General features: G+C 61.0%; 102 protein-coding genes and 2 rRNA genes (1 of these 104 cut by a window edge). 64 read left to right on the forward strand and 40 right to left on the reverse strand.

Annotation, left to right across the window (positions count from 1 at the left end; genetic code table 11):
* The 4 genes from GTP23_RS00005 to GTP23_RS00020 all read left to right on the forward strand — a co-directional run.
* Positions 1-192 (forward strand): 23S ribosomal RNA (locus GTP23_RS00005); the annotation flags it as partial.
* Between the two features lie 159 nt (positions 193-351).
* Positions 352-464 (forward strand): 5S ribosomal RNA (gene rrf / locus GTP23_RS00010).
* A gap of 167 nt (positions 465-631) precedes the next feature.
* A complete protein-coding gene (locus tag GTP23_RS00015) occupies positions 632-1927 on the forward strand; it encodes a L,D-transpeptidase Cds6 family protein (protein WP_161033339.1) in 1296 nt (431 codons plus the stop codon).
* Positions 1927-3174 carry a L,D-transpeptidase family protein gene (locus tag GTP23_RS00020; RefSeq protein ID WP_161033340.1) on the forward strand — a complete coding sequence of 416 codons (1248 nt, stop codon included), beginning with the start codon at positions 1927-1929 and terminating at the stop codon, positions 3172-3174. Before GTP23_RS00015 ends, GTP23_RS00020 begins: the two co-directional genes overlap by 1 nt.
* 51 nt (positions 3175-3225) lie before the next feature.
* On the opposite strand, the gene GTP23_RS00025 is transcribed toward GTP23_RS00020, so the two are convergent.
* A complete protein-coding gene (locus GTP23_RS00025) occupies positions 3226-3729 on the reverse strand; it encodes an acyloxyacyl hydrolase (protein ID WP_229255868.1) in 504 nt (167 codons plus the stop codon).
* Positions 3730-3888: 159 nt separating this feature from the next.
* Between GTP23_RS00025 and GTP23_RS00030 the strand changes: the two genes are divergently transcribed.
* Positions 3889-4785 carry an NAD(P)-dependent oxidoreductase gene (locus tag GTP23_RS00030; protein WP_161033342.1) on the forward strand — a complete coding sequence of 299 codons (897 nt, stop codon included), beginning with the start codon at positions 3889-3891 and terminating at the stop codon, positions 4783-4785.
* 49 nt (positions 4786-4834) lie between these two features.
* On the opposite strand, the gene GTP23_RS00035 is transcribed toward GTP23_RS00030, so the two are convergent.
* Positions 4835-6028, reverse strand: coding sequence for a M20 aminoacylase family protein (locus GTP23_RS00035; RefSeq protein WP_161033343.1), 1194 nt, complete (start codon positions 6026-6028; stop codon positions 4835-4837).
* Between the two features lie 137 nt (positions 6029-6165).
* Here GTP23_RS00035 and GTP23_RS00040 point away from each other — a divergent pair, with 137 nt between their 5' ends.
* The 6 genes from GTP23_RS00040 (at position 6166) to GTP23_RS00065 (ending at position 14959) form a co-directional block, all read left to right on the forward strand.
* Positions 6166-8247, forward strand: a complete 2082-nt coding sequence (locus GTP23_RS00040) for a molybdopterin-containing oxidoreductase family protein (RefSeq protein ID WP_161033344.1) — start codon at positions 6166-6168, stop codon at positions 8245-8247.
* Positions 8248-8256: 9 nt separating this feature from the next.
* Positions 8257-9393: an aminopeptidase gene (locus tag GTP23_RS00045; RefSeq protein ID WP_161033345.1), complete on the forward strand. Its 1137-nt coding sequence runs from the start codon at positions 8257-8259 to the stop codon at positions 9391-9393.
* A 190-nt stretch (positions 9394-9583) separates the two neighbouring features.
* Positions 9584-11275 (forward strand): long-chain-fatty-acid--CoA ligase, encoded by a 1692-nt coding sequence (locus GTP23_RS00050; protein ID WP_161033346.1) that lies wholly within the window; start codon positions 9584-9586, stop codon positions 11273-11275.
* 3 nt (positions 11276-11278) lie between these two features.
* On the forward strand, positions 11279-12949 hold the full coding sequence (locus GTP23_RS00055; RefSeq protein ID WP_161033347.1) for a long-chain-fatty-acid--CoA ligase: 1671 nt from the start codon (positions 11279-11281) through the stop codon (positions 12947-12949).
* Positions 12950-13322: 373 nt separating this feature from the next.
* Positions 13323-14666 (forward strand): hypothetical protein, encoded by a 1344-nt coding sequence (locus tag GTP23_RS00060; protein ID WP_229255869.1) that lies wholly within the window; start codon positions 13323-13325, stop codon positions 14664-14666.
* A gap of 29 nt (positions 14667-14695) precedes the next feature.
* A complete protein-coding gene (locus tag GTP23_RS00065; RefSeq protein WP_161033348.1) occupies positions 14696-14959 on the forward strand; it encodes a PAAR domain-containing protein in 264 nt (87 codons plus the stop codon).
* 74 nt (positions 14960-15033) lie between these two features.
* Here GTP23_RS00065 and GTP23_RS00070 read toward each other — a convergent pair whose 3' ends face one another.
* Positions 15034-16605 (reverse strand): alkaline phosphatase D family protein, encoded by a 1572-nt coding sequence (locus tag GTP23_RS00070; RefSeq protein ID WP_161033349.1) that lies wholly within the window; start codon positions 16603-16605, stop codon positions 15034-15036.
* Positions 16606-16633: 28 nt separating this feature from the next.
* The gene (locus GTP23_RS00075; RefSeq protein WP_155436619.1) at positions 16634-17083 is read right to left on the reverse strand and encodes an acyl-CoA thioesterase; all 450 of its coding nucleotides are present in this window, start codon (positions 17081-17083) and stop codon (positions 16634-16636) included.
* A gap of 61 nt (positions 17084-17144) precedes the next feature.
* On the opposite strand from GTP23_RS00075, the gene GTP23_RS00080 reads away from it, so the two are divergent.
* Both GTP23_RS00080 and GTP23_RS00085 read left to right on the forward strand, forming a co-directional pair.
* A complete protein-coding gene (locus GTP23_RS00080) occupies positions 17145-19010 on the forward strand; it encodes an ABCB family ABC transporter ATP-binding protein/permease (protein ID WP_161033350.1) in 1866 nt (621 codons plus the stop codon).
* Positions 19011-19028: 18 nt separating this feature from the next.
* A complete protein-coding gene (locus GTP23_RS00085; protein WP_161033351.1) occupies positions 19029-20453 on the forward strand; it encodes a M20/M25/M40 family metallo-hydrolase in 1425 nt (474 codons plus the stop codon).
* A gap of 70 nt (positions 20454-20523) precedes the next feature.
* Here GTP23_RS00085 and GTP23_RS00090 read toward each other — a convergent pair whose 3' ends face one another.
* Positions 20524-21777, reverse strand: a complete 1254-nt coding sequence (locus GTP23_RS00090; protein WP_161033352.1) for a dicarboxylate/amino acid:cation symporter — start codon at positions 21775-21777, stop codon at positions 20524-20526.
* A gap of 216 nt (positions 21778-21993) precedes the next feature.
* Here GTP23_RS00090 and GTP23_RS00095 point away from each other — a divergent pair, with 216 nt between their 5' ends.
* The 7 genes from GTP23_RS00095 to GTP23_RS00120 all read left to right on the forward strand — a co-directional run bounded on the left by GTP23_RS00095 (position 21994) and on the right by GTP23_RS00120 (position 27696).
* Positions 21994-22719 carry an amino acid ABC transporter ATP-binding protein gene (locus GTP23_RS00095; RefSeq protein WP_161033353.1) on the forward strand — a complete coding sequence of 242 codons (726 nt, stop codon included), beginning with the start codon at positions 21994-21996 and terminating at the stop codon, positions 22717-22719.
* 82 nt (positions 22720-22801) lie between these two features.
* On the forward strand, positions 22802-23854 hold the full coding sequence (pyrC, locus tag GTP23_RS00100) for a dihydroorotase (protein WP_161033354.1): 1053 nt from the start codon (positions 22802-22804) through the stop codon (positions 23852-23854).
* A gap of 3 nt (positions 23855-23857) precedes the next feature.
* Positions 23858-24649, forward strand: a complete 792-nt coding sequence (locus GTP23_RS00105) for a DUF3025 domain-containing protein (protein ID WP_161033355.1) — start codon at positions 23858-23860, stop codon at positions 24647-24649.
* Between the two features lie 45 nt (positions 24650-24694).
* A complete protein-coding gene (locus GTP23_RS00110; RefSeq protein WP_229255870.1) occupies positions 24695-25711 on the forward strand; it encodes a Gfo/Idh/MocA family protein in 1017 nt (338 codons plus the stop codon).
* 68 nt (positions 25712-25779) lie between these two features.
* Positions 25780-26997 carry an MFS transporter gene (locus tag GTP23_RS00115; protein WP_161033356.1) on the forward strand — a complete coding sequence of 406 codons (1218 nt, stop codon included), beginning with the start codon at positions 25780-25782 and terminating at the stop codon, positions 26995-26997.
* Complete coding sequence (locus GTP23_RS22935) at positions 26994-27116, forward strand: hypothetical protein (RefSeq protein WP_267874489.1); 123 nt, start codon at positions 26994-26996, stop codon at positions 27114-27116. The genes GTP23_RS00115 and GTP23_RS22935 overlap by 4 nt, the downstream gene beginning before the upstream one ends.
* A 121-nt stretch (positions 27117-27237) precedes the next feature.
* Complete coding sequence (locus tag GTP23_RS00120; protein WP_161033357.1) at positions 27238-27696, forward strand: cache domain-containing protein; 459 nt, start codon at positions 27238-27240, stop codon at positions 27694-27696.
* Positions 27697-27699: 3 nt separating this feature from the next.
* Here the strand turns inward: GTP23_RS00120 and recG are convergent, their stop codons facing one another.
* Positions 27700-29814 (reverse strand): ATP-dependent DNA helicase RecG, encoded by a 2115-nt coding sequence (recG, locus tag GTP23_RS00125; RefSeq protein ID WP_161033358.1) that lies wholly within the window; start codon positions 29812-29814, stop codon positions 27700-27702.
* A gap of 116 nt (positions 29815-29930) precedes the next feature.
* Between recG and queA the strand changes: the two genes are divergently transcribed.
* From queA to GTP23_RS00155, 6 genes are all read left to right on the forward strand, one after another.
* Positions 29931-30965, forward strand: a complete 1035-nt coding sequence (queA, locus tag GTP23_RS00130; RefSeq protein ID WP_161033359.1) for a tRNA preQ1(34) S-adenosylmethionine ribosyltransferase-isomerase QueA — start codon at positions 29931-29933, stop codon at positions 30963-30965.
* Between the two features lie 2 nt (positions 30966-30967).
* On the forward strand, positions 30968-32107 hold the full coding sequence (gene tgt / locus GTP23_RS00135) for a tRNA guanosine(34) transglycosylase Tgt (RefSeq protein ID WP_155436606.1): 1140 nt from the start codon (positions 30968-30970) through the stop codon (positions 32105-32107).
* 127 nt (positions 32108-32234) lie between these two features.
* Positions 32235-32570, forward strand: a complete 336-nt coding sequence (gene yajC / locus GTP23_RS00140) for a preprotein translocase subunit YajC (RefSeq protein WP_161033360.1) — start codon at positions 32235-32237, stop codon at positions 32568-32570.
* Between the two features lie 63 nt (positions 32571-32633).
* Positions 32634-34496: a protein translocase subunit SecD gene (secD, locus tag GTP23_RS00145; RefSeq protein ID WP_155436605.1), complete on the forward strand. Its 1863-nt coding sequence runs from the start codon at positions 32634-32636 to the stop codon at positions 34494-34496.
* 25 nt (positions 34497-34521) lie between these two features.
* Positions 34522-35544: a protein translocase subunit SecF gene (secF, locus tag GTP23_RS00150; RefSeq protein ID WP_155436604.1), complete on the forward strand. Its 1023-nt coding sequence runs from the start codon at positions 34522-34524 to the stop codon at positions 35542-35544.
* A 69-nt stretch (positions 35545-35613) separates the two neighbouring features.
* Positions 35614-36309 (forward strand): helix-turn-helix transcriptional regulator, encoded by a 696-nt coding sequence (locus tag GTP23_RS00155; RefSeq protein ID WP_202411855.1) that lies wholly within the window; start codon positions 35614-35616, stop codon positions 36307-36309.
* Between the two features lie 4 nt (positions 36310-36313).
* Here the strand turns inward: GTP23_RS00155 and GTP23_RS00160 are convergent, their stop codons facing one another.
* Positions 36314-36595 (reverse strand): hypothetical protein, encoded by a 282-nt coding sequence (locus tag GTP23_RS00160; RefSeq protein WP_155436603.1) that lies wholly within the window; start codon positions 36593-36595, stop codon positions 36314-36316.
* Complete coding sequence (locus tag GTP23_RS00165; RefSeq protein WP_155436602.1) at positions 36592-37065, reverse strand: MarR family winged helix-turn-helix transcriptional regulator; 474 nt, start codon at positions 37063-37065, stop codon at positions 36592-36594. The genes GTP23_RS00160 and GTP23_RS00165 overlap by 4 nt, the downstream gene beginning before the upstream one ends.
* Positions 37066-37143: 78 nt before the next feature.
* Here GTP23_RS00165 and GTP23_RS00170 point away from each other — a divergent pair, with 78 nt between their 5' ends.
* Both GTP23_RS00170 and GTP23_RS00175 read left to right on the forward strand, forming a co-directional pair.
* On the forward strand, positions 37144-38058 hold the full coding sequence (locus GTP23_RS00170) for a DMT family transporter (protein WP_161033361.1): 915 nt from the start codon (positions 37144-37146) through the stop codon (positions 38056-38058).
* Between the two features lie 11 nt (positions 38059-38069).
* Positions 38070-39014, forward strand: a complete 945-nt coding sequence (locus GTP23_RS00175) for a GlxA family transcriptional regulator (RefSeq protein WP_161033362.1) — start codon at positions 38070-38072, stop codon at positions 39012-39014.
* A 12-nt stretch (positions 39015-39026) separates the two neighbouring features.
* On the opposite strand, the gene GTP23_RS00180 is transcribed toward GTP23_RS00175, so the two are convergent.
* A complete protein-coding gene (locus GTP23_RS00180) occupies positions 39027-41024 on the reverse strand; it encodes a serine hydrolase domain-containing protein (RefSeq protein ID WP_229255871.1) in 1998 nt (665 codons plus the stop codon).
* Between the two features lie 193 nt (positions 41025-41217).
* Here GTP23_RS00180 and astC point away from each other — a divergent pair, with 193 nt between their 5' ends.
* The 7 genes from astC to GTP23_RS00215 all read left to right on the forward strand — a co-directional run bounded on the left by astC (position 41218) and on the right by GTP23_RS00215 (position 53401).
* On the forward strand, positions 41218-42465 hold the full coding sequence (gene astC, locus GTP23_RS00185; RefSeq protein ID WP_161033363.1) for an acetylornithine/succinylornithine family transaminase: 1248 nt from the start codon (positions 41218-41220) through the stop codon (positions 42463-42465).
* A 109-nt stretch (positions 42466-42574) separates the two neighbouring features.
* Positions 42575-43612: an arginine N-succinyltransferase gene (locus GTP23_RS00190; RefSeq protein WP_161033364.1), complete on the forward strand. Its 1038-nt coding sequence runs from the start codon at positions 42575-42577 to the stop codon at positions 43610-43612.
* Positions 43613-43624: 12 nt separating this feature from the next.
* A complete protein-coding gene (gene astA / locus GTP23_RS00195; protein WP_161033365.1) occupies positions 43625-44683 on the forward strand; it encodes an arginine N-succinyltransferase in 1059 nt (352 codons plus the stop codon).
* Between the two features lies 1 nt (position 44684).
* Complete coding sequence (astD, locus tag GTP23_RS00200) at positions 44685-46148, forward strand: succinylglutamate-semialdehyde dehydrogenase (protein WP_371866850.1); 1464 nt, start codon at positions 44685-44687, stop codon at positions 46146-46148.
* A gap of 9 nt (positions 46149-46157) precedes the next feature.
* Entirely contained in the window at positions 46158-47495 is a 1338-nt protein-coding gene (astB, locus tag GTP23_RS00205) for an N-succinylarginine dihydrolase (protein ID WP_161033367.1), read from the forward strand.
* Positions 47496-47637: 142 nt separating this feature from the next.
* Positions 47638-52341: an NAD-glutamate dehydrogenase domain-containing protein gene (locus GTP23_RS00210; protein ID WP_161033368.1), complete on the forward strand. Its 4704-nt coding sequence runs from the start codon at positions 47638-47640 to the stop codon at positions 52339-52341.
* A gap of 16 nt (positions 52342-52357) precedes the next feature.
* Complete coding sequence (locus GTP23_RS00215; RefSeq protein WP_161033369.1) at positions 52358-53401, forward strand: succinylglutamate desuccinylase; 1044 nt, start codon at positions 52358-52360, stop codon at positions 53399-53401.
* A gap of 24 nt (positions 53402-53425) precedes the next feature.
* Here the strand turns inward: GTP23_RS00215 and GTP23_RS00220 are convergent, their stop codons facing one another.
* Positions 53426-54385: a LysR family transcriptional regulator gene (locus GTP23_RS00220; RefSeq protein ID WP_161033370.1), complete on the reverse strand. Its 960-nt coding sequence runs from the start codon at positions 54383-54385 to the stop codon at positions 53426-53428.
* Positions 54386-54494: 109 nt separating this feature from the next.
* On the opposite strand from GTP23_RS00220, the gene GTP23_RS00225 reads away from it, so the two are divergent.
* The 10 genes from GTP23_RS00225 to GTP23_RS00270 all read left to right on the forward strand — a co-directional run bounded on the left by GTP23_RS00225 (position 54495) and on the right by GTP23_RS00270 (position 66762).
* The gene (locus GTP23_RS00225; RefSeq protein WP_161033371.1) at positions 54495-56033 is read left to right on the forward strand and encodes a class I adenylate-forming enzyme family protein; all 1539 of its coding nucleotides are present in this window, start codon (positions 54495-54497) and stop codon (positions 56031-56033) included.
* A 163-nt stretch (positions 56034-56196) separates the two neighbouring features.
* On the forward strand, positions 56197-58584 hold the full coding sequence (locus GTP23_RS00230) for a TonB-dependent receptor (RefSeq protein WP_161033372.1): 2388 nt from the start codon (positions 56197-56199) through the stop codon (positions 58582-58584).
* A gap of 63 nt (positions 58585-58647) precedes the next feature.
* A complete protein-coding gene (locus tag GTP23_RS00235) occupies positions 58648-59532 on the forward strand; it encodes an alpha/beta fold hydrolase (protein ID WP_161033373.1) in 885 nt (294 codons plus the stop codon).
* A 21-nt stretch (positions 59533-59553) separates the two neighbouring features.
* Positions 59554-60054, forward strand: a complete 501-nt coding sequence (locus tag GTP23_RS00240; protein WP_161033374.1) for a MaoC family dehydratase — start codon at positions 59554-59556, stop codon at positions 60052-60054.
* A complete protein-coding gene (locus GTP23_RS00245; protein WP_229255872.1) occupies positions 60035-61240 on the forward strand; it encodes a substrate-binding domain-containing protein in 1206 nt (401 codons plus the stop codon). Before GTP23_RS00240 ends, GTP23_RS00245 begins: the two co-directional genes overlap by 20 nt.
* 12 nt (positions 61241-61252) lie before the next feature.
* On the forward strand, positions 61253-62029 hold the full coding sequence (locus GTP23_RS00250) for an ABC transporter ATP-binding protein (protein WP_161033375.1): 777 nt from the start codon (positions 61253-61255) through the stop codon (positions 62027-62029).
* The gene (locus tag GTP23_RS00255; RefSeq protein WP_161033376.1) at positions 62022-62747 is read left to right on the forward strand and encodes an ABC transporter ATP-binding protein; all 726 of its coding nucleotides are present in this window, start codon (positions 62022-62024) and stop codon (positions 62745-62747) included. The genes GTP23_RS00250 and GTP23_RS00255 overlap by 8 nt, the downstream gene beginning before the upstream one ends.
* A gap of 11 nt (positions 62748-62758) precedes the next feature.
* Positions 62759-63781, forward strand: a complete 1023-nt coding sequence (locus GTP23_RS00260; protein ID WP_229255873.1) for a branched-chain amino acid ABC transporter permease — start codon at positions 62759-62761, stop codon at positions 63779-63781.
* A 33-nt stretch (positions 63782-63814) separates the two neighbouring features.
* Positions 63815-64918, forward strand: a complete 1104-nt coding sequence (locus tag GTP23_RS00265) for a branched-chain amino acid ABC transporter permease (RefSeq protein WP_161033377.1) — start codon at positions 63815-63817, stop codon at positions 64916-64918.
* A 368-nt stretch (positions 64919-65286) separates the two neighbouring features.
* Positions 65287-66762 carry an APC family permease gene (locus GTP23_RS00270; protein WP_161033378.1) on the forward strand — a complete coding sequence of 492 codons (1476 nt, stop codon included), beginning with the start codon at positions 65287-65289 and terminating at the stop codon, positions 66760-66762.
* A 223-nt stretch (positions 66763-66985) separates the two neighbouring features.
* Here GTP23_RS00270 and GTP23_RS00275 read toward each other — a convergent pair whose 3' ends face one another.
* The gene (locus GTP23_RS00275; RefSeq protein WP_229255874.1) at positions 66986-67225 is read right to left on the reverse strand and encodes a hypothetical protein; all 240 of its coding nucleotides are present in this window, start codon (positions 67223-67225) and stop codon (positions 66986-66988) included.
* Positions 67226-67450: 225 nt separating this feature from the next.
* Here GTP23_RS00275 and GTP23_RS00280 point away from each other — a divergent pair, with 225 nt between their 5' ends.
* Positions 67451-68818 carry a GGDEF domain-containing protein gene (locus GTP23_RS00280; protein ID WP_161033379.1) on the forward strand — a complete coding sequence of 456 codons (1368 nt, stop codon included), beginning with the start codon at positions 67451-67453 and terminating at the stop codon, positions 68816-68818.
* Between the two features lie 53 nt (positions 68819-68871).
* On the opposite strand, the gene GTP23_RS00285 is transcribed toward GTP23_RS00280, so the two are convergent.
* The 3 genes from GTP23_RS00285 to GTP23_RS00295 form a co-directional block, all read right to left on the reverse strand.
* On the reverse strand, positions 68872-69786 hold the full coding sequence (locus GTP23_RS00285; RefSeq protein WP_161033380.1) for an EamA family transporter: 915 nt from the start codon (positions 69784-69786) through the stop codon (positions 68872-68874).
* 45 nt (positions 69787-69831) lie between these two features.
* Positions 69832-72015 (reverse strand): FUSC family protein, encoded by a 2184-nt coding sequence (locus GTP23_RS00290; RefSeq protein ID WP_161033381.1) that lies wholly within the window; start codon positions 72013-72015, stop codon positions 69832-69834.
* 173 nt (positions 72016-72188) lie between these two features.
* A complete protein-coding gene (locus tag GTP23_RS00295) occupies positions 72189-73877 on the reverse strand; it encodes a M14 family zinc carboxypeptidase (RefSeq protein WP_161033382.1) in 1689 nt (562 codons plus the stop codon).
* A 205-nt stretch (positions 73878-74082) separates the two neighbouring features.
* Here GTP23_RS00295 and GTP23_RS00300 point away from each other — a divergent pair, with 205 nt between their 5' ends.
* A complete protein-coding gene (locus GTP23_RS00300; protein WP_161033383.1) occupies positions 74083-74883 on the forward strand; it encodes a hypothetical protein in 801 nt (266 codons plus the stop codon).
* A 73-nt stretch (positions 74884-74956) separates the two neighbouring features.
* Here the strand turns inward: GTP23_RS00300 and GTP23_RS00305 are convergent, their stop codons facing one another.
* The 6 genes from GTP23_RS00305 to purB form a co-directional block, all read right to left on the reverse strand.
* Positions 74957-75523, reverse strand: coding sequence for an NADPH-dependent FMN reductase (locus GTP23_RS00305; protein ID WP_161033384.1), 567 nt, complete (start codon positions 75521-75523; stop codon positions 74957-74959).
* Between the two features lie 119 nt (positions 75524-75642).
* On the reverse strand, positions 75643-77799 hold the full coding sequence (locus GTP23_RS00310) for a S46 family peptidase (RefSeq protein WP_161033385.1): 2157 nt from the start codon (positions 77797-77799) through the stop codon (positions 75643-75645).
* A gap of 166 nt (positions 77800-77965) precedes the next feature.
* Positions 77966-78532: a YceI family protein gene (locus tag GTP23_RS00315; RefSeq protein ID WP_161033386.1), complete on the reverse strand. Its 567-nt coding sequence runs from the start codon at positions 78530-78532 to the stop codon at positions 77966-77968.
* Positions 78533-78553: 21 nt separating this feature from the next.
* On the reverse strand, positions 78554-79105 hold the full coding sequence (locus GTP23_RS00320; RefSeq protein WP_161033387.1) for a YceI family protein: 552 nt from the start codon (positions 79103-79105) through the stop codon (positions 78554-78556).
* 33 nt (positions 79106-79138) lie between these two features.
* On the reverse strand, positions 79139-79660 hold the full coding sequence (locus tag GTP23_RS00325; RefSeq protein ID WP_161033388.1) for a cytochrome b: 522 nt from the start codon (positions 79658-79660) through the stop codon (positions 79139-79141).
* A 154-nt stretch (positions 79661-79814) separates the two neighbouring features.
* A complete protein-coding gene (gene purB, locus GTP23_RS00330; protein ID WP_161033389.1) occupies positions 79815-81191 on the reverse strand; it encodes an adenylosuccinate lyase in 1377 nt (458 codons plus the stop codon).
* A 129-nt stretch (positions 81192-81320) separates the two neighbouring features.
* Here purB and GTP23_RS00335 point away from each other — a divergent pair, with 129 nt between their 5' ends.
* The 6 genes from GTP23_RS00335 (at position 81321) to GTP23_RS00360 (ending at position 89612) form a co-directional block, all read left to right on the forward strand.
* Positions 81321-81932, forward strand: coding sequence for a glutathione S-transferase family protein (locus GTP23_RS00335; RefSeq protein WP_161033390.1), 612 nt, complete (start codon positions 81321-81323; stop codon positions 81930-81932).
* A gap of 1 nt (position 81933) precedes the next feature.
* A complete protein-coding gene (locus GTP23_RS00340) occupies positions 81934-82986 on the forward strand; it encodes a LacI family DNA-binding transcriptional regulator (protein ID WP_161033391.1) in 1053 nt (350 codons plus the stop codon).
* Between the two features lie 234 nt (positions 82987-83220).
* Positions 83221-85512 (forward strand): TonB-dependent receptor, encoded by a 2292-nt coding sequence (locus GTP23_RS00345; protein WP_161033392.1) that lies wholly within the window; start codon positions 83221-83223, stop codon positions 85510-85512.
* Positions 85502-87367: an alpha-amylase family protein gene (locus GTP23_RS00350; protein WP_161033393.1), complete on the forward strand. Its 1866-nt coding sequence runs from the start codon at positions 85502-85504 to the stop codon at positions 87365-87367. The genes GTP23_RS00345 and GTP23_RS00350 overlap by 11 nt, the downstream gene beginning before the upstream one ends.
* A 2-nt stretch (positions 87368-87369) precedes the next feature.
* Complete coding sequence (locus tag GTP23_RS00355; protein ID WP_161033394.1) at positions 87370-88311, forward strand: PfkB family carbohydrate kinase; 942 nt, start codon at positions 87370-87372, stop codon at positions 88309-88311.
* A complete protein-coding gene (locus tag GTP23_RS00360) occupies positions 88308-89612 on the forward strand; it encodes an MFS transporter (RefSeq protein WP_161033395.1) in 1305 nt (434 codons plus the stop codon). Before GTP23_RS00355 ends, GTP23_RS00360 begins: the two co-directional genes overlap by 4 nt.
* Before the next feature lie 39 nt (positions 89613-89651).
* Here the strand turns inward: GTP23_RS00360 and bfr are convergent, their stop codons facing one another.
* The 3 genes from bfr to GTP23_RS00375 all read right to left on the reverse strand — a co-directional run bounded on the left by bfr (position 89652) and on the right by GTP23_RS00375 (position 91248).
* A complete protein-coding gene (bfr, locus tag GTP23_RS00365; RefSeq protein ID WP_155432619.1) occupies positions 89652-90125 on the reverse strand; it encodes a bacterioferritin in 474 nt (157 codons plus the stop codon).
* A gap of 132 nt (positions 90126-90257) precedes the next feature.
* On the reverse strand, positions 90258-90947 hold the full coding sequence (locus GTP23_RS00370) for an energy transducer TonB (protein WP_161033396.1): 690 nt from the start codon (positions 90945-90947) through the stop codon (positions 90258-90260).
* Positions 90948-90957: 10 nt separating this feature from the next.
* Positions 90958-91248 (reverse strand): (2Fe-2S)-binding protein, encoded by a 291-nt coding sequence (locus tag GTP23_RS00375; protein ID WP_371866766.1) that lies wholly within the window; start codon positions 91246-91248, stop codon positions 90958-90960.
* Between the two features lie 211 nt (positions 91249-91459).
* On the opposite strand from GTP23_RS00375, the gene GTP23_RS00380 reads away from it, so the two are divergent.
* The 6 genes from GTP23_RS00380 (at position 91460) to GTP23_RS00405 (ending at position 95975) form a co-directional block, all read left to right on the forward strand.
* A complete protein-coding gene (locus GTP23_RS00380; RefSeq protein WP_155432621.1) occupies positions 91460-91726 on the forward strand; it encodes a FeoA family protein in 267 nt (88 codons plus the stop codon).
* Between the two features lie 69 nt (positions 91727-91795).
* Positions 91796-93643, forward strand: coding sequence for a ferrous iron transporter B (gene feoB, locus GTP23_RS00385; RefSeq protein WP_161034552.1), 1848 nt, complete (start codon positions 91796-91798; stop codon positions 93641-93643).
* A 1-nt stretch (position 93644) separates the two neighbouring features.
* Complete coding sequence (locus GTP23_RS00390) at positions 93645-93956, forward strand: DUF6587 family protein (protein ID WP_202411858.1); 312 nt, start codon at positions 93645-93647, stop codon at positions 93954-93956.
* A gap of 2 nt (positions 93957-93958) precedes the next feature.
* The gene (locus tag GTP23_RS00395) at positions 93959-94630 is read left to right on the forward strand and encodes a glutathione S-transferase family protein (protein WP_161033397.1); all 672 of its coding nucleotides are present in this window, start codon (positions 93959-93961) and stop codon (positions 94628-94630) included.
* Positions 94631-94712: 82 nt separating this feature from the next.
* On the forward strand, positions 94713-95498 hold the full coding sequence (locus GTP23_RS00400; protein WP_161033398.1) for a 5'-3' exonuclease: 786 nt from the start codon (positions 94713-94715) through the stop codon (positions 95496-95498).
* A gap of 15 nt (positions 95499-95513) precedes the next feature.
* Positions 95514-95975: a response regulator gene (locus tag GTP23_RS00405; RefSeq protein ID WP_161033399.1), complete on the forward strand. Its 462-nt coding sequence runs from the start codon at positions 95514-95516 to the stop codon at positions 95973-95975.
* A 39-nt stretch (positions 95976-96014) separates the two neighbouring features.
* Here GTP23_RS00405 and mnmA read toward each other — a convergent pair whose 3' ends face one another.
* On the reverse strand, positions 96015-97121 hold the full coding sequence (mnmA, locus tag GTP23_RS00410) for a tRNA 2-thiouridine(34) synthase MnmA (RefSeq protein WP_161033400.1): 1107 nt from the start codon (positions 97119-97121) through the stop codon (positions 96015-96017).
* Between the two features lie 111 nt (positions 97122-97232).
* A complete protein-coding gene (locus tag GTP23_RS00415; protein WP_155432628.1) occupies positions 97233-97730 on the reverse strand; it encodes an NUDIX hydrolase in 498 nt (165 codons plus the stop codon).
* A 315-nt stretch (positions 97731-98045) separates the two neighbouring features.
* Here GTP23_RS00415 and GTP23_RS00420 point away from each other — a divergent pair, with 315 nt between their 5' ends.
* The 3 genes from GTP23_RS00420 to GTP23_RS00430 are packed head-to-tail and all read left to right on the forward strand — an operon-like array spanning position 98046 to position 100965.
* The gene (locus GTP23_RS00420) at positions 98046-99158 is read left to right on the forward strand and encodes a Re/Si-specific NAD(P)(+) transhydrogenase subunit alpha (RefSeq protein WP_155432629.1); all 1113 of its coding nucleotides are present in this window, start codon (positions 98046-98048) and stop codon (positions 99156-99158) included.
* An 11-nt stretch (positions 99159-99169) separates the two neighbouring features.
* On the forward strand, positions 99170-99490 hold the full coding sequence (locus GTP23_RS00425) for a proton-translocating transhydrogenase family protein (RefSeq protein WP_155432630.1): 321 nt from the start codon (positions 99170-99172) through the stop codon (positions 99488-99490).
* A complete protein-coding gene (locus tag GTP23_RS00430; protein ID WP_161033401.1) occupies positions 99487-100965 on the forward strand; it encodes an NAD(P)(+) transhydrogenase (Re/Si-specific) subunit beta in 1479 nt (492 codons plus the stop codon). The genes GTP23_RS00425 and GTP23_RS00430 overlap by 4 nt, the downstream gene beginning before the upstream one ends.
* A gap of 108 nt (positions 100966-101073) precedes the next feature.
* Here GTP23_RS00430 and GTP23_RS00435 read toward each other — a convergent pair whose 3' ends face one another.
* The 3 genes from GTP23_RS00435 to GTP23_RS00445 all read right to left on the reverse strand — a co-directional run bounded on the left by GTP23_RS00435 (position 101074) and on the right by GTP23_RS00445 (position 103159).
* Positions 101074-102156 carry an alpha/beta fold hydrolase gene (locus GTP23_RS00435; RefSeq protein ID WP_161033402.1) on the reverse strand — a complete coding sequence of 361 codons (1083 nt, stop codon included), beginning with the start codon at positions 102154-102156 and terminating at the stop codon, positions 101074-101076.
* A 30-nt stretch (positions 102157-102186) separates the two neighbouring features.
* Positions 102187-102660: a DUF2059 domain-containing protein gene (locus GTP23_RS00440; protein WP_161033403.1), complete on the reverse strand. Its 474-nt coding sequence runs from the start codon at positions 102658-102660 to the stop codon at positions 102187-102189.
* 67 nt (positions 102661-102727) lie between these two features.
* Complete coding sequence (locus tag GTP23_RS00445; RefSeq protein WP_161033404.1) at positions 102728-103159, reverse strand: hypothetical protein; 432 nt, start codon at positions 103157-103159, stop codon at positions 102728-102730.
* Between the two features lie 443 nt (positions 103160-103602).
* Between GTP23_RS00445 and GTP23_RS00450 the strand changes: the two genes are divergently transcribed.
* Positions 103603-104160, forward strand: a complete 558-nt coding sequence (locus GTP23_RS00450; RefSeq protein WP_161033405.1) for a hypothetical protein — start codon at positions 103603-103605, stop codon at positions 104158-104160.
* Between the two features lie 62 nt (positions 104161-104222).
* Here the strand turns inward: GTP23_RS00450 and GTP23_RS00455 are convergent, their stop codons facing one another.
* From GTP23_RS00455 to GTP23_RS00510, 12 genes are all read right to left on the reverse strand, one after another.
* A complete protein-coding gene (locus GTP23_RS00455) occupies positions 104223-104459 on the reverse strand; it encodes a hypothetical protein (RefSeq protein WP_161033406.1) in 237 nt (78 codons plus the stop codon).
* A gap of 61 nt (positions 104460-104520) precedes the next feature.
* Entirely contained in the window at positions 104521-105309 is a 789-nt protein-coding gene (locus GTP23_RS00460) for a hypothetical protein (RefSeq protein ID WP_161033407.1), read from the reverse strand.
* A 165-nt stretch (positions 105310-105474) separates the two neighbouring features.
* Positions 105475-105915, reverse strand: a complete 441-nt coding sequence (locus GTP23_RS00465; RefSeq protein ID WP_161033408.1) for a YcxB family protein — start codon at positions 105913-105915, stop codon at positions 105475-105477.
* 35 nt (positions 105916-105950) lie between these two features.
* The gene (locus GTP23_RS00470; protein ID WP_161033409.1) at positions 105951-106388 is read right to left on the reverse strand and encodes a VOC family protein; all 438 of its coding nucleotides are present in this window, start codon (positions 106386-106388) and stop codon (positions 105951-105953) included.
* A 44-nt stretch (positions 106389-106432) separates the two neighbouring features.
* Positions 106433-106834, reverse strand: coding sequence for a lysozyme inhibitor LprI family protein (locus GTP23_RS00475; protein WP_161033410.1), 402 nt, complete (start codon positions 106832-106834; stop codon positions 106433-106435).
* 7 nt (positions 106835-106841) lie between these two features.
* Positions 106842-107171: a hypothetical protein gene (locus tag GTP23_RS00480; protein WP_161033411.1), complete on the reverse strand. Its 330-nt coding sequence runs from the start codon at positions 107169-107171 to the stop codon at positions 106842-106844.
* Between the two features lie 9 nt (positions 107172-107180).
* Positions 107181-107660, reverse strand: coding sequence for a GNAT family N-acetyltransferase (locus GTP23_RS00485; RefSeq protein WP_161033412.1), 480 nt, complete (start codon positions 107658-107660; stop codon positions 107181-107183).
* 165 nt (positions 107661-107825) lie between these two features.
* Positions 107826-108338: an arsinothricin resistance N-acetyltransferase ArsN1 family B gene (locus GTP23_RS00490; protein WP_161033413.1), complete on the reverse strand. Its 513-nt coding sequence runs from the start codon at positions 108336-108338 to the stop codon at positions 107826-107828.
* Between the two features lie 35 nt (positions 108339-108373).
* Positions 108374-109471: an FAD-dependent monooxygenase gene (locus tag GTP23_RS00495; protein WP_229255964.1), complete on the reverse strand. Its 1098-nt coding sequence runs from the start codon at positions 109469-109471 to the stop codon at positions 108374-108376.
* Positions 109472-109618: 147 nt separating this feature from the next.
* A complete protein-coding gene (locus GTP23_RS00500; RefSeq protein WP_161034553.1) occupies positions 109619-110953 on the reverse strand; it encodes an aminopeptidase P N-terminal domain-containing protein in 1335 nt (444 codons plus the stop codon).
* Between the two features lie 69 nt (positions 110954-111022).
* Entirely contained in the window at positions 111023-111748 is a 726-nt protein-coding gene (murU, locus tag GTP23_RS00505) for an N-acetylmuramate alpha-1-phosphate uridylyltransferase MurU (RefSeq protein ID WP_161033415.1), read from the reverse strand.
* Between the two features lie 9 nt (positions 111749-111757).
* Complete coding sequence (locus GTP23_RS00510; RefSeq protein WP_161033416.1) at positions 111758-112834, reverse strand: aminoglycoside phosphotransferase family protein; 1077 nt, start codon at positions 112832-112834, stop codon at positions 111758-111760.
* A 98-nt stretch (positions 112835-112932) separates the two neighbouring features.
* On the opposite strand from GTP23_RS00510, the gene GTP23_RS00515 reads away from it, so the two are divergent.
* Positions 112933-114403, forward strand: the 5' portion of a protein-coding gene (locus tag GTP23_RS00515; RefSeq protein WP_161033417.1) for an LPS-assembly protein LptD. 803 nt of this gene lie beyond the right edge of the window; the window shows 1471 of its 2274 coding nt (coding positions 1-1471); it begins with the start codon at positions 112933-112935; the stop codon falls past the right edge of the window.

Genomic DNA, 114403 nt, shown 5'->3' on the forward strand with positions numbered 1-114403 from the left:
TTGCCGGGTAGCTAAGTCTGGAAGAGATAACCGCTGAAAGCATCTAAGCGGGAAACTTGCCTTAAGATGAGATTTCCCAGAGCCTTGAGCTCTTTGAAGGGTCGTTCGAGACCAGGACGTTGATAGGCTGGGTGTGGAAGTGCAGTAATGCATTAAGCTAACCAGTACTAATTGCCCGTACGGCTTGTCCCTATAACCTTAGCAGGATATAGGTAAGAAGACCGTTAAACGTATGTTGATACGCTTCGTTACCCTAAAAAATTTACTGTATAAACGATTTAAATCGTATATAATACTGCTTCCAGATTCAAGGCGGCGCGGAAAAAGACGCGACGCTAGTACAAGTCAAAGCTTGATGACCATAGCAAGTTGGTCCCACCCCTTCCCATCCCGAACAGGACCGTGAAACAACTCTGCGCCGATGATAGTGCTGCAACCAGTGTGAAAGTAGGTTATCGTCAAGCTAGTTATTAAGAGAACCCCCACCGCCATATGCGAATTGATCGCGTACAGAGCTGGTGGGGGTTTTTGCATTTGTGTAGCAAAAAACACATGGTGTCTACACTCTAGATTTTGAGTTAGAGAAACTAAAGGTGTACCATGTGGACTTTCGTGCTTGCTTTCTATCCTGATGAAAAATAAGACAGCGCTGTACCGTGCCCTGACTGCCGCTGGCATGGTGGCATCCCTCTGTATGTTCGCACCGGCCTACGCCGATGAGATTGCCGATGTAGGTAAGCTGGCCAAGGCCGGCAAAGTGGTAGAAGCGCTGAGCAAAGCCAACGAATACCTCGCAAAACACCCTGCCGATCCGCAAATGCGCTTCATGAAAGGCGTCTTGCTGACGGAACAGAACAAGTCTGAAGAGGCGATCGCCGTCTTCACCAAACTAACCGAAGATTACAAGGATCTGCCGGAGCCGTATAACAATCTGGCCGTGCTGTATGCTGCCAGCGGGCAGTACGATAAGGCCCGGATAGCGCTGGAAAAGGCGATCCGCACCAATCCTAGCTATATGACGGCCTATGAAAATCTGGGCGACGTATATGGCAAGATGGCTAGCCAGGCTTACGATAAAGCGCTGGCACTGGGCGCTAACAATACGCCGTCGAAATCGCGTCTGACGCTGCTGCGCAGCTTCTCCAGCACCACCGGCGTGAAAGGTAGTGTGCCTGAGTTGCCTCCAGCGGCCGCACCTGCACCAGCTCCGGCCGCCGCACCAGCGCCGGCCCCGGCAACGCAAGCGGCGCAGGCTGGCCGTCCGGCTGCGCCGCCGCTGATTTCGCAGATTCCCGCCGATAGCGGCAAGAACACCATGCTGGCGCGGATACCTGCGTTGTCCGTGACGCCACCACCGCCTGCGGCCGCCAAACCGGCCCCTGCTCCTGCGCCTGTCCCGACGCCGGTGCCGGCACCAGCCGCTACCAAGCCGGCCGTGCCGGTGCCGCTGCCAGTTCCGGTGCAAACCAAACCTGAGCCCGCCAAGCCAGCCCCTGCGCCTGTGGTGGCCAAGCCTGAACCGGCCAAGGTGGAGCCGCCTAAGCCGGCCAAGCCGGAAGCTCCGAAACCTGCCAAGCCGGATACCTCGGACCGTGATGCGGTGCTGGCACAGGTGAATGGCTGGGCTAAAGCATGGACGGCACAGAATGTGGACTCCTACCTCGGTTACTATAGCCGTGATTTCGAACCGCCTAAGGGCATGACCCACAAGGCCTGGGCGGAAGAGCGCCGTAGCCGTATCGAAGGCAAGGGACGTATCCGTGTGGAAGTCAGTTCGCCTGAGGTTGTGGTGACAGGAAATACGGCGAAAGTAACCTTCCGCCAGACCTATGAATCGGATCGTTTGACGGCTAGAAGCCGGAAAGTGCTCGTGCTCACCAAAAATGGTGGAAAATGGCAGATCAAGCAGGAGTCCTCGGGTAGCTGATGTCATATTCAAGATTTAAAACTTCATGGCGGACGCGCATTGCGCTGTCCGTCGTTTTTTTCGGCCTGCTGGCTGGCGAGGTCAGTTACGCTGCCAGAAAGCCAGCGCGGGCCGTTGCGCCCGCGAAAGCTAATCCGGAAACGCTGCTGGCGGACATCCATAAGGAACTGGCTCAGCACAATCTGCGCGCCGCGCAGCAAAAGGCTGACGCACTGGTGGAGGCCTATCCGACCTTCCGCCTGGGCCACCTGATCCGCGGCGATATTCTGCTCATGCATACCCGTCCTGTGGCGGCGCTCGGTGCGGCCGCCATGGTGCCGACGGCACCCGTTGGCACGGATGCCAAGCTGGCCGATCTGCGCCGTGAAGCCACCGTGCGTATGCAGGCTGAACCGGGCCGTCCATCGCCGACCTTGCTGCCGCGCGCACTGCTGCAGATGCGCAAGGATCAGCGCCATGCGCTGATCGTCGATGCCAAGCATTCGCGCCTGTATCTGTACGAAAACCGTAACGACCAGATCCGTCTGCTGCAGGACTTCTATGTGAGCCAGGGCAAGCTGGGGATTAACAAGCTCAAGGAAGGTGATATGCGCACGCCCGTGGGCGTGTACAACATCATCGGCCGTCTGCCCGGTGTGAAGCTGCCTGACCTGTATGGCAAGGGCGCGCTGCCGCTCGATTATCCGAATGACTGGGACAAGATACAGGGGCGCGGCGGTTCCGGTATCTGGGTGCATGGTGTGCCGAACGAAACCTTCAGCCGTCCACCGCTGTCTACCGACGGCTGCGTGGTGGTGAGCAATGACGACCTGAACCTGCTGACCCGCATCGTGGAAGTAGGCAAGACACCAGTGCTGATCGGCGATCAGGTGGAGTTTGTCAGCAAGGAGCAGCTGGAGCGTGATCTGCGCGTGGCTAGCTCGCTGGTGGAGAACTGGCGCCGCGACGTGGAGAATCGCGACGAGGCGGCCCTGCGTTCGCTGTATTCGGCGCGCTTCAGGACCAGTAATGATGGCGACCTCAACGCGTGGCTGGACAAGAACCGTTATCTGCCCGGGGTCAAGAACATCAGTGTGACGGTGACGGATTCCGCTTTCTTCCGTCAGCCTAGTCAGGAAGAAATGATCGTCAGCAGTTTTACCCAGCAGATCGTGGCCGGTAAATTCCGCCACGCCGTGCGCAAGAAGCAGTACTGGGCGCGCGAAGGCAAGAACTGGAAAATTGTCGCGGAGTCGAATCTGTCCTGATAAAAAAAGCCCCTTGAGATCAAGGGGCTTTTTACTTTGGGGCGCAAGCGCTTAGAAGTGATACGCGGCTTTGACTTCGAGGAAGTTCACACCGGTATTGGGCTTCTTGTAGCCGCCGTTGGAGAAGTGCTGGATCTTGCCGGCCACTTCCCAGTTATTGTCGAACACATAGCCGATGCCCACGTGGTCGCCGAACTGGAAGTGGGTGGACAGGCGATAGGTATCGTTGTCGTACAGTTTGGATAGACGGTGCACACCGATGCCGCCCTCGTAGTACAGGCCCTTCTTGTTGTCATTCTGGAAGCGGAACACGGGCGTGAAGCCGACATCCCACAGGTGGGCGGTATTGCCCGAGATATTCTTGTACTGGCTTTCCTTCCATGCGCCAGCGCTCAATTCCCAGTAACCGCTCAGGTGCGTGCCATTCGACTGGAACCAGCGTACATCCCAGTCCTTGGCGGCGCTCAGGCGCACCATCTGCACTTTGGCAGCGCTGCCATAATCGACCGAAACGGAATCGACCAGCTGGTCATTGGCGGCGTATGCACCTTGCATAGCCAACAGCGTGGCGACGGACGCCAAAACTTTTTTCGCGAACATAGTATCCTTACTAAAGTGATGCTGTATCTAAAAATTTATACGGCTAAGAAGATTGTACCGGTGTTTGAAGAATAATTCCGGCATCCCGGCAATTGTTGATTTCAGGAGTGGGTTTTGGTGACAGGTATAGCCTTTCTCGGCATAGGTTTGATGGGGGACCCCATGGTGCGGCGCTTGCTGGCAGCCGGCCATGCGGTGACGGTATGGAACCGCACGGCAGCCAAGGCGCTGCCGCTGGCCGAGGCCGGTGCCACGGTGGCGCCGGATCTGGCCAGTGCCGTGCGCGGCGCGGGCATGGTGATCTCGATGCTGGAAGCGGGCCCCGTGGTGGGGGCAGTGCTGCGCGATGCTTTGCCGGCGCTGGCGCCGCGCGCACTGTGGATCGATATGAGTTCCACCCGTCAGGATGAGGCGCAGGCTTTCCATGCCGTGCTGACGGCGCAGGGGCAGCGCTTTATCGATGCGCCCGTATCGGGCGGCGTGGGGGGGGCCGCGGCCGGTACGCTGGCCATCATGGCGGGCGGTGCGCAGGCTGATTTTGACGAGGCTGTGCCCGTGCTGCAGGCCATGGGCCGGCCCACGCTGGTGGGACCAGCCGGTAGCGGGCAGGTGGCCAAGCTGTGTAACCAGCTGATCGTCGGCGCCACCATCAATGTGGTGGCGGAAGCGCTGTTGCTGGCGCAGGCGGCGGGAGCGGATCCGGCCGCCATGCGCGCCGCCATCCGTGGCGGTTTTGCCGAGAGCAAAATTCTTGATGTACATGGCCAGCGTATGCTGGAGCGTAATTTTGTCGCCGGTGGTCAGGTCAAGACGCAGCTGAAAGACCAGCAGAATATTCTGGCTGCTGCGCAGGCCGCCGGCTTGCAGCTGCCGATCACGGAACTGGTGACGCAGCGCTACCGGTCGCTCGTGCAGAGCGTGCCGCAGGCTGACCATGCGGCCGGATTACTCGGGCTGGAAGCGTTAAATCCCGGCGTGCGGCTGGGTGATGCACCTGACCGGCTAGGCTAGCCTAGCGGGCTAGCACGTAGCTGCGCTAGCCCGTCGACATGGTGCTGGCTCAGGCCGGTGCCAGCGCTTTTTCCACCAGCTTGACCCAGAAGCTGGCGCCTATCGGCAGCAGGTTGTCGTTGAAATCGTAGCTGGCATTATGCAGCACGCAGGGGCCGAGGCCGTGACCACCGTCGCGGTGCTCGCCTTCGCCATTACCGATGAAGACGTAGCAGCCCGGCTTGGCCTGCAGGAAGAAGGCAAAGTCTTCTGCGCCCATGGTCGGCTCGACCTGATCATCGACATTTTCTGCGCCCACGACTTCTTTCATGACTTCCACGGCGAAGCGGGTCTGCTCTGCATGGTTGACCAGTGGCGGGTAGTTGCGGCGGAACTTGAAGTCCACTTCGGCGCCAAACGCAGCAGCCGTATGCTGGGCCACTTCGCCCATGCGCTGCTCTATCATGTCCAGCACGGGCTGGGTGAAGGTGCGCACGGTGCCGACCAGATTGGCTTCGTCGGGGATCACGTTGGTGGCGCTACCGGCGTGGATCTGGGTAATCGACAGCACGGCCGTATCAAGCGGGCTCTTCTGCCGGCTGATGATGGTCTGCCAGCTCTGGGCGATCTGTACCGCGATCATCACCGGGTCGATGCCCTTGTGCGGCTGGGCCGCATGGGCACCCTTGCCTTTGACGGTGACGTAGAACTCGTTACTCGAGGCCATCATCGGGCCAGCCGTTACGCTCATGGTGCCGGCCGCAGCGCCGGGCCAGTTGTGCATGCCGTAAATTGCATCCATCGGGCATTGTTCGAACAGGCCGTCGTCTATCATGCGGCGCGCACCGGCGCCGCCTTCTTCGGCCGGCTGGAATACCAGATACACGGTGCCATCGAAGTTGCGCTGCTCGGCCAGATATTTGGCCGCGCCCAGCAGCATGGCCGTGTGGCCATCGTGGCCGCAGGCGTGCATCTTGCCCGCATGGCGCGAGGCGTGGGCGAAGGTGTTGATTTCCTGCATAGGTAGCGCATCCATATCGGCGCGCAGGCCGATGGCGCGGCTGGAGCTGCCGTGCTTGATGATGCCGACCACGCCCGTCTTGCCTAGACCACGGATGACGGGGATGCCCCAGGCCGTCAGCTGGGCAGCGACGATGTCGGAAGTGCGCTGCTCTTCGTAGCAGAGTTCGGGATGGGCGTGCAGGTCGCGGCGGATTTGCTGTATTTCCGCTTGAAATGCAATGATGGGATCAACTAATTTCATCTGCGTCTCCAGTGTTGGGTTCGCCTACCTCGTGGGCAGCGAGAGCAGCCATTGTAGCCCTTGTCAGCCAAACAAATCCAGCAAGGCCAGAATCGGCTACGATATGGGTTTCAGATGCTGTAATCCGGATTGAAGACATGACAAGCACACAAGTTGTTCGCGCCACCTGCCCCCACGATTGCCCTGACACCTGCGCCCTGCTGGTGACGGTGGAAGATGGCGTGGCCACCGCCGTCAAAGGCGACCCTGACCACCCGACCACGGCCGGTGTGCTGTGCACCAAGGTGTCGCGCTACACCGAGCGCACCTATCACGAGGAGCGCCTGCTGTATCCGCTGCGCCGCGTGGGCAAGAAGGGCGAGGGCAAGTTCGAGCGCATCAGCTGGGACGAAGCGCTGGACACCATCGCCAGCCGGCTGGGCAGCATCGCCGCGCGTGATCCGCAAGCCATCCTGCCGTACAGCTACTGCGGCACCATGGGGCTGGTGCAGGGCGAATCGATGTCGGCGCGCTTCTTCCACCAGCTCGGTGCCTCGCTGCTGGACCGCACCATCTGCGCGACAGCCGGCTTTACCGGCTATAAATACACCATAGGCGCGACCATAGGCACGGACCTCGAGCAGTTCCAGAACGCCAAGCTGATTCTGATCTGGGGCGGTAATCCGATCGCATCGAATCTGCACTTCTGGACCCGCGCGCAGGAAGCCAAGCGGCGCGGCGCCAAGCTGATCGCCATCGATCCCTATCGTTCGCTGACGGCCGAGAAATGCCATCAGCACATCGCGCTGCTGCCCGGTACCGATGCAGCGCTGGCGCTGGGCTTGATGCATGTGCTGATCGCAGAAGACCTGCTCGACCATGACTACATCGCCAACTACACGGTGGGCTTCGAGCAACTCAAACAGCGCGTGGCGGAATGGACGCCCGAGCGCACGGCCGAGACTTGCGGCATCACGGTCGCCGAAGTGGTGGAACTGGCGCGCCTGTATGGCGGCATGGCCAAGGCCGGCGAACCGGTGGCGATCCGCACCAACTACGGCGTGCAGCGCGTGCATGGCGGCGGCATGGCCGTGCGCAACCTGACCTGTCTGCCGGCACTGGTGGGCGCGTGGCGTCACGCTGCCGGCGGCGTGCAGCTGTCGGCCAGTGGCGGCTTCCCGACCAACAAGCCGGCGCTGCAGCGGCCTGATCTGCAGAGCAAGCCGTCGCGCACCATCAACATGACCACCATCGGCGACGATCTGCTGCGTCCTGCCTCGGCGGAGTTCGGCCCTGCAGTGGAGGCCGTCATCGTCTACAACGCCAACCCGCTGGCGATTGCACCGGACTCGTCCAAAGTGATGGCGGGCTTTGCCCGCGAAGACCTGTTCACCGTGGTGCTGGAACACTTCCAGACCGATACGGTGGACTATGCCGACATCGTGCTGCCGGCCACCACCCAGCTGGAGCACATCGACGCGCACAGCGCTTACGGCCACCTGTACATGATGGCCAACAATGCCGCCATTGCCCCGCTGGGCGAAGCCAAGCCGAATACGGAAGTGTTCCGTCTGCTGGCTGCACGCATGGGCTTCAGCGATCCCTGTTTCAAGGACAGTGACGACGAGCTGGCCGCCATGGCCTTCAACCGTCAGGATGCGCGCGCCATCCATTTCGACTGGGATGCGCTCAAGCAGAAGGGCTGGCAGAAACTGAATATGCCGGACGCGCCATTTGCCGAGGGCGGCTTCCCTACGCCATCGGGCAAGTGCGAGTTCTATTCGGCCAGCATGGCGGCCGACGGGCTCGATCCGCTGCCTGCGTATATCGCGCCCTACGAATCAGTAGCCAGCAATCCCGAACTGGCCAGGCGCTATCCGCTGGCGATGATTTCTCCGCCTGCACGTAACTTCCTCAACTCCACCTTTGTGAACGTGAAGAGTTTGCGTTCGGCCGAAGGCGAGCCGCATCTGGACATCCATCCGGACGATAGCGCGGCACGCGGCATCAGCGATGGCGATATGGTGCGCATCTTTAACGACCGTGGCAGTTTCGTCGCCAAAGCGCGCGTGACGGATAAGGCCCGTGCCGGTCTGGTGGTGGGCCTGTCGGTGTGGTGGAAGAAACTGGCGCGCGATGGTAAGAACGCCAACGAGGTGACCAGTCAGCGCCTGACCGACATGGGCCGTGCGCCAACGTTTTACGATACACTGGTCGAAGTCGAAAGAGCCACCCCCTGAAGGTGATGTATGTCCCAGCCTGCCCGCCGCTATGCCCGCGCCAGACTCTGGCTGGGGCGGTGGCGCTTAGGGCTGTTGTTGCTGGGGCTGGCTGGCTGTGCCCAGCTGCAGTACTACGTGCAGGCCGCGCAAGGCCAGTACGCACTGTGGTCTGATGCGCGCCCTATCGAAGACTGGCTGGGCGATCCAGCCACTGATCCCAAGCTCAAGGCGCGGCTGGAAAAAGCCCTGCTGATCCGCCGTTTCGCCGTGCAGGAACTGGGGCTGCCCGATAATTCCAGCTATCGCAACTATGCCGCGCTGAGCCGTCCCTTCGTGCTGTGGAATGTGGTGGCCACACCGGAGTTTTCGCTGGAGCCGCTGCGCTGGTGTTTCCCCATTGCGGGCTGTGTCAGCTATCGCGGCTATTACAGCAAGGATGATGCGCTGGCTTTTGCTGCCGGTCTGCGCGAGGAGGGCAAGGACGTGCAGGTAGGTGGCGTGCCGGCCTATTCCACGCTGGGCTGGTTCAGCGATCCGCTGCTGTCCACCTTCATCCATTATTCCGATGCCGAACTGGCGCGCATGATTTTTCACGAACTCGCGCATCAGGTGGCCTATGTGCCCGGCGACAGCACGTTTAACGAAAGCTTTGCCACGGCGGTGGAGGAAGCGGGGCTGGAGCGCTGGCTGGAACTGTATGGCAACGAGGCCATGCGGGCCGCTTATGTTCAGTACAATGCGCGCCGACAAGCGTTTCTTGCCTTGCTGATAACGCACCGCAACATGCTCGAGCAACTGTATGCGCAAAAGAGCAGTGCGCGCCACAAACGGACGCGCAAAGCGGCCATTTTCCAGCACCTGCAAAGCGAGTATCAACTGCTGAAAACCAGCTGGGGCGGCTATGCCGGTTATGACCGCTGGTTCGCCGAGCCGCTGAATAACGCCCACCTGAGCGCAGTGGGAACTTACCATGAACTGTTGCCTGCTTTCCGCAATCTCCTAAAGCAAGAACGAACGTTCGTTCGATTTTATGTTGCGGTGCAAAATCTAGCATCTCTTGATTTGCCTCAACGTCAGCAGCGGCTACAGCAACTGAGTCCACCAGTAATGCTGCATGCCGACAACGCGTCGCAATCGGTTTCAAGCGCAGAACCGTCAAAATGATGCTGCAATGCAGCAGAAAATACCCGTTAGAAGGGGTGTTCAAATGTGGTTAAATGCGCTTGCGTCTGAGCTTGCTGCCCGATAGCATCGACATAAGTAGGCTCCGGAAGTGCGCATAGACGTCACGCCGGCCTGTATCCGGCTCTGTGCGCCGGACCCCTTATAACGATCACGAGACACGAGGCACAGCATGGAAAAAATCTGGTTGAAGTCTTACCCGCCCGGCATGCCAACGGAGATAGACACGAGTCAATACCGTTCGCTGGTGCAACTGATGGAAGAGTCCTTCCACAAGTTTGCAGATCGCAAGGCCTATGTCTGCATGGACAAATACCTCAGCTACGCCGAGGTGGATTTGTACTCCAAGCGTCTGGGCGCATGGCTGCAAAGCCGAGGCCTGAAAAAGGGCGCACGCGTGGCCATCATGATGCCTAACGTGCTGCAATACCCGATTGCCATTGCTGCCATCCTGCGTGCCGGTTATACCGTGGTCAACGTCAACCCGCTGTACACGCCGCGTGAACTCGAGCACCAGCTTAACGACTCCGGCAGCGAAGCCATCATCGTGCTGGAAAACTTTGCCACCACGCTGGAGCAGGTTCTGCCGCGCACCCCGGTCAAACACATCATCGTTGCCAATATGGGCGAAATGCTGGGCGGCCTGAAAGGCATGCTGGTCAATTTCGTCGTGCGCAACGTCAAAAAAATGGTGCCGCCATACTCGCTGCCGAATGCCGTGCGCTTCAAGGATGCGCTGTCGCAGGGCGCCGGCATGAAGCTGACGCCGGTAGCACTGGAAGCCAGCGATCCCGCCTTCCTGCAGTACACGGGCGGCACTACGGGCGTCTCCAAGGGCGCCACGCTGACCCATACCAATGTGGTGGCCAACCTGCTGCAGACGGAAGCCTGGTCGGTACCGGCGCTGGGTTCGGTGAAAGAACAGATTTCCATCGTGTGCGCGCTGCCGCTGTACCACATCTTCGCGCTGACGGCCTGCGCCATGTGGGGCACGCGCGTGGGTGCACTGAATATTCTGATTCCGAATCCGCGTGATATCGGCGGCTTCATCAAAGAGCTGCACAAGTACAAATTCAATATGCTGCCGGCCGTGAACACGCTGTACAACGCGCTGGTTAACCATCCCGGCTTCGGCGCGCTGGACTTCTCCGGCCTGAAAATCTGCAACGCCGGCGGGATGGCGCTGCAAAAGACCGTCAATGACAAGTGGCTGAAAGTCACTGGTGTGCCGATTATCGAAGGCTATGGCCTGTCCGAAACTTCGCCCGTGGCGACCTGCAACCGTGCCGATAGCCCGGCCTTTACCGGCACCATCGGCCTGCCCGTGCCATCGACCGATATTGCCATCCTCGATGACGACGGCAAGCCTGTGCCTATCGGCCAGTCGGGCGAAATCGCGATCCGCGGTCCGCAGGTGATGGCGGGCTACTGGAATCGTCCTGATGAAACCGCCAAGGTCATGACGCCGGATGGTTACTTCAAATCGGGTGATGTCGGTGTGATGGACGAAAACGGTTATGTGCGCATCGTCGATCGCAAGAAGGACATGATCCTGGTGTCCGGCTTCAACGTTTATCCAAACGAACTGGAAGCCGTGATCGCTGCTCACCCCGGCGTGCTGGAATGCGCCTGCATCGGCGTGCCGGACGAACACTCGGGCGAAGCCGTGAAAGTATTCGTGGTGAAGCGCGATCCGAATCTGACGCAGGAAGACCTGATGGCCTACTGCAAAGAACAATTTACCGGCTATAAAAAGCCGAAATATATCGAGTTCCGCGAGGAGCTACCCAAAACCAATGTCGGGAAAATCCTGCGGCGCATGCTGCGCGATGAAGCGCCCGGCCAGAACCAGAAAGCTGCATAACACATGGAAAAGATTTGGCTCAAGTCCTACCCTGAAGGCGTTCCTGCCGAGATCGACGTTAACCAGTACCGTTCGGTGACCCATTTGCTGGAAGAAGCGTTCAGCAAATACGCCGACCGTAATGCGTATGTGTGCATGGACAAGTTCCTCACCTACCGCGAACTGGATAAGCTGTCGCAGCAGATGGGCGCATGGCTGCAAAGCAAGGGCCTGCATGCCGGCGCGCGCGTTGCCATCATGCTGCCAAACGTGCTGCAGTATCCGGTAGCGATGGCGGCCATTCTGCGTGCCGGATATGCGGTGGTGAACGTCAACCCGCTGTACACGCCGCGCGAACTGCAGCACCAGCTGGTGGACTCCGGTGCGGAAGCCATCATCGTGCTGGAAAACTTTGCGACGACGGTGGAGCAGGTGGTCGCGCACACCAAGGTCAAGCAGGTTATCGTGGCCACCATGGGCGATATGCTGGGCACCTTTAAAGGCGCGATGGTGAATCTGGTAGTGCGCAAAGTGAAGAAGATGGTGCCGGCCTATTCGCTGCCGCAGGCCGTGTCGTTCAAGCGCGTGCTGGCCGAAGGCGCGCGCCTGAAGCTGGAGCCGGTCAAGCAGGGCCTCGACGATATCGCTTTCCTGCAGTACACGGGCGGTACCACGGGCGTCTCCAAAGGCGCGGTGTTGCTGCACCGTAACATCATCGCCAACGTGCTGCAGAACGAAGCCTGGCTGCAGTTCAAGCAGCAGAATCAGCAACTGGTGTTCGTCTGCGCACTGCCGCTGTACCACATCTATTCGCTGACCGTGAGTGCCTTCATGGGTACGCGCGTGGGCGGTCTGAATCTACTGATTCCTAACCCGCGCGATATTCCCGGCTTCGTGAAAGAACTGGCCAAGTATCCGGTGGCCGTGTTCCCGGCCGTGAACACGCTGTACAACGCGCTGCTCAACAATCCGGACTTCGCCAAGCTGGACTTCTCGTCCTACTCGGTCTGCAACGGTGGCGGCATGGCCGTGCAGCAGGCCGTGGCCGACCGCTGGCTGAAGCTGACGGGCACGCCTATTATCGAAGGTTACGGCATGTCCGAAACCTCGCCGGTGGCCACGGCCAACCGCGTGGATATCAAGGAATTCACTGGCACTATCGGCTTGCCGATTCCATCGACCGATGTCTGCATCCTCGACGACGACGGCAAGGAACTGCCGCTGGGTCAGGCAGGCGAGATAGCCATCCGTGGTCCGCAGGTGATGGCAGGCTACTGGAACCGTGCTGATGAAACGGCCAAGTCGATGACGGCGGATGGCTTCTTCAAAACGGGCGACGTGGGCGTGATGGACGAACGCGGCTTCACCCGCATCGTTGATCGCAAGAAGGACATGATTATCGTATCCGGCTTCAATGTGTATCCGAACGAAGTGGAAGGCGTGATCGCTTCCCATCCGGGCGTGCTGGAAGTGGCGTGCATCGGCGTGCCGGACAAGCACTCGGGCGAAGCCGTGAAGCTGTTCGTGGTGCGCAAGGATCCGGCCCTGACGGCAGACCAACTGCTGGACTTCTGCAAGCATGAACTGACGGCTTATAAAAAGCCCAAGTACATCGAGTTCCGCGATGAACTGCCTAAGACCAATGTGGGCAAGATCCTGCGTCGCCAGCTGCGCGACGAAAAAGCCGCCGCATAAGCCGCAACGCTACTTCACAGAAATCGCCTGCTTCGCCAGGCGATTTTTTTTGCGCGTGGTGCAGGCGCGTCGGGGGGGGGGAACGAAGTGGCTGCGATGTTTTACTCCAGCTGCGCCAGCTCGTTTGCGTTCAAGCGCAGCAAAATAGAAGTATCCCCATCAAAAGTTGCGCAGTCACAAATTGCTAACCAAGCGAAATGCCGACTATGGCGACTAGCCTTGTTACCGAAATCGAATGTGACGTATCAGTCGATGTTGCCGAGGTCGTTCGATCGCGAGGCGCTTTTCTGAAAATGAATCTTCACTCAACCCCAGCAAGTGTCACTTCAACCGTGAGCTTGAAAAGTCGATCTGGATTCTATTTTAAGGAGATATGATGCGCAGCTTCCCTGCTTTACCCGTGCTTGCCGCTATTGTTGCTCTGCTCATGTTGAGCGCTTGTTCTAGTTTGGCGCGGCAATCCTCCTCGTCTGTTGCTGCCGAAATCACAGGGTCAATTGCTCGACCATTCAGGGCACAGGTGGTCGGGGTGCAGTGGCTCAATCCTTTGCAGCGGCGCGACTATCCAACTGAATGGCAATTATTGTGGACCCTCGGCTTAGTCAAACCCAATACAGATGACGACATGGTTAGGATTCAGTCGCAACGGTTTTCCACGCTGCAGGCACTAGCCCCCATTGCTGCAGGTAATGGGGGGAAAGAGACATTTAAAGGCTTCCACCATAAATATATTACCGAGCTGCTCTATGTCCAGCGTGACATCTATTTCTCCAGTTCACGCTACTTCTACAATGCTCACTCTCTTGAAACTAAAACAAGCTGGCGTGAGCTGGCAGGTATTCATGTTGAGTATGCACTGCCTGAGGGAAAACTTGATCCTATAGAGGCGGGAGAATATACCCGTGAGAGTATTATCAATTGTTTTGACATTGGAAACGTTCACTTTCCCAAGGCTTGGACACGCAATACGCCACCCGATGTTCGGGTGACGATGGGCGGGGCGAATGCTGGCTTCACTTCGCTTGCAGCAGCACTGGACTATCTGCAAGCGCATCCGAATGAGACAGTCTGGGTGATGAACTGGGATGCGCCAGCGTTCCCTCCCAAGGACACGCAGCTCAACGAGAATATGGTGCTGCTGGTGCTGGCGGGCCCGAATTACAAGACCGAGCGCAACGCGCTGGCCTGGATCGGTTATCCAGCCGCTGCTGCCAGTGCGGACTACGTGGCTCAGCAGGGCCAGTCGGCCCCTGTAATGCAGGCCTGGCAGGCGGCACTGAATGCGGCCACGCGTAACGCTGACAGGCAAAACGCCGATATTGGTTACGTCATTCATGACGCCCATAAACTGCATGCCGATTCTGCTGAACGCATCGCCAATCTGGCCCATGTTCTGGCACTTGAGGTAACGGAACTCAACTTCATGAAGCAGACTTTCAATACACCGGCGTTACTGGGCGAAATGGGAGCCGGAACGGCCCTGACCAACGTAGCGTTAGGCATTGCCTATGCCAACCATTTCGGTAAGAACGTGCTAGTCGCAGGGACCACTGATGCGGCCCGTCCCACGGCCGTGCTGGTGGCGCCACCGGCGCAGTTCCGGCCAATCATCCCCGGTGAGCCTTGGTACAGGGCCCGTGGCGAGAACAATGCCTACTTGATGTGGTGGGGCATGCGCTATGACGCGCCCCGGCATTCTCAAGGCTATTCCAAATAGATGTCGGTTGAGGTCGATGGGAGGGAACTATGCGAGGCGTGATACGGCTGAATGACCCCACCAGTCATGGTGGGAAAGTGCGCTCGGCAGCGCCGAACAGCAGCGTTATGGGCGTAGCGGTCGCCCGTCAAGGCGATCTTTGCACTTGCCCTTTACCCGGCCACGGCGTGTGCAAGATTGTCGAGGGTGATCCGTACGTGCTGATTGACGGCGTTCCGGTGGCATTCGAGGGCCATAAGACCAGCTGCGGAGCGATCCTGATATCGACAGTGTCAAGTAGCGGTTGTGATTAGCGGAAGAAGCCTGTGCCGGTTTGGATTGCCGCCCGGCCGGATATGTCGGCGCTGCTTTTCCTCGTAGCCAGACCTTAAGTACGGATCAGGCCCGGGCGGCCATTCTGCACGAGGAAGCTGGCGCAGGTGCGGATGGCGCTGTCAGCCTGATGCACGTCGTCCAGTGCGAGGAACAGGGTGCTGCATTCGCCCGGTGTGAGGTGTAGCAGCATGAAGCCGCGCTTGTCGCTGCGACCGTAGCGCAGGCTGTGGTTCATGCTGACGTACTGCTCGGTGCGGGCTTGCGGGCGCGATGACGAGGTGACGGAGGTGCCGACGAATTCCGTCGCAATCACAGGATTGGTGGGCGAGCGTGGCCGAGTAGGCAGGCGGTTGAGTTCCGCCGCAAAGAAGCTGTGCACGTCGCCACCGAGAATGAGCGGATTGCTGGCGCGGCTGTTATGCAGAGCATCGAACAGGCGCTGGCGTGCGGCCGGATAACCATCCCAGCCGTCGGTCCAGTAGCGGCCATCATCGTCATGCAGTAGCGGCAGCTGGCTGTTGGGTGCCATCAGCGTCTGCTGGGCGAGTATGTTCCAGCGTGCAGTGGAACTGGCCAGCCCCTGCTCCAGCCAGCGCTGCTGCTCCTGCCCCAGCATGCTGCGGGCTGGATCGTTGAGGGCTGTGCAGGCCCGCTCCAGCACCGAACTGGATCCACCACGGCCTGCCGGTGTGCAGGGCTGGTAGGCGCGGTACTGGCGGTCATCGAGCACATGGAAGCGTGCTAGCTGGCCCCAGTCATAGCGCTGGTACATACGCAGGTTGGCGAAGTCGGCCGGCGGCAAACGCAGCGGCATGTGTTCGTAGAAGGCCTGATAGGCAGCGGCACGGCGCGCCATGAAGTCGGGTGCGAGGCGTTCGTCGCGGTCGTTCGCATAGTCGTTGGCTACTTCATGGTCATCCCATGTGACTATCCACGGTGCGGCCAGATGGGCAGCCTGCAGGTCAGCGTCGCTTTTGTACTGGGCGTAGCGGGCGCGGTACTCGGCCAGCGTGAAGCTCTCGTTGCTGCGTACTGCGCTGGCCGGATGCTGGCGCTGGTACGGCCCCCATTCGTAGATGTAATCGCCAAGGAAGGCCACCAGATCGGGCGCGGCAGCCGCGATATGGCGGTGCGCCGCATAGCTGCCGAATTCCCAGTGCTGGCAGGAGGCCACGGCCAGCTTGAGCTGGGCGGGCATGCTGCCTGCGGCTGGCGCGGTGCGTGTGCGCCCTACCGGACTGACGGCATCGCCCAGCATGAAGCGGTACCAGTACCAGCGCTCGGGCGCCAGCCCTGTCACATCGACGTGGACGCTGTGCGCCAGCGCCGGTGCGGCGTTGGCCGAACCTTCGGCCACGATGCGGCGGAACTGCTCGTCTTCCGCCATCTGCCAGCGCACCACATACGCCAGTGGCGGCGTGGTGGCGGCATTGAAAGGATCGTGCAGAATGCGGGTCCAGATCACCACCGCATTCGGCAGCGGCGAACCGGAAGCCACGCCGAGACTGAATGGGTAGTTGCTGGCGCTGGCAGGCATGGCACTTGCATTGCCTGTCAGGCTGGATGCCGCCAGCGCACCCAGACGGGCGCCGGTCAGCAGAAACTGGCGGCGCGGACTGTCCATGCTGGTGCAGGGCGGGATGGAATGGCTGTTATGGGTGCAGCAGGGTTTCGATAGGCGGCACTTTGCGTGGTTTGCGGTCCGAGTCCGTCGCCACATAGGTCAGGGTGGCTTCCGTTACTTTGACGGTGTCGGCCTGCAGGCGGTTGCGCTCGGCGTAGACCTCGACGTTGACGGTGATGGAGGTGTTCCCCACGCGGACGATGTCGGCGTAGAAGGACAGCAGATCGCCCACGAATACGGGATTTTTGAAAACAAAGGAGTTCACCGAAATCGTAGCAACGCGGCCATTGGCGCGGCGGGTAGCAGGCAGCGAGCCGGCAATATCGACCTGCGCCATGATCCAGCCGCCGAATACGTCGCCATACACGTTGGCATCGGAGGGCGCGGGCATCATGCGCAGTTCCGGCATCTTACCGGCGGGCAGACCGCGGTTGATGGTTTGAACGGCAACGGCTGGGGTATTTTCAGGGGTGGTCATCGTGAAATCTCTTGAAGGGCTACAATTAACGGGATTGAACCATAAAACGCCGACCTTCGCCATGCGCCGCTATTCTAATTCCTCGCCAGCCCCCGCCAGCCAGACTGCCGCTACCCGTAGCGATATGGCCACCATCAAGACTCTGCTGCCCTATCTGTGGGTGTACAAGTGGCGCGTGCTGCTGGCGCTAGGCTGCCTGGTGGGCGCCAAGCTGGCCAACGTGGGCGTGCCGGTGGTGATGAAGAGTCTGATCGACCAGATGACCATTTCGCCCAGCCACCCGCAAGCGCTGCTGGTGCTGCCGCTGGGCGCGCTGGTGGCCTATGGCGTGCTGCGCGTATCGACCACCCTGTTCACCGAGCTGCGCGAGTTCCTGTTTGCGCGCGTGACGCAGCGCGCCGTGCGCACCATTGCGCTCAAGGTGTTCCGGCATTTGCACGCGCTGTCGCTGCGCTTCCACCTGAACCGCCAGACGGGCGGCATGACACGCGATATCGAACGCGGCACGCGCGCCGTGGGTTCGCTGATTTCCTACACGCTGTTTAACATTCTGCCAACGCTGGTGGAGATCGCGCTGGTGCTGGGCTACCTCGTCACCCATTACGACATCTGGTTCACCGTGATTACGGTGGTGGCACTGGTCACGTATATATCGTTTACTATCTTTATCACCGACTGGCGCACCCACTTCCGCCGCGCCATGAACGACCTCGATTCCAAAGCGAATACCAAGGCCATCGATTCGCTGCTCAACTACGAAACGGTCAAGTATTTCGGCAACGAGGACTATGAGGCCAGGCGCTATGACGAAGGCCTGCAGCGCTACGAATCGGCGGCGGTGAAATCGCAGACTTCACTGTCGCTGCTGAATACGGGCCAGTCGCTGATCATCGCCACGGCGGTGACGCTGATCCTGTGGCGCGCCACGCAGGGCGTCATCGACGGCAAGATGACGCTCGGTGATCTGGTGCTGGTGAATGCCTTCATGATCCAGTTGTACATTCCGCTCAACTTCCTCGGCGTGATCTACCGCGAAATCAAGCAGAGCCTGGCCGATATGGAAAAGCTGTTTTCGCTGCTGGATCAGAACCGCGAAGTGGCCGATGCGCCCGACGCCCAGCCGCTGCAGACGCATGGCGCCGAGGTGCGCTTCAATCACGTGGAGTTCAGCTACGACCCGAAACGCCAGATCCTGTTCGGGGTGGACTTTACGATTGCGGCCGGTACCACCACGGCCGTGGTGGGGCATAGCGGTTCGGGCAAGTCGACGTTGTCACGATTGCTGTTCCGCTTCTATGAAGTCAATCAGGGCAGCATCACCATCGACGGGCAGGATCTGCGTGCCATCACGCAGGACTCGCTGCGCCATGCCATCGGCATCGTGCCGCAGGATACGGTGCTGTTCAACGACACCATCGAATACAACATCGCCTACGGCAAGCCGGGGGCGACCCATGAGCAGATCGTGGCGGCAGCGCGCGCCGCTTCCATACACGAATTTGTCGAGAGCCTGCCCGATGGCTATGCCACCATGGTGGGCGAGCGCGGGCTGAAGCTATCCGGTGGCGAGAAGCAGCGCGTAGCGATTGCCCGTACCCTGCTGAAGAATCCGGCCATCCTGATTTTCGATGAAGCCACGTCGGCGCTGGACTCCAAGGCCGAGCAGGCAATCCAGCAGCAGCTGAAAGAAATCGCGCGCAACCGCACCACCATGGTCATCGCCCACCGTCTGTCCACTGTGGCGGATGCCGAGCAGATACTGGTACTCGATCATGGCCGCATCGTCGAGCGTGGCACCCATCAGAGCCTGCTCGCCGCGAACGGCCTGTATGCGCAGATGTGGCAGCGCCAGCAGGCGTCGGCTGAAGAAGTCCCCGGATCGCCTGCTAGCGATGAGGAACAAGCAGTCTCACTTAATTTGACTTAACTAAGCAAGGAAGCCAAGATGAAGTCTCGTTTTATGCTGGGTGCAGTAAGCCTGATGATGGCCTGCGTGCAGAGCGCATATGCCAGTTCCGATCCGAGCGAGCAGCAGTTCCGCGCGCTGTACAAAGAGCTGGTGGAAACCAATACCACGCTGTCATCCGGCAGCTGCACGCTGGCGGCCGAGCGCATCGCTGCGCGGCTGAAAACGGCGGGCTTCCCGGAAGCTGACCTGCACCTGTTTGCCGATCCTGCCCATCCGAAGGAAGGCGGTCTGGTTGCCGTGCTGCCGGGCAGCGACCCGAAAGCCAAGGCCATTCTGCTGCTGGCCCACATCGACGTGGTGGAAGCCAAGCGCGAAGACTGGACCCGTGACCCGTTCACGCTGATCGAAGAAGACGGCAAGTTCTTTGCCCGTGGTGTGGTGGACGACAAGGCGCAGGCGGCCATCTGGGCCGATACGCTGGTGCGCTTCAAATCGGCAGGCTATGTACCGCACCACACGCTGAAGATGGCGCTGACCTGCGGCGAAGAGACGGCCGGTGCCTTCAATGGTGCAGAATGGCTGACCAAGAATCGCCGCGAGCTGATCGATGCAGGCTTTGCGCTGAATGAGGGCGCGGGTGGTGAACTCAATGCCGCCGGTCGCCGCGTATCGATGACGGTGCAGGCGGGCGAAAAAGTGGCGCAGAACTACCGCCTTGAAGTGACCAACCGGGGTGGCCATAGCTCGCGTCCGCAGAAGATCAATGCCATCTACCAGCTGGCCGGTGCACTGAAAAAGATCGAGACCTTCAGCTTCCCTAACCAGCTGACAGACGGCAGCCGTGGTTACCTGAAAGGCATGGCCAAGATACAGGCGGCCGAAGGCCATCCGGATGTGGCCAAGGCCATGCTGGCCGTAGAGAAGAACCCGAAAGATGCCAGGTCGGTAGCGCTGCTTGATAGCCGCGATATCAGCTGGGCCACCATGCTGCACACCACTTGCGTGGCGACTATGCTCGATGCCGGTCATGCCACCAATGCTCTGCCGCAGCGGGCCCGCGCCAACGTCAACTGCCGCATCTTCCCCGGTGTGTCGCAGGAAGATGTACGCCTCGCGCTGGTGAAAGCCATCAACGATCCGGCCGTGAAAGTGGAGACGCTGGAAATCCGTGGCGAGAATTCGGCGCCGCCGGAACTGACCCGTGCCATCATGGAGCCGGTAGAAAAGCTGACGGCAAAAATGTGGCCCGGTGTGCCCGTGCTGCCTATCCTGCAATCGGGTGCGACGGACGGGCAGTTCCTCAATGCAGCCGGTATTCCTACCTACGGCATCAGCGGGATATTCCTTACGCCGGATCTGGGCAATATTCACGGCCTGAACGAATACATCGGCGTGCAGTCGCTGATGGAAGGCCGCGCCTTCCTGCATGAACTGGTGCGTACCTACGCAGGCCAGCCCTGAGTCTGATCGCTGACGCTGGAAAAAACAAAGGCCGCTAATGCGGCCTTTGTTTTGTGCGGAGGGCAGTGCCTTAGCGTGCGCGGACCATATCGGTTTCGCCCGGCGCTGCCAGCTCGCCTTCCCACTTGGCCACGACAGCGGTGGCTACGCCGTTACCGATTACGTTGGTGGCGGAACGGGCCATGTCGAGGAAGTGGTCGATACCGAGCAGCAGCAGCATGCCGGCTTCCGGAATGTTGAACTGGCCCAGCGTGGCAGCGATCACCACCAGCGAAGCGCGTGGCACACCGGCCATGCCTTTGGAGGTCAGCATCAGCACCATCATCATGGTCATCTGCTGGCCCAGCGACATTTCGATGCCGTAGGCCTGAGCAATGAACACGGTGGCGAAGGTGCAGTACATCATCGAGCCATCGAGGTTGAACGAGTAACCGATAGGCAGCACGAATGCGGCCAGACGGTTACGCACACCAAAGCGCTCCAGACCTTCCAGCGTTTTCGGATAGGCCGCTTCGCTCGAAGCGGTGGAGAAAGCCAGCAGGGCAGGGCTGCGCAGTTCGCGCAGCAGCGAGAAGATGCGGCCTTTCAGGAACAGGAAGCCGACGATAATCAGCAGCAGCCACAGCATGGCGATACCGAAGTAGAACTCGGCCATGAAGACGCCATAGGTGGACAGCACGCCCAGACCGTTTTTGGCAATCACGCCCGATACGGCGGCGAATACGGCGATCGGTGCGAACTGCATCACATAGCCGGTAACTTTCAGCATGACGTGGGCCACGCCGTCGAGCGCGTCGATCATGACCTTGGCCTTGTCGCCTACGGCTGCCGCGGCGGAACCGAAGAACAGCGAGAAGATCACGATCTGCAGGATTTCGTTCTTGGCCATGCCGTCAACGATGGACGATGGCACGAGGTGGGTGACGAATTCTTTCAGCGTCAGGCCCGAAGTCACCAGATCCACCTTGCCGGCCGTAGCGGCCATGTGGCCCAGCAGCGCGTCGCCCGGACGGAAGATATTGACCAGCACCAGACCCAGACTCAGCGACATCACCGAAGCGACGAAGAACCAGCCCAGCGTTTTCAGGCCGATGCGGCCCACTTCCGAGGCATCGCCCATTTTGGCAATGCCGCACACCAGCGTGGAGAATACCAGCGGGGCGATGATCATCTTAATCAGGCGCAGGAACAGGGTGGTGATCAGTGCCATGTAATCGGCAAACTCCACCGGTTTGGCCATGTTGACGTTGGCGAGGTAGCCGGCGAAGATGCCGAGCGCTAGGCCCACGAGGATGTAAGTGGTCAATCGGCTTTGTTTCTGCATGTTGTGTGTTCCCTGTGGTAGTGTCTCTCTGTGCCTGCGCAGAGGGCGGGGTGGCCGCCGCATAGAGGTTCTGGCGCGGGCTGCAGCTGGTATTTTATGGTCCGGCTGATGAAACTATTGGCAAGTTTGGCAGTATCCGTGTGGTCTCAGGTGCTGTCAAGCGCTTGCAGCGCCGCATCCACAGCCGCTGGTGCGGTTTTTTTAAGCAGCTCAAATATGATCGAAATTAATAACGTCAGCAAGTGGTATGGCCAGTTTCAGGTGCTTACGGACTGCTCGGCACGGGTAGCAAAGGGCGATGTGATGGTGATCTGCGGGCCGTCCGGCTCGGGCAAATCCACCCTGATCAAGACGGTGAACGGGCTGGAACCGGTGCAGCAGGGCGAAATCCGCGTGGATGGCGTCAAGGTCAATGACAAGGCTACCGATTTGTCGGCGCTACGGGCGCGGATAGGCATGGTGTTCCAGAATTTCGAGCTGTTTCCTCACCTGTCCGTGCGCGACAACCTGACGCTGGGGCAGATCAAGGTGCTGGGGCGTAGCCGCGAGGAGGCCGTGGCGCGCGGGCTGCATTATCTGGAGCGGGTAGGGCTGCTGGGCCAGCAGGACAAATTCCCCAGCCAGCTGTCGGGTGGCCAGCAGCAGCGGGTGGCGATCGCCCGGGCGCTGGCCATGGACCCTATCGCCATGCTGTTCGACGAACCCACCTCGGCGCTCGATCCGGAAATGATCAACGAAGTGCTGGATGTGATGGTGGGGCTGGCGCAGGACGGCATGACCATGATGGTGGTGACGCACGAAATGGGCTTCGCGCGGCGCGTGGCCAATCGGGTGCTGTTCATGGATCAGGGCCGGATCGTGGAAGACAGCAGCAAGGAAGCCTTTTTCGCCGCCCCGCGCTCCGAGCGTGCGCGCGAGTTTCTGGCCCGGATAGTGCACTGAGCAGGGTTACAGGCTGCCAGTTAGGGGACGGGTAGGGGTAAAATGGCGGAATTCGCCACTGTTAGCCTGAAAGCGCGTCAACATGTCCAACCTCGAAACTACCCAAGACAGCATCACCATCACCCGTCCAGACGACTGGCATTTGCATCTGCGCGACGGCGCAACGCTGGCCAGCGTGCTGCCGCACAGTGCGCGCCAGTTCGGCCGCGCGATTGTGATGCCAAATTTGAAACCTCCGGTCACTACCACGGCAGCTGCCGAGGCTTACCGTAGCCGGATTCTGGCTGCGCTGCCGGAAGGGATGTCGTTCGATCCGCTGATGACGCTGTACCTGACCAATAACACGGCACCGGACGAAATCCGCCGCGCGCAGGAGAGCGGCATCGTGCACGCCGTGAAGCTGTATCCGGCTGGCGCCACTACCAATTCGGATGCGGGCGTGACCGATCTGTCCAATTGCTACAAGACGCTGGAAGTGATGCAGGAAGTGGGCATGCCTTTCCTCGTGCACGGCGAAGTGACCGATCCCGAGATCGATCTGTTTGACCGCGAAGCGGTGTTCATCGAACGCGTGATGCGTCCGCTGCGCCGTGATTTCCCTGCGCTGAACATCGTATTCGAACACATCACCACCAAGCACGCCGCCCAGTACGTGGCCGAAGCGGAAGGCCCGATTGCGGCAACGATTACCGCACACCACCTGCTGTACAACCGTAACGATATCTTCAAGGGCGGCATTCGCCCACATTACTACTGCCTGCCTGTGCTGAAGCGCGAAGAGCACCGTCTGGCGCTGGTGACGGCGGCAACCAGCGGCGACGAGCGTTTCTTCCTCGGCACCGATTCGGCACCGCACGCGCAGGGCGCCAAGGAAGCTGCCTGCGGCTGCGCCGGTTGCTACACTGCGCTGCACGCAATGGAACTGTATGCGGAAGCCTTCGAGCGTGCCGGTGCGCTGGACAAGCTGGAAGCTTTCGCCAGCTTCAATGGCCCGGCCTTCTACGGTTTGCCGCGCAATACCGGCACCATCACGCTCAAGCGCGAACAGTGGACCCTGCCGCAAACCCTGCCGCTGGCCGACCAGCAGGTAGTGCCGCTCAACGCCGGCGAAACCATCAACTGGAAAATGGTTTAAAACGTGCAGTCGGCAATCGACTGGTCGCGTCCATGGTATGACTCGATCCGCACGGCGGCTGGCTTCCTGTCGGCCGACGTGCATTTCATGGAGACGCTGAACCAGCAGGCTGCAGCGCTGGGTCTGCGTAACCATCAGGGTCTGCCGACCCACTTCGTGCCGCAGGCAGCGCTGCCGGACGGCACCGCCTATGAAGCGTTTATCGGCGCCACTGGCGGCGTGCCCACGCGCGAGAATCTGCACGATTTCTTCAACGGTCTGGTGTGGCTGACCTTCCCGCGCATCAAGGTGCAACTGAATGCCTTGCAGGCAGCCCAGATTGCCCGTGATGGCGTGGGCAAATCGCGCGGTCCTGCACGCGATGGCGCCACCATCTTTGACGAGAATGCCGCTCTGTTAGTGGTACGCGATAACGCCGACGGCCATGCGCTGGTGGCGGCCTTGCGCGAGCATCAGTGGCAGACGGCTTTCGTCGATATGCGCGCGCATTTCGGCCCCGATGCGCAAGTCTGGCTGTTCGGCCATGCGCTGATGGAAAAGCTGGTGGCCCCGCGCAAAGCCATTACGGCGCATACCCGCGTGGTGTGGGCCGACGATGAATTCTTCACGCTGGACCACACCGGACGGCGCCACTGGATCGATGCCAGGGTGACGCAGGAACTGGCCGAACATGGCCTGAGCACGGCGGACTTCATGCCCATGCAGGCACTGGGTGTGCCGGGCTGGTGGCCGCAGCAGGATGCCGAGTTCTATGGCGATACCAGCGTGTTCCGCCCCAAACGCCAGCCTGAATAATTTTCATCGACGATAGCGCCGCTGCGGCGGCAGAAAGAGCACAGCATGATGCAAGCCGCCACCTCTACTCTGATCCGCTGGGGCATACTCGGCACCGGCAAGATTGCCAGGGCTTTTGCTGCCGCGCTGCAGATCACGCCGGACGCGAAACTGGTGGCGGTGGCTTCGCGCAGCATGGAGAGCGCTGCGCCGTTCGCGCAGGAGTTCGGCGCCGAGCGTGCTCACGGCAGCTATCAGGCGCTGGCCGATGATCCCGAAGTCGATGTGATCTACATCGCCACGCCGCATCCCATGCACCACGAGAATGCCTTGCTATGCCTGAACGGCGGCAAGGCCGTGCTGGTGGAAAAATCCTTCACCATGAACCGCCGTCAGGCCGAGGAAGTCATCGCACTGGCGCGCAGCAAAAAGCTGTTCGTGATGGAAGCCATGTGGACGCGCTTCATTCCCGCCATGGTCGAAGCCCGGCGCATTATCGAAAGCGGCGAAATCGGTGTGCCGGCCAATGTCAGTGCCGATTTCGGTTTCACTGCCAATTTCGGCCCCGAGCATCGCGTGTTCAATCCTGCTCTGGGAGGTGGCGCGCTGCTCGATCTGGGGATTTATCCGCTGTCGATGGCGGCCTTTTTCCTCGGTCCTGTCACGGCCGTGCAGGCGCAAGCGGAAATGACGGACAGCGGCGTGGATATGCAGACCGTGTTCACTCTTAAACACCAGCAGGGCGGCGTCTCGGCCTGTTCCTGCAGCCTGCGTTCGCGCAGCCCCACCGAGCTGACTATCTCCGGCACCAAGGGCTATCTGCGCCTGCATGACCGCTTCCACAACACCAGCACCCTGAGCGTGGTGCTGGTCGATGGCAACAGCCGTAGCGAGCGCACCGTGCAGCTGCCGATTACGGGCAATGGCTATACCCACGAAGCGCAGGAAGTGGGGCGCTGCCTGCGCGCCGGTCTGATCGAGAGTCCCGTCATGTCACATGACGAAACGCTGGCCATCATGGGCACGCTGGACGAGATCCGCCGCCAGATCGGGCTGGTCTACAGCGCCGATTCCGCAAACTAGGTAGAATCCTAAGTCCGGCCCCGGTTCTGCGCTGTGCAGGCCCGCCCGTCACCTATCGGAAAACTATCATGTCGCTAGATCACCGCGCCCCTTCTCTGAAAACCGTGTTACTGGCGACGGGCGTGGTGCTGACGCTGGCCATGGGCGTGCGCCATGGTCTGGGCTTCTGGATGCAGCCGATTTCACAGGCGAATGGCTGGACGCGCGAAACCTATTCGCTGGCGCTGGCCTTGCAGAATCTGATGTGGGGTGTGTTCGGCCCGTTCGCCGGTATGGCCGCAGACCGTTTCGGCACCATGCGCGTGGTGATCACGGGTGCTATCAGCTATATGGCAGGCTTGCTGTGGATGGCGCTGGTGCAGGATGCCACGCTGTTCGTGGCCGGCTCCGGTGTGCTGATCGGCTTCGGTCTGGCCTGCACGGCCTTCGGTGCTGTCAGCGGCATTATCGGCCGCGTTGCGCCTGTCGAAAAACGTTCGTGGGCCTTCGGCATCTCCGGTGCGGCCAGTTCGTTCGGCCAGTTCATGATGATGCCCGTCGAGCAGCAGCTGATTTCCGCCGCTGGCTGGCAGCATGCCTTCTTCCTGCTGGCCGGGCTGGTGGTGCTGGCCATGGTGCCTATGGCGTTCTTCCTGCGCGAGCCAGGCGTGGCGCAGCACCAGGGCCCGCAGCAGAGCGTGCGCGAAGCGCTCGGTGAAGCCTTCGGCAACCGCTCCTTCCTGTTCCTGATGACGGGCTATTTCGTCTGCGGTTTTCAGGTGGTGTTCATCGGTGCCCACCTGCCGGCCTATCTGAAGGACAAAGGCATCATGGACCCCAGTGTGGCCGTGATGGCGCTGGCGCTGATCGGGCTGACCAACATCATCGGTTCCTACTATGCAGGCAAGCTCGGTGGCCGCCTGCCCAAGCGCTACCTGCTGTCGTCCATCTATCTGACCCGCTCCGTGGTAATCAGCCTGTTCCTGCTGGCGCCACTGACGCCTTACTCGGTCTACATCTTCTCGGCCGCCATGGGGCTGATCTGGCTGTCCACCGTGCCGCTGACGAACGGCATCATCGCCGGCATCTTCGGCGTCAAGCACATGTCCATGCTGGCCGGCGTGGTGTTCTTCTCCCATCAGGTGGGCAGCTTCCTCGGCGTCTGGCTCGGTGGCTATCTGTTTGCTCGTCAGGGCAGCTACGACATCGTCTGGGGCATCGCGATTGCACTTGGAGTGATGGCCGGGCTGATCAACCTGCCTATCAATGAACGTACCCTGCAGCGCGAAGCGCTGAAGGCGGCATGATGCTGCGCCTATGGCTGCTGCGCGCCACCGGTGTGGCTGTGCTGGCGCTGGTGTTCATGGCCTATCTGCAGCCATCCTTCCTGCTCGATCTGGCCAACCGTTTCTATATGTGTTTCTAAAAAACACCACATTGGCAATTTCGCCACATTGTTGTGTGCGGGTGGCCGATAAGTGCTAGTCTGGTGTTCCCACAAACGTGACGTGTCTGCGGGTGTACGTCACAAAAACGGAGGAGACATCATGGCAAAGTTATTCAAGCTAATGGCATTGGTGTTGCTGGCGCTGGGTCTGCACGGCAGTGTCATGGCGGCGGAGCGGGGCACGGCCGATGAAGCGGTGGCGATGGTCCGCAAAGCTGCCGACTACCTGAAAGCGAATGGACGCGACAAAGCGTTTGCAGCGTTTAATGACCCCAAGGGGCAGTTCCGCGACCGTGATCTGTACATCATCGTGTACGACATGAAGGGTTTTAATCTGGCCCACGGTGCCAATCCCAAGCTGATAGGCAAAGACCTGATGCAGCTACGTGATGCCAATGGCACCCTGATCATCAAGGAGTTTGTCGAGGTGGCCAAGACCAAGGGCAGTGGCTGGATTAATTACCAGTGGCCTAATCCGGTCACCTCGGCGGTGGAAGCCAAGTCCACCTATATCGAGAAGCACGATGACCTGATGATAGGCTGCGGCATCTACAAGTAAGCCTTATACCTTCAGGAACTCTTCGCGCCCGCCTAGCCAGCGGGCCAGATGGGCTTCCACCGTGGCAGCTTTCTCGGGCGTGTTGGCGTGGAGCAGATCGTGCGCCACGTCGCGCGCCTGATCCACCAGCCAGCCATCTGTTTCCAGATCGGCAAAGCGCAGCATGGCCTGACCGGATTGGCGCGCACCGAGGAATTCGCCGGGGCCGCGGATTTCCAGATCGCGCCGCGCAATCTCGAAACCGTCGGTGGTTTCGCGCATCGTCATCAGGCGCTGTCTGGCCACGCCACCGAGCGGGCTCTGATACAGCAGCAGGCAGACACTGGCTGCCGAACCCCGTCCCACCCGTCCGCGCAACTGGTGCAGCTGCGACAGGCCGAAACGCTCGGCATGCTCGATCACCATCAGCGAAGCATTCGGCACGTCCACGCCGACCTCGATCACGGTGGTGGCCACCAGCACCTGCATCTGGTTGGCGCTGAAGGCATCCATTACCTGCTGCTTCTCCAGCGGTTTCATGCGGCCATGCACCAGCCCCACATTCAGATCGGGCAGGGCTTCGGCCAGCAGGGCGTGGGTATCGGTGGCAGTCTGCAGCTGCAGCGCTTCCGATTCTTCGATCAGCGGGCAGACCCAGTAGATCTGCCGGCCTTCGAGCGCGGCAGCATGCACCCGTTCTATCACTTCATCGCGGCGGTTCTGGTCGATCACGCGGGTGACGATGGGGCTGCGGCCCGGCGGCAGCTCGTCGATCACCGAGACTTCCAGATCGGCGTAATACGTCATGGCCAGCGTGCGCGGTATCGGCGTGGCCGACATCATCAGCTGGTGCGGTATGGCGCCTTCCTGCCCTTTGTTGCGCAGGGTAAGGCGCTGGCCCACGCCGAAGCGGTGCTGCTCGTCGACGATCACCAGCCCCAGATTGGCGAAGTTGACGGCATCCTGTATCAGCGCATGGGTGCCGATTACCAGCTGGGCTTCGCCCGATTCGATCAGGGCATACGCGGCCAGCTTATCCTTTTTCTTCAGGCTGCCCGTCAGCCATGCCACTTTCACGCCCAGCGGTTCCATCCACGCGGCGATCTTGCGGAAGTGCTGGTCGGCCAGTATCTCCGTGGGTGCCATCAGCGCGGCCTGAAAACCGCTATCGATGGCTTGTGCTGCGGCCAGTGCCGACACCACCGTCTTGCCGCTGCCCACATCGCCCTGCAGCAGGCGCTGCATAGGGTAGGGGTGGCGCAAGTCGTTGCGGATTTCGCCCAGCACGCGCTGCTGCGCGCGCGTCAGTTTGAATGGCAGTGAGGCTTCGAAGCGGGCCGATAGATCGCCCGTCACCGTCAGCGCTGCCGCACCCTTGGCACGGCGCGCACGCTGGGCGCGTTTGAGCGAGAGCTGCTGGGCCAGCAGCTCGTCAAACTTCATGCGCGTCCATGCGGGGTGGGAGCGGTCGGCCAGCGCGTGCTCGTCCACCTGCTGGGGCGGATAGTGCAGCAGCTTCACGGCCGGTTCGAAATCGCTGAGCTGCATGCGCTGGCGCAGCTGCGCGGGCAGGGTATCGGTCCAGTCTATGCGCTTCATGGCGTCGCCGATGGCGCGCCGTAATATCGGCTGGGACAGACCTTCGCCAGCCGGATACACGGGCGTGAGCGAAGTAGGCAGCGGCGCGCCTTCGTTGATGACCTTGTAGGCCGGGTGCACCATCTCGGCGCCGAAGAAGCCGTGTTTGAGTTCGCCACGGGCACGTACCCGCGTGCCTTCGGCCAGCTGCTTTACCTGACTGCCGTAGAAGTTCATGAAGCGCAGTTGCAGATCGCCCGTTTCGTCGGCGATATGCACGAGCAGCTGGCGGCGCGGCTTGAAGGCGATCTCGTTCTTGACCACCACGCCTTCCACCTGCGAAGTCTGGCCGCCGTGCAGGCAGGCTTCTTCTATGCTGATGACTTGCGTTTCATCCTCGTAGCGCATGGGCAGGTGCAGCACCAGATCCATGTCCGTATGCAGGCCCAGCTTGGCCAGTCTGGCCTGCGGGCTGACAGTTTTGCGCGCGCCTTTGGCGGTGGCGCTGGGACTAGCGCTGGGACTAGCGCTGGGACTAGATTTAGTGCTTGCAACAGGCATATTCGAGCAATTTTCGGGCGCTAGCGTAAAATAGAGGGTTGGCCGCCAGTATTGTAAGGCTAGCACCGGTTTTGGGCCTACCCGTATTTTCGTCAACAGTTTCCAGAAGTTCGTCTATGTACACGCTTTCCGATTTCGATTTTAACTTGCCGCAAGAGCGTATTGCGCAATTCCCCCTGCCAGATCGCAGTGCTTCGCGCCTGCTCCATCTCGATGGCGAACAGATCATCGACCGCCAGTTTGCCGATATCGTCGATCTGCTGCAGGCCGGTGATCTGCTGGTGATGAATGATACCCGTGTGCTGAAAGCGCGCTTCTACGGTGTCAAGGAAAGCGGCGGCAAGATCGAGGCGCTGGTCGAGCGGGTGCTGGACTCGCGCACGGTGCTGGCGCAGGTGAAAGCCTCGAAGTCGCCGGGTCCCGGCGTGAAAATCCGGCTAGCGGACGCGTTCACGGTGACGGTGGGCGAGCGCGCCGGCGAGTTCTTCACCCTGCATTTCGATGGCGATGTGTTCGAACTGATCGAGGCGCACGGCCGTCTGCCGCTGCCGCCTTACATCGAACACGCGGCCGACAGCTTTGACGAAAACCGCTACCAGACCGTGTTCAACAAGGTGCCCGGTGCCGTGGCCGCGCCGACGGCCGGCCTGCACTTCGACGAAAAGCTGCTGGCGACGCTGAAAGCCAAGGGCGTGAATTTTGCCTTCGTCACCCTGCACGTCGGTGCCGGCACCTTCCAGCCGGTACGCAATGAAGTGCTGTCGGAGCACAAGATGCATACCGAGTGGTACACCATGCCGCAGGAAACCGTGGACGCCGTGCGTGCTGCCCGTGCCGCAGGGCGTGATGTGGTGGCCGTGGGCACCACCAGCCTGCGTGCGCTGGAATCGGCTTCGCAAAGCGGCCAGCTGGAAGCGGGCAGCGCCGATACGGCCCTGTTCATCACGCCCGGCTACGAATTCAAGACCGTCACCCGCCTGATCACCAACTTCCACCTGCCGAAATCGACCCTGCTGATGCTGGTGTCGGCCTTCGCCGGTTTTGAACCGATACGCAAGGCTTACGCCCATGCGATCGCCAATGAATACCGCTTCTTCAGCTATGGCGATGCCATGCTGCTGACTACCCAAGCGCGTGCAAATAAAGGATAACCATGCTGGAATTTAAACTACTCAAGACCGATAGCAGCGGTCTGACCAAGGCCCGCCGCGGCACGCTGAAACTCAACCACGGTGAAGTACAGACGCCGATCTTCATGCCGGTCGGTACCTATGGCTCGGTGAAAGCCATGTCGCCGCTGGAACTGAAGGAAATCAATGCCCAGATCATTCTCGGCAATACCTTCCACCTGTGGCTGCGCCCCGGCAACGATGTGATGGCCAAATTCGGCGGCCTGCATGACTTCATGGGCTGGGATAAGCCTATCCTGACCGACTCGGGCGGTTTCCAGGTGTTCTCGCTGGGCGCCATGCGCAAGATTACGGAAGAGGGCGTGCACTTCAACTCGCCTATCAATGGCGACAAGCTGTTCCTCTCGCCGGAAATCTCCATGCAGATCCAGCGCGTGCTGAATTCCGACATCGTTATGCAGTTCGACGAATGCACGCCGTACAAGATCGGCGACCGTCCGGCCACGCTGGATGAAGCGGCCAAGTCCATGCGCATGTCGCTGCGCTGGGCCCAGCGCTCGCACGACGAATTCCACCGTGGCGAAAACCCGAATGCGCTGTTCGGTATCGTCCAGGGCGGCATGTTCGAAATGCTGCGCGACGAATCGCTGGAAGGTCTGGAAAAGATCGACTTCCCCGGTCTGGCCATAGGCGGCCTGTCGGTCGGTGAGCCGAAAGAAGACATGATGCGCATACTGGCCCATGTCGGCCCGAAACTGCCGCCTAACAAGCCGCACTACCTGATGGGCGTGGGTACGCCGGAAGATCTGGTGGCCGGTGTGTCGAACGGCGTCGACATGTTCGACTGCGTAATGCCGACCCGCAATGCCCGTAACGGCTGGATCTTCACCCGCTTCGGCGACATCAAAATCAAGAATGCGCGTTACAAGGATGACAAGGAACCGCTGGACGCCAGCTGCACCTGCTACGCCTGCCGTAACTTCTCGCGTGCCTATCTGCACCACCTGAACCGCACGCAGGAAATCCTCGGCGCGCGCCTGAACACCATCCACAACCTGCACTACTACCTCGACATCATGCGCCAGATGCGCGAAGCGCTGGACGAGGACCGTTTCCACGCATGGACGCTGCAATTCCATGCCGACCGCGCGCGTGGTGTTTAAACAACAACAAATTTAGGGATGAGTCTTGTAAAAAGATTTATCCCTCCCATATGGCCAGAAGTCCTAGCGCCTTCCGGCCAGTGCTAGAATACAGCGCTAATTTTTTTAACTATTATCGGAGTCACCTGTGTTCATTTCCAACGCATACGCCCAATCCGCTTCCCCGCTCGACGCACTCGGTCTGGGTGGCAACATCGGTAGCTTCCTGCCGCTGATCCTGATGTTCGTTGCGATGTATTTCCTGATGATTCGTCCTCAGCAAAAGCGCATGAAAGAACAGAAAGCCATGATGGACGCGCTGACCAAGGGCGACGAAGTCGTGACGGCCGGCGGCGTGCTGGGCAAAGTAGTCAAAGTGACCGATCTGTACGTGACCCTGGAAGTTTCGAGCGGCACCGAACTGGTGGTGCAGAAAAACTCCGTCACCATGCTGCTGCCTAAGGGCACGCTGAAAACGCTGTAATTGCTGCGGCCCGCTTAGACGCGGGCCGTGTTGCATCCAACGCCACACTACAACGTTGAAATTATGAATCGCTATCCTCTCTGGAAATACATACTGATCCTCGCGGCCGTGCTGCTGGGCGCACTGTTCACGGCGCCCAACTATTTCGGCCAGTCGCCTGCGGTTCAAGTGACGAGTGGTAAATCCACCGTCAAGATGACGGCCGATATGGTGGCCAAGGTGGACGATGTGCTGAAAGCAGCCAACATCGCCAACAACGGCATCGCCTTCGATGGCAGCGGCACCTACGCTTCCGTGCGCGCCCGCTTTGCCGACCCTGATATCCAGTTCCGCGCCAAGGCCGTGCTGGAAAAAGGTCTGAATGCCGATCCGGCCGACCCGACCTATCTGGTGGCACTGAATCTGCAATCGGACACCCCTAAATGGATGCAATCGCTGCACGCCCTGCCGATGTACCTCGGTCTGGACCTGCGCGGCGGTGTGCACTTCCTGATGCAGGTGGATACCAAGGCCGTGCTGAACAAGCGCGTGCAGGGTATTCAGGCTGCGGCGCGTAGCCAGCTGCGCGACAAGAATGTGCGTCACGCCGGTATCGACCGCGTGGGCGACAACATCGAAATCCGCTTCCGCGACGATGCCACCCGCCAGAAAGCCAAGGACGTACTGGCCAGCCAGCTGGGCGACCTGTCGTTCGTTGATAGCGGCGAAGGCGATGCGCTGAAAACCGTGGTGAGCCTGAAACCGGCTGCCCTCAAGCAGACCATCGATGATGGCGTGAAGCAGAATATCTCCACCCTGTCGAAACGGGTGAACGAACTGGGTGTGGCCGAGCCGGTCATCCAGCAGCAAGGCCCTGATCGTATCGTGGTGCAGCTGCCGGGCGTGCAGGACGTGGCCCGTGCGCGTGCCGTGATCGGCCGTACCGCCACGCTGGAAGTGCGCATGGTGGATAACTCCATCACCCCGGGCACCGAACTGTCGTCGGCGGTTCCGTTCAACTCCGAGCTGTTCACCGTGGGCCGCAACGTGCCTGTGGTACTGAGCAAGGACGTGGTCATCACTGGTGATTACATCTCCAGCGCGATCGCCAGCTTCGACCAGAACCAGCAGGCAGCTGTCAGCATCACCCTGAACGGTGATGGTGGCCGCAAGATGCGTGACCTGACCCGCGACAACGTGGGCAAGCGCATGGCCATCGTGCTGTTTGAAAAAGGCAAGCCGGAAGTGCTGTCGGTCGCCACCATCCAGAGCGAATTCGGTAGCAGCTTCCAGATCACCGGTATGGGCAACGCCGAGAACTCGGCCGAGCTGGCGCTGCTGCTGCGCTCCGGCGCGCTGTCGGCACCGATGGAAGTGATCGAAGAACGTACCATCGGCCCTGCGCTGGGTGCGGAAAACATCGCCAAAGGTATGCACTCGACCATCTACGGCTTTGCCGCGATTGCCGTGTTCATGCTGGTCTACTACATGATGTTCGGCTTCTTCAGCGTGCTGGCGCTGGGCGTCAACCTGCTGCTGCTGGTGGCGCTGCTGTCGCTGATGCAGGCTACCCTGACGCTGCCAGGCATGGCCGCAATTGCGCTGGCGCTGGGTATGGCGATTGACTCCAACGTGCTGATTAACGAGCGTGTGCGGGAAGAACTGCGTGCCGGCGCTTCGCCGCAGGCAGCCATTTCGGCCGGCTTCGAGCGCGCATGGGCCACCATTATCGACTCTAACGTGACCACCCTGATCGTTGGTCTGGCACTGTGGGCCTTCGGTTCCGGTCCCGTGCGCGGCTTCGCCGTGGTACACACGCTGGGTATTCTGACCTCGATGTTCTCCGCCGTGTTTGTGTCGCGCGGTGTGGTCAACCTGTGGTACGGCCGCAAGAAGAAGCTGCAAGCTATCGCCATCGGTACCGTCTGGGTACCGGATCAGAAATAGTCAGAAATAAACAGGGACTGTAAACATGGAATTTTTCCGCATTAAAAAAGACATCCCGTTCATGCGCCACGCGCTGGTGTTCAACGTCATTTCGGCGTTGACCTTCGTGGCGGCCGTGTTCTTCCTGCTGCATAAGGGATTGCACCTGTCGGTGGAATTCACCGGCGGTACGGTGATGGAACTGCGCTACCAGCAGGCGGCGAATCTGGAACGGATACGCGGCACGCTGGAAAAGATCGGCTACGAACAGCCGGAAGCGACCAGCTTCGGCACTGCGCATGACGTGATGCTGCGTCTGCCGGTGGTGAAGAACGTCACGCCGAAAGACGCTTCGGCACAGGTGTTCGACGCACTGTGCAAAGCCGAAAGCGGCAGCCTGAAAGACATCGACACGGTCACCGCCAAGGGCGAGCACGTGGTCAAGCAGAGCTGCGCCGATGCGGCCGGCGCCGAAGCGGTGTCGCTGCAGAAGGTGGAGTTCGTTGGTCCGCAGGTGGGCGACGAGCTGACCGAGAATGGCCTGAAAGCACTGGCCGCCGTGGTGGTGGGTGTGATGATCTATCTGGCCATCCGCTTCGAGTGGAAGTTTGCGGTTGCTGCGATTATCGCTAACTTGCACGACGTGGTGATCATTCTGGGCTTCTTCGCCTTCTTCCAGTGGGAATTCTCGCTGACCGTGCTGGCCGGTGTGCTGGCGGTGCTCGGTTACTCGGTGAATGAATCGGTGGTTATTTTCGACCGGATTCGCGAGAACTTCCGCAAGCAGCGTAAAGCTTCGGTGCATGAAGTGATCGACAATGCGATCACCTCGACCATCTCGCGTACCATCATCACCCACGGCTGTACCCAGATGATGGTGCTGTCGATGCTGTTCCTGGGCGGCCCAACGCTGCACTTCTTCGCCATGGCGCTGACCATCGGTATCTGCTTCGGTATCTACTCGTCCGTGTTCGTGGCTGCTGCCGTGGCCATGTGGCTGGGCGTGAAGCGTGAAGACCTGATCAAGCCGGTCAAGGAAAAAGACGAGACTGACGGCGCCGTGGTTTAAGCGCTAACGGTTGCAACGATCCCCCGCTGAGCGCGCAGTTCATCGGGGGATTTTTTATTCGGGGTCCGTATGAGTCGTAGTGGGCGTTTGTTTGTGCTGATGGATGCGCTGCGCGGTTACCGCCATCCCGTGACGGCGGCGCGGCTGGCCGAGCAGCTGGGGGTGTCCGAGCGGACTATCTATCGTGATATCAAGACGCTGGGTGATCTGGGTGCGCCGCTGGAAGGCGAGGCCGGCATCGGCTACCGGCTCAAGGCGGGCAGCTTTCTGCCGCCGCTGATGTTCAATGTGGATGAAATCGAAGCGCTGGTGCTGGGTGCGCGCTGGGTCCGGCGGCAGGGTGATGCGGGGCTGGCTGCTGCGGCCCAGAGTGCGCTGGCACGCATCGCTGCCGCCACGCCGAAAGACTTGCGCGACGATATGGCCGAGACCAGCCTCTGGGTGCCCATCGGCGACGACGCCAGCGCCGTCAGCGATGCGCATGTGCAGCCCGTGCGCGAGGCGATCCGCTACCAGCAGCGGCTGCAGCTGTCTTACTGTGATGAACAGGGGCGGGCGACCGAACGCATGGTGTGGCCGTTTGCGCTGGCCTTCTTCGAAGGCAAGCGCCTGCTAGCCGCATGGTGCGAGATGCGTTCCGCCTACCGGCATTTCCGCATCGACCGCATCAGCGCCGTGCAGACGCTGGCAGAGCGCTATCCCGTGCGGCGCGGCGTGCTGCTGAAAAGCTGGCGCGCCGAGCTGGGGATACGCGAGGAGTCGTAAGAAATTACTCTTCGCTGAAGATGGCGTCGTAGCCATCCTGCGGATCGTCGTAGTCTTTGAGTTCGTCGATCAGATCCAGTTCGCCCAGTTCTTCTACTGCGTTCATGAAGCTGTTCGGTTTGGTGGCGCCGATCAGGCGGTAGATTTCGCCATCTTCATTGCGCACGCCGATCAGCAGTTTTTCCATGCGTACTTCGTCTTCCGTTGCCTGATTCAGCAGCAGGTTGCCGATGATGTGTTTGTCGAATTTGGCGGGCTTCACGCCGGCGATCAATGTCGTTTTCAAAAGTTTTCCTTGGTTGAGTCAGGGGTGGACGGGCATTCCTGCAAACTGGTCGTGATGGCGGCCTTGAGCGTGCTCAGGCTGGCTTCGAGCGCGCGGAAATCTTCCTCGCTGTAGTGGGCAAAAGCTTTACCGCTCTGCTGCACCACCTGCGGGAAGGCGCAGGCAAAGGTACGCTCGCCTTCTGCCGTCAGGCGCACGAAGAAAGAGCGCTTGTCGCAATCGCTGCGCTGGCGCTCCACCAGCCCTTTCTGCTCCAGCCGTTCGATCACACCCGTCAGCGTGCCCTTGGTTATCAGAGTCTTTTCTCCGAGTTCCTTGTAAGACATGCCGGCGGTGTTGCCCAGTGTGGCGATGATGTCGAACTGGGCATGTGTCAGACCACTCTGGCGTACATAACAGCCAGAGAGGCGTTCATAGCCCTGCATACATTCGGCCAGTAGCCGGATGCTCTTCAAGAATCGTTCACCCATAGGCCATGATTATAGCCGCATCGCCAACTGAAACGCTGCAGCGTACAATGTTGGCTCCGCTCTTTTGGATTGCCAGAAATGTCACAACACTTGCGAGGCATTAGCGCTTTACTCATCGTTACCCTGGTCTGGGGCACGACTTTCCCTGCAATGAAAGACATGACGGGCTATCTGTCGGCCAGCTGGATCGTGCTGTGCCGCTTCGCGCTGGCCAGCCTGCTGCTGTTGCCGTTTCTGTGGCGCGCACACTTGCGTGACCTCGGCTGGGGGGCTGTGGCCGGTGTGGTGTTGTTTCTGTGCTACGTGTTCCAGATCGAAGGGCTGGCTCTGACCAGTTCCAACCGCAATGCTTTCGTGACGGGCCTGAACGTGATGGTGCCACCCCTGCTGGGCGTGCTGATGGGCGCGAAGCTGGAGCGCCGCATCATGCTGGCACTCGCGCTGGCACTGGCCGGCCTGTTTGCGCTGTGCTGGGAGGGCAGTTTTACCTGGGGCCGCGGCGATACGCTGGCGCTGCTGTGCGCGCTGTTCTTCGGGATCTACGTCAAGCTGATGGAAACCACCACCCGCAAGGTCGAGCGCCTGATGACGCTGACGGCGGCGCAGATCGTTACCGTGGCGCTGTGCGCGGCGCTCTGGCTGCTGATCCGCGAAGTACCGCTAGGCAGTGCCGAGCGCGCCGAAGAATTACCGAACTACATAGCCTACATCAGCACCGGCCTGCATACCTATGGCTGGAATCTGCTGTATCTGGGCACGGTGGCTACGGCTGCCATCATTTCGCTGCAGACCTGGGGTCAGAGCCACAGCAGCGCCAACGAGGCCGCCGTGATCTATGCTTTCGAGCCGGGCTGCGCTGCCATCTTTGCCTACTTCTGGCTCGGTGAAACGCTGGCGTGGAATGGCCTGCTGGGCGCCGGCCTGCTGATTTCCGGCATGATCGTCAGCCAGTGGAGCACGGAACGTCCTGCTGCCGCGCTGGCACCGGAGTAAACTAGCCGCCCATGTCTTTCGAAGCTCTCGCCCCTCTGGCGCAACAGCGCCCCCTGCGCATACTGCTGGTGAATGCAGGGGAGGCGGACGCCATCAGCTGGGCCGGGCTGGTGCAGCCGCTGCGCCTTGCGGCGGCCGCGCTGGGGCGCGAGGTGCTGCATCTGGAAACCATGTCGCCCACACAGGTGGTGCTGGCCCAGCCGGGCTGGCATATCGCGCTGCTGGTGGCCGACGAGCAGCAGGCACCGCTGGCACCGGAACTGATACGCGCCGTGATCGAGCGCTGCCGCTCGGCCGATTACTGGGGCGGCGTCGGCGCGGGCGTGCTGTGGCTGGCGGCCGCCGGTGCCATGGCCGGCGTGCGCATTGCCCTGCCATGGTCGCTGTATGCGGAGACGGAAAGCTTTAGCGAGCGCGCCGTGCTCACGCCGAATCTGTTTGCACTCGATGGCCGTCACCTGAGTTGCTGCGGCGGGGCGGCCAGTATCGATTTTTCGCTGACCCTGATCGAAGCCCTGTTTGGCGCTACCGTGCAGGCCAGCATCAAGGAAAGCCTGTGCGTGGAACGCGTGCGCGGCCATGACGAGCGCCAGCGCGTGGCCCTGCAGGCCCGCTTCGGCGCCTTGCAGCCGCGCCTGTCCGAAGCCGTGACGCTGATGGAAACCAATCTGGAAGAACCGCTGTCTACCGACGATATCGCCAATCTGGTGGGGCTGTCGCGCCGTCAGCTCGAGCGCCTGTTCAAGCAGTATCTGGGCAGCCTGCCGTCGCGCTACTATCTGGAACTGCGGCTGCAGCGGGCGCGCCAGTTGCTGCTGGAAACTAATCATTCCATCGTGCAGGTGGGGCTGATGTGTGGCTTCTCTTCCGGCTCGCACTTTTCCACGGCGTTTGGCGCCCTGTTCGGCAATACCCCGCGCGAGGAGCGCCAGCGCAAACTGGCGCCCCCGGCCTAGGGACTGGAAGGGCTATTTCTGTTCGACGAAGAAATAGTCATGCTGGCCATCGTGCGTGACCAGTGCCCGCCTGCCTTGGTGCTGCGTCACGGTGAACTCGAACGGGTCAGGTGCAAAGCCCTGATCGAGCGTGAGGTAGGTCAGCGTACCATCGGCGTTCTTGCGTGAGGCCATGCCGGACTGCCATTCGCCGAAATCGAAGATCAGCTCTTTGCCCTGATGGCGCACCTTCAGTTCGCCCAGCTCCTTGCTGTGATAGCGCCGTGCCAGCCGGCTGGCATCCTGCGCGGGCAGGATATAGCTCTGGTAGTTCTTGCTGAATTCGGCCTTCTCGGCAGCCACGCGGGTACGCAGATTCTTCATGGCCGTTTCTTCACCGTCATACACCAGTTCCAGCAAGCGCCGCTGGAAAGCGCCCAGCAGTACGCGGCCCTGTTCCGAATTGGTCAGCAGCACCGCGCCTATGCCGGCATCAGGCAGCAGATACCAGTCGCTCTTGTAGCCGAACAGGCTGCCGCCATGGTGGACCACATCCACGCCCATGCTGCTATCGACGGACAGGCCCATGCCGTAGAAGGTCTGGTTGCCGGTGCTGACCTGCGGCTGGCGCCGCATCAGCAGATTTTCGGCCGATACCAGCTGCCGGCCGTCCGGCAGCTTGCCCTGATTGGCTTCCAGCTGCACATAGCGGATCAGGTCGTGGGCCGAAGTCCAGACGCCTCCGGCCGGACGGTGGGGCACGACGGCGTAATTGAGCGTCATCGGCAGCTCGGCCACCTTGTTATGGCGATCCAGCCCGTGCGGGCGCGCGTAGTTGCCATGCTGGCCGCGTGCCATATCGAAGGTGGAGTCCTGCATGCCGAGCGGATCGAAGATGCGCTTCTGCATGGCTTTGTCGTAGGCCGCACCGAGCGGCAGCTCGGGGTAGACCAGATGGCCGCCGATATAGCCGGCGGCAGAGGCCATCAGATTGTTGTACTGGAAAACCTCGCCGAAGCCGCTGGTCGGGCTATTGCTGGACAATAGTTTTAGCGAAGTATCCGGTGTGGCATTGCGGTACTCGAAGATCCATTCGAAATCCTGCCGTGGCAGGCCGGTGCAAGCACATACCAGATGACGTATTTCCACCTTGGCACTGACGTCCGCACTGCCTAACTGGAAGCCGGGGAAGACTTGCTGCACGGGCTGGTTCCAGCGCAGCCTGCCTTCGTCGACCAGCGTCGACAGCAGCAGCGTGCTCATACCCTTGGTGTTGGAGGCCGCCAGAAAGCGCGTGTGGGCATCGACGGGCTGGCGCTGGCCCAGCTTGCGCACGCCGACGCCGCCTTCATACACCACCTGATTCTGGTCCAGTATGGCGAAGCCGGCGCCCGGTATGCCGATCAGTTCCATGGCTTCTTCGAGGAAGCTGCGCAGCTTGGCGATGCGTGCCGCATCCATGTGCTGTGGCTTGCGGCCAGCAAAGCTTTCTTTCTGATAGGCCAGGGGAGCAGCACTGCGCACCATCTGGTTCAGGGCGGCGCCCCGTTTGGCGATGGTGGCATCGCTGCCATCGATCAGGGCGATAGTCCAGCTAGTGCCTTTTTGCAGGGCAAAGGCGGCCAGTGTTTTCTGTTCGTTGGGGGACGTTTCATAATCCACGTTGAAAGCACTGTCCCAGCCGCCATTGGCCGGCGCGGGCGTGCTGAGTTTGATGGCTCGGGCAAAACCGGGCTGGTAGCTGGCCCAGACGGTGCGCAGAGCGCTCTCCAGGTCCGGCGCCTGTAAATCCATGATGGCCAGATGGGTATCGCCTTCGGGCGCATCGATGATCAGCAGATCGGCAGTGCGCCGCACGATCCAGTTGCGCGCGCCCTGCAGGCGGGTGCCAGCGCGCGTGGCCAGCAGCTGATCATTTTCCAGCTTGCCAGCCCAGCTGGCATCCGGGTCGTCGGCGGCATACAGGGCGGGGGCAGGGAGGGAGCAGGCAGTGGCCAGCAACAGCAAACACAGCGTACGCTTGGAAAGCATAGGGGTCTCCTGTAAATAGTGGGGAGGTGCGGCTGGACGATGCTGGCAGTTAATGTATACATTGTCAACTTTTATCCTGTTGGGTAAAAGTGAAAATCCTTGTCGCCATTAGAAAAGAGTTTTAGCATTCCGCTTTTTATAATGGGTCCACGCGGTGCTGTGCCGCACTGACCCAACATTGATAGGGAATGCCATGAACGCCAAGCTAGATTCAACCATCGCCAACCGTCCTGTAACACGTCAAACTTTTGACGAAGTTCTGGTGCCGACCTATGCACCAGCAGCGATGGTGCCAGTACGAGGCGCTGGCCTGGATCTGTGGGACCAGAATGGCAAGCACTATCTGGACTTCACTTCCGGCATCGCCGTGGCCGCACTGGGCCACTGCCACCCTGCCGTGGTGGACACCCTGACCCGTCAGGCCAACACCCTGTGGCATCTGGGCAATGGCTACACCAACGAGCCTGTGCTGCGTCTGGCCAAGGCGCTGACCGAAGCCACCTTCGCTGACCGCGTATTCTTCTGCAACTCCGGCGCGGAAGCCAACGAAGCCGCTTTCAAGCTGGCGCGTAAGTACGCCCACACCAAGTTCGGCCCGCACAAATCGCGCATCGTATCGTGCCTGCAATCGTTCCACGGCCGTACCCTGTTCACCGTGTCGGTGGGCGGCCAGCCTAAGTACACCGAAGGCTTCGAGCCACTGCCTCCTTCGATCGACCACATCGTGTTCAACGATATCGAAAGCGCCCGCGCTGCCATTGGCGATGACGTCTGCGCCGTGGTGGTCGAGCCGCTGCAAGGCGAAGGCGGCGTGATGCCGGCCGATCCGGCCTTCCTGAAAGAACTGCGCGAGCTGTGCAACAAGACCGGCGCGCTGCTGATCTTCGACGAAGTGCAGTGCGGCATGGGCCGTACCGGTGATCTGTACCACTACATGACCTACGGCATCACTCCGGACATCCTGACCTCGGCCAAAGCGCTGGGCAATGGCTACCCGATAGGCGCCATGCTGACCACCAGCGAACTGGCACAGGCACTGAGCGTGGGCACCCACGGCACCACCTACGGCGGCAACCCGCTGGCCACCAGCGTGGCGCTGACCGTGCTGGAAATCGTCAACCAGCCAGCTTTCCTGGCCCGCGTGAAAGAAGCTAGCGCCAAGCTGCGTTCGACCATGGAAAAACTGGTGGCCGACTATTCGCAGGTGTTCGGTCAGGTACGTGGCGCCGGCCTGCTGCTGGGTCTGGTGGTGACGGATGCGTGGAAAGGCCGCTCGAAAGACATCCAGCGCGCTGCCGAAGCGAATGGCCTGATGGTGCTGATCGCCGGCATGGACGTGCTGCGTCTGGCACCAGCACTGATCGTCAGCGACGAGCAGATCGCCGAAGCGGATCGTATCCTGCGCCTGTCGCTGGATCAAATGATCAAAGCTGCAGCCTGATAGGCAGCAGGTAGTAACGGCGGACTGGTTCCGCCGTCTTTCATTTAGGCCCGGCACCCTGTTGCCGGGCTAGTTCGTATTGCACTGTGCACCACACGAAGGAGTCCACATGTATGTAGTTCGTCCGGTCGAGCTGACGGATATTGCCGCCCTTGAAGCGCTGGCGGCGGTGAGCATGCCGGGTGTGCACACCTTGCCGAAGACGCGCGAGAAAATCGTCGCCATGGTGGAGCGCTCCATCGCTTCGTTTGCCGCCCACGTCGATATCCCCAGCGAGGAAGCCTATCTGCTGGTGCTGGAAGCACCGGGCGAGCCGGGCATCGTGGGCACGGCGGCCATCTTCGCGGCGGCAGGTTCCAACGGCACCTATTTCTCGTTCCGTAATGACGTGATCCAGCAGGTGTCGCGCGATCTGAACATCAGCCACAGCGTGCATGCGCTGACGCTGTGCTCCGAGCTGACCGGCTATTCGCAGCTATCGAGCTTCTACGTGGGCGAGCGCGAACACGGTACGGCCGAAGCGGCGCTGCTGTCGCGCGCGCGGCTGATGTTTGCCGTGCTGGCGCCGCACCGCTTCTCGGACCGCTTCTTCGTGCCGCTGGCCGGCGTGACCGATAGCACGGGCGGTTCGCCGTTCTGGGATGCGCTGGGCCGCAAATTCTTCAAGATGGACTTCCTCGATGCCGAGCGGGTGATAGGCGGTGCACGTAACCGCACGCTGATCGTCGAACTGATGCCGCACTATCCAGTCTATGTACCGCTGCTGCCCGGCGATGCGCAGGCCGCCATGGGGCAGATCCATCCGTCCGGCGAACTGGCCTTCAACCTGCTGACGGCAGAGGGCTTCGAAGCGGACGACTACATCGATATCTTTGACGGCGGGCCTATCCTGCAGGCGCACAAGAATTCGCTGCGTACCTTCAGCGGTGCCTTGCAGCGGCGCGTGGCGCTGGCCGACGAAGCGCCGGACCGTGGCCGCGAGCCGCAAGTGCGCTATGCCGTGGCGGCTGCCGCCGAACATCAATTCCGTGCAGTGGTGACCCACTGTGCGGCGCTGGAATCGCAAGTCAACGTGGCGCTGTCGGCCGATGTGCAGGAAGCCCTGCGCGTGACCGAAGGCGATACCGTGATCTGTGTCCGTATCTAAGGTGGAACCACTATGCTAGTTGTACGCGCTATTACTGCTAACGATCTCGATGCCCTGTATGTCATGGCGACGCAGGTTGGCAGCGGCATGACCACCCTCAAGCCCGACATGAAGATGATGAGCGACCGTCTGGCCGTGGCTGTGGCCTCGTTCGCGGAAACCATCGCGCCGGAAAAGCGCGACTACATGTTCGTGATGGAAGACACCGACAACGGCCGCATCGCCGGCGTGTGCGCCATCAAGGGTGCGGTGGGTCTGACGGAACCGTTCTATAACTACCGCATCGGCACGCTGGTGCATTCGAGCCGCGAGATCGATGTGTTCACGCGCATGGAAACCCTGTACCTGTCGAACGATCTGACGGGTAGCACGGAACTGTGCTCGCTGTTCCTGCATCCGGACTACCGCACCGGCAATAACGGCAAGCTGCTGTCCAAGTGCCGCTTCCTGTTCATCGCCCAGTTCCCGCACCTGTTCACGGAAAAGCTGATCGCGGAAATGCGCGGCTATCAGGAGGAGAGTGGCCGTTCGCCGTTCTACGAAGGTCTGGGCCGCCACTTCTTCAAGATGGAGTTCGATCACGTCGATGCGCTGACCGCCGTGGGCAAGAAGTCCTTCATCGCCGAACTGATGCCGCGCCAGCCTATGTACGTTGACTATCTGCCGCAGGATGCGCAGGATGTGATCGGCAAAGTGCACACTTCGACCGCGCCGGCACGCCGCCTGCTGGAGCAGGAAGGCCTGTACTTCGAAGGCTATGTGGACATTTTCGATGCCGGCCCTGTGCTGCAGGCCCGCGTATCGGAACTGCGCGCCATGCGCGAAAGTATGCTGGCCGAAATCGGCCCCGTGATGGCAGGCGAAATCGCCTGTGCGCCGCATGCCGATGCCAGCGATCCTATGCTGATCTCGAACACCAACCTGAGCGACTTCCGCATGATCCTGTCGCAGACGGCACCCGTCAACGGCGCTATCGCGCTGCCCGAAGACGAACAAAAAATCCTGCATTGCCAACCCGGCGATAGCGTGCGTACCCTGACACTCAATCCGAGGAAGAATCCCCATGTCTAATGTGCTGAGCAATTTCATCAACGGCGTCTGGAGCGCCGGTAGCGGTGCCGAACTGATTACCATCGATCCATCGAATGGCAAGCAGACCTGGGCCAGCCGCGAATCGACTGCACAGGATGTGGAACAGGCTTGCGCCGCTGCGCGTGCCGCGTTCGAGTCGTGGGCGCTGACGCCGCTGGAAGAACGCATTGCCGTTTGCACCCGTTTCCGCGATCTGCTCAAGCAGGAAGCTGAAGCGCTGGCGCTGCTGATCGCCGAAGAAGTGGGCAAGCCTATGTGGGAAGCCCGCACCGAAGTGACCACCATGGCTAACAAGATCGATATCTCGGTGCAGTCGTATGGCGCGCGTACCGGCGAAACCCATGCCAAAGTGGCCGATGGCGAAGCGGTACTGCGCCACCGTCCGCACGGCGTGTTCGGCGTGTTCGGTCCGTACAACTTCCCCGGCCACCTGCCGAACGGCCATATCGTGCCTGCCCTGATCGCCGGTAACACGGTGGTGTTCAAGCCGAGCGAATATGCGCCGCGCACTGCCGTGAAAACCGTGCAGCTGTGGGAGCAGGCTGGCGTGCCGAAAGGCGTGATCAATCTGGTCAATGGTGCGCGCGATACGGGCGTGGCACTGGGCCAGAATACCCATCTGGATGGCGTGCTGTTCACCGGTAGCTGCCAGACCGGAAGCGCGCTGCACAAGCAGTTCGGCGGCCAGCCGGGCAAGATGCTGGCGCTGGAAATGGGCGGTAACAATCCGCTGGTGGTGTGGGACGTTAAAGACATCGATGCAGCTGTGTTCATGGCGATTTCGTCGGCCTTTATTTCGGCTGGCCAGCGCTGCACCTGCGCGCGCCGCCTGATCGTGCGTGCCGGCACCGAAGGCGATGCCATCGTTGCCCGTCTGGTCGATGTGGCCAGCCGCCTGACGATCGGCGCTTCGGCCGCCGAACCGGCACCGTTCATGGGCCCTGTGGTGTCGGCTGCCGTGGCCAAACGTCTGGTGCAGGCACAGGCCGACATGATCGCCAAGGGCGGTGTGAGCCTGCTGCAGATGCGTCAACTGGACGAGAACACCGGCTTTGTGTCGGCTGGTATCGTCGATGTGACCAACGCGCAGGGCATCCCTGACGAAGAATGGTTTGGCCCGCTGCTGCAGGTGATCCGCGTGGCCGATTTCGACGCCGCCATGAAGGCTGCCAATGCCACCGAATTCGGTCTGGCGGCGGCGCTGATCTCCAACGACGAACAGCTGTGGAAGACCTTCCAGGTACGTGCCCGCGCCGGCATCGTCAACTGGAACCGTCCGACCACGGGTGCTGCCAGCAGCGCGCCGTTCGGCGGTGTGGGCAAATCGGGCAACCATCGTCCTAGCGCCTACTACGCAGCCGACTACTGTGCCTATCCGGTCGCTTCGATCGAAAACAATGTACTGGAAATGCCGGCCAAGCTGTCGCCCGGCATGCACTTCTAAGGAGCGGCCATGAGCGCACGCGAATTCAATTTTGACGGTCTGGTAGGGCCATCGCATAACTATGCCGGTCTGTCGTTCGGCAACGTGGCTTCGTTCAGCAACGTCAAGAGCGCTTCCAACCCCAAGCTGGCGGCTTTGCAAGGGCTGGCGAAAATGCGTGCGCTGGCCCAGCGCGGTTTTGGTCAGGCGCTGCTGCCGCCGCAGGACCGGCCTAACTTCCGTCTGCTGCGCAGCGTCGGCTTTACCGGCACGGATGCCGAAGTGCTGTCGCGCGCCGCCAAGGAAGCGCCGGTGCTGCTGGCCTGTGCCTATTCCGCTTCGCCCATGTGGACGGCCAATGCGGCCACCGTCAGCCCGTCGGCCGATACGGCTGATGGCCGCACCCATTTCACGCCGGCCAATCTGAATAACAAGCTGCACCGCGCTCACGAACATAGCCAGTCGGCCCGTGCGCTGCGTGCCATCTTCAAGGACGAGCAGCACTTTGCCGTGCACGATGCCTTGCCCGGCACGCCGGCGTTCGGCGATGAAGGCGCGGCCAACCACACCCGTTTGTGCAGCGCACACGGTGCCTCTGCGGTGGAGCTGTTTGTGTATGGCCGCTCGGAATTCGATGTGGCGATGCCTGCGCCGAAAAAATACCCGGCCCGCCAGACGCTGGAAGCGTCGCAGGCGGTAGCCCGTCTGCACGGCCTGTCCGCTGGCCGTACGGTCTACATCCAGCAGAATCCCGATGTGATCGATCAGGGTGTGTTTCATAACGACGTGATCGCCGTCGGCAACGCCAATGTGCTGTTCTATCACGAGCAGGCGTTTGCCGACACGGCCAACAGTCTGGAGCAGCTGCGTCAGGCCATGGATGGTGTGGGCGCCAAACTGAATGCCATCCGCGTCGATACGGCGCAGGTGTCGGTGGCCGATGCTGTGGCCAGCTACCTGTTCAACAGCCAGTTGCTGAGCAAGGACAACGGCAAGATGGCGCTGGTGATTCCGCACGAATGTCAGGAAAACGCCGCCGTTGCCGCCTATCTGCAAGGACTGGTGGCCAGTGGCGACGCCGTCGATGAACTGATCCACTTCGATCTGCGCCAGTCGATGCGCAATGGTGGTGGTCCGGCCTGTCTGCGTCTGCGCGTGGCGCTGACGGATGCGGAGGCGGCTGCTATGCATCAAGGCGTAGTGATGACGGAGACCCTGTACCACACGCTGGTGGCGTGGGTGGAGAAGCATTACCGCGACCGTCTGGAACCGGCCGATCTGGCCGATCCGGCACTGGCGATCGAGGTCCACACGGCACTGGAAGAACTGAGCCGCATCCTCGGTTTGCCCGGGCTGTATGATTTGTAAGACAGGGTATTGTCCCTGTCTGACATTTGACGCCTATTTGGTGTTTAATGAGGCTAGGTTTTTAATTCAACCACGGCCGCGCAGCCACAAGCCGGCGCGGTCCTGCAAGCAAAAATACTCATAACGTATTGGAGAAGCAACAATGAAACAAATGTCACAAGACCTGCGTGCACAGACTCTGGAACTGGTAAATGCCCGCCAGCCTGCTGCCGGCAGCAGCCACGTCGTTGCGCTGATCAGCGCCTGGCTCGGTGCACTGGACGATGAAGATCTGGCTGGCACTGCGCCTGCCAGTCTGGCTCCGGTATTGTGGGATGGTTTCACGCAGGCTTCCCAGCGTCGCGGCAGCGCTGCGCAGATTGCCCGCCTGCGCTACGACGATGGCCGCGGCGGCATGGCGACCGCGCTGCTGATCCTGAATGACGACATGCCGTATCTGGTCGATTCGATCGTAATGGCAGCGCGCAAACTGCGCGTGGGCGTGAATGCGGTGCTGAACGGCGTGCTGGCCGTGGGCCGCAATGCCGATGGCGCGGTGACGGCAGTCGGCCAGAGCGGCGACAAGCTGGAATCGTATGTACTGTGCTTGCTGGCGGAAGACCTGCCGGATGCGGAACTGGGCATGCTGGTCGAGCGTCTGGAAATGGTGTCGCGCGATGCTGCTGTGGTGCGCCGCGATACGGCCGCCATGCTGGCCCACTTCGAGCGCATCGGCGCCGAGGCGGCTGCGCATAGCGAAGAAGGCAAGGAAGTCGCTGCCTTCCTCGACTGGGCCCGCACCGAAGGCTTCGAGCCGTTCGGCTACGCCTACTATCAGGTGAAAGCCGGTGTGCGCGAACTGGAACGCGATATCCCTAGCCGCATCGGTGTGCTGCAGGATACTTCGCATCCTGTCTACGGCACCTGTCTGGCAAATATTCCGGGCGACTTCGACACGCTGTCGAAACGCGCCAACGCGCTGTCCATCGTCAAGGCCGACGTGGAAGGCACACTGCACCGCGAACAGCAGCTGGACTTCATCGGTGTGCGCCACACGGATGCGCAAGGCGCGATTCTGGGCGAATACTGCTTCGTCGGCCTGTTCACCCGCGCCGCTACCGCCACCCCGCTGAACCGTCTGCCGTTCGCCCGTGGCCGTGTAGCCAAGGTGCTGAGCATCGCCGGTGTGCGTCAGGAAGGTTTCCGCGCCGAGAAATTCATCGAGATTCTGGAATCGCTGCCGCGTACCGAAGCGCTGGAAGCGGAAACCGAATGGCTGGCCGAAGTGTGCGGCGCCGTGGTGTCGCTGTACAAGCAGCCCCGTACCAAAGTGTTTGCCCGCCGCGACGTGTACGCACGCCACCTGAACGTGCTGGTGTATCTGCCGCGCGAGCGCTACAGCGCCAGTGTGGCTTCGGCGCTGGCCAAGGCACTGCAGGCCAGTTCCGGCGCCAGCCATGTCAGCTCGCAGACGCTGGTGGCCGATGGCCCGCTGGCCCGCGTGTATCTGATCGCTCACGCTGCCCGCTATCCGCTCGATCTGGAAAGCGATATCCAGCAACCGCTGCTGTCCGTGCTGGACGGCTGGCATGACCAGTTCTCGGCACAGGCCGACGCGGTGGCCGACGTGGCGCTGCGCGCCAGCCTGCGCCGCATGTGCGCTACGCTGCCGGTCGATTATGTGGCGACTACCACGCCGCAGGCAGCCTTCCTCGATCTGGGCGTGATCCTGCGCCGCAGCGATATGAACCGCGTCAACGTGCGCGTGCAGATCGCCGCCAGCGGCACCACCATCCGCCTGTATTCGGTGGAACGCGTACCCGCCCTGTCGGCGATACTGCCGGCACTGCATAACGCCGGTGTGCTGGTGGACCGTGAACAGACCCATGCGCTGCGCGTGGATGGCCAGCGCCACTACGTCACCAGTCTGGCGGTCGATGCTGCCAGCGCCGAAGCGCTGGCACACGACGGCATCGTCGGCGTGACGGAAGAACTGCTGGCTGCACTGCTGAACAACGAAGCCGAAGATGGCCGCCTGAATGGTCTGGTGGTGCTCGGTGGCCTGAGCGTGCGCCACATCCAGCTGGTGCGTGCCTACATGAGCTACTGGCGCCAGACCGGCAGCCGTTTCTCGGTTCGCTACATTGCTGAAACCCTGCGCAAGCAGCCGGTGGTGGTCAAGCAGCTGGTGGACGCCTTCCTGCAGCGCTTTAACCCGGCCAATGACGAAGCGACCCGCGCTGCGGCACTGGAAGCACTGGCCGCCATCAAGAGCCGTCTGCCAGCGATTAACCACGCCGACAGCGAAGAAGTGCTGGGCGCTATGGCCGATCTGATGGGCGCCACCGTGCGTACCAACTACTTCCAGAACAGCCAGCAGGGCGACAAGATCATCTTCAAATTCGATACCAGCAATCTGGCGCTGGTGCCGGAGCCACGTCCGTTCCGCGAAATCTTCGTGTTCTCGCGCCGCTTCGAAGGCGTGCACCTGCGCGGCGGCCCTGTGGCTCGTGGCGGTCTGCGCTGGTCCGACCGGATGGAAGACTACCGCACCGAGGTGCTGGGTCTGGTGAAAGCGCAGATGGTGAAGAACGCTGTGATCGTGCCCGCTGGTGCCAAGGGTGGTTTCGTCTGCAAGCAGATGCCGAAAGACGCTGTGCGTGAAACCATCGCGGCAGAAGGCGAAGCCGTCTACCGTCTGTTCATCGCCAGCCTGCTGGAAGTGACCGACAACCGCCTGCTGGGCAAGATTGTTCCGCCAGCCGATACCGTCTGCTATGACGGCAACGACCCGTATCTGGTGGTGGCGGCCGACAAAGGCACGGCGACCTTCTCCGACATCGCCAACGGCATCGCCGTGCAGCGCGGCTTCTGGCTCGGTGACGCATTCGCTTCGGGCGGCTCGAACGGTTACGACCACAAGAAAATGGGTATCACCGCCAAGGGCGCATTCGAGGCTGTGAAGCGCCACTTCTACGAAATGGATCACGATATCCACGCCGAGCCAGTCACCATGGTGGGTGTGGGCGATATGTCGGGTGACGTGTTCGGTAACGGCGCGCTGCTGTCGCGCAAACTGAAAATCGTGGCAGCCTTCGATCACCGCCACATCTTCCTCGATCCGAATCCGGACATGGAAAAATCGTTCAACGAACGTGCCCGCATGTTTGCGCTGCCACGCTCGTCGTGGGAAGACTACAGCAAGGATCTGATCTCGGCTGGCGGCGGCGTGTATCCACGTAGCGCCCGTTCGATCGAACTGTCGCCGGAAATCCGCGCCGTACTGGATATCGAAGAAAGCGCGCTGGCACCGGAAGAACTGATGCATCGCATCCTCAAAGCGCCGGTCGATCTGTTCTACAACGGCGGTATCGGTACCTACATCAAGGCTTCTACTGAAACCCACGCACAGGTGAAAGACCGGGCCAACGACAACATCCGCGTCGATGGTAATCAGCTGCGCTGCAAAGTGGTGACGGAAGGCGGCAACCTCGGTGCCACGCAGGCTGGCCGTATCGAGTTTGCACTGACGGGTGGCCGCATCTTCACCGATGCGATCGATAACTCGGCCGGTGTGGATTGCTCCGACCACGAAGTGAATGCGAAGATGTGGCTGGACGTGGAGATGAATGCGGGCCAGCTCAGCGAAGCTGACCGTAACCGCGTGCTGAACGACATGACGGCCGATATCGAACGTCTGGTACTGCGCGATAACACGCTGCAGACCCAGTTGCTGGTGCGCGAAGCCCAGGCACAGGGCGACGCCGGCGTACAGGATGGCTATGCTGCCCTGATCGCCAGTCTGGAAGAAGAGGGCGCGCTGTCGCGTGAACTGGAACAGCTGCCATCGGTCGCCGAACTGGCACGCCGCAAGGCTGACGGCCGCGGCCTGACCACGCCGGAACTGGCGGTGGTGATTGCCAACGTGAAGAACCGCTACAAACGCATCCTGTCGGCGCTGCCGCTGACGGATCTGGGCTGGGCCGAATCCGTGCTCACGCCTTACTTCCCTGATCTGCTGGTCGCTACCCGCTCTGCGCTGGCGCACCCGCTGGCCAATGCGATTCTGGCGACCGTGCTGGCCAACGAATCGGTCAACCGCTGCGGTCCGCTGATGCTGCGTCAGGTCGCCGCCGAACATGGCGTGAGCGAGTCCGATGTGATACTGGCATGGGGTCAGGCATGGTCGGCGCTGAATCTGGCGCCAGTGTTCAACACGCTGGATGCCGATGCGCTGAAGATTCCGCGCGCCGTCTCCATCAAGGTCGATGGCCGCACCCGTGTGCTGCAGAAAGCCGTGATCGAAGGCGTGCTGGCCGTGCCAGCCGACCAGCTGCGTGCCGGTGTGGCGGAACTGAGCAAGCTGTTCGCCCAGCCGGAAACGCTGGCCAAGATCGGTGCGGCCGAGGGTTCGGACTATGCTGAAGCTACGGCTGGTCTGCGTGCCGAATTCGTGCAGGCATGGCAGGCGGTGGATGGTATCGAGGCCATCGCTGCCTTCGTGTTTGCTGCGCTGGCCGTGAAACGTCCGCAAGGCATGGACTTGCCAGCCTTTGTGCAGGTGGGCATGGCGCTGCGTGCACAGGTGGGCATCGATACGCTGGAACGCGGCCTCAAGCTGCCAGCACTGAACCGCTCGCAGGAACAGCTGCGCAGCTACGCACAGAACGCGCTGCGTCGTACCCAGCAGCGTTTGCTGGCACAGGTGCTCAAGCATGCCGATAGCAGCCATAGCCCGGCCGAAGCGGTCGAGCTGGTGGTGAATGCGCTGGACCTGTCCGGCTTCGCGCTGGCCAGCGATCTGGAACAGGCCATGCTGGATGTGTGGGCGCTGTCGGAAGCGACGGCCACCCCGCTGGCAGCTTAAGGCTAAGGCAGGTGCAATGAGTCAGATCAGTACTGCACTGCCAGCAGCAGTGCGCGCCCTCGCTGAGGCGGATTTCAGCGTGGTCGCGCAGCGTTTCACTGCTGCCGGATATGCCGTCGGCCAGCCGGCGGACGGCATCCTCACCATCCAGCGCGCTGCAGATACTGCGGCCAGTGTTTCATCCGGCGGCTCCGCCTCTGCGCCGCGCCCTGCCGTGGTGCTGTCGGTGGGCGTGCATGGCGACGAGACGGGGCCTATCGAAGTGCTGGCCTATCTGCTCGATCAGCTATCGCTCGATGTGGCGGATCAGCCGGCTGCGCTGGCAGTCGATCTGATGCTGTGCGTGGGGAATATCGATGCCATCCGCGCCGGTAAGCGCTTTATCGATGCGGACTTGAACCGCATGTTCCGCACCGAGCGCGGTACGCTGGCCGGAACCGCCGAAGCGGCGCGTGCCGATGTGATGGTGGCCGCGACCAGTGAGTTTTTCCAGAATGCTGGTCCCGTGCGCTGGCACCTCGATCTGCACACGGCCATCCGTCCTTCCGTGTATCCGGCGTTTGCCATCGTACCGGAACTGATCGCCGATCAGCCGCGCCAGCAACTGCTGCACTGGCTGGGCCATGCCGGTGTGGGCGCTGTCATCATGAATCCGGCGTCGGTGGGTACGTATAGCTACTACTCGGCCGAATACCATCAGGCTGCTGGTACGACTATCGAACTGGGACGTATCGGCACGCTGGGTAACAACGACATCGGCCAGTTCGCCGATGCTTCGGCCGCGCTCGATGCGCTGCTGCGCGGTGTGGCGCCAGCCACGCAGGCACGCCAGCCGCATATCTTTGCCACGGCGCGCCAGATCATCAAACTGAGCGACAACTTCCGCATGGCTTTTGGGCGCGAGACGCATAACTTTACGGCCATGCGTCAGGGCGAAGAGATTGCGCGCGATGGCGACACCGTCTACACGGTGCAGTATCCGGAAGAGCTGGTGGTGTTCCCGAATCCCGATGTGCGGGTGGGTTTACGCGCCGGCCTGATGGTACACCGGATAGGCTAGCAAGCTAGCACCGGCCGGTGCTGGCTAGACGTTGATGGCCACCGGCTCCATGCGTGGCTCTATCATCTGCTGGGTGTAGTGCGACGGCAGGAATAGCTGGTCCTTCTGGCTTTCCACCGTGGCACGCAACCAGTCCCACACGGTACGTACGCGCTTCTGGCCATACAGGTCGGACGGTGCGACCAGCCATAAGGTGCGGTGGGCATACACGATATCGGGCAGCACCGGCAACAGATCCGGATATTTGCGCGCTGCATACGGCGGCGCCATCACCAGCCCTATGCCGGCATTGGCTGCTTCGCACTGGGCCAGCATGCCGGTGGCGCAGAAGCGCCGCTTAGGCACGATGCCGATTTCATCCAGATAGTTCAAACCTGTGCTCATCAGCTGCGTCTGCACGTAGTCGATGAACAGGTGTTCGGCCAGATCTTCCTTGCGCGTGATGGGCGCGAACTTGGCCAGATAGCTGCGCGAGCCGAACAGGTAGTAGCGGAAGCAGCTCAGGCGTGTGACCATGTAGCGCCCCGTTTCCGGTGCGTCCAGCGTGATGCTGAGGTCTGCCTCGCGGTTGGCCAGATTGGCGAAGCGCGGCAGCAGCAGCAGATCGAGATGCAGTTCGGGATTGACGGTCACCAGCTCCTGCACGCGCGGCGCCACCAGCACGGAGCCCAGTAGTTCGGGCGATCCTAGCCGCACCACGCCGCGTGCACCCTGCATTTTGCCGGCCAGCTGTTCGAGCGCGGACATGGCCGCCGTTTCCATCAGTTCCGCATGGGGTACCAGTGCGCGGCCCTGCTCGGTGAGTTCATAGCCTTCGCGCCGGTGGTCGAACAGCGGCGTACCGAATTCGTGTTCCAGCCGCTGTATGCGGCGCGCCACGGTGGTGTGGTCGACCGCGAGCCGGCGCGCAGCGCCCGTCAGGGTGCCGGCACGGGCCAGCTCCAGAAAGTAGCGCAGGTCAGTCCACTCGGGCAGTTTATTCATGCGATTGATTGTGCAACAACGCACAACGGGTTGGCAAGAATTCCCGTTTCCGCCGTGGTTTCTTGTCTCTAAAATCCGCACACATTGAATTCCCGACCTTGAGGATGTTATGGATGCCTTGTGTATTGCCGGCCTGCTTGCGCACCACGCGCGCTATCAGCCCGAGGCAGTGGCGGTGGTATTTGGCGAACAGCGCCTGAGCTGGCGCGAGTTCGCAGCGCGTTGCGGCCAGCTGGCGCAGGCCATGGCGCAAGCCGGCGTGCAGCCGGGCGACCGTGTGGCCACGGTGCTGGGCAACTGCCTGGAACTGCTGACCATCTACTGGGCCTGTGCCGATCTCGGTGCAGTGGCCGTGCCGCTGTCGCCGCTGCTGCAATGCAGCGGCCTGCAATCGCTGCTGCAGGATGCAGCGCCCAAGATCGTATTTGCCAGCGAAGCGACCCAGGCCGACGTGAGCGCGGCGATCGCGGCGCTGAGCATGCCGGTGCAGCTGGTGTGCGTTGCAGCAGTGCCGGCCGCGCACAGTTATGCGGGCTTTGTTGCGGGTTGCGCAGCCATGCAGCAGCGTCCGCACTTCACGCCCGAACATCCGTGCAACATCATGTACACCAGCGGCACCACGGGGCAGCCGAAAGGCATACTGCTCACGCATCGCGTGCGGGCCCACTATGCGGCGCTGATGGCCAGCATCTTCCGGTTGACGCCGGAATCGGTGGTGCTGCACACGGGCGCCATCGTCTTCAATGGCGCCTACGTGATGATGATGCCGGCCTTTGCGCAGGGCGCGCGCTATGTGCTGCATGGCGCTTTCGATGCGCGTGCTTTCGTGGCGACGGTGGCACGCGAAAAAGTCACCCACACCATGCTGGTGCCTTCGCAGATCGCTGCGATTCTCGATCTGCCCGATCTCGATCCCGTTCAACTGCTTTCATTGCAGGTGGTGCTGTCGCTCGGTGCGCCGTTGCCGCTGGCGCGCAAGCAGGCGCTCGAGTCTTTGCTGCCGGGGCGGCTGCATGAGCTGTACGGATTGACGGAAGGTTTCATCACCGTACTCGATAGGCGCGACACGGCGCGCAAACTGGGCTCGGTAGGCGTGCCGCCGCCGTTCTTCGAATTGCGCATCGTGCGCGAGGATGGCAGCGAAGCGGAGGTGGGCGAGATCGGCGAGATAGCAGGGCGCGGGCCGCTGCTGATGTCCGGCTACTACGGCCAGCCCGAACTGACGGCGCAGACCATACGCGATGGCTGGCTGTACTCGGGCGATATCGGCCGCATCGATGAGGAAGGCTATCTGTATCTGGTCGATCGCAAGAAGGACATGATCGATAGCGGCGGTGTGAAAGTCTATCCGCGCGACATAGAAGAAGTGATTGCGACCCACCCTGATGTGGCCGAGGTGGTGGTGTTCGGTGTGCCCGATGAGAAGTGGGGCGAGACGCCGTTCGCTGTGGTGCAAATGAAACAGACCTTCGGCAAAGTCTGCACCCCCGAGCAATTACGCGACTGGATTAATGTGCGCGTTGCCGCACGGTATCAACGAGTCAGCGCTGTTGCGCTGGTCAGCAGTTTTCCCCGTAACGCCGCAGGAAAAATTTTGAAACGCGAACTGCGCGCACCGTACTGGGAAGGCCGTGAGCGGGCAATCTAATAAATTGCGCTAATACGCCACGGCAACGTCGGAGGGAGCTGTGCATTTCTGCACACATGCCGTGCATGGCTTCATCTTTATCTATGTTGTCATAACGGGCACACTTCAGCGCAATGCCCGACATGGTGCATATAAATACTAAAAAATAACTGGAGGAGATGCTATGCGTTTTTCGAAACAAGGCACGCTGGTGCTGCGTCGTTCCGTTGCAATGATGGTGGCCGCTTCGGCCATTTCCGGTCTGGCTGCCGGTCAGGCTTTTGCTGCAGCTGCTGCTTCTGCTGATGCCGCCGCAGCGGACGTGGCCGCCGATGCTGCCGCCGCACCTGTTGCGAACGAACCGGACAAGGTTATCGTTACGGCCCGTCGTCGCGCCGAGCTGATACAGGATGTGCCGGGTTCGGTCACGGCCATCTCCGGTACGGCACTGGAAAAATCCGGCATCCCCGACCTCACCGGCCTCGCTGATGCGCTGCCGAACACCACGCTGAAAACTTCGCGCGCTACCAACACCACGCTGACCGCCTTCATCCGCGGTATCGGCCAGCAGGATCCGGTAGCCGGTTACGAACAAGGCGTGGGCATCTACCTCGACGACGTGTATCTGGCCCGCCCTCAAGGTGCGCTGACCGATATCTACGATCTGGACCGCATCGAAGTGCTGCGTGGCCCGCAGGGTACGCTGTACGGCCGTAACACCATAGGCGGCGCCGTGAAGTATGTCACGCGCCGTCTGGCCAAAGGCAATACGCTGGATATGAAAGGCACCATCGGCAGCTACAACCAGCGCGATCTGGTGGTGAAAGCCAGCGGCGAATTGTCCGACATGCTGCGCGTGGGTGGTACCGTGGCCACCTTCAATCGCGACGGCTACGGCAAGAACGTGCTGAATGGTCTCGACAACTACAACAAGAAAGTGGTGGCTGGCCGCGTCAGCGCCGAGCTGACGCCATCGGCTTCGCTGTTCGTGCGCCTGTCGGCAGACCGCACGGTGGACGATTCGCTGCCCAAGCAGGGCTACCGTCTGACCAACGGCCCGGCGCCAGCCAATGAAACCCCGCTGTCCGGTCCTTACGATACCCGCGCCAATCTGTACACGGTGCTGGGCCACGACCAGCAGGTAACTACCGAAGGCGGCAGCCTGCTGGTGGACTACGCCATCGATCCTACGCTGTCGTTCAAATCGATCACGGCTTACCGCAGCAGCAAATCGTATGCACCGATCGACTTCGATTCGCTGAATACGCCGCTGTTCGAGGCGCCAGCCATCTATACCGACCGTCAGGCCAGCCAGGAATTCCAGCTCACCTACACCGGCTCGCGCTGGCAGGGTGTGGCAGGTGTGTTCTACATGAAGACCAACGCCTTCAATGAATTCGACGTGCTGTACAACGCTGCCGGTGGCCTGTCGCTGTACACCCGCGACGATATCGATAGTAAAACCTGGGCAGCGTTTGCCGATGCCAGCTACAACGTCAGCGATGATTTCAACATCAACATCGGTGGCCGCTACACCAGCGACGAGCGTCAGGCCGCCATCTACAAGCGCACCTATCTGGGCCTGAAAGGTTCGCCTACGCTGGGCAACCCTGCTGCAGTGGGTGGGGCAGCCAATACGGATCTGGGCAAGAATGATCTGAACCGCACCGATACCAAGTTCACTCCCAAACTGGGTCTGGGCTGGAAGATCGACCGTCAGAACAATATGTATGCATCCTACTCGGTGGGCTTCAAGGGCGGCATGTTCGATCCGCGTATGGATCTGACAGCATCGGGTGGTCCTAACACGGCTGCTTCGCTGCAGAAGCGTCAGGGCGTGGCACCGGAAGAAGTCAACTCCTACGAAATGGGGCTGAAGTCCAACCTGAATGGTGGCCGTCTGCAGACCAACGTGGCGGTGTTCTATAGCGACTATAAGAACGTGCAGATTCCCGGCTCGATTCCGACCTTCGCCGCAGACGGTAGCGTGAACGGCTTCGCCGGTACGCTGACCAATGCCGGTAAGGCCAAGATCACCGGTCTGGAACTGGAAGCGATTGCCCGTGTGACCGACCAGTTCACCGTGAGCGCCATGTTCAGCGCTATCGATGCCAAGTACAAGGAATGGATGGTCGCCAACGGCAAGACGCTGGCCAACGTGGCCGATCAGGCCGAGTTCCAGAATACGCCCAAGACTTCGGCTAACCTGAGCGCTACCTACGACTGGCCGTTCGCAGCCTTCGGCCGTGCCGGTACGCTGTCGCTGAATAACACCGTGTCCTACAAGAGCAAGGTGTATCAGAGCGAAATGGTGCGCATGACCGGCATCGCTTCGATCGACGCGACCGTGCCGCAGAACCTGATGCTGGCACAGGAAGGCTTCGGCCTGTGGGATGCCGGTCTGGTATGGACCAGCAGCGACCGCAAACTGCAACTGGCGCTGAATGGCCGCAACCTGCTGGATAAGCGCTACAAGGTGGCTGGCTATGCCTTCGGTGGCTTCTTCAATACCGTGACTACCTTCTACGGTGATCCACGCACCGTCAAAGCTTCGCTGTCGGTGAAGTTCTAAGCAAGGGGCGGCGCACGGCGCGCGAGCGTCGTGCGCCGTTTCTGTTTTTCTGCATGGAGTCCTATGATTACTTCCGAACTTCCCTACGTCGAGCGGAGCTGGCGTAGCCACGATGGTCTGCGCCTGATGGCGCGCGACTATGCGCCTGCTGCCGGTCCGGCACGCTGCCCCATCGTCTGCATTCACGGTCTGACGCGCAACAGCGCCGACTTCGAAATGGTGGCGCCATGGCTGGCTGCGCAGGGGCGGCGCGTGATATCGGTGGATATCCGTGGCCGTGGAAAATCCGAATACGACAGCAATAGCGATAACTACAATCCGCTCGTGTATGCGCGCGATGTGGCGCAGTTGCTGGAAGAACTAGGCATCGCCCGCGCCGTGTTCATCGGCACCTCGATGGGCGGCATCATCACCATGACGATGGCGATGCGCTACCGCCACCTGATCGCCGCTGCAGTGCTGAACGATGTGGGCCCGCAGCTGTCGCAGCGCGGTCTGACGCGCATTGCCGGCTATGTGGGCACGGGCGTGCCGGTCGATACCTGGCAGGCGGCAGCGGCGGCCTGCAAGGGCATCAATGCCGTAGCCTTCCCGCACTACACCGATGCCGACTGGCTGCACTGGGCGCACCGTACTTTCGGCCAGAACGCCGATGGCAGCTTCCGCCCACAGTACGATCCGGCCATCGCCATCGCCATCAAACAGGGCAAGATTAAAACCAGCTCGCTGATGGCGCGCTGGGCCTTCCGCCGGCTGGCGCGCAAGGTGCCGACCATGCTGCTGTACGGTGGCATCTCGGATCTGATCGAAGCGCCGCAGATCGCAGCCATGCGCGCCGATGCGCCGCACATGAAAGTGGTGGAAGTGCCCAGTGTTGGACATGCGCCTATGCTGAACGAAGTGGAAGCGCAGGCTGCACTGAGCGCCTTCCTTGCCATCGTGCCGTAAGCGGAGCTATACGAGATGGAGATGATTTCAACTGACCATGTGGCCCGCGTGCAGGCGCGTGTGGGTGAGCGTCTGTGGCTGTCGGACTGGGTGTGCATAGAGCAATCGCGCATCGACGGCTTTGCTGCAGCGACGGGCGATCATTACTGGCTGCATACCGATCCGGAACGGGCGCGGCGCGAAAGCCCGCTCGGCAGCACGATTGCGCATGGTTTCCTCACCATGTCCATGCTGGCGCCTAGCTGTCTGCATGCGCTGCTCGATGTGCTGGGCGCCGACGAAGTACTCAATTACGGTGTCGAGAATCTGCGCTTCCTGGCGCCTGTGCTGTCCGGTGCGCGTGTGCGCAGCTCCATCGTGCTGCGTTCGGCCGTGGCCAAGCCCGGTGAGCGGGTGCTGGTAGGATTAGACTGCAGTGTCGAAATAGAAGGGCAGCAGCGGCCAGCTTTGGTAGGCCAGTCGCTGATGCTGATTCACTTTCCCAATCAAATAGGAGTTACCCATGCCGCACAAGCTGCGTAATACCGTCTGGGCTGCCATCAGCCTGCTGGCCTGCACCGCGCTGGCACAGGCCGCGCCACTCAAGGTTGCGCTGATCACCAGCAAAAGCCACCCCGCCTTCGAAGCCTATGCCCGCCAGACCGAGGCCGGTTTCATGCTGGGACTGGAATATCTGACACAGGGCACCATGATGGTAGAGGGCCGCAAGATCGTCGTCATCAACAAGGACGATCAGGGCAAGCCCGATATGGCCAAAGCTCTGCTGACGGAAGCCTATGTGGATGATGGCGCTGATATCGTGGTGGGTACTACCACTTCCGGCGCGGCGCTGGCCATGCTGCCGGTAGCAGCAGAAATGAAGAAAGTTCTGGTGGTGGAAGCGGCCGTGGCTTCCGATATCACCGGCAAGTTCTACAACCGCTACATTTTCAAGACTTCGCGCAATTCCTTCCATGATGCCTGTGCCGGCGCGGCTGCCACCATGGCGCCGGCCAGTCTGGCGTTTCTGGCACAGGACAATGTGTTCGGCAAGGACGGCATTGCCGCTGCACGCGACTGCCTGAGCAAGATGGGCAGCAAGGCCAAGGTGGTGCATGAGGAATATGCGCCGCCGGCCAGCACGGATTTCACTGCACCGGGTCAGCGCCTGATCGACGCGCTTAAGAAAGCGCCGGAGCCGCGCTTCCTCGTGGTGGCATGGGCGGGCAGCAGCCCGGTCAACAAGCTGGCCAATCTTCAGCCGGGCCGCTACAACATTACGCTGGTCCCGGGCGGCAATCTGCTGCCGGTGATGAAGGGCTGGAGTGCCTATGCCGGTTCGGAAGGCTCGCTGTACTACTACTATGACTTCCCCACCAATGCCATGAACCGCTGGCTGGTGGCCGAGCATAAGAAGCGTTTCGCTGGCACGCCGCCGGACTTCTTCGTGGCCGGTGGCGCGGCAGCCGCCAGCGCCGTGGTGCAGGCGCTGCGTGCGACCAAGGGCAGCAGCGATACCGAGAAGCTGATCACCGCGATGGAAGGCATGAACTTCGAGACGCCCAAAGGCACCATGACCTTCCGCAAGGAAGACCATCAGGCCATGCAGCCTATGTACCACTTCCGCATCAAGGCCAAGGACAAGCAGAAGAACGAGTGGGATCTGCTGGAACTGGTGCGCGAGATTCCGGCGAACCAGCTGCCTATCCCCGTCAATAACAAGCCTTAACATTACAAGCACATGAGTGATAGCCACCGCGTCACCCTTGCCACCGAGGGCCTGGGTATCCGCTTCGGCGGGCACCAGGCCGTGCAGGACGTGACGGCCAGTTTCCGCGCCGGCGAGCTGACGGCCATCGTCGGCCCCAATGGCGCGGGCAAGACGACCTACTTCAATCTGATTTCGGGCCAGCTAGCCGCCACCAGTGGCAGTGTGCGTCTGCACGGGCAGGACGTGACATCGTTCAGCGCGGCGCGCCGCACCCGCCTCGGTATAGGCCGCGCCTTCCAGCTGACTAATCTGTTCCCGCAACTGAGCGTGCAGGAGAATATCCGGCTGGCGGTGCAGAGCCGCGCCGGTGTGGGCATGCGCATGTTCTCCGTGTGGTCGGAACAGAAGGCCGTCAACCAGCGCACGGCGCAGATACTGGAGCAGGTGACCATGGGGCCGCTGCGCGACCAGATTGCGGCCACGCTGTCGCATGGTAATCAGCGCAAGCTGGAAGTGGCCATGCTGCTGGCGCTCGATCCGGAAATCTTCATGTTCGATGAACCGACTGCGGGTATGAGCGTGGATGAAGTGCCGGTGCTGCTGGAACTGATCCATCAGATCAAGGCCATGCGCGACAAGACGGTGCTGCTGGTCGAGCACAAGATGGATGTGATCGGTGCGCTGGCGGACCGCATCATCGTGCTGCATCAGGGCTGTCTGATGGCGGACGGTGATCCGGCGGAAGTGATGGCGCTGCCACTGGTGCAGCAGGCCTATCTGGGATCGACGGGAGTGCGGCATGAGTGAACCCTTATTGAAACTGAGCGGGGTACACACCCATATCGAGCAATACCATATTCTGCATGGGGTGGATCTGGTGGTGCCGCGCGGTGAACTGACTGTGCTGCTGGGCCGTAACGGCGCCGGCAAGAGCACTACGCTGCGGACCATTATGGGGCTGTGGCGTGCTTCGGCCGGAAGCGTGCAGTTCGACGGACGCGAACTGGCCGGTATGGAGACGCCCGATATTGCGCGGCGGGGCATTGCCTATATTCCCGAGAACATGGGCATCTTCGCCCAGCTTACCGTGCAGGAGCATTTGCAACTGGCCTGCCGCAGCGGCAAGCCCGATGCGGCGCGGCTGGACTGGATCTTCGGTATCTTCCCCGCGCTGAAGCGCTTCTGGCACCAGCCGGCCGGTACGCTGTCCGGTGGACAGAAGCAGATGGTGGCGATTGCGCGTGCCATCATCGAGCCGCGCCGATTGATACTGGTGGACGAGCCGACCAAGGGGCTGGCGCCGGCCATCATCGACCATCTGGCCGAAGCGTTTGTGCAGCTCAAGGCCAGCGCCACTACCATCCTGCTGGTGGAGCAGAACTTCGGCTTCGTAGCGCGGCTCGGTGATTCCGTAGCCGTGATGGATGGCGGCGTGATCGTGCACAGCGGCCGCATGGCCGATCTGGCAGCCGATCAGGATTTGCAAACCCGTTTGCTGGGGCTCTCGCTCGCAGCGCATCAATAGAGAGGAACACGATGACGGCTATGCCTCCTGCCGCGACAGCGGCCGAGATGATGTTGCCGCGTAAGCGAGTCGACTACCAGCCATGGTATGTGCTGGCGGTGATACTGGCGCTCACATGGCTGTGGGTGGGCGACAGCGCCACGTGGCTGACGCTGACCGTGGCCGGTCTGGCCATGGGTATGCTGCTGTTTATCATGGCCAGCGGCCTGACCATGGTATTCGGCCTGATGGGCGTGATGAACTTCGGCCATGGCGCTTTTATCACCGTGGGCGCTTACGCTGCCACGCTGGTGCTGCTGCGCCTGGGCGACTGGCTGCAGGCCGATGCCATCGGCCTCAATGCTGCCGCGCTGGGGCTAGCGTTGCTCGCTGCGGTAGCCGTGACGGCGGCGCTGGGCTGGGTTTATGAACGGCTGATTATCCGCCCCGTGTATGGCAATGCGCTGATGCAGATCCTGATTACCTTCGGTGCCGCTACCGTGCTGCAGGAACTGGTGACGGCCATCTGGGGCGCCGAGCTGATTCCGCTGACGCGTCCCGCTGCGTTCGATGGCGCATGGGTGCTCGGCGATGCGGTGATCGAGAAATTCCGCGTGCTGTGCGCGGCGGCTGGCCTGCTGGTGTTCGTCGCCATGATGCTGATCCTGCACGGCACCCGCATCGGCTTGCTGGTACGTGCCGGTGTGGCGAATGGCGAAATGGTGCAGGCGCTGGGCTATCGCGTGCGTACGCTGTTTGTCGGCGTAAGCGTGGCCGGTGCGGCGCTGGCCGGCATGGGCGGCGTGCTGTGGGGGCTGTACCGTCAGGAGCTGACCACCAGCATAGGTGCCAGCAGTCTGGTGTCCATTCTGATCGTCATCATCATTGGCGGCATGGGTTCCGTCGGCGGCTGCTTCCTTGCTTCGCTGCTGGTGGCGCTGGCCAGTAACTACGTGGGCTTCCTCGCACCCAAGGCAGCGTTGCTGTCCGAAGTGGGGCTGATGCTGGTGGTGCTGGCATGGCGTCCGCGCGGGCTGTATCCGCTTACACATTGACTTTGCATTGACTGTGCATTGAGATCGACGACTATGAGCATCCATCTGCTTTCGAATGAACTGCCGCGCAGCCGCCGCCTCAGCGTGGCGCTGGTGGCGATTGTGCTGCTGCTGGCACTGGCGCCTTTCCTGTTCCCCGGTGCACGCGCCATCAATGCGGCGGCCACCATCTGCATTTTCGTGGTGCTGACGGCTTCCTATGATCTGATGCTGGGATATACGGGGATTATCTCGTTTGCACACACCATGTTTTACGGCGTGGGTGCTTACGGCGTGGGGCTGGCGCTGCTGCATCGCGGCCCCAGTTTTAGCTCCGTGCTGATCGGGCTGGGCGCGGCCATGCTGGTGTCGCTGGCGCTGGCCTTGCTGATCGGCGTGTTCTCGCTGCGCGTGCAGGCCATCTTCTATGCCATGGTGACGCTGGCCATCGCTAGCTGCGTGAGCGTGATGACCAGCCAGTTCCCTGAGTGGACAGGCGGCGACGATGGTCTGACCATCCCTGTGCCTGAATTACTGAGCCCTGCGTTCCGCCTGCTGGAAGAACCGCTGTTCGATAAGGTCATCAACGGCAAGGTGATTACTTACTACCTGCTGTTCGTGGTGGCGCTGCTGGCTTTCCTGCTGATGCTGCGCATCGTCGCTTCGCCGTTCGGGCGGGTGCTGCAGGCGATCCGCGAAAACGAGTTCCGCGCCGAAGCCATCGGCTATCACACGGCGGCCTACCGCACGCTGGGCAGTGTGCTGGGCGCGCTCGGTGCCACGCTGGCCGGCGCCATGCTGGTGCTGTGGCTGCGCTATCTGGGGCCGGATACCACGCTGTCGTTCGCCATCATGCTGAACGTGCTGCTGATTACCTTTATCGGCGGGCGCGGTACGCTGTATGGCGCGGTGCTCGGCAGTGCGCTGTACATCGTGGCGCAAACCTATCTGATCGATCTGATGAAATGGGCCAGCGGTGCGCTGGTGCAGGGGGCGGCGGCGCAGGCCGGTTCCTCGCTGGAGCCGGTGCTGGCCTTGCTGGCGCGGCTGGTGCATGCCGACCGCTGGTCGCTGTGGATGGGGGTATTGCTGGTGCTGTCGGTGTATTACTTCCCGACGGGGATAGTCGGACGCTTGCGCGCCCGACGTGCGGCTTGAGCTGGCCGGGGAGCGGCCGGATTAAACGCGGATCAGGACGGCAGCCACAGTGGCGGCCACGCCCAGCAATACAAAGGCGGCGCCAGCCATAACCGGCGTCACGCGGCGCGAGACGGTGGGGATCTTCTTGATGGGCATGGCGGGCTCCTCTGAACAGGTAAAAAGTGACTGTAGATTAACGGTTGTATTGCTGCCAATCTAGACATTACGCTGTATCAAAAGTAAGCAGGTGTAACCGCCAGCGCACAGTGTTGGTGCGGGATAAATGTGAGTTGTTTTTTAACACACACAAACTTTAGGGCAGCGGGCTGGAACAGCCTATAATCGCTAAGTTTTTTGCCCGAATATATATCCCACAAGGAATGCCTGTGAACCAAACGCTGGTCCAGAAACTGACCCGTACCAAGCCGGTCAGCCATCACCAAGAAACTGCTCCTACCAGTAGCAATAGTCTGCACCGTTCGATCGGCCTGTTTCCCCTCACCATGATCGGGGTTGGTGCCACCATCGGCACGGGGATTTTCTTCACCATGGTGGAAGCCGTGCCCAAGGCCGGTCCATCGGTGATTCTGTCCTTCCTGATCGCCGCGATTACGGCTGGTCTGACCGCGCTGTGCTATGCCGAACTGTCGTTCCGCATTCCCGCTTCCGGTTCTTCCTATTCCTTCGCCTACGCGACTGTGGGTGAGTTCCTCGCCTTCATCATGGCGGCCTGTCTGCTGCTCGAATACGGGCTGGCGGCCAGTGCCACGGCGATAGGCTGGTCCGATTATCTGAACAACTTCCTCAATAATGCCTTCGGCTGGCATATAGCCGAGGTGCTGCGGTCGCCGATGATTGTATCCACGCCCAAGGGCATAGAAATACATAGCGGCAATATCAACCTGCCGCCCATGCTGCTGGTGAGCCTGTGCTGCTTCCTGCTGATACGCGGTGCGAAAGAATCGGCCACGACCAACGCCATCATGGTTCTGATTAAACTGGCGATCCTGATTTTCTTCGTCGTGATTGCGTTCTCCGGCTTTGATATCAACAACTTCCATCCTTTCTTCAGCCCGGATAATGGCGTGCATTACACCGGCATGGCTGGTGTGACGGCGGCTGCCGCGACCGTGTTCTTCTCGTTTATCGGTCTCGATACGGTGGCGACGGCCGGCGAAGAAGTGCGCGATCCCAAGCGCAATGTGCCTATCGGTATTCTGGCCGCGCTCGGTATCGTGACGCTGTTCTATATGCTGGTGGCTGTAGCGGCCATGGGCGCCCAGCCGGCCTCCAAGTTCGCCGGTCAGGAAGCGGGGCTGGCTGTGATCCTGCAAAACGTGACGGGCAAGACCTGGCCTGCGCTGGTGCTGTCGGCCGGTGCCGTGATTTCCGTGTTCAGCGTGACGCTGGTGACTATCTATGGCCAGACGCGGATTCTGTATGCGATTTCCAAGGATGGCCTGATTTCGCCATCGTTCAACAAGGTCAGCGCCCGCACGGGTTCGCCGGTGCGCAATACGCTGATCGTGTGTACCGTGGTGGGGCTGGTTGCCGGCTTTGTTGATGCCACCTTCCTGTGGGATATGGTCAGCATGGGTACGCTGACGGCCTTCATCGTGGTCTCGCTGGCCGTGCCGGTGATGCGCCGCCGCGCTGAGCAAGCGGGAGAGCCAGCCGTAGCGGGCTTCCGTGTGCCGTTCGGTCCGTATGTGGTGCCCGGCCTGAGTATCGGCGCCTGCCTGTATCTGATGTTCGGCCTATCGATGACCACCTACACCATCTTCGTGATCTGGATGAGCGCCGCCATCGTGACCTACCTGCTGTACGGCATGCGCCATTCGCGCCTGAACAAAGCCGCATAGATCGTTCGCTGGCGAAGTAGCAAAAACAGAAAAGCCGTTCAGCTCAAACTGAACGGCTTTTCTGTTTGCGGGGCCGGCAGGCAAGGGCCGGCGTGGCGATTACTGTTCGTTTTGTGGCTCGGCGCCCAGGTAGAGGCGCAGCAGCAGGCCGGACAGAGCGATGGCAGCAGGCAGATTCTCGATGATGGTCAGCATAGTCTTCTCCGTAGTGAATTAACTTCAATTAACCGCGCGACGCCATGAAGCGCAACTCGGCCGACAGGTTGGGGGAATGGCGCTCGCAATCCTGAGCCAGGCTGTGCAGCCATGCGTTCGAGACTGGCTGCTCGGCCACCGTTTCGACTGCGGCGCTACGCGGCTTCACAGCCAGCAGGGCGGCCAGCAACTGGCGTGCAGCGGCGGCTACGTTGCTCAGATAACTGGTGTCAGAGAATTCGGTGTAGGTCAGTTTGCTCGTGCTCATGATTAGCTCCATATCTTCGTTTGTTGCAGTGCAGTATGGGCCTAGTTCAGTAATAAATAAACTTTTGATTTATGATACTCGGCATACATAAAGCATATAACTACCCTGTTTTCCCTATGAAAAAGTAGTGCTGCAAAGCCACATTTAAAGTGGAAATATTTTTTCAGGCGCCGCGCCCTGCAGGTATGATTGCTGCCGGATTGGCAATAAATCGACGGGAGAATGATGTCTTTACGCACCAAACTCATGCTGGCACTGCTGCTCACGGGACTGGCTTCCGTGGCCATGGTGGGCGGGCTGGCCTCTTACGGCTTGGGCAAAAAGGTCGATATCATCCGGCGCCAGAGCGCCGCCGAGCATTTCTACAGCGCAGTGAGTGATTACTTACATCCTTACGGCAGCTGGCAGGCGGCCAATCAGGCCGAACCTTTTGATCACTATATGCGGCGCATCCGTCCCGCGCCGGACGATCGTTTGCCACCGCCGGACGAGGGTATCGCCGGACGCGAACATCTGCCCGCTGCGCCACCGGGCGTCGAGCACGCGCGGCGCGGCCCGCCGCCTGATGCGATAAGGGATAGACGGGGTCCACCGCCGCCGCGCAGCGATGGCGATACGCCTTACCACTTCATATTGGCCGATCAGGATTTCACCGTGCTGCTGGGTGCTGGCGTGTACCGGCCCGGCGAGCCGCTGCCGGAAGCGGCGCGGCGTGATGCGCGTGCCGTGGAGGTCAACGGCAAGGTCGCTGCCTATATTTCGCCGGAAGGCGTGCTGACGCCAAGTCGGGAAGAGCAGCAGTATCTGGATGCCATGTACGATGCGCTGTGGGCGGGCGTCAGCGGCGCCGCCTTGCTGGCGCTGGCGCTCGGCGTGCTGTTTAGCCGAGGCCTGAGCCGTCAGCTACGGCATCTGATCGCTGCCGTGCGCGCCATCCAGCAAGGCACACTGCGCCAGAACGTGCCGGTGGAGGGGCGCGACGAAGTGGCTCTGCTGGCACGGGCCTTCAATGAAATGAGTGCGGAACTGGCGCAGAGCCATGAAGCTTTGCAGGCATCGCACCGTACCATCAGCTCGCAGGCCGAACAGCTGCGCGAACTCAGTGTGCGTGATGCGCTGACGGGGCTGCACAACCGGCGCTTTTTCGACGAGCAGGCGGCCAGCCTGTATCGCCACGCGGTGCGCTACCAGCGGCCATTCAGCATGGTGATAGCCGATATCGATTTCTTCAAACGGATTAACGACCAGCTGACCCACGCTACCGGCGATGCCGTGCTGCGCGCGGTGGGCGAAATCTTCCGCACCCATATGCGCGAGAGTGATCTGGTGGCGCGCTACGGTGGCGAAGAATTTGTCATGGCCTTCCCTGAAACCAGTCTGGCGCAGGCGGCGGTGTTGTGCGACAAGCTGCGTGAGCTGATAGCGGGACATCCGTGGCAGCAGGTGCACCCGCAACTGGCGGTGACGATCAGCATAGGCGTGGCAGCCGATCTGCAGGCGGGCAGCGCGGAAGCCATGCTGCAGCAGGCTGATGCCCAGCTATACCGCGCCAAGCAGGACGGCCGTAACCGCGTTTGCTCGCTCGCTGCCTGAAGTGCCCCGTTGCCCGACCTGACACCTGCACTTTGCCCGACCTGACCCCGGATTTAGGACTTGAGCCAGCGGCCGCCGAACATGGTGCACAGCATGGAGGCGACGATCAGGGCGATACCGGCCCACTGCCAGCCCGTGATGACATCGCCCAGCGCGAGCATGCCGGCCGCGATACCGACCACCGGCACGCCTAGACTGAAAGGCGCGACGCGGTTGACGGGGTGGCGCTTGAGCAGGCGGGTCCACATGGCGTAGCCGAGGATGGTGGCCATCCAGCCCAGATAGGCGGCTGACAGCCAGGTTGCCGGCGGCGCCTGCAGCCAGTGCCAGCGCGTCTCCGGCGGATCGAACGCCAGCGTGAGGCCGATGAAGGGCAGGATGGGCACGAGGCTGCACCACACCATGAAGTTCACCACATCGAACTGCGGCGTGTGGTGCTGGGCGCGGCGAACCACGATGTTGGAGGCGGCCCACATGGCGGCAGCCGACAGGCACAGCACGAATCCTGCAGCATTGGTGCCACCGGCATGGCCGCTACCCAGATAATTCATGGCGAAGCAGATCAGTCCCAGCGCGGCCAGCAGCAGGCCGTATTTGAGGGCGCGGCTGGCGCGTTCGCGCAGCAGGGCAAAACCGAAGAAGGCGGTGAAGAAGACTTGCGTCTGCAGGATCACCGAGGCCAGTGCGGCCGACATGCCGACCCGCAGCGACAGGAACAGCAGCCCGAACTGGCCCACGCCCTGACACAGGCCGTAGGCGATGATCCAGCGCGCCGGCATTTTCGGCGGGCGCAGGAACAGGATCAGCGGCAGCACGGCGAAGATGTAGCGCGCTGCACCGAGCTGGAACGGTGTGAGGTCGCGCAGACCTATCTTCATGGCGACGAAATTGGTGCCCCAGATGAGGACGACGAGCAGGGCCGATAACAGGTCGTTACGGCTAAAGGAAGCGGGCGTTGCAGCAGTCATGCAACCAATAGTAACAGCCTGGCGCAATCTCTGCTGGCGACAGCCTTATTTTACGTCGCGCAGGATGGCGGCACTATGCACCACGATCTTGGCCGCATCGGCCTGCAGCAGCCGCACGCGGCGCTGTACCAGCGGCCAGCCGGACCAGCTGGCGCTGTCGTCATGCCCAGCGTCGCTGGCCGCCGCCACATGGCGGACTGGCGCCTGCAGTGCGCCGTGCGCCGGTTCTGCAGGCTGGCCCTTGCCCTTGCTGATGGCACGCTGCAGGATGTCGCTGACCTGCGCATGGCTGTCTTCCAGCATGGCGTTGAGCGCCTGCTGCGGAATCTCTTTGACATGGCGCCGCACGATGGCGCGCAGCGCCGCCACGTGCGCCACCAGCAGGTAGTTTTGCACGATGAACAGGTTGATGTCTTCTACCGCGCGCTGCTTGCTGGCCGGTTCATCGAGCATGCGTACCAGCGCGCTATTTAACGCGGCGAGGCTGTCCATCAGGCGCTTGCGTTCGATGCGGTAGGCGAAATCGTCCGAGCCTTTACCCTGCAGCAGATCAGCGCTGGCCTGCATATAGCGCAGGCTGACGCTGAGCACTTCATTCACCAGCCGTGGCAGCGACTGGTATTCCCAGTTGGCCAGCACGAAGCTGAAGGCCGTTGCCACTGCCGCGCCGACAAAGGTATCGACCAGCCGTTCGATAATCAGCTCATGGTTGCCCGGTGCGATCAGGTGCATCTGCAGCAGGATCATCACGCTGACGGCTATCGCGGCATAGCGGTAGCGCAGGTAGATGAAGGTGGGCGTGGCCACCGTGGCGAGGATCAGGAAGCCCAGTATCGCAGCCGGATAGTTGAGGTACTGGATGATCAGCGCGGTGATCACGCAGCCGATCACGGTGCCGACGATACGGTCGCTGCGGCGCTGCTTGGTCATGCTGAAGCTGGGCTTGAGGATGATGACGATGGTCAGCACGATCCAGTAGCTGTGCGCTGCATACGGCAGCCACGTAGCCACCGCCAGTCCCGCCGTAATCGCCATCGCCACCCGCAGCGAGAAGCGGAAGATGGGCGAACCCAGACGCAGGTGCGACAGGATCATGCGCAGCTCGTACTTCTGCTGCGACAGGAAAGGCCCCATGTCGGCATCGACCCAGAACGGCGTGCTGTCGGCCACCTTCTGGCTGGCCGCATGCAGTTCACCGATCATCTGGATGATGGCGCGGATCTTGTTGCGCTGGGCGCGCAGCACGGCCAGCGCCTCCTGCGCCGGCTTGCCTTCGCTGATGCGCTGCTGCAGCACGGCCAGTTCCGCTTCCACCGCCGCCAGCTCGGTGTCGTAGCTGATTTCGGGATAGGACGGCTTGTCGCGGGTGACGTCGTAGGCCACCGATTCGATATCGCGCGCGGCTTTGTAGGCCAGATCGTGCAGAGTTTTCAGCACGGGGCTGTCGGCCAGATGCAGGCGTAGCTGGGCGTAGTCGGTATGGGTGGAGAGGATCAGTTCATACAGGTCGAGCATGCAGACGTGGGTCTGCACCACGATGGCGTCCTTGCGATTGAGGTGGCTGCGCAGGATCAGATCGCGCGCGGCCTGCTGGCGGTCGGCCAGCAGGCTCTGATGGCGTACCAGTTTGTTGAACTGCTCGCTCAGGTTGTAGCGGGTGTCGTAGAAATCGGCCTTGATGTCGATGTAGGCGGCCAGTTCGAACAGGGCTTCAGCCAGCACCTGCTGCTTGATGCGGTGGCGCAGCAGCCACGAGATGCCCATGGCGTAGGCCAGATAGGCCAGCGCGCCCAGCGTGAACAGGCCCGTATGGATGAAGGCCTGGCTGGCCGTCATCGCGTGTTCCATCGACATGGTCATGATGAACAGGGTGGCCAGTTGCAGCGGCATGGATTTTTTACCGTACACGATCATCATGCAGGCGAGGAAGCTGATCGCCACCAGCATGGTCATCAACAGCCAGTGCAGTGGTGCGCATAGGCTGATCAGCAGGGTGACGGCGCTGCACAGCAAAACCGAGGCGCTCATTTCGTTGAACTTGTGGCGCAGGGGGCTGGGCATATCCATCAGCGCCGTACAGAGTGCGCCGATGCAGACGGTCATGGCGGTTTCCAGACTGGCGAACTGCAAAGTGAACAGGGTGACGCCGACCAGCCCGGCCGCGAAGCGCAGGCCGAGGTAAAAGTAATGGCTATAGAAGAACGTGCGCAGGTTGAGTGCGTAGTGCATGGCTGTGATCTTGTGGGCAGCGGGCATGCACGCCGCGGGATCGCCGCAGCGTACATCAGGTCTAACAATGGCAGGCGCGCCGGCCGGGTGAGGCGCAGCGCGTTGCGGGTATATCTGGCGATGGTGCTGGCCGCTAGCTGGCGCAGGCGCGAACTAGCCGGCCATGGCGGACTTTAGAACACCGACAGCACCGGATAACGGCGCCATTCCGGTTCGGCGTGACGGGCGCCGTTTTCGAAGATGAAGTCCAGTACCTTGCTCTGGTCCGACAGCAGTTCCGGATGGGCGGTTTTCCATGCTTCGAATTTGGCCTTCAGTTCAGGCTCGGTTTCCAGCATGTCCATGGCCAGATCTTCGAACACGTAGTCGGAATAGGCCTCTTTCTTTTCCAGCACGCTGTTGAAGAAGCCCCAGCGGAAGAAGGAGTCGTGGCCTTGCGGTTCCAGCGTTTCGACGGCGTAGCGGGCTTTGTCCTGCTTGAGCGGCACGAAGTAGTCGCCCGGCTGCACGGTAAAGCTGCCGCTGCGCGCTTCCACTTCCACCTCGTCGTGGTACATATGGCCTTCGTAGGCGCCAGCACGCGAGCGCACGGCCTTGATGTGGTAGTACTGCGCTTCGATGGTGGAGGCTTCGTCGAAGCGGGCCATTTCCACACCGTTCCATTGCAGGCGCTCGATGGCTTCTCGCCATGCCTGCGGAATCACATAACCCTTGGGTGCACGCACGGTGGTATCGGGCACGAAGTGGTTGTAGTAGGCGATATCCTTTTCCCACGGCTGGCTACGGTCGTAGGACAGGCGCATGTAGTTCCCCAGCTTGCTAGGGCTGCGCACGGCGGCATAGCCTTTGAAGCGGAAGGTCGATGGCTGGCTTTCGTCCAGCTTCCAGTGCACGGTCCACTCGCTGGCAGCGGCGGCCTGCGCGCGTGCGGCGGCACGCAGGGCGCGGATCTGTTCACCGTACTGCACGGTGAAGGCCAGCGTGACGTCGACCAGTGCGCGCATGGATTCGTAGCGGTCCTTGAACGGTTTGAGCATGTGGGTTTCCGGCATGAAGCCGATCACATGGTGCAGGGCCGCGTAGCCGGTCGAGAAGCGCGGTACTTCGAGGAATTCGGCGATGCCGTCGTCCGGCGAGTCCTTGACGGGATTGACGTAAGGGCAGGTTGGCCAGCCGCGCGCTTCCATCCGGGCGTAGATATGCGGCAGCATGGTCTCGCGCAGGAAGGGGCCCAGACCGTAGCCCAGCTTGTCCGCCTGGGTGTGGATCAGCGTCATGGTGTACGGGTAGTCGGCGCCGTTGGAGGTGTGGGTATCGACCATCACGTCCGGGTCCCAGCTAGTCAGCAGCTGGTTGAAGATCTGCGCGTTGAGCGTATCGCATTTGACGAAGTCGCGGTTCAGATCGAGGTGGCGGCTGTTGCCGCGGAAGCCGAACTGCTCGGGGCCGTCCTGATTCACGCGCGAAGTGTTGGAGCGGTTGTGGGCGCCGTCCACGTTGTACAGCGGGACGAACAGCAGCACGGTTTTGCCCAGTGCGGCCAGCCGTTCCGGCTGGTAGCACAGGTCGCGCACCATGGCCATGCAGACATCCACGCCTTCCGGTTCGCCCGGATGGATGCCGTTATTGTTGAAGAACACGGGACGGCCCGTGGCCTTGATGATGTTGCGGTCGAATTCGCCGTCCGCGCTCACCACGCCGGCGTGCACCGGAATGCCGCCGTCGGAAACGCCGATCTGCTCGAAACGCAGCACTTGCGGGAAACGCTGGGCCAGCGTCTGGTAGAACGCGATGCATTCCGACCACAAGGTGGTTTGATTCTGATTGCCTAATTCATAGGGCGTGGGCATTTCTGGGTGCATGGCAGGTCTGGATCTCGGGGTGGTGGGAAAAAACGCGCTGGGCCGCCTTGTGAGCGGAAAGCAGCGCTGCTGCGGGCAGAATTGTATCATTCGTGCCCACTTTTTGAGCGACAGCAGGACAGTGTGCGGCCAAGATTGCCCTGTTTCAATATTCGTCGCCTGCCATGGTGATGTACTGGCGGTCCATACCGACAGGGAGGACATCATGGGCAGAATCATGGCATATGCCGGAGCATGGCGGCAGCGGGTGGCGCAGGCTTATGGCTGGCGCGCGCTCGGCGTGCTGGCGCTGCTGGTTCTGGGCTGCCGGCTGGGCGTGGCACAGGTGGGGCCGCGCTATGTGCTAGCGCTGGATGGCGCGGGCGCTGCGCCGGCGGCACGCGGGGCCGGGCAGGTGCAGCTGGCTGGCAAGGGGCTGGCGCTGATCAGCTTTCAGGGCTTGCGCATACTGGCGCTGGGGGCTGATGCGGACGCCTATAGCGCCGAAGCGATGGCGCACTGGCCGCAGGCCGATCTGCTGGTGCTGACGCCCGCAGCGAGCGGGCGCTACGACGGTTTCGCGCCCCTGTCTGGCCGCAGCGGATTGCCGGTGATCGTAGCGGCCGACCCGCACCCGCTTGGCGCTGCAGCGGCGACAGGCGCGCAAGCAGCGAGCGTCGCGACGCTGTATCCCCTGCAGCTGTGGGATGCGCTGCATCTCAACAAGGGCAGGGTAAGCCTGCGGGTGACGGCTTTGCCGGGCGGTGCGGGGAGCACGGAACTGGCGGGCTTCATGCTGGATATGGGGAGCGGGCGCGCCACGTATCGGCTGTATGTCAGCTGCCTGCCGCTGGCGCAAAGCGAAGCGCAGGCGCTGGGGCAGCGCCTGCCCGGGGCTGATCTGGCTTTGCTGCCGGACCGGCAGGTGCCGCAGCTGTTGGCGCTGCAGGGCAAGCAGGCGGCCGGATACGCAGTACCGGCCGCGCTGACGGCAGCCGGGCTTACCTTCAAGCCGGTACGGCGCTAAAGCGCGCTATGCGCTGGTGCGGAATCGCGCGTTCTAGACCGGAATAGACCGATCTAGACCGATCTAGACCGTTTTAGACTTTGGCAGTTTTCGCGACCCAGGCAGCATAGGTGTCGATGATTTTTTGCAGGAACTGGCGGCTGCTGTCGTTGTTGATTTTGCCGTTATCGTCGAGCAGCTTGGTGGCGCCGCCGATATAGGCTTCCGGCTGCTGCAGCAAGGGCATATCGAGGAATACCATGCACTGGCGCAGATGGTGGTTGGCGCCAAAGCCGCCCGTAGCGCCGGGCGAAACGCTGACGATGGCGGCCGGCTTGCCGCTCCAGATGCTGCTGCCATAAGGGCGCGAGCCCACATCGATGGCATTCTTCAGTGCGGACGGTATGGAGCGGTTGTATTCGGGCGTGACGAACAGCACACCGTCCATGCCCGTCATCTGCTGGCGGAAGTTCTGCCATGCCTGCGGTGCGGTGGCGCCGTTTTCTTCCAGATCCTGATTGTAGAGCGGCAGTTCGCCGATCTCCACGATCTGCATGGCCAGCGAGGCTGGCGCCATGGCCATCAGCTCATGCGCAAATTTGCGGTTGATGGAATCCTTACGCAGGCTACCCACGATTACAGCAATTTTTTTAGCAGACATGGCAACTCCTATCGGTGTTGAAGGAAACGCCCATAGTAGCGCAAACAGGGCGGGAAGGTCGGGCGTAAAAAGACCACGCTGCGTTGCCGGAGCGTGGTTTGGGTGACAGCGCGTGGCGCTTATTCTGCGTTCATTTCTTTCAGCAGATTGTCGGCGTGGTCCACATGCTTCATGTTCCACAGGATGTAACGCAGGTCCACCTGTATGTCGCGCGTGTTGGCCTTGTTGAAGTCCCAGTCGGAAATGATGGAATCGAGCGTGCCGTCGAAGGCCAGACCGATCCACTCGCCCTTGGCGTTCAGCGCGGCCGAACCGGAGTTACCACCGGTGATGTCCAGCGTCGCCAGATAGGCGACCGGTACCGATTTCAGGATAGGGTCGACGTATTTGCCGAAGTCCTTGGCCTTGATGGCTGCCAGCTGGGCTTTCGGTGCATTGAATTCGCCTTCGCCGGTGGCTTTGGCAGCGACGCCAGCTACGGTGGTAAAGGCTTTCCAGGTAGTGCCGTCGGCGCCGTGGTCACGACCGGCGATTTTGCCGAAGGTGACGCGCAGCGTGCTGTTCGCATCCGGATACACGGCCTGACCTTTGCTCTGCATGAAGGCGATCTTGGCTTTCATGTAGTTGGCATAAGCCTGCTGCAGCTTGCCGCCCAGTTCTTCCTCTTCCGCTTCTTCCTTCATGCCCGGCTCGTACAGGGCCACGGCAGCCTGAATAAAGCTGTCGCTGCTGGCCTGGAACTCGGCTGGCGTTTTGCCTATCCAGCTGGTGCGCTCGGCGGCGTCACCGAGTTTGCTGCCGGCGTAGAGTTTTTCCAGTGCGGCCTGCAGTTCCGCTTTGCTCATGCCATCCTTGATGCCGATGACGGCGTCGAAGGCAGCGCTGCGCTGGGCGGCTGGCTGGGCGGCGTATTTGCTCAGGCTATTCATCACCAGTGCCTGATCGACTTTCTCGTCGTAGTTACGCACCAGTGCTGCGACCGAGGCCTTGATACGTGGTACATCACGCACCTGATAGCCCACTTTGCGCTCGGCATCCGGCTTGGTGTTTTCATTGGCCAGACGGTACAGCATACGCGCCGTGTTCATCAGACGTGGCTTGGACGAGGACAGGAAGTAATCGCGCTGGGTTTCCGCATCGCGCTGGGCGATCAGTTTTTCCACCAGTTCGATGTCGCCAGCGTATTCGGCTTTGCGGGCCGGGTTGGCGTTGATCCAGGTTTTCAGTGCTTCGTGCTCGGCGGTTTTACGCTTGAGCATATCGCTGCCGGCGTAGGAGTCCAGCATGCCCTGACGGTTCTTGTAGTAGTTGTTGATGCTGGCTACTTGCGAAGCGTATTTGAGGGCGGTGTCCTTGTTGTCCTTGGTGGTGTCGGCAATGATGGCCAGACTTTCCGCCGACGATTTCACGAAGGCAGGGTAGCTCCAGTCGAAGGTGAAGGCCACTTCCGATGGCAGGCGGTGGCGGTTGGTACGGCCAGGGTAGCCCAGTACCATCACGAAATCGCCTTCCTTGCTGCCTTCCTTGGCCAGTTTCAGGTAGTGCTGCGGAATGTAAGGGACGTTGTCCTTGCTGTAGTCGGCGGCTTTGCCGTCCTTGCTCACGTAGGCGCGATAGAAGCCGTAGTCGCCCGTGTGGCGTGGCCACATCCAGTTGTCGGTGTCGCCACCGAATTTGCCCACGCCCGCTGGTGGCGCGTGCACCAGACGCACGTCGCGGATTTCCAGCTGTTTGATCAGATAGTATTCCAGACCGCCGTAGTAGGACGACACGGTGCAGCGGTGGCCGGCATCCTGTTCGCAGCTAGCCTGAATGGCCTTGATGTTCTTTTCGATCGCGTCGCTACGTTTTTTGCCGCTCAGTTTGGCGACTTCGGCAGTCACTACTTCCTTGCTCACATTGGTCACAGCCTTGGTGACGAAAATGCGGCTGCCCGGTGCGGCCGGCAGTTCTTCGCCCAGATTGTGGGCCAGGAAGCCGTTGGCCAGCAGATCGCGCTCCGGCGTGGAGTTGTGTGCCACGCTGCCGTACACGCAGTGGTGGTTGGTCGCAACCAGACCTTGCGGCGACACGAAGGAAGCCGAGCAACCACCGAGGCTGACGATGGCGCCCATAGGGAATTCGGTCAGTTTGGTCAGGGTGGCAGGATCGAGTTTCAGGCCGGCGGCTTTGAGTTGCTTGGCTACTTGTGGCAGCTGCTGCGGCATCCACATGCCTTCATCGGCATGGGCAGCGGTAGCGCTCAGGATGGCGAGCGCGATCAGGGTCTTTTGCATTTTTATCGGATCCTAAAGGGGATGGAGGGCACAACGGCGCGAGTATAGCAAAATCACTTATTCATGAAACAAATTGAAGTGTTGAATTTTTGTAACAACAAAAAAGGCAGGGCACGCGCAGTTTGCACTGCGGCGTGGCCTGCCTTGTTACCCTTGCGGGATGCGTTTAGTCGGCTTTGATGGCTTCGATCTGGATGGCCAGACGCACTTCCGGTGCGAAGGCTGGCAGACCGTAATTGAGGCCGAAGTCGCTGCGCTTGAATTCGGCGATGGCGTTGGCGCCGCATACTTCACGCTTGTAGCGCGGGTGCATGATGCACTTGAAGCGGTCGACCTTCAGGCTGACCGGCTTGGTCACGCCCAGCATGGTCAGTTCGCCTTCCACGCCTACCAGCTGGTCGCCTTCGAACTTGAAGTTGTGGCTCTTGTAGCTAACAGTCGGGAATTTCTCGACGTTGAACATGTCCGCGCCTTTGGCGTGGCTATTCATTTTCTCGAAACCGAAGTTGATCGAATCGGCCTGTATGGTCACATCGAGTGCGCCCGTCTTGGCGGCGCGGTCCATGGTCACGGTGCCGCTGGTCTTGTCGAATTTGCCGCGCCAGGTGGACAGGCCCATGTGGTCTGCCTCGAAGCTAGGATAGGTGTGCGAGGGATCGATGTTGTAGGTAGCAGCGATGGCCGAAGTGGCCGAAGCCGCCAGCAGGGTCGCGATCAGGATCTGTTTCTTCATGCAGTAAGTCTCCTTGGTAGTTTATTGCGCAATCACGTGGAATTTGATGATGACTTCGTCCGCCACCATGCTGGTGTCTTTCCATTCACCTTCGCCGATGTTGTAGGCCAGGCGTTTGATGGGCAGCGCGCCTTCGAACACCTGTTTGCCACCTTCGGCCTTGACGGTGAGGGGGAAGCTTACGTCGGCGGTTTTACCCTTGATGGTCAGCTTGCCCGTGACATTCAGCTTGCCTGCACCGGCGCTCTTGATGGTGCTGGAGACGAAGGTGGCTTTGGGGAACTGGGCCGCGTTGAACCATTCTTTCTTGGTCACTTCCTTGTTGTATTCGGGATCGCCCAGATCGAAGCTGGCGATATTGATTTCCACGCTGGCCTTGGCGGCATCGGGCTTGGCGGCATCGTAATCGATGGCGGCGCTGAACTGTTTGAACTTGGCATCGACCGGCACGTTCATCTGCTTGAAGGTGGCCGTCACGGTGGATTTGGCCGGATCGGTTTTCAGGGCGGCAGCGCTGGCGGCGAGCGTAATGCCCAGCAGGGTTACGAGGGCGAGTTTAGGTAAGGTTTTCATGGATGGCTCCAGTGTCGGTATCAGTGTCAGGGTTTAGGGCAGCATGCGTTTCAGGGTGGCGTCGCGATCGATGAAATGGTGCTTGATCGCTGCCAGCGCATGGGCCAGCACGGCGCCTGCCATGGTCATGGTCAGAACATAGTGAACGGTTTTTAAAACGGGCTTAAGTGCAGGATCGGGGCCGATCACGGCCGGCATCTGGAACAGGCCCAGATATACCACGGGCACGCCGGCGGCATAGCTGTACAGATAGCCGGAGACGGGCACGGCAAACATCAGCAGGTACAGCAGGTGGTGCATGCCTTCGGCCGCCAGATGCTGCCAGCGCGGCATGGGCAGGGCTGCCGGTGGTTTATTGCGCAGACGCCACAGCAGGCGGATGGCGGCCAGACCCAGCACCGTCACGCCCAGCCATTTATGCCAGGAGAAGTATTTGAGTTTGGTCGGGGTAAAGCCGGGAATATCGACCATGGTCACGCCGAGGAAGAAGGCGGCGATGATCAGTAGCGCAATCAGCCAGTGCAGGGCGATGGCGATCTTGGTGTAGCGTTGCATAGCAGTCACTCCGGAAAGTAGTACGTGTTAGGACTAATATACCAAAGAAATGCGCAACGTGCAGAGCCCATGAAAAAAGCCCCCGCAACGGTGGTCGCGGGGGCTAGTGTATAGCAAGTTGTTGCCGGAATTGCTATCCGGCAGTTTTTACGGATTAGATGGCTTTGGCCAGCTGGGCAGCGATGCCCGTGTAGTTGGCCGGGGTCATGGCCAGCAGCAGGTCCTTGGCTTCCTGCGGAATCGCCAGACCGGTGATGAATTCGCGCAGTGCGTCTTTGGAGATGCCTTTGCCGCGCGTCAGTTCTTTCAGCTGCTCGTATGGATTGGCGATGCCGTAGCGGCGCATCACGGTCTGCACGGGTTCGGCCAGCACTTCCCAGTTGGCGTCCAGATCGGCTTCCAGACGTTGCGGATTGACTTCCAGCTTGTTCAGGCCGCGCAGGCAGCTATCGTAGGCCAGCAGGGTGTAGCCCAGACCCACGCCGATGTTGCGCAGCACGGTGGAATCGGTCAGGTCGCGCTGCATGCGCGAGACTGGCAGTTTTTCCGACAGGTGTTTCAGCACGGCGTTGGCCAGACCCAGATTGCCTTCCGAGTTTTCGAAGTCGATAGGGTTGACCTTGTGCGGCATGGTGGACGAACCGATTTCGCCGGCTTTCAGTTTCTGCTTGAAGTAGCCCAGCGAGACATAGCTCCAGATGTCGCGGTTCAGGTCCAGCAGGATGGTGTTGGCGCGCGCGAAGGCGTCGAACAGTTCGGCCATGTAGTCGTGCGGCTCGATCTGGATGGTGTAAGGATTGAACACCAGCCCCAGACGCTGCTCGATCACGGCCTTGGAGAAGGCCGGCCAGTCGAACGACGGGTAGGCCGACAGGTGGGCGTTGTAGTTACCTACGGCGCCATTCATCTTGCCCAGAATTTCCACCTGCTCGATGCGCACGATGGCGCGCTGCAGACGGGCTACCACGTTGGCCATCTCTTTACCCAGCGTGGTCGGGCTGGCGGTCTGGCCGTGGGTGCGCGACAGCATAGGCAGGTCGGCGTTGGCCAGGGCGATTTCTTTGAGCTTGGCGGTAACGTTGCGCAGCGATGGCAGCATGACCTGGTCACGCGCCGCTTTCAGCATCATGCCGTGCGAAGTGTTGTTGATGTCTTCCGAGGTGCAGGCGAAGTGGATGAATTCCGATGCAGCCACCAGTTCCGGCACGTCCTTGACCTGTTCCTTGAGCCAGTATTCCACGGCTTTGACGTCGTGGTTGGTGACGGCTTCGATTTCCTTGATGCGCGCTGCATCCTGTTCGCTGAAGTCGCTGGCCAGCTTGTCCAGCAGGGCGTTGCCGGCTGCCGAGAAGGGCTGGATCTCGGCAAAGCCGGCTTGCGACAATGCTTGCAGCCAGGAAATTTCTACTTTGACGCGGTGGTGCATGAAGCCGGCTTCAGACAGGATGGGACGCAGCAAATCGGTTTTGCCGGCGTAGCGGCCATCGAGCGGCGACAGGGCAGACAGCGTGGAGTAAGGAGTAGTGGTCATGATGGACTAGAAGGCGGGAGTTAATAAGAAAGCCAACAACGCGGAAACGCGAAAAACGTGATTTTACCATTGGCCGCCGCCCATCCCGCCGATGTTATACTGAAGTCTGATCGACCACTTTAAGCATTTATGAAACTCATCGGTTCCCTCGCCAGTCCTTATGTGCGCAAAGTGCGCGTGGTGCTGGCAGAAAAAAAGCTGGATTACCAGTTCGTGCTGGAAAATGTGTGGGCCGCCGACACGACCATCGATCAACTCAATCCGCTCGGTAAAGTGCCTAGCCTGATCATGGAAGATGGCGACGTCCTGATCGACTCGCGCGTGATGGTGGAATACCTCGATACGCTGACGCCAGTGTGCAAACTGCTGCCGCCTAATGGCCGCGAGCGGGCCGACATCAAGTGCTGGGAAGCGCTGGCCGATGGCGTGCTCGATGCTGCCATACTGGTGCGGCTGGAACGCACCCAGCGTCCGCCCGAACTGCAGAGCGCGCAGTGGATAGAACGGCAGATGCGCAAAGTCCACCAGGGGCTGGAAGTGGTAGCGGCGCGGCTGGGCGAATCGCCTTATTGCGCGGGCATCCATTATTCGTTGGCGGACGTGGCGGTAGGGTGTATGCTGGGCTGGCTCAGCTTCCGTTTCCCGGAGATCGACTGGCGTGGCAGTCATGCGAATCTGGCGCGTCTGTACGACAAGCTGTCCGAACGCCAGTCTTTCAAGGATACGATTCCGCAAGCCTGAGATGAGTGCCAACACGCCACCGGAAGTGCCGAATACCCCGTCCCAACAGCGTCTGCAGATGGCCGACATTGCGCGGCTGGCGGGGGTATCCACTTCGACTGTGTCGCGGGCGCTGGCCGGTAGCAAGCTGGTCAACGAGGAAACCCGTACCCGCATCATGGAGCTGGCGCGTTCGCTCAAGTACACCATCAATATCGGCGCGCAGAACCTGCGCCTGAAACAGAACCGCACCATCGGTGTGGTGATTCCGTATGACTCGGCCACGCGCCAGCACCTGTCCGATCCCTTCTTCCTGTCCATGCTCGGTAGTCTGGCCGATGCGCTGACGGAGCAGGGCTTCGACATGCTGGTGTCGCGTGTCGATGCGGAGGAACTCGATGCCGCTGCGGCGCCGTTCGATACGGGCCGGGTGATAGGCATCGTGCTGATCGGCCAGTGGCGCCACCATGATCAGCTGAACCAGCTGGCCGCGCGCCATGTGCCCATCGTAGTGTGGGGCGCGCAATTACCGCAGCAGCTGTACTGCACCGTCGGCGGCGACAATGTCTCCGGCGGCGATCTGGCCGTCAGCCATCTGCTACAGCAGGGGCGCCAGCGCATCGCCTTCTTCGGCGATATCAACCTGCCCGAAGTGGGACAGCGCTACGAAGGCTATTGCCAGGCACTCCAGCGCGCCGGTCTGGCCATCGATCCTGCGCTGCAGGTATCGGTTGCCTTCCTGCCCGATAGCGGCCGTCAGGCCGTGCAGGAGCTACTGCGGCGTAATGTGCGCTTCGACGCCATCTTTGCCGGTAGCGACTTGCTGGCCATGACGGCGATTAACACCCTGCGCACCCAGGGGCTGGAGGTGCCGCGCCAGATCGCGGTGGTGGGCTACGACGATATCGAGCTGTCGACCTATTTCCATCCTCCCCTGTCGACTATCCGCCAGCCCATACGTGCGGCCGGGCGGGCACTGGTGGCCTCGCTGCTGGAGCTGATCGAAGGCCGTCCGGCGCCGTCGCTACAGTTGCCGACCCAGTTGATGGTGCGCGAGAGCAGCGCCAGTGTCTGATTTATGCAACCGATTGCATAAATTTTCTGTTGCGGCGCAATAAAAAACTCCCTTTCTTTCGTAGTAAACCTCGTATTTATCAGGTTTTCCCTCTGGCGCTGTGGCCCGTCCTGGCTTGTTGCAGCGCGTAATGCAATCGATTGCATTAATTTTTGAATCAGCCCATAATGCCTCATCTGCTCAGCAAATGTGCAGAGCAAATTCGACCATCACAACAACGATACTGGAGACAAAATGGATACTCGCACTTTCAAACTGTGCGGCATTGCCGCCGCTGTTGCTACCGCAGTGCTGCACATGGCTGGCGCCCATGCCGATGAAGCCGTTCCGGCCAACGATGGCCTGAACATGGAACGGGTGGTGGTGACGGGCAGCACCACCGGCTCGTCGAAAATGAAAACCAGTGTCTCCATCAGTACCGTGGAAGGCGATGTCATCAAGAACGGCGCGCCGCTGAGCGCCGCCGAAGTGCTGCGCTCCGTACCGGGCGTACGTTCCGAGTCGTCTGGCGGCGAAGGCAATGCCAATATCACTGTGCGCGGTGTGCCGATTTCCGCCGGCGGTGCGCGCTATGTGCAGATGCAGGAAGACGGCCTGCCGGTGCTGCAATCGGGCGACTTCAACTTCATCACGCCCGATAGCTATATCAAGATCGACGGCACGCTGGATCACCTTGAAGTGGTACGCGGCGGCTCGGCTTCCACGCTGGCGACCAATGCCCCGGGCGGTATCATCAACTTCATCACCAAAACGGGCGAAGAGAAGGGCGGCCATATCGGTGTCAGCCGCGGCCTCGGCTACGATGAAACCCGGCTGGACTTCGATTACGGCGCACCGATTTCGGACAAGACCCGCTTCTTCATCGGCGGTAGCTACCGTACCGGCGAAGGCGTGCGTAATACCGGCATGAAGACGGAAGACGGCGGCCAGATTCGCGGCAATATCACCCATCAGCTGGACAATGGCTACATCCGCCTGTCGTTCAAACATCTGGACGACAAGGCGCCGACGGCACTGCCAGTGCCGGTGCAGGTCGTGAACAAGAAAATCCAGGAACTGCCGGGCATCGACCCGCGGAGCGTATCGTTCTACTCGCCGTACTGGGTGCGCGATGTTTCGCTGGGCAAGAACAACACGCCAGTATCGACCAACGTCAACGACGGCCTGAGAGTGAAAAGCGATTCCATCGGTCTGGAAGGTTCGTTCGATCTGGGCGATGGCTGGAACCTGAGCGACAAATTCCGCACTTCCAGCAACAGCGGCCGCTTTGCCGGCGTGTTCCCTGCCAATAACGGCACGGTGGGCACCTACACCTTTGCCACCGGCCCGAACAAAGGCCAGACCTACAAGGGCCGTGCTATTTCGGCGGTGGTATTCAACACTTCGATCGACGATGCCGGCAATACCCTGAACGACACCAAGCTGGCCAAGACCTTTGCGCTGGCCGATGGCAGCAAGCTGACCACCACGGCCGGCCTGTACCTGTCGACGCAGAAACTGGGTCTGACCTGGAACTTTAACGAGTACCTGCTGCAAGCGAGCGGCGACAAACCGGCCCTGCTGAAAACGGCCAGCACCACGCCCGGTCTGGTTGGCCCGGCATGGGGCGGCTGCTGCTCGCGCGCGGTGGACATGGAGTACAAACTCACTTCGCCTTATCTGAACGTGGGCTACGAAGTGGGCGCACTGAATGTGGATGCCAGCGTACGTCAGGATCGCCAGACTGCAAGCGGCACGGCCAATATTGCCACCCTGAGCAATGGCAGCCAGCGCTACGAGGCTGCCACCATGCAGATGGTGGACTACAAGATGAACCACAACTCCTATTCGGTGGGCGGCAACTACCGCATCAGCAGTAATCTGGCAGCGTTCGCCCGGGTCAGCGATGGCGTGGCCTTCAATGCCGACCGTATCCTGTTCGGCACTCCGCTCGATGGCAGCGCACCGATCAACATCAACACCGTCAAGCAGATCGAAGGTGGTGTGAAATGGCGTAGCGGCGGGGTCTCGACCTTCGTGACCCTGTTCCAGGCCAAGACCGACGAGAGCAACTACGAAGCCACCACCCAGAAGAGCACTTCCAACAAGTACGACGCCAAGGGCGTGGAACTGGAAGGCGCCTACACCCAGGGCAGCTTCCGCGTCACCGGCGGCATGACCTACACCGATGCCAAGATCGTCGGCACGGCAGCAGCGGATGTGGCCAATATCGGCAACACGCCACGCCGTCAGGCCAAGGTGGTGTACCAGATCATGCCTAGCTATGACTTCGGCGATGTCACGCTCGGCGCCAGCCTGATCGGCACCGGCAAGTCGTGGGGCGATGATGGACACACCATCGAGATGGACGGCTATCAGGTAGTGCATGCCTTCGTCAACTACCGTCTGTCGCCTAAGACCACGCTGTCGTTCAGCGTCAACAACCTGTTTAACAAGATCGGCTACACCGAAGTTGAAGGCGACGGCCATGCGGCCCGCTCGATCAACGGCCGTGCTGCCAAAGTTGGCCTGACTTATGCCTTCTAATGTGATGACGGACCGCCTGCTGGCGGTCCTGCCGGAAACGCTGCGGCCGCAGGCGGCCCAGCGGCTGGCTGCAGCGGCTCCCACGCTGCACCGGCTGCTGGCCGGCCTGTACGGCGAGCGGACCGATTTCGAGAGCTGGTATGGTGCACTGATGGCCAGTCTGGGTACGCTGTACGCAGCGCGCCCGGCCGCCCTGCAGGCGCTCGATGCGGAACGTGCAGCGCAGCCGGACTGGTTTCTCAGCCAGCAGATGCTGGGCTACTGCAGTTATGTGAATAATTTCGGCGGCACGCTGGCCGGCGTGCGCGAACAGATCCCGTATCTGCAGGAACTGGGCGTGCGCTATCTGCACCTGCTGCCTTTCCTGCGTGCGCGCGCAGGTGAAAACGACGGCGGTTTTGCCGTCACCAGTTTCGACGATGTGGAACCGGCGCTGGGCAATAACGCCGATCTGGAAGCACTGACTACGGCGCTGCGCGATGCCGGCATCAGCCTGTGTTCCGACTTCATACTCAACCACGTGGCCGATGACCATGTGTGGGCGCAGGCCGCCAAGGCCGGTGATGCACAGGCGCGGGCGATGTTCCACATCTTCTCCGGCCGCAGCCTGCCGGATCAGTACGAAGCCACGCTGGGGCAGGTGTTCCCGCAAGTGGCGCCGGGTAACTTCAGCCATGTGGAGGCTGCCGGTGGCTGGGTCTGGACCACCTTCTATCCCTACCAGTGGGACCTCAACTACGCCAACCCTGCCGTGTTTGCGGAAATGGCGCAGGCCTTGCTGCGGCTGGCCAATCGCGGCGTAGAAGTGTTCCGTCTCGATTCCACCGCCTTCCTGTGGAAGCGGCTGGGAACCAACAGCATGAACCAGCCGGAAGCACACCAGCTGCTGCAGGCACTGCGCGCCATCGTCGACATCGTCGCACCGGGTGTACTGCTGAAGGCCGAAGCCATTGTGCCGACGTGCGAACTGCCGGCCTATCTCGGTAGCGCTAACGCGGCCGAATGCCATATCGCCTATCACAGCAGCCTGATGGCGGCGGGCTGGGTGGGGCTGGCCGAACAGAATACCGCAGTGCTGCGCGCGGTGATCGCCAATACGCCACCGTTGCCGCCAGCGGCCACGTGGCTCAGCTATGTGCGCTGCCATGACGATATCGGCTGGAATGTGCTGCGTGCCGAAGCCGGTGCCGACAGCGTGGACAGCGCACAGCGGCTGGCACGGGTGGCGCGCTTCTTCAGCGGCGCCGAAGGCAGCTATGCACGCGGCGCCGCCTTCCAGAGCAGCGACCCGAATGCGGCCCATGGCAGCAATGGCATGGCCGCCGCGCTGACCGGTCTGCAGTCGGCACGGACGGAGCAGGAGCGCGAACTGGCCATGCGCCGCATGCTGCTGCTGCATGGTCTGGCCCTGAGCTTCGGCGCGCTGCCCGTGCTGTACATGGGCGACGAGCTGGCGATGGAAAATGACGAGAGCTATCTGCAGCGTCCGCAGCATGCGATGGATAGCCGCTGGCTGCAGCGTCCCCGTTTCGACCGTCAGCGCTGGCTGCAGCGGCACGATGGCGCCACGCCGGCGGGACGCATGTATCAGGCGCTGACGGCGCTGGTGCGGGCACGTCAGGACCGTGCGGCACTGGCAGCCGACGCCCCGCGTAGCTTGCTGGACGATGCGCCGGCTAGCGTGCTGGCGCTGGCCCGCGGCGAGCGTTTCCGCGCCCTGATGAACTTCAGCGCCAGCGCGCAGCACTACACGCTGGCAGGAAGCTGGACTGACTGCCTGAGTGGCGCCATACTGGGCGGCACCATCACGCTGGCGCCGTATGCGCTGCACTGGCTGGAACGCGGAGAAGATTAAACATGAGTCTACAAACCATCGCCGTGTTCGGCGAAGCACTGGTCGATGATTTTCTCACCGAGCAGGTAGTCGGCGGTGCGCCCTTCAATGTGGCGCGTAATCTGGCCGCTTTCGGTGCGGCCACGCTGATGATCACCCGCGTGGGACAGGATCAGAACGGGCTGCTGCTGCGTAGCGAGTTTTCCCGTTTCGGCATGAGCGAGGCCGGCCTGCAGAGCGATCCTGTCGCGCCGACCGGGCGGGTAGTGGTGGAGCGCAACGATGGCGGCCACCGCTTCATCATCCTGCCCGATCAGGCCTATGATTATGTGGAAGCTTCGGCGGCACTGACGGCGCTCAGACAGGCCGCGCCGGCCACCATCTATTTCGGCACCATGGCACAGCGCCATCCGTGCTCGCGCGGCACCTTGCGCGCGCTGCTGGAAACCACGCCCGCCCAGCGCTATCTGGACCTGAATGTGCGCGAAGGGCAGGTGACGGAACGCTGCGCCTTCGAATCGCTGCATCTGGCCGATGTGCTGAAGGTGAACGAGGATGAACTGAAAGACCTGTTCCGCTGGTACACCCATACCCAGCCCGGCACCAGCGCCATGGATAGCCGGGAGATGATAGACGCCTGCTTCAACCTGATGCGTACTTTCCGCCTGCAGGGCATGATCGTCACGCTGGGCGAGCGCGGTGCCATGCACTTCGGCAGCGACGGCGTGGTGACCACCAGCACACCGGTGGCCGCGCCGGCGCAGATCGTCGATACGGTGGGCGCGGGTGATGCGTTTTCTTCGGTGTTCCTGTACGGGCAGATGCAGGGCTGGCCGCTGGCACTGACGCTGGACCGCGCCAATGCCTTCGCCGGCGCCATCTGCGGCATTGCCGGCGCGGTGCCGGCCGATCTGGCCTTCTACAGGCCATGGCTGGCCGCGTGGCAGCAGGGAGTGCAGGCATGAAGCCGCGCCTGTCGTTCTGGCAGATCATCAATATGAATATCGGTTTCTTCGGTATTCAGTTCAGCTTCGGGCTACAGCAAAGCAGCATGAGCCCGATCTACAAATATCTGGGCGCCGATGAAGCCAGCCTGCCGTATCTGTGGCTGGCCGGCCCCATGACGGGCCTGCTGGTGCAACCGCTGATCGGCGCCATGAGCGACCGTACGGTCACGCGCTGGGGCCGCCGCACGCCCTACTTCCTGATCGGCGCCATCCTGTGCAGTTTCGGTCTGCTGGCCATGCCGTTCAGCCCTACGCTTTGGTTTGCCGCCAGCCTGCTGTGGATACTCGATGCAGCCAACAACGTCACGATGGAACCGTATCGCGCCTTCGTCAGCGACAAGCTCGATCCGTCCCAGCACTCGCTGGGCTTCCTGACCCAGAGCGCCTTCACGGGGCTGGGCCAGACGCTGGCCTATCTGACGCCATCGTTGCTGGTGTGGGCCGGCATGAACAAGGATGCCGTCAACAGCCACCACATTCCCCACATCGTGATCGTGGCGTTTGTGATCGGGGCGATCTTCTCCATCAGCTCCATCCTGTGGACGCTGAAGACTACGCCGGAACTGCCGCTCACGCCTGCCGAACTGGCGGCCATCCGCGCCCAGCCGGCCGGCTGGCGCCACACCCTGGCCGATGTGGCCAGCGCCGTGCGCGACATGCCGGCCACCATGAAGCAGCTGGCCTGGGTCAAACTGTTCCAGTGGTATGCCATGTTCTGCTACTGGCAGTACATCATGCTGTCGCTGGCAACCACCATTTACGGCAGCACCGATCCTGCTTCGCAAGGCTTCCGCGATGCCGGTCTGCTGACAGGGCAGGTAGGAGCGTTCTACAACGCGGTGGCGTTTGTCGGCGCGCTGGCCATGGTGCCATTCACGCGCCGCTATGGTCCGCAGCGCAGCCACAGCGTCTGTCTGGCGCTGGCCGGCGTGGGCATGCTGCTGATCCCGCAGATCCATAATCCGCTGCTGTTGTTCATTCCCATGGTGGGCATAGGGCTGGCATGGGCCAGCATCATGGGCAATCCGTATGTGATGCTGGCGGGCTGCATCCCGCCCGAACGCACGGGAGTCTATATGGGCATCTTCAATATGTTCATCGTGATCCCCATGATCATCCAGATTTTCACGCTGCCGCTGTACTACCAGAGTCTGCTGGGCGGGAATCCGGAAAATGTGATCCGGCTGGCGGGGGCGCTGATGCTGTGCGGTGCGCTGGCCGTGCTGGCAGTGAAAGTCAGGGCAGCGGGCGACCGCTAAAACAACAACGGCCAGCTGGATCAGCTGGCCGTTGTGCTTTTATTCGTCGTGCATCTGGCTTTGCAGATAGTTCTGGATGCCGACTTTCGCGATCAGATCGAGCTGGGTTTCCAGCCAGTCGATGTGTTCTTCCGTATCGTCGAGTATCTCCAGCAGCAGGTCGCGCGACACATAATCGGCGGCCTTCTCGGCAGCAGCGATGCCGGCTTTGACAGTCAGCTGTGCACCCTGTTCCAGCGCCAGATCGGCGCCCAGCATTTCTTCCGTGTTCTCGCCGATCATGATCTTGTGCATGGCTTGCAGGTTAGGCAGGCCGTCCAGCATCAGGATGCGGTCGATCAGCTTGTCGGCGTGCTTCATCTCGCCGATGGACTCGTCGTATTCCTTCTTGGCGATGCGGCTCAGACCCCAGTGGCGGTACATGCGTGCATGCAGGAAATACTGGTTGATGGCGGTCAGTTCGTTGGTCAGCTGCGCATTGAGCTGCTTGATTACTTCCGGATCACCTTTCATGGCGTTCTCTCTTATCGTGGTGGAGGAATACGCCTATTTTGCCACGTTGCAGGCAAATTGGGGCCAACCTGATCGAAGCGGTAAAAGTGACTTCGATCAAGTTGCTGCCCGGATAGATCGGGCTGTGCCGGTTTAGCCCAGCTGGAAGTTGATCGGCACCAGCGCGTACACCGCGATGGCCTTGCCGTCTTCGATATACGGTTTGTAGAGGGCGCGCAACACCGCCTGACGGCCGGCTTCGTCCAGATTCGAGTAGCCCGAGGATTTCTGCACCACCACCTGCTCGGCCTGACCTTTTTCGCCGATCAGCACGCGCAGCATGACCACGCCCGTTTCGCCCAGACGGCGCGAGCTGTGCGGGTAGATGGCTTGCGGCGCGCGCAGGTATTCGACGGTGGACACGGTTTTCGGCGTGCCGGCGGCCGCTACCGGCGTGCTGGCCACGGCGGCCACGGCGACGCTGGTGCTGCTGGCCGGTGCTTCGGTGCTGCGCGCGGGCGACGGCGCGACGCTGATGGTCGGCTCAGTAGCGGCGATGGCGACCGGCGGCAGCGGCGGCACGGTCACCTGCGCCACTGGCATAGGCGCGCTAGGCAGCACGGGCGGGGTGGCCGGTTTGACGGGCTCGGCGGCGGGGACGAAATTGATCGTGACGATATTCGGCAGCACGGCGTGGGCGGCTTCGCGCAGCATGCCGGTGTGGAACAGATAGAACATCAGCGCGTGGCCGGCCACGATGGCGGCCATGGGGGCCAGCTTGCGCCAGCGCGCGTGATCGTGCTCGTGGGACTGGTCGTAACTGTCGAAGCTGAGGGTGTGCATGGCGTCCCCCTTAATTGCTGCAAGTGCTGCCGACGGTCTGGCGTTGCAGCACAGTCTCTTGCAGCGGTGCACTCTGGGCCAGCGTCTTGTTCAGCAGCTCGCTGGCGTAATCGAAGCACTGGCCGCAGCAGGTGGCCACGCCCAGATCGCGCTGCAGTGCTTCGACGGAGTCGGAGCCCAGCTCGATGGCCATGCGGATTTCGCGGTCGGAGATGTTGTTGCAGACACAGACGATCATGGTATTACCTTCAGTCCTGAGTTCGATGGTGACGGTGCCGCAGGCGCGATGCCGGACTGGCACTGTTGTAATTCGTTCACTTAATGCGAATCATTATCATTTCCAGTAGTGTGCCTCAGTTTTCTGCGGCATGCAAGCGCAAATAGAAGTAATTCGCATTACGGTTTATAATAGACTCATGATATTTCCGGCTGGAACCGCTCATTACCGGGGCGAGGGCAGGCAGGAAAGCCGCTGCGGCACGGGCCCGGCGGCGTTTTGAACGGATTTCGCCATGACGCATGCTGTTCCTCTGATTACTCTCGATACGCTGCCGGTGGGCGCCAAGGCCACCGTGGTCCATATCGCCCCCGGCACCCCGCAGCATGATGGCGCTACGCTGGCGCGCCGGCTGATGGAGCTGGGCTTTGTACCGGGCGAACAGATCCGCATGCTCAAGCGCGGTATGCCCGGTGGCGAGCCGCTGGCGATCAAGGTCGGCAACGCCACCTTCGCGCTGCGCCGCTTCGAAGCGGCACTGGTATCAATTCAACCGGAATAAGTTATGGCTGTCGTCGAAACACGGGCGGCTGCTCCCGCCGCTGCTCCTGCAACTGCCACTGCTGCACCCATGGTGGCGCTGCTCGGTAATCCCAATTGCGGCAAGACTGCGCTGTTCAACCGCCTCACGGGCGCACGCCAGAAAGTGGCCAATTACGCCGGTGTGACCATCGAGCGGAAAGAGGGCAGTTTCACTTCGCCCGATGGCCGCGCCTATCGTTTACTTGATCTACCCGGTGCTTACAGCCTGTCCGCGCATACGCCGGACGAAGCCATCACGCGCGACGTGGTGGCCGGCAAGCGCGCCGGCGAGTCCGTGCCGGACGTGCTGGTATGCGTGGTGAACGCCACCAATCTGCGCCTGAACCTGCGGCTGGTGCTGGAGATCAAACGTCTGGGCCTGCCCATGATACTGGCGCTGAATATGGTCGACGTGGCGCGCAAGCGTGGCATCGTGATCGATGAAGCACGGCTGGCGCAGGAACTGGGCATGCCGGTGGTGGCTACCGTGGCCGTGCAGGCCGGCGGCGAACGTGCGCTGGTGCAGGCACTCGATGCCATGGCCCTGACGGAAAAAGCCGCACCCAAGTCGCTCGACGTGATCGATACCGTCAGCGTGGAAGAGACCCAGCGCGAAGTGCGCCGCATCCTCGCACTGGTGTGCCATGAAAAAGATGACCGCGGCAATCTGAGCGAGAAGATCGACCACATCGTGCTGCATCCGGTACTGGGGCCTATCATTCTGGCCGTGCTGATGTTCTGCGTATTCCAGGCCGTGTTCAGCTGGGCCACCGTGCCTATGGACTTGATCAAGGATGGTGTGGATGGCGTGGGCAGCATGGTGAAAAACGCCATGGCCGACGGTCTGCTGCGCAGCCTGCTGGTGGAAGGCATACTCGGGGGCGCCGGCAGCGTGCTGGTGTTCCTGCCGCAGATTCTGATTCTGTTCTTCTTCATCCTCGTGCTGGAAGACTGCGGCTATCTGCCGCGCGCAGCCTTCCTGCTCGATCGCCTGATGGGCGGGGTGGGTTTATCGGGGCGTGCTTTCATTCCGCTGCTGTCCAGCTTTGCCTGCGCGATTCCCGGCATCATGGCGGCACGCACCATCCAGAATCCGCGCGACCGGCTGGTGACCATCATGATCGCGCCGCTGATGACCTGCTCGGCGCGTCTGCCCGTGTATGCGCTGATCATTGCTGCCTTCATTCCCGAGCGTGAAGTGGGCGGCTTCGTCAGCCTGCAGGGGCTGGTGCTGTTTGGCCTGTATGTGACGGGCATCGTGTCGGCCATGCTGGTGGCCTACTTCATGAAGCGCAGCATGGGCGCCAACCACCAGCAGCCGCTGATGCTGGAACTGCCGTCCTACCACTGGCCGCACCTGCAGAATCTGGCGCTGGGCCTGTGGGAACGCTGCAAGATCTTCATCACCCGCGTCGGTACCATCATCCTCACGCTGATGGTGCTGCTGTGGTTCCTCAGCACCTTCCCCGGCGCACCGGAAGGCGCGACGCATCCGCCTATCTATTACAGCCTGGCCGGCATCCTGGGGCGTGGTCTCGAATATATCTTCGCGCCTATCGGTTTCAATTGGCAGATCTGCATCGCGCTGGTGCCGGGTCTGGCCGCGCGCGAAGTGGCGGTGGGTGCGCTGGGCACGGTGTACGCGCTGTCGCAAAGCGGCGACGAACTGGCGCAGTCGCTCACGCCTATTATTGCCGCTTCGTGGACGCTGCCTACCGCGCTGTCGCTGCTGGCATGGTATGTGTTTGCACCGCAGTGCATGTCCACGCTGTCCGTGGTACGGCGCGAGACCAACAGCCTGCGCTATCCGCTGCTGATGGCCGGCTATATGTTTGTACTGGCCTACTCGGCCTCGTTTATTACCTATCGCGTTGCACTGGCACTGGCCGGAGGCTGATATGCTGCAGAACCTGATCGTCGCTGTCATCGTTGTGCTGGCACTGCTGCATGTGTGCCGGCGCTATCTGCCTGCAGCGCTGCGGCGCGGCTGGGCGAATGCCCTGGCACAGCGCGGTGTGAGTGCGGTACTGCTGGCCCGCCTGTTCGGTGTGCGCGAAGGCTGCGGCGATGGTTGCGGCAGCTGCGGTGGCTGCGATAGCGGCCCGCAAGGCAAAGGCGGCAGCACTTCCGCCGGTGCGGCAGGGCAGGGCGGCAGCGGCGCTTCGGGCAAGCCGTCGGCGCGCGTCATCATGCTGCACGTACAGCGCTGATCATGATTGTCGTCCACCACCTGAACAACTCCCGTTCGCAGCGCGTCCTGTGGCTGCTGGAAGAACTGGGGCTGCCTTACGAGATCGTGCGCTATCAGCGCGACCCCAAGACCATGCTGGCACCGCCCGAGCTGCGCGCCATCCACCCGCTGGGCAAGTCGCCCGTGATCAGCGACGGCGAAGTGGTGGTGGCCGAGTCGGGCGCCATCGTCGAATACCTGCTCGATACCTATGGGCAGGGCCGTCTGAAACCGGCCGCCGGCACGCCGGAACAGCGCCGCTGGACCTATTTCCTGCACTACGCCGAAGGCTCGGCCATGACGCCGTTGCTGATGAAACTGGTGTTCGACCGTGTCGAGAGCGGCCCCGCGCCATTCTTCGTCAAGCCGATTGCGCGGGCGATTGCACGCAAGGTACTGGGTAGCTACATCCTGCCGCAGATCGCCAGCCATCTCGATTATCTGGAAGGGGAGCTGGCACAGCGCCCGTGGTTTGCCGGGGCCGAATTTAGCGCCGCCGATATCCAGATGAGCTTCCCGCTGGAAGCTGCCGCAGCCCGCGCCGGCCTGAATGCCAGCCGGCCCCACCTGATGGACTTCCTGCAGCGCATCCATAGCCGCCCCGCCTTCCAGCGTGCGCTGCAGCGTGGCGGCCCCTACGAACTGCTCAAGTAAGCCCCTGCACTGGCACCTGTTCTGGCACCTGCAGCGCTACGTTACAATGGCGCCGTGAGAGTTCCCGATTCCCTTTGCTGCCATGGCTAGACTGCTGGCCATCGATGGTCTCAACATCGTACGCCGCATGTACGAGGCCAGCCCCGAACCCGATAGTGCCGACAAGGCCCTGACGGCGCTGCGCTACGCCCAGTCGGCGCTGCACAAGCTGCTGCGTCAGCACGCGCCTAGTCATGTGCTGCTGGCCTTCGATGCGGGCGGCCCGACCTGGCGCCATGAGCTGTATGCAGGCTATCGCGCTGGCCGCACCCCCATGCCCGAGGTGCTGAAAACCGCGCTGGTGCCTTGGCAGGCGCAATTGCAGGCACAGGGCTGGCCGCTGCTGGCCATCGAAGGGGTGGAAGCGGACGACGTACTGGCCACGGCCGTGCAGCGCTGGCTGGCCGAAGGGCGCGGCGAAGCCTATGTTGCCAGTACCGACAAGGACTTGCATAGCCTGATCGCGCAGGGCGCCCTGCTGTGGGACCCGTTCAAAGGCGTGTGGCATGACGCTGCATGGGTGGAAGCCAAGTGGGGTGTGGCGCCGGCGCAACTGGCCGATCTGCTGGCGCTGATGGGCGATCCGGCCGACTCCATCCCGGGCGTTTCCGGCGTCGGCGTGAAGACGGCCGCACGGCTGCTGCGCACCTATGGCACGCTGGACGGCATCCTCGCCGGCGCAGGCATTCTGCAGGACCGGCTGGGGATAACACTACGAAAAGAGAAGGAAATGCTGTATCTTTCCAGACAATTAGTGGAATTAAAAACCGACGTGCGGCTGGGCGTGAGCTGGAATATGCTGGCGTGGTCTGGCCCCAACGGGGTTTAGAACAGGGTAGGCAAGATGTTAAAAGCAGTGATTATCGATACCAGCGCCATAGCGCGCGGCTTGCTCAACACGGTGCTGGTGGAAGGCGGGTACGATGTGGTGGGGCAGGCGCACACTTGCGCCAACGGGCTGGCGCTGCTGATCAAGCACCAGCCACACCTGATCTGCATTGCGCGTGAGCAGATCGAAAGCGGCGACGACATTGTGCGTGAAATCAAAACCAACTGGCCCAAGACGCTGATCTTCATGGTGTCCAGCGAGTTCGATGCCGCCACCATCCAAGCGGCGCACGCCATGGGCGTGCACGGCTTCATCGTCAAGCCGTTCAAGGCCGATACGGTACTTAACACCATCCGCAATACCGTCATCGCCATGGTGAAGCGTCAGCGTGCCGCCATGGCACGCGACGCCGCAGCATCCGAGGGCGATAGCAAGGGCGCCGAGGGCGTTGCCGGCGGTGCGGACGCAGCCAGCTAATTCTTCAAGCAGGCCGCCGCGCGTGCGCGGCTTGCGCGCTTAGCCCGCCAGCGTGGAGCCGGCAATCAGGCCACCGCCGAGGCAGACTTCCCCGTCATAGATCACCGCCGACTGGCCCGGCGTAACAGCCCATTGCGGGTCCATGAAGCGCAGCGCGAAATCGCTCTCGCCCTGCGGCGTCAGCTCGCAGGCCACATCGGCCTGACGGTAGCGCGTCTTGGCCGCCAGCAGGCGGCTGTCCGGCGCATGGCCGGCGATCCAGCTGGCCGTATCGGCCGTCAGGCTGGCCGATTGCAGCCACGGGTGGTCATGCCCTTGCACGATGTACAGCGTGTTATTCGCCACATCCTTGCGCGCCACATACCAGGCGTCGCTGCTGCCGTCTTCCTTCTTGTAGGCTTTCAGGCCACCCACGCCTATGCCTTTGCGCTGGCCTAGCGTGTAGAAGCTCAGGCCCACATGCTCGCCCACCACGCGGCCATCGTCGGTCTTCATCGGGCCGGGACGGTAGGACAGGTAGCGATTCAGGAATTCGCGGAATGGCCGCTCGCCGATGAAGCAGATGCCGGTGGAGTCTTTCTTGGTGGCGTTCGGTAGGCCCAGTTTGGCCGCGATCTGGCGCACTTCCGTCTTCGGAATTTCGCCGAGCGGGAACAGGGTCTTGGATAGCTGCGCCTGATTCAGACGGTGCAGGAAGTAGCTCTGGTCCTTGGTGTGATCGACCGCCTTGAGCAGCTCGAACTGGCCGGCGCGTTCGCGCACGCGGGCATAGTGGCCGGTGGCGATCAGGTCGGCGCCCAGCGTCATGGCGTGGTCGAGGAAGGCCTTGAACTTGATTTCGGCATTGCACAGCACATCGGGGTTAGGCGTACGGCCAGCCTGATACTCGCGCAGGAAGTCGGCGAACACGCGGTCCTTGTATTCGCTGGCGAAGTTGACGGCTTCGATATCCACGCCCACTACATCGGCCACGCTGGCCGCATCGATCCAGTCCTGACGGGTGGAGCAGTATTCGCTGTCGTCGTCATCTTCCCAGTTCTTCATGAACAGGCCGACCACTTCGTAGCCCTGTTCCTTGAGCAGCCACGCCGAGACCGAGGAATCGACCCCGCCAGACATACCGATCACGACTTTTTTCTTGCTCATGTTATTTCCTGAAAACTGTTTATATCAATATCTATGCTGCCGTCGCTGCGATCACACCAGCGGCAACGGCAGCGGTCCTGCCGCTGCCTGCGAGCTGTCCGCGCGTTGTTGTCAGCCGTGGCTGCTGTCCGGTGCCGACAGGAAGACCGAAGCGTGGGTCTGCAGCAGTTCCAGCGGCGCACGGCGGCCAGCCAGATATTCGTCCACGCACTGCAGCACGGTAGGGCTGCGGTGACGTTCGGCGCAGGCGGCCAGTTCGTCGCGCGTCAGCCACATGGTGCGCAGTATGCCATCGTCGAGCGGGCGGTCATGCTGCTGGCCCGGCACGCCGCAGAAGGTGAAGCGCAGATAGGTCACTTCTTCGCCCGTGCGGTTGGAGGTGTAGCGCGACATATACATGCCGACCAGTGCGGTCGGAGTGAAATCGTGCGCGGTTTCTTCCAGCGTTTCGCGGATCACGGCCTGTTCCAGCGATTCGTGCGGGTCGAGGTGACCGGCCGGCTGGTTGATGCGGATGCCATCGCTAGTCTGTTCTTCGATAACGAGAAATTTGCCATCCTTTTCGACGATGGCGGCAACAGTGACAGAAGGTTTCCAGATACGTGGCATAGGCGATCCTTGAAAGAGCCGACATTTTAGCCTGTTCCGGCCGTTTAGGCGCTGCTCTCGCTGCGTGTCATGGAAGCGACATTGAAATAGCGCAAACTTTAGCCAGAAGAGTACGCTGGAGCAGCCTTCTTTGCGCTAGATTAAGTGTTTTAACAGCAATAGATGACATTTTGTAATAAATGTAGTGATAAATGCGGCATTTATTGATAAATACGTATTAAGTATGATGGGGCCATCGAGGGGGGAACTCTGCCGCGTGCAGCCCCGGCAATCCGTGTTAGATTCTAGTCAGTTTATTAATCTTTGGGAGGCAGCATGAGAATAGGCATACCGGCCGAGACGCGGCCGGGCGAAACCCGGGTTGCGGCGACGCCCGAAACCGTCAAGAAGCTGGCGGCCAAGCACAGTGTGATCGTGCAGGCTGGCGCCGGTCTGGCCGCATCGGTGACCGACGAGGCGTATGTGGCAGCAGGTGCGCAGATAGGCACGGCAGCCGACGCATACGGTGCGGAAGTGGTGCTCAAGGTGCGCGCACCGGATGCCGCGGAGCGCGGCCTGATGAAGGCTGGCACGGTGCTGATCGGCATGCTCAATCCCTTCGATGCCGACAACAACGCTGCCATGGCCGCTGCCGGCCTGCAGGCGTTTGCGCTGGAAGCCGTGCCGCGTATTACGCGCGCGCAGTCGATGGACGTGCTGTCCTCGCAGGCCAACATCGCCGGCTACAAGGCCGTGATGGTGGCCGCGAATACCTACCAGCGCTTCATGCCTATGCTGATGACGGCTGCCGGTACCGTGAAAGCGGCGCGCGTGCTGATCATGGGCGTGGGCGTGGCCGGTCTGCAGGCGATTGCTACGGCCAAGCGTCTGGGCGCCGTGATCGAAGCGTCGGACGTGCGTCCGCCCGTCAAAGAGCAGGTGGAATCGCTGGGTGCCAAATTCATCGACGTGCCTTTCCTCACCGACGAAGAGAAGGAAATCGCGCAGGGTGTGGGCGGCTATGCCCGTCCTATGCCGGCCGACTGGCTGGCGCGTCAGGCCGCGCTGGTGCATGAACGTGCCAAGCTGGCCGACATCATCATCACCACCGCGCTGATCCCGGGCCGCAAGGCGCCCGTGCTGATTTCCGAAGACACCGTGAAAGCCATGAAACCGGGCTCCGTGATCGTCGATCTGGCGGTAGCGCAGGGCGGTAACTGCCCGCTGTCCGTGCTGAACGAAACGGTGGTGCGCCACGGCGTGCACATCGTCGGCCAGCCCGATCTGGCGACGCTGGTGGCGGCCGATGCCTCGGCCCTGTATGCGCGCAATGTGCTCGACTTCCTCAAGCTGATCATCAACAAGGAAGACCAGCTGGTGATCGACCGCGAAGACGAAATCCTCAAAGCCACGCTGCTGTGCAGTGGCGGTGAACTGCTGAGAAAATAAAAGGAGGTTTTATGGAAGTGAGCCATACCATCATCAATCTGATCATCTTCGTGCTGGCCATCTATGTGGGCTATCACGTGGTGTGGACCGTGACGCCTGCGCTGCATACGCCGCTGATGGCCGTGACCAATGCCGTATCGGCCATCATCATCGTGGGCGCCATGCTGGCGGCCGCGCTGACGGAAGGACTGGTGGGGCAGGTGGCCGGCACTGTCGCCGTGGCACTGGCGGCCGTCAATGTGTTCGGCGGTTTTCTGGTGACCCAGCGCATGCTGGAAATGTTCAAGAAGAAGGCACCTAAGGCTGCAGCTAACAAGGGAGAGCAGGCATGAGCGGTATCTCCATGAATCTGGTCACCCTGCTGTACCTGATCGCTTCGGTGTGCTTCATTCAGGCGCTGAAAGGCCTGTCCTCGCCGGCCACGGCGCGTGCCGGTAATGCTTTCGGCATGACGGGCATGGCCATCGCGTTTGTCACCACGGTGGCGCTGATCTTCAAGCTGCAGGCCATGGCTGCTGCCGCAGCAGCAGCGGGCCACGGCAGCGCCGGCGGCTTCACGCTGGTGGCGCTGGGCGTGGTGGTCGGTGGCGGCATCGGCGCCGTGCTGGCGAAAAAGGTCGAAATGACCAAGATGCCGGAACTGGTTGCAGCGATGCACTCGCTGATCGGTCTGGCCGCTGTATGTATCGCGGTAGCTGCCGTGTCGGAGCCGCAGGCTTTCGGCATCGCGCAGGCTGGCGAAGCGCTGCCGTTCGGTAACCGTATCGAGCTGTTCATCGGTACTTTCGTCGGTGCGATTACGTTCTCCGGTTCGGTGATCGCGTTCGGCAAGCTGTCGGGCAAATACAAGTTCCGCCTGTTCCAGGGCGCGCCGGTCAACTTCGCCGGTCAGCACATGCTCAACCTGCTGCTGGCGCTGGCCATGGTGGGTCTGGGTCTGGTGTTCTGCTTTGATAGCGGCGCTACGCCAGCATGGCTGCCGTTCCTGATCATGACGGCGATTGCCTTCGTGCTCGGTGTGCTGATCATCATTCCTATCGGCGGTGCAGATATGCCGGTGGTGGTGTCGATGCTGAACTCGTACTCGGGCTGGGCGGCTGCAGGTATCGGCTTCTCGCTGAATAACTCGATGTTGATCATCGCCGGTTCGCTGGTGGGTTCGTCCGGTGCGATTCTGTCGTACATCATGTGCAAGGCCATGAACCGCTCGTTCTTCAACGTGATTCTGGGCGGCTTTGGTGGCGCACCGGCGGAAGCGGGCAGCGGCGCTGCGAAAGAACAGCGTCCCGTCAAATCCGGTTCGGCTGACGATGCGTCGTTCATCATGGCGAATGCGGAGAGCGTGATCATCGTTCCGGGCTACGGTCTGGCGGTGGCACGTGCCCAGCACGCGCTGAAAGAACTGGTGGAGAAGCTGACCCACAAGGGCGTGAACGTGAAGTATGCGATCCACCCGGTGGCAGGCCGTATGCCGGGCCACATGAACGTGCTGCTGGCGGAAGCGGAAGTGCCCTACGATCAGGTGTTCGAGATGGAAGACATCAACGGCGAATTCGGCCAGACCGATGTGGTGCTGATTCTGGGCGCGAACGACGTGGTCAATCCGGCGGCCAAAGATCCGAGCTCGCCGATTGCCGGCATGCCGATTCTGGAAGCGTACAAAGCCAAGAGCATCATCGTCAACAAGCGTTCCATGGCTTCCGGCTATGCCGGTCTGGATAACGAGCTGTTCTATCAGGCTAACACCATGATGGTGTTTGGCGATGCCAAGAAAGTGATCGAGGATATGGTGAAGGCGGTCGAGTAATTCGCCACTATCGCCTAGTCTGAAATGCAGCGGCGCCCTGAGTGATCAGGGCGCCGTTCTTTTTGGCACCGCCGCGCGGAGGCTAGCGCGGGCCGGTGCATGCCGCTATCAGCGGCATGCACCGATCTTCTCGAGTAGCCTGAGCTGGGTCTGGACCATGGGCGGATTCGGATCGTGGCCGCTGTGCGGCACCATCACGTATTCCTTGTGCGGCGCCTGTATGAAGTCGAAATAGCGCCGGCTAGGCTCGGGCATGGTGAGCAGATCCTGTTCGCCCTGTACCATGTAGAAGGGCAAATCGAACTTCGGTCCCAGCTTGTAAAGATCGATCTTCGAGGCGATGCCATCGCCCTTCAGGCCGACGAACTGCAGCCAGGAGTAATCTTCGCCGGCAGTATAGTCGGCCTGATATGCTGGCGTTGAATAGATGGGCGGCGAGTCCCTCCACGCTTGCGGAATGGCTTGCGTGCGCGCGTGTTCGTACTGGCGGTTCACGCGGCGGAAAATGCCGGTAGAGCGCGGATTGGTCCACGGTAGCGGTCCCAGAGCCTCGATCTTGGCGATGGATGCATGGTCGCCGGCAGCACGCGCCAAAGCCAGGACGGTGTCTATGCTGGCCTGGGTTGGGAGCGGGCCCACTACTTGCGCAGTGCTGATGTAGCCGCAGAACATATCCGGCGCGGCCTTGGCCATGTAGACGCCCAGCACGGAACTCCACGATCCGCCCAGCAGTATGACCTGACGCTTGCCGAAGCGCCTGGCGGCGAAACGCGCTACCTCGATGCCGTCATCCCGCAACTGCTCGACCACCAGCGGGACGTCATCCGTTACCGGATTGCGTCCGTAGGTCATGCCGGCGCCGCGCTGGTCCCACTGGACGATAGTGAATTTCTGCTCCCAGGACTGATAGAAACTGTCGGCAAACGGCGTGGTGGGATTGCCCGGCCCGCCGTGGACGAGTAAGACGATGGGGTTGGCGCAGCTGCTGCCCTTGATGCGGACCCACTGCTGGATGCCGCCTATGAGTACGAAACCCTGCTCATCGACAGGCTTCTCCGCTGCGGTACACCGGGAGTCAGGTAATAGCGCCCCGGCAGGCTGCGTTCCATGTCGTCCGTCTTCAGCCGACGCCGTCGTCTGCGCCAGGGCGAGCGACAGCGTCGCGAGCACAATGAGGGAAGGGTATCGCATCAGTATCTCCAATGGGTGATCAAGCGCCGATCATCGGTTCGAAAATTTGGCAAAGGCGCTGTTCATGGCAGCGCTGACATATGCCGTCAATATGGGGGTGGATAGCTGCTGCATTTCAGCACCGATGACATTCTGCTTGGCAGCCAGCTTAGGCGCATAGGGCGAATTGCTGCCCTGCGCAGTCAGCGAAACCAGCTCCTCTGCGGAGAAGTGCCGGGCATATATTGTTGCCAGGTTGGCGTTCCACTGGTCCTGAAACTTGCCGGCATAAGCGTCTAGCTCTTTTGCAACCAGCGACTGGGTCGCGGGCATGCCCAGTTTGGATGCCATCATGGCAAATGTCTGGGTCCGCTGCGCTACTGCAGTCGCCAGGGTTTTTAAATTGCGGCCTACGTGCTGGCGCTGAATTAATTCTGTGGCTGCCGACTCCGTCGAAATCGCCATGGCCACAGGTGCGAGGCCAAGCAGGGCGGTAAAAACCGCGAGCCGTAAGTATGATTTCATGCGTTTCTCCAGTCCGAAGTAGTAGGCCATAAGTGTGGCGATGAAGAGCAGCGGCGTAGGGGGCGATCTATAGCGGGCGTGGCAGGTGCGGCAGCAAGCTCGCGACCAGCAAGCTGGCTTCGGCCCTGTCCAGGGACGTACCGAATCGTATCGTTCTGCCACCATAATCAAAGGCAACCTGGCCGGCGCCGGAGCCAGACAGCGGCGGCAGCATTGTGCGCTGATACCAGTATGGCGATGCCAAGGCTTCGGTCGCGCGCAGATGCCGAATATGGGAAGTGTCATAGGAACGATCGATGCCGATACCGAAGATCTCAATCCGGTGTATGAGTGCCGAGGCGGTGACCGAAACCGCTTCACGGCCGGCCAATTGCCAGAGAACTGTGGCAAGCACGTAGAGACCGCCGAGGGTCCAGCCGGCCAGCCAGAAGAGAAGAAAAGGCGGCGGTGCAAGGTCTCCTGCGGCGAACACCTTGCTGGAGACCTTATGTTCGGCCATGGCCCAGACTCCCAGCCACACTAGCATGAGCAGCAGGCTGAACCAGCTTCTTCTGGCCGGGATGACGAATCTGGCGCCGTCAGTGTTTACTTCTGCATGAAATCGGGCGGTCTGTGGTTGTATGTGCATGGGGCGAGCGATGACGTCGAACTAATCCGAAGTTTGCAAACTCTTAGCGAGACATAAGCTGTGTATGGCCATTTTGCCAAATCAGCAAAAGCGCCCAAGCATAGCAGCTCGCCTCCACATCAAACTCTCCAATTGTAACGACGCGTGATAGCCCTGCCTGCAACTGGCTTTTGCGGCCCGGCGTGAGGATCTGTGAACTTTCCCGAGTTGCAAACTGCTATTCTTGCTGGCGTTGACAACAGTGGTATGGGTGGCGTCGATCCAGGTAGCTGCCGCTGTCCCTATGTTCTTCCGCACTTCTTAGAGTATTGATTATGCGTATTTTTCAATTTCTGGCGATATTTATCCTGAGTACAAATTTCGCCATCGCACAAAATATGGAAGCAGATGATGATCCCATCTACAGCGCGACACTAAAGGCCATCCTGAACCAGGAGAAGTCAGAGAAATTTATCGTCTGGAATCAGACGATAGATGGAAAGACCTTACTTGTTTCGCGCGTACCTAGACATGTTCCGGACCAACAATTTGTTGAATCCTTGCCCGGGTTGCCTCTGATCCTGCAACAGCGCTTGCAGAAGGAACCTCGCGCCAGTCTGCGGCGATTCGATAGCAGGGTAAATTTCGTTGATACTAAATCGCTCTATTCGGACGATGCACAAATGTCGGCGATAGGATTTTCTAAAATCGTCTACGATCAAAAACACAACGCGCTGCTCTATGCGGAAATATGCACGGCAAATGCCGATGCGGTGTGTAACGGGTATGGCTTTTGGTTTGTTAAGACGGATGGACGATGGAAGCTCAACAAAAAAAGATGTCTCTGGGGCGGTTATAGCCCAACTTCTTGGAGCGCAGAAATTGCTAAATAGGATGAGCACATAGAACGCTATCCGCTATCGAGGCCTGGCCGGCTTTGGGCCGGCATTTCGTCTTATTGATCAACAGGTGTAACGGACAGCACTTTTACTTTGGCGCTCGGGTCGTGAACTTCGTCGTCGCCATTGAGGTAGTTCCAGAAATCTTCATACGCAATTTCAACATCCCGTATGGTTGCACAAGCTTCGAAAATCTGATTCGTCGCCGTATCAATTATTTCATCACGCGGTACTGTGTACGTATGCGGCACGACAGTCAAATCAACGGCGAGTGCCCTGACCTTGTATTTCATTTCTCACCCCACTTGGTAGTTTGCTGCACACTGATCTTGCCCCGCTATTACCGGACACAGTCTATCGCTTATTTAATGCCGCCGGCATTTGCCGCAGCACGATATCGGCGCTGCTGCAGTCCATCCGGCTGACGTAGTCGCGTTTAAACGTCTTCACGAAGCTCCCGGCCATGCCATTGGACTGCGGGCTGTACACTGGCGTATGGACTGGCTTGATGCCCCAGTCCTTGACCAGCCTGTCGTGAACTGGTTCGCCTGGCAGCCCCCGGCTGGGCCAGGCGCGCCAAGAAATGATCTCGCGGTCGCGGCAGTCTTTCAGAAAGGCGCCCGTGACCACATCGCCATTATCGCAGCCGATCTCGAAGCCGTCAGAACACCAGCGTCGATTTGATTCCAGCACAGCCATCACCCCATCATGCACGCGCGCGCTCACGACCCGCTTAGGCGCTTTCGGGAGCAGCAGCCGGTAAGCCTTCATGACACGGTAGAAGCGACTGTGGTTGAATAAAGCGAGGCCAGCGGCCATACGCCGACAATTGACCCACGCGCTCGCGCGCCGCCCACCGTACGTCAGCAATTGGCCAATCTCCGCGCGCGCAGCTTCCACCAAGGCAAGGTCGGCAAGCACCTCGATCTGGCGTACGGTACGGCTATTAACCCAATCCGAAGACCGCGTCATCAAATCCATAAAGGGCGCGCGCGCGATCCACTTTTTTTCGCGAGCAAATTCCATGGCTTCTTTCAAGATTTCCGCCTCCATGGGATTCTTGCCCAGCTGTGCGATTTGGGCCCGAGCAGCTGCTAGTTCGCTGATCGTTATCACCTCGATTGTTTGCCTGCTCTTAGTCATATGCCTCGTCCTATTTCTAGTCGTAAGGATAATGCATAGACTGTGTCCGGCGATTCAGGGGGCTATCTCACGCACATTCTTACCTAAGCTGGTAGTGTCAATCGGCATAACATCTCAATAATCGTTGGGGGATATGGGCCGTTTTCAGCTTGGCCCGCGGGGCCGTCAACACACGGAGGGCTGATGCCGAATGATGTAGCTCTTCAATAGCGCATGCTGTTCATCTGCCAGCACCCGAAAAGGAACTGGCATGGCACCATCGCTTTGTGCAAACAGATATCCCGCTGGATACGTATGAATAGCAACAACCTCGTCCCACGGTACGACTAACTCTCCGCCCTTCGAATGCCGAGTTATTCCTGTGTCGTCAAAATAAAAGTCACAAGCGCCGACTTTTAGCACCTTGAATATAAATATCGGCGGGACAAATAAAAGCAGACAGCTGCGCAGAACGATGATGTCCAGCAGACTGATCTTCTTGCCCTGTTCAAGTTTACGGCGCGTTAGTTCAGCAATAACGTGGGAGGTAACTATTCCCAGGTATTCGCCCAGCCGGTAGCGGACATGTAAGCGTAGCGCCGCACGGGAAGGTTCAGCTACTTGCAATGTGATACTCCTATCTAAATCTGTTCATGAACGAGTTAAGCCAGCAGCACTGCTGATGACTTTACTGGTCGCTCACCAAGCGGTTCGTAAAAGCGAAACAGAAAGCCGTCCGGGTCTGCAACAAAGAATTCGATCTGTCCGTGTTCTAGCTCATCGACGCGATACCATGACTCAGTACAAGGCGCTATTAACGATACCTCGTGGGCCGCTAGACGTTCGATGAGCGGTGCAAGTTTTTCCACTTCAATCTGAAAGTGAAACTGTTTTTCGTTGGGATGCATGTCTGGCTGGCCCGGAGTCTTCATATGACTCCCTTCAAGTAGCATGATTTGCGCTCCATCCAAGTCAAGATAGCCAAATCTACTTTCAGGGCGCTCAAACATTAACTTGAAGCCAAAAACTTCGATGTAGAATTTTTTTGACCTTTCATAATTTGCTACCACGCATTCAGGTACCAATTTGTTCCATTCCATGGTGTATCCCCTAAACTCTGGCTGCTGCGAAGTATATGCTTGGCCTATTTCTGCGGACGAATAGCGGAAGTGGGAAGCCAATTGTTTAAACGGTGGTATTGCGCCGTGTATTGATCCTTCAGGCAGTCGACGAGGTTGTCTGCATTGAGGCATTCGCGGTCTCGCTGTTGCAGCCACTTGCGTTGCAAGCTGCATAGCTCCTCCTGCACACCGGTCGTGTCGCTACCCAGACGGATACGATGGTACAGCTCGCTCAATGCGAGATCCTGCGCAGCAAGCCCTGTATCTGCGCAGATCGTCTTTTCAATTCTGCTCTGTGCCATCGTGCAATCAAATGCAGGACCATTTGATGGTGGCTGAAATTTTTCTTTCCAGCTAAACGACTTAGGCGGCATTTCAACTCTTGCGCTAGAACGGTCGATAAATTCTATGTGCTCGACGTTCATGCTCTGCTCATAAATCCAGGAGTTCAGCGCCAGCTTTGCTTGGGGTGGAATGCTGGCGGCAGACAGACATGCTGACATAGCGGTGATCTTCTACGACAACCGAGTCCGGTGGACCACCCATTGCCATCACCACATAATCTGACAGGGCTGACGGAACTCTGGTGTTGACCAATCCAACGAAGCGTTTATCCCACAACAGCTGGTTGGTTGACTTCCCATCGTACTGAAGCAGCCGGGCAGTTGATGAATTCTTTGATTGAGCAATTGCGCTGTCAGAGATTAGCAGAAGAAAAAAAGCCCATGCTATAGCCTGAATTTTCCAGGGGTGAATTTTCATTGCAAATCCTTAGACTTTGTAACTTGATGTACCGGGCTTGGCGACAAACCCTCGCTCCACATCACCATCAAATCCCACTGCCTTGTAAAGATCATGGGCTACAGTGCGCTGCGCACCGGATAGCAAGCACACTTTGCAGCAATTAGCTCGCCAGGCTACAGCCAGAGCGAATTCGAGCAATTTTTTGCTGAGACCGCGCCGCCGGAAGCGATGGGCAGTCACGACGTGTTCGATGACGCCGATAGGTCGCCCGTCGCTGGCGAGATTAGGCAGGAAGGCTAGCATGCAGGTGGCTGCAACTTCTTGTTCGTATTCCGCGACCAGAATAGATGATCGTGGGCCTTCGGCGACTTCTTGCCAGAGAGTGGCAATGCGGGCGTCTTCGATAGGTGGATCGTTCGGGCGCAGTTCGCGGTAAAGCGCAAGCACCGCAGCCGTATCAGCGGCTACCGCCTTTCTGACGATAATGGTTGTCTTGGATTGTGGCATTCGAGAATCTTGAGTGGTCGCCGTCCCTTCCTGACAGAGATAGGGGACGGTTGCTGGCCTAATCTGGCTAGCAATAAACGCCCAGCATAGCAATTCGCACGCGCGAAAAATTCTCAGATTGTCACAATGACGATGGTCTTCTGAAGAAGGCTGGAAGGTAGCTGCTTAGTTCGTAGCAGAGGTGGGCGCGGCGAGCGATTTTTCCCAGTAGCCTACGTCGATCCAGCGGCCGAATTTAAAGCCGACTTGGCGGAATTGCGCGACTTTTTCGAAGCCCATCTTTTCATGCAATGCGACACTGGCAGCGTTCGGCAGCGCGACGCCACCGATGACGAGGTGGTAGCCGCTGGCTGTCAGACGCGCCAGCAGCTGCTGGTAGAGCGCCGTGCCCAGTCCTTTGCCTGCGGTATCCGGCGCCAGATAGACCGAGCTCTCGACCGAAAAGCGATAGGCATGACGTACGCGCCATTTGGTAGCATAGGCATAGCCGACCAGAACACCGTCCGTTTCAAGCACCAGCCAGGGCAGGCCACCGCGCTGCACGTCGGCGATGCGCTGCTGCATTTCGGCTGCTGTTACCGCCTGCTCTTCGAAACTGATGGAAGTGGTCAGGACATAGTGGTTGTAGATGGCGACTATGGCTGGGGCGTCATCGGCAACGGCGTCACGAATGGTCATTTCTTCTCCGTTTGAGCAGCAGGTTTTTCAGCTTATTAGCGGCGGCCGTACATCAGCAGTTCGGCCAGCATAGTGCGCGCTGGCGGTACGAGGTCGATGGCGGTCAGCGACAGGCCCAGCAAACCCTGCAGCGGCGAAGTGCTGGCGAAGATGCGCGCCATGGTGTCGGTGATGCGCACGGTGGTCTGGCGATCCTGTTCGCGCAGGGTGGTGAACTGGGCCAGATGGACCGGATCGGCACCCTGAGCCAGTACCTTGGCCAGCACCGCGACATCGCGCAGGCCGAGGTTGAGACCTTGTCCGGCGACGGGGTGCAGCGTCTGTGCCGCATTGCCGATGGCGACCGTGCGTGCCGTGCTGCGCGGGGCGGCGTTCAGTCCGAGCGGGAAAGCCAGGCGTGGCGTGGCGTGCACGAAGCGGCCAAGGCGGCTACCGAAGGCGGCACCCAGTTCGGCGAGGAAGCTGGCATCGTCGAGTGCCTGTACGCGCGCTGCTTCGTCGGGGCGCAGACACCACACCAGCGAGTATTCGCCGGCAGCGCCGCCCTGATCCTGCGGCAGCAGGGCCAGTGGCCCCTGTTCCGTAAAGCGTTCGTAGGCGCGCGCCGCGATGGGGCGCTCGGCCCGTACCTGTGCGATGACGGCGCTCTGCTGATAGTCGCGCCGCTGCGAACGGCTGGCCTGATCGCTGAACAGGCCTCCTTCGGCCTGCACGACGATGGCAGCGCGCACGGCGGGCATGTCGCCAGCCAGCACTACGCGCACATGGTCGGCCTGTTCGTCGATGTTTTCCACGCGGGCAGGGCGCAGCATGGGGATGCCGGCCTTCAGGCAGGCGGCGCCCAGTGCCGTGACGATGTCGCCGTAGCGGGTCACGTAGCCCAGTGCCGGCAGATCGTGCTCGCTGCGGTCGATCAGGCTGCGGCCGAACTGGCCGCGGCGGGAAACGTGGATCTGTTCTATCGGCGTGGCCACGGCAGGCCATGCGTGGATGGAGTCGAGGATCTGGCGGCTGCCCCATGCCAGTGCCAGCGAACGGGGATCATCGCTGGCCTGTGCCAGCGAGCGGGCGTCGATCAGGGCGATGCGATCTGCCGCCATGCCGCGCTGGTGCAGCAGCAGGGCCAGTGCCATGCCGGCCGGTCCTGCGCCGCAGATGGCGACATCGTATTCAGTACTGCCGGTTGCGGCGTGGTCTGCGTTGCTGTTGCCGGTGTTGCTAACGTTGCTGGAATTCTGGGTAGTGCTCATGATTGCTGCATTTCGGGTTGCTGCATCAGCTCAGGGGTTGGGGCGCTGCTGCATGAGGTGTTCGATATCGGCCACGCTCTTGGGCGCGGCAGCGCTCAGGATGGTGTAGCCGCTGTCCGTCACCAGCACATCGTCTTCGATGCGGATGCCGGTATTCCAGTAGCACTCGGGTACGTCCGGCGCAGGGCGCACGTAGATGCCCGGCTCCACCGTCAGCGTCATGCCCGGCTGTAGCGGGCGTGACGGCTTGTCGGCGGCCGTGATGTCGCGGTAGTGGCCCACGTCGTGCACGTCCAGTCCCAGCCAGTGGCCGGTGCCGTGCATGTAGAACTTCTGGTGGTGCTGGTTGGCGATCACGTCGTCCGCCGTGCCGTGCACATTGGCCTGCAGCAGTCCCAGATCGAGCATGCCCTGCGCCAGTACTTTGACGGCTGCCTGATGCATGTCGGCGTAAGGACGGCCCGGCGCGATGACACCCAGCGCGGCCGCTTGCGCCGCCAGCACCAGTTCGTACAGGCGCTGCTGCGCATCGCTGAAACGGCCGCTCACCGGATAGGTGCGCGAGATGTCGGCTGCATAGCTGTTGTACTCGCAGCCGGCGTCGATCAGCAGCAGTTCGCCATCGCGGCAGATGCCGTTGTTGGCGCTGTAGTGCAGCACGCAGGCGCGCTCGCCGCTGGCGACGATGGAGTTGTAGGCCGGTGCCTGTGCGCCGCCGCGGCGGAAGGCATACAGCAGTTCTGCTTCCACTTCGTATTCGTACATGCCGGGCCGCGTGGCCAGCATGGCGCGCAGGTGGGCCTGCGCCGAGATGTCGGCGGCGCGCTGCATGCAGGCCAGTTCTTCGGCGTCTTTGCGCAGGCGCAGTTCGGCCAGCAGGGGCAGCAGGTCGACCGCGCTATCGGGCGGCGTCACGCCCGTACGGGCACGTGCGCGCAGGGCCGAGCGCCAGACTTTGACTTGCGTATCGAGGCTGCCGCCCAGCGGGTAGTACAGGGCCGGAGCATTGGCCAGCAGGCGGCTCATTTCGCTATCGAGGTCTTCGATGGCATAGGCGGCATCCATGCCGAAGGCTATGCGGGCCGCTTCCGGTCCGTAGCGGTAGCCATCCCAGATTTCCCGCTCGGGGTTTTTCTGGCGGCAGAACAAAATGGCCTGTGCAGCGCTGTCGGCGCGCGCAGCCACCAGTACCAGTACGCTGTCCGGTTCCGTGAAGCCGCTCAGGTAGTAGAAATCGCTGTCGTGGCGATACGGGTATTCGTTGTCGGCGTTGCGCACCACTTCCGGCGCCGTGGCCAGCACGGCGATGGCGCCCGCCGGCAGCTGCGCCAGCAGGCGGGCACGCCGCGCCGCGCAGGCGGCCATCAGCGTGGCAGGCGCATTCAAGGCTGATCCGGGTACGGGCGAAGCAGTCATGGGCGTTCCGCTGGCGGCTTACGGGATGGACGCCGGCCGCAGCGACAGCGGGGCGTTGAGTTGTTCCAGCTGCTGCACGGTGCCGAGGTTGTGCCATGGCCCCGTGTAGACCTCGCCGCCTACCTGTCCGCGTTCGGCGGCTGCGCGCAGCAGCGGGCCCAGTTTGGCGTGGCTGCCCGGCGTGATCCCGTCGAACATTTCCATGCGATAGACGCCGATATTGCCGAAGGTGTAGCGCGGCGTGCCGTCGTTATTCACGGTGTACAGGGTCAGACCGAAATCGCCATCCGGATGGAAGTCCGGATTCGGCACCAGATACAGCCAGCACACATCGCGTTTTTCGGCCGGATAAGGATTGCCCCACAGGTCTTTATCGTGCAGTACGTCGAGCACCTGGGTGAAATCGAATTGCGGGATGTACAGGTCGGCCGAGACGGCGAGGAAGGGCTCCTCGCCCAGCAGGTGGCGCGCTGCGGCCACGCCGCCGGCTGTTTCCAGCGCCGTGCCTTCGCGCGAGTATTGAATCCTGGCGCCGTATTTGCTGCCATCACCGAGCAGCGCTTCGATCTGTTCGCCCAGATGGGCGTGGTTGATGACGATTTCGGTAATCCCTGCCTTGACCAGATTCACTACGTGCCAGACGATCAGCGGGCGGCCGCGCACTACCAGCAGCGGTTTCGGCGTGCTATCCGTCAGCGGGCGCATGCGCTCGCCGCGACCGGCGGCGAAGATCATTGCTTTCATGGCCGCCCCTTAGAAGGTGTAGCCGACTTGCGGCGCCTTGTTTTCCAGCGTGTCCAGCAGACGTAGCAGGGGCTTCAGTTCAGGGTAGCGGCCGGCCGTCTTGCGTACGTATTCGAGCACGGTGGGCAGGTCGTTCAGATACTGGGCTTTACCGTCACGGTAGTTAAGGCGGCAGAACAGGCCGAGGATTTTCAGATGGCGCTGCAGGCCCATGTACTCGAAATCCTTGTAGAAGTCGTCGATGTCGGCAGCCACGGGCAGGCCCACCGACTTGGCATGCTGCCAGTAGCGGATCACCCAGTCCAGCACCAGTTCTTCATCCCACTGCACATAGGCGTCGCGCAGCAGCGAGGCCAGATCGTAGGTCATGGGGCCGTACAGCGCATCCTGAAAGTCCAGCACACCGGGGTTGCCTACGTCGATCTGCATCAGATTGCGCGAATGGAAATCGCGGTGCACGAACACCTGCGCCTGCGCCGTCACATTGGCCAGTATCGCGTCGAACACGCCCTGCAGCGATTTCTGCTGGGCGTCGGTCAGGGTGGCGTTCAGATGGCGGCCGATATACCACTCGGGGAACAGTGCCATTTCGCGCTGCAGGAAGGCGCGGTCGTATTCGGGCAGCACGTCCGGCACGCTGGTGAGCTGGAAGCGGCTCAGCGCTTCCAGTGCTTCGGCGTACATGATGGAGGCGTTATCGTGGTCCAGCACCTGCAGATAGGTGGTGGTGCCCAGATCGGACAGCAGCATGAAGCCGCGTTCGTAATCTGTGGCGATAATGCGCGGCACGCTCACACCGGCCTGACGCAGCATTTCCGCGACCTTGACATAAGCGAGCACGTTTTCGCGTTCCGGCGGCGCATCCATGGCGATCAGGGTGCTGCCCAGCGTAGCTTGCTGTTCTGGCAATACATCGAGGCGGAAGTAGCGGCGGAAACTGGCGTCGGCCGATGCCGGGCGGGCACTGGCCGCAGCCACCACATTCAGGCCTGCCAGCCACTCGGTGAGAGCGGCCAGACGCAGATCAGGGGTGTTAGCAGCAGTGTTAGCAGGCGTATCAGATGGTAAATTCTGTAATAAAGACATGGAGCGAACGGCGGAAACCGGTATAGACTGTAGATTCCCCTATAATAAGGGATTCAGATTAAAAAATCGCCTGTCATGGTGGTACGCCCTTATTTTTCATGAGTTGCCTGCGCTGGCTTTTGCCCCCCTCTACCTCGCCCCGCTGGGCCTATGCCCTGACTGCCATCGTGACGGTAACGTCCGTGCCCGGTTACGCCCAGAGCGTGCCCGGCAAGACGCGTGCGCCACGGGTGGAGAACAAGGCTGCCGTGACGGTGATTCAGGCGGAGGACATTACCGGCCGTCCCGAGCGCGAAATCACCCTGAACCGCGATGCGGAGCTGGTCAAGGACCAGACCCGCGTGAAGGCCGACACGGCCTGCTACCGCCAGGTGGAAGATGAAGTGCAGGCCGATGGCAAGGTGCGCATCTGGCGCTTCGGCGACTATTTCACGGGCGATGCGCTGCAGCTGAATATGGATACGGGGCAGGGCTATATGCTCAACCCGACCTACCGGCTGGAAGCCAACCATGCGCAGGGCAAGGCCGAACGCATCAACTTCCTCAACGAAGACGAAGCGCTGGTCCTGAACGGCACCTACAGCACCTGCCAGGGCGCCAATCCGGACTGGTATCTGCGCTCGAACACCCTGAACCTCGATTCGGGGCGCGACGTGGGCACGGCCGGCAAGACCATCATCTACTTCAAGGACGTGCCGATACTGGGCACGCCGGCGCTGTCGTTCTCGCTGTCCGGTGCGCGCCGTTCCGGCTGGCTCTCGCCTATGCCGGGCTTCGGCTCCAAGGGGGCGGCCGAACTGACGGTGCCGTACTACTTCAATATCGCGCCGAACCGCGATCTGACGCTGTACCCGAAAATCATTCCGCGCCGCGGTTTCCAGCTCGGTGCCAACGGCCGCTATCTGGGCGAGACCGAGGGCGGGCTGTATCAGGGCGAAACCTATCTGGAATATCTGCCGCACGATAAGCAGTACATTCCGTCCACGCCGGGCGGTTCCACCGACCGCTGGAGCATCCGTTCGCACCATACGCAGGAGCTGAGTAGCGACTGGTCGTACGGCTGGCAGGTGCGCGCGGCCTCGGATAACAACTATCCCAATGATTTCTCCAAGACGGTGTCCAGCTCGACGGAACGCCAGCTGCTGCGCGAACTGCGTACCGACTACCATGGCGAGTTCTGGACCCTGACGGCACGCGTGCAGAAGTATCAGGTGCTGCAGGATCCGGAATCGGTGGTCGATCCCAGCCTGTTCGTTTCGCGTCCTTACGACCGTCTGCCGGCGATTAACTTCCACGCCGCCCAGTACGATGTGGCGGGCGGCTTCGACTGGGCCATGGATAGCGAACTGACGCGCTTCTATCACCCGACCCTGCTGCGCGGCACCCGTATGGTGGCGATACCGCAGCTGAGCTATCCGATTATCGGCGCCAGCTATTTCATCACGCCCAAGGCCAGCGTGAATCTGGCGCGTTACGATCTGGACGCCAACGATGCTACCGGCAGCAAGGCCGAACAGCTATCGCGTTCGGTGCCGACTCTCTCGGTCGATGCCGGGCTGGTATTCGAAC

The organism is Duganella fentianensis (genome assembly GCF_009857835.1).
Classification (GTDB): domain Bacteria; phylum Pseudomonadota; class Gammaproteobacteria; order Burkholderiales; family Burkholderiaceae_D; genus Rugamonas; species Rugamonas fentianensis.

What these genes read in the sequence shown, in the direction of transcription:
- pyrC (WP_161033354.1), top strand. Translation starts at nt 22,802, where the DNA reads ATGTCCAACCTCGAAACTACCCAAGACAGCATCACCATCACCCGTCCA.
- GTP23_RS00155 (WP_202411855.1), top strand. Translation starts at nt 35,614, where the DNA reads ATGAGTCGTAGTGGGCGTTTGTTTGTGCTGATGGATGCGCTGCGCGGT.
- GTP23_RS00490 (WP_161033413.1), bottom strand. Translation starts at nt 108,338, where the DNA reads ATGACCATTCGTGACGCCGTTGCCGATGACGCCCCAGCCATAGTCGCC.
- GTP23_RS00250 (WP_161033375.1), top strand. Translation starts at nt 61,253, where the DNA reads ATGAGTGATAGCCACCGCGTCACCCTTGCCACCGAGGGCCTGGGTATC.
- GTP23_RS00305 (WP_161033384.1), bottom strand. Translation starts at nt 75,523, where the DNA reads ATGTCTGCTAAAAAAATTGCTGTAATCGTGGGTAGCCTGCGTAAGGAT.
- GTP23_RS00070 (WP_161033349.1), bottom strand. Translation starts at nt 16,605, where the DNA reads ATGGACAGTCCGCGCCGCCAGTTTCTGCTGACCGGCGCCCGTCTGGGT.
- GTP23_RS00310 (WP_161033385.1), bottom strand. Translation starts at nt 77,799, where the DNA reads ATGCAAAAGACCCTGATCGCGCTCGCCATCCTGAGCGCTACCGCTGCC.
- GTP23_RS00075 (WP_155436619.1), bottom strand. Translation starts at nt 17,083, where the DNA reads ATGACCACCCCTGAAAATACCCCAGCCGTTGCCGTTCAAACCATCAAC.
- GTP23_RS00280 (WP_161033379.1), top strand. Translation starts at nt 67,451, where the DNA reads ATGTCTTTACGCACCAAACTCATGCTGGCACTGCTGCTCACGGGACTG.
- GTP23_RS00455 (WP_161033406.1), bottom strand. Translation starts at nt 104,459, where the DNA reads ATGAAATACAAGGTCAGGGCACTCGCCGTTGATTTGACTGTCGTGCCG.
- GTP23_RS00225 (WP_161033371.1), top strand. Translation starts at nt 54,495, where the DNA reads ATGGATGCCTTGTGTATTGCCGGCCTGCTTGCGCACCACGCGCGCTAT.
- GTP23_RS00345 (WP_161033392.1), top strand. Translation starts at nt 83,221, where the DNA reads ATGGATACTCGCACTTTCAAACTGTGCGGCATTGCCGCCGCTGTTGCT.
- GTP23_RS00245 (WP_229255872.1), top strand. Translation starts at nt 60,035, where the DNA reads ATGCCGCACAAGCTGCGTAATACCGTCTGGGCTGCCATCAGCCTGCTG.
- GTP23_RS00235 (WP_161033373.1), top strand. Translation starts at nt 58,648, where the DNA reads ATGATTACTTCCGAACTTCCCTACGTCGAGCGGAGCTGGCGTAGCCAC.
- GTP23_RS00220 (WP_161033370.1), bottom strand. Translation starts at nt 54,385, where the DNA reads ATGAATAAACTGCCCGAGTGGACTGACCTGCGCTACTTTCTGGAGCTG.
- GTP23_RS00035 (WP_161033343.1), bottom strand. Translation starts at nt 6,028, where the DNA reads ATGAAATTAGTTGATCCCATCATTGCATTTCAAGCGGAAATACAGCAA.
- GTP23_RS00460 (WP_161033407.1), bottom strand. Translation starts at nt 105,309, where the DNA reads ATGACTAAGAGCAGGCAAACAATCGAGGTGATAACGATCAGCGAACTA.
- GTP23_RS00440 (WP_161033403.1), bottom strand. Translation starts at nt 102,660, where the DNA reads ATGAAATCATACTTACGGCTCGCGGTTTTTACCGCCCTGCTTGGCCTC.
- GTP23_RS00355 (WP_161033394.1), top strand. Translation starts at nt 87,370, where the DNA reads ATGAGTCTACAAACCATCGCCGTGTTCGGCGAAGCACTGGTCGATGAT.
- GTP23_RS00315 (WP_161033386.1), bottom strand. Translation starts at nt 78,532, where the DNA reads ATGAAGAAACAGATCCTGATCGCGACCCTGCTGGCGGCTTCGGCCACT.
- GTP23_RS00025 (WP_229255868.1), bottom strand. Translation starts at nt 3,729, where the DNA reads ATGCAAGGTGCATACGCCGCCAATGACCAGCTGGTCGATTCCGTTTCG.
- GTP23_RS00340 (WP_161033391.1), top strand. Translation starts at nt 81,934, where the DNA reads ATGAGTGCCAACACGCCACCGGAAGTGCCGAATACCCCGTCCCAACAG.
- GTP23_RS00405 (WP_161033399.1), top strand. Translation starts at nt 95,514, where the DNA reads ATGTTAAAAGCAGTGATTATCGATACCAGCGCCATAGCGCGCGGCTTG.
- feoB (WP_161034552.1), top strand. Translation starts at nt 91,796, where the DNA reads ATGGTGGCGCTGCTCGGTAATCCCAATTGCGGCAAGACTGCGCTGTTC.
- astC (WP_161033363.1), top strand. Translation starts at nt 41,218, where the DNA reads ATGAACGCCAAGCTAGATTCAACCATCGCCAACCGTCCTGTAACACGT.
- tgt (WP_155436606.1), top strand. Translation starts at nt 30,968, where the DNA reads ATGCTGGAATTTAAACTACTCAAGACCGATAGCAGCGGTCTGACCAAG.
- GTP23_RS00390 (WP_202411858.1), top strand. Translation starts at nt 93,645, where the DNA reads ATGCTGCAGAACCTGATCGTCGCTGTCATCGTTGTGCTGGCACTGCTG.
- GTP23_RS00065 (WP_161033348.1), top strand. Translation starts at nt 14,696, where the DNA reads ATGCGAGGCGTGATACGGCTGAATGACCCCACCAGTCATGGTGGGAAA.
- GTP23_RS00290 (WP_161033381.1), bottom strand. Translation starts at nt 72,015, where the DNA reads ATGCACTACGCACTCAACCTGCGCACGTTCTTCTATAGCCATTACTTT.
- GTP23_RS00190 (WP_161033364.1), top strand. Translation starts at nt 42,575, where the DNA reads ATGTATGTAGTTCGTCCGGTCGAGCTGACGGATATTGCCGCCCTTGAA.
- GTP23_RS00255 (WP_161033376.1), top strand. Translation starts at nt 62,022, where the DNA reads ATGAGTGAACCCTTATTGAAACTGAGCGGGGTACACACCCATATCGAG.
- GTP23_RS00175 (WP_161033362.1), top strand. Translation starts at nt 38,070, where the DNA reads ATGTCTTTCGAAGCTCTCGCCCCTCTGGCGCAACAGCGCCCCCTGCGC.
- GTP23_RS00040 (WP_161033344.1), top strand. Translation starts at nt 6,166, where the DNA reads ATGACAAGCACACAAGTTGTTCGCGCCACCTGCCCCCACGATTGCCCT.
- GTP23_RS00120 (WP_161033357.1), top strand. Translation starts at nt 27,238, where the DNA reads ATGGCAAAGTTATTCAAGCTAATGGCATTGGTGTTGCTGGCGCTGGGT.
- GTP23_RS00445 (WP_161033404.1), bottom strand. Translation starts at nt 103,159, where the DNA reads ATGGCCGAACATAAGGTCTCCAGCAAGGTGTTCGCCGCAGGAGACCTT.
- recG (WP_161033358.1), bottom strand. Translation starts at nt 29,814, where the DNA reads ATGCCTGTTGCAAGCACTAAATCTAGTCCCAGCGCTAGTCCCAGCGCT.
- GTP23_RS00020 (WP_161033340.1), top strand. Translation starts at nt 1,927, where the DNA reads ATGTCATATTCAAGATTTAAAACTTCATGGCGGACGCGCATTGCGCTG.
- secD (WP_155436605.1), top strand. Translation starts at nt 32,634, where the DNA reads ATGAATCGCTATCCTCTCTGGAAATACATACTGATCCTCGCGGCCGTG.
- GTP23_RS00360 (WP_161033395.1), top strand. Translation starts at nt 88,308, where the DNA reads ATGAAGCCGCGCCTGTCGTTCTGGCAGATCATCAATATGAATATCGGT.
- GTP23_RS00260 (WP_229255873.1), top strand. Translation starts at nt 62,759, where the DNA reads ATGACGGCTATGCCTCCTGCCGCGACAGCGGCCGAGATGATGTTGCCG.
- GTP23_RS00215 (WP_161033369.1), top strand. Translation starts at nt 52,358, where the DNA reads ATGAGTCAGATCAGTACTGCACTGCCAGCAGCAGTGCGCGCCCTCGCT.
- GTP23_RS00430 (WP_161033401.1), top strand. Translation starts at nt 99,487, where the DNA reads ATGAGCGGTATCTCCATGAATCTGGTCACCCTGCTGTACCTGATCGCT.
- GTP23_RS00325 (WP_161033388.1), bottom strand. Translation starts at nt 79,660, where the DNA reads ATGCAACGCTACACCAAGATCGCCATCGCCCTGCACTGGCTGATTGCG.
- GTP23_RS00500 (WP_161034553.1), bottom strand. Translation starts at nt 110,953, where the DNA reads ATGGCCGCCTGCGCGGCGCGGCGTGCCCGCCTGCTGGCGCAGCTGCCG.
- GTP23_RS00115 (WP_161033356.1), top strand. Translation starts at nt 25,780, where the DNA reads ATGTCGCTAGATCACCGCGCCCCTTCTCTGAAAACCGTGTTACTGGCG.
- GTP23_RS00045 (WP_161033345.1), top strand. Translation starts at nt 8,257, where the DNA reads ATGTCCCAGCCTGCCCGCCGCTATGCCCGCGCCAGACTCTGGCTGGGG.
- GTP23_RS00240 (WP_161033374.1), top strand. Translation starts at nt 59,554, where the DNA reads ATGATTTCAACTGACCATGTGGCCCGCGTGCAGGCGCGTGTGGGTGAG.
- GTP23_RS00510 (WP_161033416.1), bottom strand. Translation starts at nt 112,834, where the DNA reads ATGTCTTTATTACAGAATTTACCATCTGATACGCCTGCTAACACTGCT.
- GTP23_RS00400 (WP_161033398.1), top strand. Translation starts at nt 94,713, where the DNA reads ATGGCTAGACTGCTGGCCATCGATGGTCTCAACATCGTACGCCGCATG.
- GTP23_RS00300 (WP_161033383.1), top strand. Translation starts at nt 74,083, where the DNA reads ATGGGCAGAATCATGGCATATGCCGGAGCATGGCGGCAGCGGGTGGCG.
- GTP23_RS00415 (WP_155432628.1), bottom strand. Translation starts at nt 97,730, where the DNA reads ATGCCACGTATCTGGAAACCTTCTGTCACTGTTGCCGCCATCGTCGAA.
- GTP23_RS00495 (WP_229255964.1), bottom strand. Translation starts at nt 109,471, where the DNA reads ATGGCACTGGCCCTGCTGCTGCACCAGCGCGGCATGGCGGCAGATCGC.
- GTP23_RS00055 (WP_161033347.1), top strand. Translation starts at nt 11,279, where the DNA reads ATGGAAAAGATTTGGCTCAAGTCCTACCCTGAAGGCGTTCCTGCCGAG.
- GTP23_RS00080 (WP_161033350.1), top strand. Translation starts at nt 17,145, where the DNA reads ATGCGCCGCTATTCTAATTCCTCGCCAGCCCCCGCCAGCCAGACTGCC.
- astB (WP_161033367.1), top strand. Translation starts at nt 46,158, where the DNA reads ATGAGCGCACGCGAATTCAATTTTGACGGTCTGGTAGGGCCATCGCAT.
- GTP23_RS00110 (WP_229255870.1), top strand. Translation starts at nt 24,695, where the DNA reads ATGATGCAAGCCGCCACCTCTACTCTGATCCGCTGGGGCATACTCGGC.
- GTP23_RS00170 (WP_161033361.1), top strand. Translation starts at nt 37,144, where the DNA reads ATGTCACAACACTTGCGAGGCATTAGCGCTTTACTCATCGTTACCCTG.
- GTP23_RS00050 (WP_161033346.1), top strand. Translation starts at nt 9,584, where the DNA reads ATGGAAAAAATCTGGTTGAAGTCTTACCCGCCCGGCATGCCAACGGAG.
- GTP23_RS00425 (WP_155432630.1), top strand. Translation starts at nt 99,170, where the DNA reads ATGGAAGTGAGCCATACCATCATCAATCTGATCATCTTCGTGCTGGCC.
- GTP23_RS00165 (WP_155436602.1), bottom strand. Translation starts at nt 37,065, where the DNA reads ATGGGTGAACGATTCTTGAAGAGCATCCGGCTACTGGCCGAATGTATG.
- mnmA (WP_161033400.1), bottom strand. Translation starts at nt 97,121, where the DNA reads ATGAGCAAGAAAAAAGTCGTGATCGGTATGTCTGGCGGGGTCGATTCC.
- GTP23_RS00090 (WP_161033352.1), bottom strand. Translation starts at nt 21,777, where the DNA reads ATGCAGAAACAAAGCCGATTGACCACTTACATCCTCGTGGGCCTAGCG.
- GTP23_RS00380 (WP_155432621.1), top strand. Translation starts at nt 91,460, where the DNA reads ATGACGCATGCTGTTCCTCTGATTACTCTCGATACGCTGCCGGTGGGC.
- GTP23_RS00015 (WP_161033339.1), top strand. Translation starts at nt 632, where the DNA reads ATGAAAAATAAGACAGCGCTGTACCGTGCCCTGACTGCCGCTGGCATG.
- GTP23_RS00060 (WP_229255869.1), top strand. Translation starts at nt 13,323, where the DNA reads ATGATGCGCAGCTTCCCTGCTTTACCCGTGCTTGCCGCTATTGTTGCT.
- queA (WP_161033359.1), top strand. Translation starts at nt 29,931, where the DNA reads ATGTACACGCTTTCCGATTTCGATTTTAACTTGCCGCAAGAGCGTATT.
- GTP23_RS00475 (WP_161033410.1), bottom strand. Translation starts at nt 106,834, where the DNA reads ATGAACGTCGAGCACATAGAATTTATCGACCGTTCTAGCGCAAGAGTT.
- GTP23_RS00275 (WP_229255874.1), bottom strand. Translation starts at nt 67,225, where the DNA reads ATGAGCACGAGCAAACTGACCTACACCGAATTCTCTGACACCAGTTAT.
- GTP23_RS00370 (WP_161033396.1), bottom strand. Translation starts at nt 90,947, where the DNA reads ATGCACACCCTCAGCTTCGACAGTTACGACCAGTCCCACGAGCACGAT.
- GTP23_RS00470 (WP_161033409.1), bottom strand. Translation starts at nt 106,388, where the DNA reads ATGGAATGGAACAAATTGGTACCTGAATGCGTGGTAGCAAATTATGAA.
- GTP23_RS00320 (WP_161033387.1), bottom strand. Translation starts at nt 79,105, where the DNA reads ATGAAAACCTTACCTAAACTCGCCCTCGTAACCCTGCTGGGCATTACG.
- bfr (WP_155432619.1), bottom strand. Translation starts at nt 90,125, where the DNA reads ATGAAAGGTGATCCGGAAGTAATCAAGCAGCTCAATGCGCAGCTGACC.
- GTP23_RS00395 (WP_161033397.1), top strand. Translation starts at nt 93,959, where the DNA reads ATGATTGTCGTCCACCACCTGAACAACTCCCGTTCGCAGCGCGTCCTG.
- GTP23_RS00265 (WP_161033377.1), top strand. Translation starts at nt 63,815, where the DNA reads ATGAGCATCCATCTGCTTTCGAATGAACTGCCGCGCAGCCGCCGCCTC.
- purB (WP_161033389.1), bottom strand. Translation starts at nt 81,191, where the DNA reads ATGACCACTACTCCTTACTCCACGCTGTCTGCCCTGTCGCCGCTCGAT.
- astA (WP_161033365.1), top strand. Translation starts at nt 43,625, where the DNA reads ATGCTAGTTGTACGCGCTATTACTGCTAACGATCTCGATGCCCTGTAT.
- GTP23_RS00095 (WP_161033353.1), top strand. Translation starts at nt 21,994, where the DNA reads ATGATCGAAATTAATAACGTCAGCAAGTGGTATGGCCAGTTTCAGGTG.
- GTP23_RS00335 (WP_161033390.1), top strand. Translation starts at nt 81,321, where the DNA reads ATGAAACTCATCGGTTCCCTCGCCAGTCCTTATGTGCGCAAAGTGCGC.
- GTP23_RS00435 (WP_161033402.1), bottom strand. Translation starts at nt 102,156, where the DNA reads ATGCGATACCCTTCCCTCATTGTGCTCGCGACGCTGTCGCTCGCCCTG.
- GTP23_RS00485 (WP_161033412.1), bottom strand. Translation starts at nt 107,660, where the DNA reads ATGCCACAATCCAAGACAACCATTATCGTCAGAAAGGCGGTAGCCGCT.
- GTP23_RS22935 (WP_267874489.1), top strand. Translation starts at nt 26,994, where the DNA reads ATGATGCTGCGCCTATGGCTGCTGCGCGCCACCGGTGTGGCTGTGCTG.
- GTP23_RS00480 (WP_161033411.1), bottom strand. Translation starts at nt 107,171, where the DNA reads ATGAAAATTCACCCCTGGAAAATTCAGGCTATAGCATGGGCTTTTTTT.
- GTP23_RS00295 (WP_161033382.1), bottom strand. Translation starts at nt 73,877, where the DNA reads ATGCACCCAGAAATGCCCACGCCCTATGAATTAGGCAATCAGAATCAA.
- GTP23_RS00085 (WP_161033351.1), top strand. Translation starts at nt 19,029, where the DNA reads ATGAAGTCTCGTTTTATGCTGGGTGCAGTAAGCCTGATGATGGCCTGC.
- murU (WP_161033415.1), bottom strand. Translation starts at nt 111,748, where the DNA reads ATGAAAGCAATGATCTTCGCCGCCGGTCGCGGCGAGCGCATGCGCCCG.
- GTP23_RS00350 (WP_161033393.1), top strand. Translation starts at nt 85,502, where the DNA reads ATGCCTTCTAATGTGATGACGGACCGCCTGCTGGCGGTCCTGCCGGAA.
- GTP23_RS00180 (WP_229255871.1), bottom strand. Translation starts at nt 41,024, where the DNA reads ATGCTTTCCAAGCGTACGCTGTGTTTGCTGTTGCTGGCCACTGCCTGC.
- GTP23_RS00230 (WP_161033372.1), top strand. Translation starts at nt 56,197, where the DNA reads ATGCGTTTTTCGAAACAAGGCACGCTGGTGCTGCGTCGTTCCGTTGCA.
- secF (WP_155436604.1), top strand. Translation starts at nt 34,522, where the DNA reads ATGGAATTTTTCCGCATTAAAAAAGACATCCCGTTCATGCGCCACGCG.
- GTP23_RS00450 (WP_161033405.1), top strand. Translation starts at nt 103,603, where the DNA reads ATGCGTATTTTTCAATTTCTGGCGATATTTATCCTGAGTACAAATTTC.
- GTP23_RS00420 (WP_155432629.1), top strand. Translation starts at nt 98,046, where the DNA reads ATGAGAATAGGCATACCGGCCGAGACGCGGCCGGGCGAAACCCGGGTT.
- GTP23_RS00210 (WP_161033368.1), top strand. Translation starts at nt 47,638, where the DNA reads ATGAAACAAATGTCACAAGACCTGCGTGCACAGACTCTGGAACTGGTA.
- GTP23_RS00285 (WP_161033380.1), bottom strand. Translation starts at nt 69,786, where the DNA reads ATGACTGCTGCAACGCCCGCTTCCTTTAGCCGTAACGACCTGTTATCG.